The organism is Giesbergeria anulus (assembly GCF_900111115.1).
Lineage (GTDB): Bacteria > Pseudomonadota > Gammaproteobacteria > Burkholderiales > Burkholderiaceae_C > Simplicispira > Simplicispira anulus.
In genome coordinates, this window is the sequence record NZ_FOGD01000005.1 from 1 (window position 1) to 114,476 (window position 114,476).

105 protein-coding genes and 1 pseudogene (1 of these 106 running past the window's edge) are annotated in these 114,476 nt (G+C 59.4%); 34 read left to right on the forward strand and 72 right to left on the reverse strand.

What is annotated here, in order from left to right; genetic code table 11:
* Positions 1-469: 469 nt before the first annotated feature.
* From gshB to BMX55_RS09155, 11 genes are all read right to left on the reverse strand, one after another.
* Positions 470-1,426 (reverse strand): glutathione synthase, encoded by a 957-nt coding sequence (gene gshB, locus BMX55_RS09105; RefSeq protein WP_091456322.1) that lies wholly within the window; start codon positions 1,424-1,426, stop codon positions 470-472.
* A 9-nt stretch (positions 1,427-1,435) separates the two neighbouring features.
* Entirely contained in the window at positions 1,436-3,304 is a 1,869-nt protein-coding gene (locus tag BMX55_RS09110; protein WP_091456324.1) for a potassium transporter Kup, read from the reverse strand.
* 132 nt (positions 3,305-3,436) lie between these two features.
* Positions 3,437-4,732 (reverse strand): glutamate--cysteine ligase, encoded by a 1,296-nt coding sequence (gshA, locus tag BMX55_RS09115; protein WP_091456326.1) that lies wholly within the window; start codon positions 4,730-4,732, stop codon positions 3,437-3,439.
* A 52-nt stretch (positions 4,733-4,784) separates the two neighbouring features.
* Positions 4,785-6,065 (reverse strand): glutamate-5-semialdehyde dehydrogenase, encoded by a 1,281-nt coding sequence (locus BMX55_RS09120; RefSeq protein ID WP_091456761.1) that lies wholly within the window; start codon positions 6,063-6,065, stop codon positions 4,785-4,787.
* Positions 6,066-6,103: 38 nt separating this feature from the next.
* Positions 6,104-7,159, reverse strand: a complete 1,056-nt coding sequence (gene holA, locus BMX55_RS09125; protein ID WP_091456329.1) for a DNA polymerase III subunit delta — start codon at positions 7,157-7,159, stop codon at positions 6,104-6,106.
* 14 nt (positions 7,160-7,173) lie between these two features.
* A complete protein-coding gene (locus BMX55_RS09130; RefSeq protein WP_091456333.1) occupies positions 7,174-7,710 on the reverse strand; it encodes an LPS-assembly lipoprotein LptE in 537 nt (178 codons plus the stop codon).
* Positions 7,711-7,713: 3 nt separating this feature from the next.
* Complete coding sequence (gene leuS, locus BMX55_RS09135; RefSeq protein ID WP_091456335.1) at positions 7,714-10,398, reverse strand: leucine--tRNA ligase; 2,685 nt, start codon at positions 10,396-10,398, stop codon at positions 7,714-7,716.
* Between the two features lie 92 nt (positions 10,399-10,490).
* Positions 10,491-10,922, reverse strand: a complete 432-nt coding sequence (locus BMX55_RS09140) for an ExbD/TolR family protein (RefSeq protein ID WP_091456338.1) — start codon at positions 10,920-10,922, stop codon at positions 10,491-10,493.
* A gap of 24 nt (positions 10,923-10,946) precedes the next feature.
* On the reverse strand, positions 10,947-11,702 hold the full coding sequence (locus tag BMX55_RS09145) for a MotA/TolQ/ExbB proton channel family protein (protein WP_091456341.1): 756 nt from the start codon (positions 11,700-11,702) through the stop codon (positions 10,947-10,949).
* A gap of 13 nt (positions 11,703-11,715) precedes the next feature.
* The gene (gene dapB / locus BMX55_RS09150) at positions 11,716-12,546 is read right to left on the reverse strand and encodes a 4-hydroxy-tetrahydrodipicolinate reductase (protein WP_091456345.1); all 831 of its coding nucleotides are present in this window, start codon (positions 12,544-12,546) and stop codon (positions 11,716-11,718) included.
* Between the two features lie 72 nt (positions 12,547-12,618).
* Positions 12,619-13,170, reverse strand: coding sequence for an outer membrane protein assembly factor BamE (locus tag BMX55_RS09155; protein ID WP_091456348.1), 552 nt, complete (start codon positions 13,168-13,170; stop codon positions 12,619-12,621).
* A gap of 105 nt (positions 13,171-13,275) precedes the next feature.
* On the opposite strand from BMX55_RS09155, the gene fur reads away from it, so the two are divergent.
* Positions 13,276-13,722, forward strand: a complete 447-nt coding sequence (fur, locus tag BMX55_RS09160) for a ferric iron uptake transcriptional regulator (RefSeq protein WP_091456351.1) — start codon at positions 13,276-13,278, stop codon at positions 13,720-13,722.
* A gap of 16 nt (positions 13,723-13,738) precedes the next feature.
* Here fur and hprK read toward each other — a convergent pair whose 3' ends face one another.
* The 3 genes from hprK to hpf form a co-directional block, all read right to left on the reverse strand.
* Positions 13,739-14,689 (reverse strand): HPr(Ser) kinase/phosphatase, encoded by a 951-nt coding sequence (gene hprK, locus BMX55_RS09165; protein WP_091456353.1) that lies wholly within the window; start codon positions 14,687-14,689, stop codon positions 13,739-13,741.
* Between the two features lie 19 nt (positions 14,690-14,708).
* Positions 14,709-15,176 carry a PTS sugar transporter subunit IIA gene (locus BMX55_RS09170; RefSeq protein ID WP_091456765.1) on the reverse strand — a complete coding sequence of 156 codons (468 nt, stop codon included), beginning with the start codon at positions 15,174-15,176 and terminating at the stop codon, positions 14,709-14,711.
* A gap of 79 nt (positions 15,177-15,255) precedes the next feature.
* Positions 15,256-15,588, reverse strand: a complete 333-nt coding sequence (gene hpf, locus BMX55_RS09175) for a ribosome hibernation-promoting factor, HPF/YfiA family (protein WP_091456357.1) — start codon at positions 15,586-15,588, stop codon at positions 15,256-15,258.
* Between the two features lie 311 nt (positions 15,589-15,899).
* Between hpf and BMX55_RS09180 the strand changes: the two genes are divergently transcribed.
* Complete coding sequence (locus tag BMX55_RS09180) at positions 15,900-16,820, forward strand: phosphoribosylaminoimidazolesuccinocarboxamide synthase (protein ID WP_091456361.1); 921 nt, start codon at positions 15,900-15,902, stop codon at positions 16,818-16,820.
* A 33-nt stretch (positions 16,821-16,853) separates the two neighbouring features.
* Here the strand turns inward: BMX55_RS09180 and BMX55_RS09185 are convergent, their stop codons facing one another.
* A complete protein-coding gene (locus tag BMX55_RS09185) occupies positions 16,854-17,819 on the reverse strand; it encodes a tetratricopeptide repeat protein (protein WP_091456364.1) in 966 nt (321 codons plus the stop codon).
* A gap of 94 nt (positions 17,820-17,913) precedes the next feature.
* Between BMX55_RS09185 and purE the strand changes: the two genes are divergently transcribed.
* Genes purE through BMX55_RS09205 form a run of 4 tightly spaced genes read left to right on the forward strand, consistent with a single transcriptional unit; the run spans position 17,914 to position 21,569 of the window.
* Entirely contained in the window at positions 17,914-18,411 is a 498-nt protein-coding gene (purE, locus tag BMX55_RS09190) for a 5-(carboxyamino)imidazole ribonucleotide mutase (protein WP_091456366.1), read from the forward strand.
* Positions 18,408-19,577 (forward strand): 5-(carboxyamino)imidazole ribonucleotide synthase, encoded by a 1,170-nt coding sequence (locus BMX55_RS09195; protein WP_091456369.1) that lies wholly within the window; start codon positions 18,408-18,410, stop codon positions 19,575-19,577. The genes purE and BMX55_RS09195 overlap by 4 nt, the downstream gene beginning before the upstream one ends.
* A gap of 11 nt (positions 19,578-19,588) precedes the next feature.
* Complete coding sequence (locus tag BMX55_RS09200; protein WP_091456373.1) at positions 19,589-20,575, forward strand: L-threonylcarbamoyladenylate synthase; 987 nt, start codon at positions 19,589-19,591, stop codon at positions 20,573-20,575.
* Between the two features lie 49 nt (positions 20,576-20,624).
* Positions 20,625-21,569, forward strand: coding sequence for an SGNH/GDSL hydrolase family protein (locus BMX55_RS09205; RefSeq protein ID WP_091456376.1), 945 nt, complete (start codon positions 20,625-20,627; stop codon positions 21,567-21,569).
* A 21-nt stretch (positions 21,570-21,590) separates the two neighbouring features.
* Here BMX55_RS09205 and BMX55_RS09210 read toward each other — a convergent pair whose 3' ends face one another.
* Both BMX55_RS09210 and dacB read right to left on the reverse strand, forming a co-directional pair.
* Positions 21,591-22,754 carry an SGNH/GDSL hydrolase family protein gene (locus BMX55_RS09210; RefSeq protein ID WP_091456380.1) on the reverse strand — a complete coding sequence of 388 codons (1,164 nt, stop codon included), beginning with the start codon at positions 22,752-22,754 and terminating at the stop codon, positions 21,591-21,593.
* A 95-nt stretch (positions 22,755-22,849) separates the two neighbouring features.
* Positions 22,850-24,298 (reverse strand): D-alanyl-D-alanine carboxypeptidase/D-alanyl-D-alanine endopeptidase, encoded by a 1,449-nt coding sequence (gene dacB / locus BMX55_RS09215; RefSeq protein WP_091456768.1) that lies wholly within the window; start codon positions 24,296-24,298, stop codon positions 22,850-22,852.
* 83 nt (positions 24,299-24,381) lie between these two features.
* Here dacB and BMX55_RS09220 point away from each other — a divergent pair, with 83 nt between their 5' ends.
* The 4 genes from BMX55_RS09220 to BMX55_RS09235 are packed head-to-tail and all read left to right on the forward strand — an operon-like array spanning position 24,382 to position 27,306.
* Complete coding sequence (locus tag BMX55_RS09220; RefSeq protein ID WP_091456383.1) at positions 24,382-25,356, forward strand: DMT family transporter; 975 nt, start codon at positions 24,382-24,384, stop codon at positions 25,354-25,356.
* Positions 25,353-26,063 (forward strand): tRNA (adenosine(37)-N6)-threonylcarbamoyltransferase complex dimerization subunit type 1 TsaB, encoded by a 711-nt coding sequence (gene tsaB / locus BMX55_RS09225; RefSeq protein WP_091456385.1) that lies wholly within the window; start codon positions 25,353-25,355, stop codon positions 26,061-26,063. The genes BMX55_RS09220 and tsaB overlap by 4 nt, the downstream gene beginning before the upstream one ends.
* Positions 26,060-26,539, forward strand: a complete 480-nt coding sequence (gene rimI / locus BMX55_RS09230) for a ribosomal protein S18-alanine N-acetyltransferase (protein WP_091456388.1) — start codon at positions 26,060-26,062, stop codon at positions 26,537-26,539. The genes tsaB and rimI overlap by 4 nt, the downstream gene beginning before the upstream one ends.
* Positions 26,536-27,306 carry a uracil-DNA glycosylase family protein gene (locus BMX55_RS09235; protein WP_245751354.1) on the forward strand — a complete coding sequence of 257 codons (771 nt, stop codon included), beginning with the start codon at positions 26,536-26,538 and terminating at the stop codon, positions 27,304-27,306. The genes rimI and BMX55_RS09235 overlap by 4 nt, the downstream gene beginning before the upstream one ends.
* 91 nt (positions 27,307-27,397) lie before the next feature.
* Here the strand turns inward: BMX55_RS09235 and BMX55_RS09240 are convergent, their stop codons facing one another.
* From BMX55_RS09240 to BMX55_RS09255, 4 genes are all read right to left on the reverse strand, one after another.
* The gene (locus tag BMX55_RS09240) at positions 27,398-28,117 is read right to left on the reverse strand and encodes a hypothetical protein (RefSeq protein WP_143059611.1); all 720 of its coding nucleotides are present in this window, start codon (positions 28,115-28,117) and stop codon (positions 27,398-27,400) included.
* 150 nt (positions 28,118-28,267) lie between these two features.
* Positions 28,268-29,956 carry a cation acetate symporter gene (locus BMX55_RS09245; protein ID WP_091456396.1) on the reverse strand — a complete coding sequence of 563 codons (1,689 nt, stop codon included), beginning with the start codon at positions 29,954-29,956 and terminating at the stop codon, positions 28,268-28,270.
* Positions 29,953-30,270 carry a DUF485 domain-containing protein gene (locus tag BMX55_RS09250; protein ID WP_218144475.1) on the reverse strand — a complete coding sequence of 106 codons (318 nt, stop codon included), beginning with the start codon at positions 30,268-30,270 and terminating at the stop codon, positions 29,953-29,955. Before BMX55_RS09250 ends, BMX55_RS09245 begins: the two co-directional genes overlap by 4 nt.
* 207 nt (positions 30,271-30,477) lie before the next feature.
* On the reverse strand, positions 30,478-31,965 hold the full coding sequence (locus tag BMX55_RS09255) for an Lcl C-terminal domain-containing protein (RefSeq protein WP_091456399.1): 1,488 nt from the start codon (positions 31,963-31,965) through the stop codon (positions 30,478-30,480).
* Between the two features lie 140 nt (positions 31,966-32,105).
* On the opposite strand from BMX55_RS09255, the gene BMX55_RS09260 reads away from it, so the two are divergent.
* Both BMX55_RS09260 and BMX55_RS09265 read left to right on the forward strand, forming a co-directional pair.
* Positions 32,106-32,390 (forward strand): type II toxin-antitoxin system TacA family antitoxin, encoded by a 285-nt coding sequence (locus BMX55_RS09260; RefSeq protein ID WP_177172867.1) that lies wholly within the window; start codon positions 32,106-32,108, stop codon positions 32,388-32,390.
* A complete protein-coding gene (locus BMX55_RS09265; protein WP_091456404.1) occupies positions 32,387-32,902 on the forward strand; it encodes a GNAT family N-acetyltransferase in 516 nt (171 codons plus the stop codon). The genes BMX55_RS09260 and BMX55_RS09265 overlap by 4 nt, the downstream gene beginning before the upstream one ends.
* A 640-nt stretch (positions 32,903-33,542) precedes the next feature.
* Here the strand turns inward: BMX55_RS09265 and BMX55_RS09275 are convergent.
* Both BMX55_RS09275 and BMX55_RS09280 read right to left on the reverse strand, forming a co-directional pair.
* Positions 33,543-34,418 carry a toll/interleukin-1 receptor domain-containing protein gene (locus BMX55_RS09275; RefSeq protein ID WP_091456407.1) on the reverse strand — a complete coding sequence of 292 codons (876 nt, stop codon included), beginning with the start codon at positions 34,416-34,418 and terminating at the stop codon, positions 33,543-33,545.
* An 84-nt stretch (positions 34,419-34,502) separates the two neighbouring features.
* On the reverse strand, positions 34,503-34,955 hold the full coding sequence (locus BMX55_RS09280; RefSeq protein WP_091456409.1) for a hypothetical protein: 453 nt from the start codon (positions 34,953-34,955) through the stop codon (positions 34,503-34,505).
* 456 nt (positions 34,956-35,411) lie between these two features.
* Here BMX55_RS09280 and BMX55_RS09285 point away from each other — a divergent pair, with 456 nt between their 5' ends.
* On the forward strand, positions 35,412-35,675 hold the full coding sequence (locus tag BMX55_RS09285; RefSeq protein WP_091456413.1) for a hypothetical protein: 264 nt from the start codon (positions 35,412-35,414) through the stop codon (positions 35,673-35,675).
* Between the two features lie 115 nt (positions 35,676-35,790).
* Complete coding sequence (locus BMX55_RS09290) at positions 35,791-36,933, forward strand: helix-turn-helix domain-containing protein (RefSeq protein WP_091456417.1); 1,143 nt, start codon at positions 35,791-35,793, stop codon at positions 36,931-36,933.
* A 66-nt stretch (positions 36,934-36,999) separates the two neighbouring features.
* Here BMX55_RS09290 and gap read toward each other — a convergent pair whose 3' ends face one another.
* On the reverse strand, positions 37,000-37,998 hold the full coding sequence (gene gap / locus BMX55_RS09295; RefSeq protein ID WP_091456419.1) for a type I glyceraldehyde-3-phosphate dehydrogenase: 999 nt from the start codon (positions 37,996-37,998) through the stop codon (positions 37,000-37,002).
* 39 nt (positions 37,999-38,037) lie between these two features.
* Positions 38,038-40,104, reverse strand: a pseudogene (gene tkt, locus BMX55_RS09300) (transketolase); the annotation flags it as partial.
* Positions 40,105-40,173: 69 nt separating this feature from the next.
* On the opposite strand from tkt, the gene BMX55_RS09305 reads away from it, so the two are divergent.
* The 6 genes from BMX55_RS09305 (at position 40,174) to BMX55_RS09330 (ending at position 48,718) form a co-directional block, all read left to right on the forward strand.
* A complete protein-coding gene (locus tag BMX55_RS09305; RefSeq protein WP_091456425.1) occupies positions 40,174-40,971 on the forward strand; it encodes a nucleotidyltransferase family protein in 798 nt (265 codons plus the stop codon).
* 63 nt (positions 40,972-41,034) lie between these two features.
* Positions 41,035-41,421 carry a DUF2946 family protein gene (locus tag BMX55_RS09310; RefSeq protein WP_091456776.1) on the forward strand — a complete coding sequence of 129 codons (387 nt, stop codon included), beginning with the start codon at positions 41,035-41,037 and terminating at the stop codon, positions 41,419-41,421.
* A gap of 291 nt (positions 41,422-41,712) precedes the next feature.
* Positions 41,713-43,812 (forward strand): TonB-dependent receptor, encoded by a 2,100-nt coding sequence (locus tag BMX55_RS09315; protein ID WP_091456778.1) that lies wholly within the window; start codon positions 41,713-41,715, stop codon positions 43,810-43,812.
* A gap of 2 nt (positions 43,813-43,814) precedes the next feature.
* Positions 43,815-45,308, forward strand: a complete 1,494-nt coding sequence (locus BMX55_RS09320) for a PepSY-associated TM helix domain-containing protein (protein WP_091456427.1) — start codon at positions 43,815-43,817, stop codon at positions 45,306-45,308.
* A gap of 162 nt (positions 45,309-45,470) precedes the next feature.
* Positions 45,471-46,892 carry an aminopeptidase P N-terminal domain-containing protein gene (locus BMX55_RS09325; RefSeq protein WP_091456429.1) on the forward strand — a complete coding sequence of 474 codons (1,422 nt, stop codon included), beginning with the start codon at positions 45,471-45,473 and terminating at the stop codon, positions 46,890-46,892.
* A gap of 20 nt (positions 46,893-46,912) precedes the next feature.
* Positions 46,913-48,718: a diguanylate cyclase domain-containing protein gene (locus BMX55_RS09330; RefSeq protein ID WP_091456432.1), complete on the forward strand. Its 1,806-nt coding sequence runs from the start codon at positions 46,913-46,915 to the stop codon at positions 48,716-48,718.
* Positions 48,719-48,724: 6 nt separating this feature from the next.
* Here BMX55_RS09330 and BMX55_RS09335 read toward each other — a convergent pair whose 3' ends face one another.
* The 6 genes from BMX55_RS09335 to BMX55_RS09360 all read right to left on the reverse strand — a co-directional run bounded on the left by BMX55_RS09335 (position 48,725) and on the right by BMX55_RS09360 (position 54,095).
* On the reverse strand, positions 48,725-49,393 hold the full coding sequence (locus BMX55_RS09335; protein ID WP_091456434.1) for an ABC-type transport auxiliary lipoprotein family protein: 669 nt from the start codon (positions 49,391-49,393) through the stop codon (positions 48,725-48,727).
* Between the two features lie 14 nt (positions 49,394-49,407).
* A complete protein-coding gene (locus tag BMX55_RS09340) occupies positions 49,408-50,394 on the reverse strand; it encodes an MlaD family protein (RefSeq protein WP_091456436.1) in 987 nt (328 codons plus the stop codon).
* Positions 50,394-51,185, reverse strand: coding sequence for an ABC transporter ATP-binding protein (locus BMX55_RS09345; protein ID WP_091456783.1), 792 nt, complete (start codon positions 51,183-51,185; stop codon positions 50,394-50,396). Before BMX55_RS09345 ends, BMX55_RS09340 begins: the two co-directional genes overlap by 1 nt.
* A gap of 8 nt (positions 51,186-51,193) precedes the next feature.
* Positions 51,194-52,321, reverse strand: coding sequence for an MlaE family ABC transporter permease (locus tag BMX55_RS09350; protein ID WP_091456439.1), 1,128 nt, complete (start codon positions 52,319-52,321; stop codon positions 51,194-51,196).
* Positions 52,322-52,450: 129 nt separating this feature from the next.
* The gene (locus BMX55_RS16725) at positions 52,451-52,783 is read right to left on the reverse strand and encodes a hypothetical protein (protein ID WP_245751356.1); all 333 of its coding nucleotides are present in this window, start codon (positions 52,781-52,783) and stop codon (positions 52,451-52,453) included.
* A 19-nt stretch (positions 52,784-52,802) separates the two neighbouring features.
* Positions 52,803-54,095, reverse strand: a complete 1,293-nt coding sequence (locus BMX55_RS09360) for an ammonium transporter (RefSeq protein ID WP_245751366.1) — start codon at positions 54,093-54,095, stop codon at positions 52,803-52,805.
* Positions 54,096-54,473: 378 nt separating this feature from the next.
* On the opposite strand from BMX55_RS09360, the gene BMX55_RS09365 reads away from it, so the two are divergent.
* Positions 54,474-55,232, forward strand: a complete 759-nt coding sequence (locus BMX55_RS09365) for a sulfite exporter TauE/SafE family protein (protein ID WP_091456445.1) — start codon at positions 54,474-54,476, stop codon at positions 55,230-55,232.
* Here the strand turns inward: BMX55_RS09365 and mrdA are convergent.
* From mrdA to BMX55_RS09385, 4 genes are all read right to left on the reverse strand, one after another.
* Complete coding sequence (mrdA, locus tag BMX55_RS09370; protein WP_091456449.1) at positions 55,229-57,178, reverse strand: penicillin-binding protein 2; 1,950 nt, start codon at positions 57,176-57,178, stop codon at positions 55,229-55,231. The genes BMX55_RS09365 and mrdA overlap by 4 nt on opposite strands.
* The gene (gene mreD, locus BMX55_RS09375) at positions 57,175-57,693 is read right to left on the reverse strand and encodes a rod shape-determining protein MreD (protein WP_091456453.1); all 519 of its coding nucleotides are present in this window, start codon (positions 57,691-57,693) and stop codon (positions 57,175-57,177) included. The genes mrdA and mreD overlap by 4 nt, the downstream gene beginning before the upstream one ends.
* Positions 57,690-58,607: a rod shape-determining protein MreC gene (gene mreC / locus BMX55_RS09380; RefSeq protein ID WP_091456457.1), complete on the reverse strand. Its 918-nt coding sequence runs from the start codon at positions 58,605-58,607 to the stop codon at positions 57,690-57,692. Before mreC ends, mreD begins: the two co-directional genes overlap by 4 nt.
* A 118-nt stretch (positions 58,608-58,725) precedes the next feature.
* Entirely contained in the window at positions 58,726-59,769 is a 1,044-nt protein-coding gene (locus BMX55_RS09385) for a rod shape-determining protein (RefSeq protein ID WP_091456459.1), read from the reverse strand.
* A gap of 218 nt (positions 59,770-59,987) precedes the next feature.
* Between BMX55_RS09385 and gatC the strand changes: the two genes are divergently transcribed.
* From gatC to gatB, 3 genes are read left to right on the forward strand one after another with little or no spacing between them, the layout of a single operon-like run.
* Entirely contained in the window at positions 59,988-60,287 is a 300-nt protein-coding gene (gatC, locus tag BMX55_RS09390) for an Asp-tRNA(Asn)/Glu-tRNA(Gln) amidotransferase subunit GatC (RefSeq protein ID WP_091456463.1), read from the forward strand.
* 6 nt (positions 60,288-60,293) lie between these two features.
* Positions 60,294-61,793, forward strand: coding sequence for an Asp-tRNA(Asn)/Glu-tRNA(Gln) amidotransferase subunit GatA (gene gatA / locus BMX55_RS09395; RefSeq protein ID WP_091456467.1), 1,500 nt, complete (start codon positions 60,294-60,296; stop codon positions 61,791-61,793).
* A gap of 2 nt (positions 61,794-61,795) precedes the next feature.
* Entirely contained in the window at positions 61,796-63,262 is a 1,467-nt protein-coding gene (gene gatB, locus BMX55_RS09400; protein WP_091456471.1) for an Asp-tRNA(Asn)/Glu-tRNA(Gln) amidotransferase subunit GatB, read from the forward strand.
* A gap of 24 nt (positions 63,263-63,286) precedes the next feature.
* Here gatB and BMX55_RS09405 read toward each other — a convergent pair whose 3' ends face one another.
* On the reverse strand, positions 63,287-64,003 hold the full coding sequence (locus BMX55_RS09405; protein ID WP_245751367.1) for a DUF4124 domain-containing protein: 717 nt from the start codon (positions 64,001-64,003) through the stop codon (positions 63,287-63,289).
* Positions 64,004-64,059: 56 nt separating this feature from the next.
* On the reverse strand, positions 64,060-64,767 hold the full coding sequence (gene pyrE, locus BMX55_RS09410; protein ID WP_091456474.1) for an orotate phosphoribosyltransferase: 708 nt from the start codon (positions 64,765-64,767) through the stop codon (positions 64,060-64,062).
* A 10-nt stretch (positions 64,768-64,777) separates the two neighbouring features.
* On the opposite strand from pyrE, the gene BMX55_RS09415 reads away from it, so the two are divergent.
* Entirely contained in the window at positions 64,778-65,569 is a 792-nt protein-coding gene (locus BMX55_RS09415; protein WP_091456786.1) for an exodeoxyribonuclease III, read from the forward strand.
* Between the two features lies 1 nt (position 65,570).
* Here the strand turns inward: BMX55_RS09415 and nfsB are convergent, their stop codons facing one another.
* Complete coding sequence (gene nfsB / locus BMX55_RS09420) at positions 65,571-66,224, reverse strand: oxygen-insensitive NAD(P)H nitroreductase (protein WP_091456476.1); 654 nt, start codon at positions 66,222-66,224, stop codon at positions 65,571-65,573.
* A gap of 74 nt (positions 66,225-66,298) precedes the next feature.
* A complete protein-coding gene (locus BMX55_RS09425; RefSeq protein WP_091456480.1) occupies positions 66,299-67,000 on the reverse strand; it encodes a type 1 glutamine amidotransferase domain-containing protein in 702 nt (233 codons plus the stop codon).
* Between the two features lie 115 nt (positions 67,001-67,115).
* On the opposite strand from BMX55_RS09425, the gene BMX55_RS09430 reads away from it, so the two are divergent.
* The gene (locus tag BMX55_RS09430) at positions 67,116-68,057 is read left to right on the forward strand and encodes a LysR family transcriptional regulator (RefSeq protein ID WP_091456483.1); all 942 of its coding nucleotides are present in this window, start codon (positions 67,116-67,118) and stop codon (positions 68,055-68,057) included.
* Here BMX55_RS09430 and map read toward each other — a convergent pair.
* Together map and BMX55_RS09440 are read right to left on the reverse strand one after the other, a co-directional pair.
* Positions 68,031-68,825, reverse strand: a complete 795-nt coding sequence (gene map, locus BMX55_RS09435) for a type I methionyl aminopeptidase (RefSeq protein WP_091456487.1) — start codon at positions 68,823-68,825, stop codon at positions 68,031-68,033. The genes BMX55_RS09430 and map overlap by 27 nt on opposite strands.
* Entirely contained in the window at positions 68,825-69,079 is a 255-nt protein-coding gene (locus tag BMX55_RS09440) for a ParD-like family protein (protein WP_091456789.1), read from the reverse strand. The genes map and BMX55_RS09440 overlap by 1 nt, the downstream gene beginning before the upstream one ends.
* 150 nt (positions 69,080-69,229) lie before the next feature.
* Between BMX55_RS09440 and BMX55_RS09445 the strand changes: the two genes are divergently transcribed.
* A complete protein-coding gene (locus BMX55_RS09445; protein WP_143059612.1) occupies positions 69,230-69,772 on the forward strand; it encodes a hypothetical protein in 543 nt (180 codons plus the stop codon).
* 4 nt (positions 69,773-69,776) lie between these two features.
* Here BMX55_RS09445 and BMX55_RS09450 read toward each other — a convergent pair whose 3' ends face one another.
* The 4 genes from BMX55_RS09450 to BMX55_RS09465 are packed head-to-tail and all read right to left on the reverse strand — an operon-like array spanning position 69,777 to position 77,720.
* Positions 69,777-71,453, reverse strand: coding sequence for an FAD-dependent oxidoreductase (locus tag BMX55_RS09450; RefSeq protein ID WP_091456494.1), 1,677 nt, complete (start codon positions 71,451-71,453; stop codon positions 69,777-69,779).
* A gap of 8 nt (positions 71,454-71,461) precedes the next feature.
* On the reverse strand, positions 71,462-72,454 hold the full coding sequence (locus tag BMX55_RS09455) for a response regulator (RefSeq protein WP_091456497.1): 993 nt from the start codon (positions 72,452-72,454) through the stop codon (positions 71,462-71,464).
* Positions 72,451-76,170: a PAS domain S-box protein gene (locus BMX55_RS09460; RefSeq protein ID WP_091456499.1), complete on the reverse strand. Its 3,720-nt coding sequence runs from the start codon at positions 76,168-76,170 to the stop codon at positions 72,451-72,453. The genes BMX55_RS09455 and BMX55_RS09460 overlap by 4 nt, the downstream gene beginning before the upstream one ends.
* An 11-nt stretch (positions 76,171-76,181) precedes the next feature.
* Positions 76,182-77,720, reverse strand: a complete 1,539-nt coding sequence (locus BMX55_RS09465) for a polyamine aminopropyltransferase (protein ID WP_091456502.1) — start codon at positions 77,718-77,720, stop codon at positions 76,182-76,184.
* 49 nt (positions 77,721-77,769) lie between these two features.
* Between BMX55_RS09465 and BMX55_RS09470 the strand changes: the two genes are divergently transcribed.
* Positions 77,770-78,177 (forward strand): DUF3717 domain-containing protein, encoded by a 408-nt coding sequence (locus BMX55_RS09470; protein ID WP_245751358.1) that lies wholly within the window; start codon positions 77,770-77,772, stop codon positions 78,175-78,177.
* A gap of 1 nt (position 78,178) precedes the next feature.
* Here the strand turns inward: BMX55_RS09470 and BMX55_RS09475 are convergent, their stop codons facing one another.
* The gene (locus BMX55_RS09475; protein ID WP_091456507.1) at positions 78,179-78,739 is read right to left on the reverse strand and encodes a YaeQ family protein; all 561 of its coding nucleotides are present in this window, start codon (positions 78,737-78,739) and stop codon (positions 78,179-78,181) included.
* A 7-nt stretch (positions 78,740-78,746) separates the two neighbouring features.
* Positions 78,747-80,126 (reverse strand): adenylosuccinate lyase, encoded by a 1,380-nt coding sequence (purB, locus tag BMX55_RS09480; RefSeq protein WP_091456510.1) that lies wholly within the window; start codon positions 80,124-80,126, stop codon positions 78,747-78,749.
* A gap of 106 nt (positions 80,127-80,232) precedes the next feature.
* Here purB and BMX55_RS09485 point away from each other — a divergent pair, with 106 nt between their 5' ends.
* The 3 genes from BMX55_RS09485 (at position 80,233) to BMX55_RS09495 (ending at position 84,176) form a co-directional block, all read left to right on the forward strand.
* On the forward strand, positions 80,233-80,850 hold the full coding sequence (locus BMX55_RS09485; protein ID WP_091456792.1) for a glutathione S-transferase N-terminal domain-containing protein: 618 nt from the start codon (positions 80,233-80,235) through the stop codon (positions 80,848-80,850).
* Between the two features lie 74 nt (positions 80,851-80,924).
* Entirely contained in the window at positions 80,925-83,159 is a 2,235-nt protein-coding gene (locus tag BMX55_RS09490) for an Ig-like domain-containing domain (protein WP_091456514.1), read from the forward strand.
* A gap of 75 nt (positions 83,160-83,234) precedes the next feature.
* Positions 83,235-84,176, forward strand: coding sequence for an AEC family transporter (locus tag BMX55_RS09495; protein WP_091456518.1), 942 nt, complete (start codon positions 83,235-83,237; stop codon positions 84,174-84,176).
* A gap of 17 nt (positions 84,177-84,193) precedes the next feature.
* On the opposite strand, the gene BMX55_RS09500 is transcribed toward BMX55_RS09495, so the two are convergent.
* From BMX55_RS09500 to BMX55_RS09520, 5 genes are all read right to left on the reverse strand, one after another.
* Positions 84,194-84,949, reverse strand: coding sequence for a 5'-methylthioadenosine/adenosylhomocysteine nucleosidase (locus BMX55_RS09500; protein WP_091456521.1), 756 nt, complete (start codon positions 84,947-84,949; stop codon positions 84,194-84,196).
* Between the two features lie 11 nt (positions 84,950-84,960).
* The gene (locus tag BMX55_RS09505; RefSeq protein WP_091456524.1) at positions 84,961-85,698 is read right to left on the reverse strand and encodes a hypothetical protein; all 738 of its coding nucleotides are present in this window, start codon (positions 85,696-85,698) and stop codon (positions 84,961-84,963) included.
* Entirely contained in the window at positions 85,698-86,762 is a 1,065-nt protein-coding gene (gene fba / locus BMX55_RS09510) for a class II fructose-bisphosphate aldolase (protein WP_091456528.1), read from the reverse strand. The genes BMX55_RS09505 and fba overlap by 1 nt, the downstream gene beginning before the upstream one ends.
* A gap of 92 nt (positions 86,763-86,854) precedes the next feature.
* Positions 86,855-88,222, reverse strand: a complete 1,368-nt coding sequence (locus tag BMX55_RS09515; RefSeq protein WP_091456531.1) for a histidine kinase dimerization/phospho-acceptor domain-containing protein — start codon at positions 88,220-88,222, stop codon at positions 86,855-86,857.
* A complete protein-coding gene (locus BMX55_RS09520; protein ID WP_091456533.1) occupies positions 88,219-88,899 on the reverse strand; it encodes a response regulator in 681 nt (226 codons plus the stop codon). Before BMX55_RS09520 ends, BMX55_RS09515 begins: the two co-directional genes overlap by 4 nt.
* Positions 88,900-88,982: 83 nt before the next feature.
* On the opposite strand from BMX55_RS09520, the gene BMX55_RS09525 reads away from it, so the two are divergent.
* Positions 88,983-89,687 carry a phosphatase PAP2 family protein gene (locus tag BMX55_RS09525; RefSeq protein WP_091456537.1) on the forward strand — a complete coding sequence of 235 codons (705 nt, stop codon included), beginning with the start codon at positions 88,983-88,985 and terminating at the stop codon, positions 89,685-89,687.
* On the opposite strand, the gene pyk is transcribed toward BMX55_RS09525, so the two are convergent.
* From pyk to def, 8 genes are all read right to left on the reverse strand, one after another.
* Positions 89,688-91,121: a pyruvate kinase gene (gene pyk / locus BMX55_RS09530; RefSeq protein WP_091456540.1), complete on the reverse strand. Its 1,434-nt coding sequence runs from the start codon at positions 91,119-91,121 to the stop codon at positions 89,688-89,690.
* Between the two features lie 108 nt (positions 91,122-91,229).
* Positions 91,230-91,796 carry a FlgO family outer membrane protein gene (locus BMX55_RS09535; protein WP_091456543.1) on the reverse strand — a complete coding sequence of 189 codons (567 nt, stop codon included), beginning with the start codon at positions 91,794-91,796 and terminating at the stop codon, positions 91,230-91,232.
* Entirely contained in the window at positions 91,793-92,479 is a 687-nt protein-coding gene (locus BMX55_RS09540; RefSeq protein WP_091456795.1) for a hypothetical protein, read from the reverse strand. Before BMX55_RS09540 ends, BMX55_RS09535 begins: the two co-directional genes overlap by 4 nt.
* Before the next feature lie 138 nt (positions 92,480-92,617).
* A complete protein-coding gene (locus tag BMX55_RS09545) occupies positions 92,618-93,814 on the reverse strand; it encodes a phosphoglycerate kinase (protein WP_091456546.1) in 1,197 nt (398 codons plus the stop codon).
* A gap of 72 nt (positions 93,815-93,886) precedes the next feature.
* Complete coding sequence (locus tag BMX55_RS09550) at positions 93,887-94,222, reverse strand: AzlD domain-containing protein (RefSeq protein WP_091456550.1); 336 nt, start codon at positions 94,220-94,222, stop codon at positions 93,887-93,889.
* Positions 94,222-94,944, reverse strand: a complete 723-nt coding sequence (locus BMX55_RS09555) for an AzlC family ABC transporter permease (protein ID WP_091456553.1) — start codon at positions 94,942-94,944, stop codon at positions 94,222-94,224. Before BMX55_RS09555 ends, BMX55_RS09550 begins: the two co-directional genes overlap by 1 nt.
* Positions 94,922-95,908, reverse strand: coding sequence for a methionyl-tRNA formyltransferase (fmt, locus tag BMX55_RS09560; protein WP_091456555.1), 987 nt, complete (start codon positions 95,906-95,908; stop codon positions 94,922-94,924). The genes BMX55_RS09555 and fmt overlap by 23 nt, the downstream gene beginning before the upstream one ends.
* Positions 95,905-96,414 carry a peptide deformylase gene (gene def / locus BMX55_RS09565; RefSeq protein ID WP_091456558.1) on the reverse strand — a complete coding sequence of 170 codons (510 nt, stop codon included), beginning with the start codon at positions 96,412-96,414 and terminating at the stop codon, positions 95,905-95,907. The genes fmt and def overlap by 4 nt, the downstream gene beginning before the upstream one ends.
* Before the next feature lie 218 nt (positions 96,415-96,632).
* Here def and BMX55_RS09570 point away from each other — a divergent pair, with 218 nt between their 5' ends.
* Entirely contained in the window at positions 96,633-97,811 is a 1,179-nt protein-coding gene (locus BMX55_RS09570) for a LysM peptidoglycan-binding domain-containing protein (protein ID WP_425432064.1), read from the forward strand.
* Positions 97,812-97,830: 19 nt separating this feature from the next.
* A complete protein-coding gene (dprA, locus tag BMX55_RS09575) occupies positions 97,831-99,000 on the forward strand; it encodes a DNA-processing protein DprA (protein ID WP_091456563.1) in 1,170 nt (389 codons plus the stop codon).
* A 21-nt stretch (positions 99,001-99,021) separates the two neighbouring features.
* Here the strand turns inward: dprA and BMX55_RS09580 are convergent, their stop codons facing one another.
* The 12 genes from BMX55_RS09580 to BMX55_RS09635 all read right to left on the reverse strand — a co-directional run.
* Positions 99,022-101,466 carry a DUF1631 family protein gene (locus tag BMX55_RS09580; protein WP_091456565.1) on the reverse strand — a complete coding sequence of 815 codons (2,445 nt, stop codon included), beginning with the start codon at positions 101,464-101,466 and terminating at the stop codon, positions 99,022-99,024.
* Positions 101,467-101,499: 33 nt separating this feature from the next.
* Positions 101,500-102,453 (reverse strand): protein translocase subunit SecF, encoded by a 954-nt coding sequence (gene secF / locus BMX55_RS09585; protein ID WP_091456568.1) that lies wholly within the window; start codon positions 102,451-102,453, stop codon positions 101,500-101,502.
* 13 nt (positions 102,454-102,466) lie between these two features.
* The gene (gene secD, locus BMX55_RS09590) at positions 102,467-104,353 is read right to left on the reverse strand and encodes a protein translocase subunit SecD (RefSeq protein WP_091456573.1); all 1,887 of its coding nucleotides are present in this window, start codon (positions 104,351-104,353) and stop codon (positions 102,467-102,469) included.
* Positions 104,354-104,431: 78 nt separating this feature from the next.
* Complete coding sequence (gene yajC / locus BMX55_RS09595) at positions 104,432-104,767, reverse strand: preprotein translocase subunit YajC (protein ID WP_091456576.1); 336 nt, start codon at positions 104,765-104,767, stop codon at positions 104,432-104,434.
* Between the two features lie 123 nt (positions 104,768-104,890).
* Positions 104,891-106,684, reverse strand: a complete 1,794-nt coding sequence (locus tag BMX55_RS09600; protein ID WP_091456579.1) for a DnaJ-like cysteine-rich domain-containing protein — start codon at positions 106,682-106,684, stop codon at positions 104,891-104,893.
* A gap of 123 nt (positions 106,685-106,807) precedes the next feature.
* Entirely contained in the window at positions 106,808-107,245 is a 438-nt protein-coding gene (locus BMX55_RS09605) for a PaaI family thioesterase (protein ID WP_091456583.1), read from the reverse strand.
* A 29-nt stretch (positions 107,246-107,274) separates the two neighbouring features.
* Entirely contained in the window at positions 107,275-108,024 is a 750-nt protein-coding gene (locus BMX55_RS09610) for an ABC transporter ATP-binding protein (RefSeq protein WP_091456585.1), read from the reverse strand.
* Positions 108,021-109,826 (reverse strand): branched-chain amino acid ABC transporter ATP-binding protein/permease, encoded by a 1,806-nt coding sequence (locus tag BMX55_RS09615; protein ID WP_091456589.1) that lies wholly within the window; start codon positions 109,824-109,826, stop codon positions 108,021-108,023. The genes BMX55_RS09610 and BMX55_RS09615 overlap by 4 nt, the downstream gene beginning before the upstream one ends.
* A 56-nt stretch (positions 109,827-109,882) precedes the next feature.
* Positions 109,883-110,932 (reverse strand): branched-chain amino acid ABC transporter permease, encoded by a 1,050-nt coding sequence (locus BMX55_RS09620; RefSeq protein WP_091456592.1) that lies wholly within the window; start codon positions 110,930-110,932, stop codon positions 109,883-109,885.
* A gap of 61 nt (positions 110,933-110,993) precedes the next feature.
* The gene (locus tag BMX55_RS09625; protein WP_091456595.1) at positions 110,994-112,001 is read right to left on the reverse strand and encodes an FAD-binding oxidoreductase; all 1,008 of its coding nucleotides are present in this window, start codon (positions 111,999-112,001) and stop codon (positions 110,994-110,996) included.
* 71 nt (positions 112,002-112,072) lie between these two features.
* A complete protein-coding gene (locus BMX55_RS09630) occupies positions 112,073-113,875 on the reverse strand; it encodes a feruloyl-CoA synthase (protein ID WP_091456599.1) in 1,803 nt (600 codons plus the stop codon).
* Between the two features lie 22 nt (positions 113,876-113,897).
* Positions 113,898-114,476, reverse strand: partial view of an ABC transporter substrate-binding protein gene (locus tag BMX55_RS09635; RefSeq protein ID WP_091456603.1) — the 3' portion only. Its footprint extends 561 nt past the window's final position; 579 of the gene's 1,140 nt are visible here — the last part of the coding sequence; its start codon lies off the right edge, out of view; its stop codon occupies positions 113,898-113,900.

Sequence of the window (114,476 nt, forward strand, 5' to 3'; positions counted from 1 at the left end):
ATGAGCGTTTGTAGTGCAAGCACTAGTTCCAAAGAACTTGGCAATCGCATATTCAAACGCCCACGCTTATCGGCTGTATATTTTTAAAGTTCCAACAGATTAAACCGAAGTCTTTTTCTGTCTAGCTCGCTACGATCAGCGAAGCCTTGAATTATAACAGGACTTTTTATCTCCTGTCAAACTGTAGGGGATTTAACATCAACCAACAATCTGAAATTCTTACCGCTACCCAACAACACAACTTCTATTTAGAAGCAACATCACCGAGCAGCGAAGCCTTGAATTATACACCGGTTTTTGCAGCACTTGCAAGAAAATTTTGAAAATCTTTGCAAACACTACTCAAACTACATAAAACCAAGTTACTACTGACAGTGATCTATCTTTAAAAAGAAGGAGCAACATCAACAGCAAGGGGCGAATTCTAGCGCCGAATTAATTCCAACATAAATAGTATGTTTTATAGCAGTTACGAGGTTTCGGGCAACAGCGCTTGTTCTAGTGCATCAACAAAGAGTGCAGGTACATCACAGCCTGTTTGCTGCTGAATTTCTTGGAAGCAGGTGGGGCTGGTGACGTTGATCTCAGTCACGCAGTCACCAATGACGTCAATGCCCGCCAGCAACAAGCCCCGGCTGTACAAAATGGGGGCCAAGGTGTTGGCGATCTCCCAATCCCGCGCAGACAGGGGCTGGGCTACGCCCTTGCCCCCAGCGGCCAGATTGCCGCGCACCTCGCCACCTTGTGGAATACGCGCCAGGCAGAAAGGTACGGGCTTGCCACCAATCACCAGCACCCGCTTATCGCCTTGGGCAATGGCGGGCAAGAACTTTTGCACCATCACAGTTTGCGCACCATCCTGGTTGAGGGTTTCGATGATGCTGCCCAGATTCATGCCGTCTGGCCCAACACGGAAGATACCCATACCACCCATGCCATCGAGGGGTTTGAGGATGATGTCTTGGTGTTCGGTGTGGAACTGGCGCACGTCATCGGCGTTACGTGTGACCAGCGTGGGGCCGATGAATTGCGGAAACTCTAGGATGGCCAGCTTTTCTGGGTGGTTACGCAGCGCTTGGGGCTTATTGAAGACACGGGCACCTTCGCGCTCGGCCTGTTCTAGCAGGTGGGTGGCGTAGAAATACTCGCTATCGAAGGGCGGGTCTTTGCGCATCAGCACGGCGTCGAAATCTGCCAAGGCAGCAGTGCGATCTTGCTGCACGCTGAACCAATCTTGTGCTTGACCGGTGAGGGTGATGTCACGCACTGGGGCTTGCACTGACTGACCACGCAACCAGCGGATGTGCCGAGGCTCGCAGGCTGCAATGTAGTGACCACGGCGCTGGGCTTCGCGCATCATGGCAAAGGTGGTGTCTTTGTAGGTGACAAAGGACTCCAGCGGATCGGCAACAAAGAGGATTTTCATCGGATGAACCTAAATAGCAATCTTGGAACCTAATTCGACCACGGCATTGCTGGGCAGGTGTAGGAAGTCGGCGGCACCACTGGCGTTGTGGTGCATCTGGGCAAACAGCTTCTCGCGCCAAGCCACCATGCCACTACCAGAGGTAGAAATGACGGTATCACGTGAGAGGAAGTAGCTGGTGGTCATGGGCTCAAGGGTGCAACCCAAGGCACCGAGTTGCTCCAAGGCCAGCGGCACGTTCGGGTTGTCCATAAACCCATAGTGGATGACCACTTGCCAACAGTTGTTGCCCAAAGCGGACATCTCGACCCGCTCTTGCGTGGCGACCCAAGGCACTTCATGGTGGCGCACGGTGACAAACAAGTTTTGCGCGTGTAGCACCTTGTTGTGTTTGAGGTTGTGCAGTAAGGCGTTGGGCACGGTGTTGGGGTCTGCGGTGAGGAAGACGGCGGTACCTGCCACCCGCACGGGAGGATTGACAAACACCGCCCCCAGAAAATCGGGCAGGGCGATGGCATCGCTTTGCATTGCTTCGTGCAACAGACGACGGCCATCTTTCCAAGTTTGCATAACGATAAAAATAGCACCGGCAATAACCAACGGGAACCAGCCACCATCGAACAGTTTGAGCAGGTTAGAAGCCCAGAAGGCAAAATCTACCGTAAAAAAGAAGGCCGTAGCTCCCACGCACAACCACAAAGGCAGGTGCCAAGCATTGCGAATGACAAAGAAGGTCAGCACGGTAGTGATGAGCATGTCGGTGGTGACAGCAATGCCATAGGCCGATGCGAGCGCGCTGGAGGATTTGAACATGCCTACGGCCAGCACAATCAGTACAAACAGGCCCCAGTTGACGAAGGGCAGGTAAATTTGCCCAGACTCCTGGACACTGGTATGCAACACGCGCAAACGGGGCAGGTAGCCCAGTTGAATCACCTGCTTGGTGACGCTAAAAGCGCCAGAGATCAAGGCCTGTGAGGCAATGACAGCAGCCATCGTGGCCAGCAGCACCAGCGGTAGCAATGCCCATTCGGGAGCCATCATGAAGAACGGATTTTTGACGGCTTCAGGCTCTTTGAGCAACAAGGCACCTTGACCAAAGTAATTGAGGGTGAGCGCAGGCATGACGATGGTGAACCAAGTCATGCGGATAGGGCGACGACCAAAGTGGCCCATATCGGCGTACAGGGCTTCGCCCCCAGTGACGCACAGCACCACAGCACCCAAGATGATGAAGGTGACACCGGGCTGCGCCCACATGAACGCAACTGCGTAGTGCGGACTGATGGCCCACAAAATACCTGGATTGCCCACGATATGGTAAATGCCCAAGGCAGAAATGACGACAAACCATGCCACCATCACGGGGCCAAAGAAGCGCCCGATGCTCGCACTGCCGCGCTTTTGCACACTGAACAGCAGCAGCAGGATGACCAAGGTCAGTGGCACAACCGCTTTTTTGAAGGTGGGAGAGATGACTTCTAGCCCTTCCATCGCCCCTAGCACGGTGATGGCCGGGGTGATGACACCATCACCATAGAACAGGCAGGTGCCAAAAATGCCTACAAGCAAGAGCACTTGGCGCAAGCGGGGCTGGTCTTTAACGGTTTGTGAGGCCAGCGCCAGCATAGCCACGAGGCCGCCCTCACCGTGGTTGTCGGCGCGCAGCACCAAACTGACGTACTTCAAGGAGACAATGACCGTGAGTGTCCAGAAGAAGATGGACAAGATGCCATGCACGTTATCGGGGGTGAAGGGGACATGGCCGGAGCCAAAAACCTCTTTGACCGAATACAGCACGCTGGTACCGATGTCGCCATAAACGACACCGATGGCACCCAGCATCAGCGCACCAAGGGAAGATTTGGAGTTTTGCACAGGAAATGGTCTCAGAGTTGCACCCATGTCGGGCATGGCTTACCCGTTGAATAAGAGTCTGCAATTGTGCGCTGGGCGGTGTGATTTGCCAGCAGAAAACCGGGCGGCGTTGTCTGCACGCCACGGCGTACTTTAGTCGTAGATTTCGGCGTTGGGGTCAGTGGCTTCTAACTCGTAGCTGGCGGCTAACATCGCCAACCGGGCCACGACACCATACATATAGAAACGATTGGGCGCACTGGCTCCGGGGCGAGCGCCGGGCTGAGGCAGTTGCGTGCTGTGATGAAACGCCAAGGGCACAAAATCAGCGCCGGGGGCATTGAGGTTTTCATCGCTGGCACGATCGGCATGGATGCGGTAGAAGCCCCCGACAACATAACGGTCGACCATATAGACCACCGGCTCGGCCACCGCCTCATGGACGCGCTCTTGGGTGAGCACGCCTTCCTGAATCAGTGCGTTATGCACCGTTTGACCATCTTTGCTGATCGTCATGGAAGCCAGCGTTTTTGGCTCTAGGGCGACTAGCTCTTTGGCATCGCGCACAGTGATGACGCCTAGGCCGTGGCTGCCGTTGTCGGCCTTGACCACGACAAAAGGCTTTTCGTGGATGCCGTACTCTTTGTACTTGCGCCGGATTTTGCCCAGCAGGGTATCAACTTGGGTTTGTAGAGACTCCATGCCAGCGCTGGTGGCAAAGTTGACATCACCGCATTGACCAAACAACGGATTGATAAGCCAATGATCGATTCCGAGCAACTTGCCAAAGCGTTTGGTGACTTCTTCGTAGCTGCGAAAGTATTTACTTTTGCGCCGCGTACACCAGCCAGCGTGCAGGGGGGGCAACAAATGTTGGCCGTACAGGTCTTCAAGGATACCCGGTACACCAGCAGAAAGATCGTTGTTAAGCAAGATGGTGCACGGATCGAAATTTTTCAGCCCAATGCGGCCACGATCACGCAATACCGGCTCTAGGGTGATGGACTCGCCGTGGGGCAAATCGAGCACCAAAGGCTGGTTGACGTCGGGGCTGATAGAGCCGATACGCACATTGAGCCCAGCCATATTGAAGATGCGCCGCAATTGGGCCAGACTGCTGAGGTAACCACTGTGGCGCGTGTGGTTCTCAGGAATGATGAGCAGGTTGCGTGCTTCGGGGCAGATTTTTTCAATCGCGGCCATGGCCGCCTGCACGGCCAACGGCAGCATTTCGGGGGTGAGGTGGTTCCACCCAGCCGGAAACAAGTTGGTATCGACGGGTGCCAGCTTGAACCCGGCATTACGGATATCGACCGAGGTGTAAAAGGGTGGAGTGTGCTCCATCCACTCTAGGCGGAACCAGCGCTCAGTGGCAGGCATCGAATCAATGATGCGCTGTTCGAGTTCGTTGATAGGCCCGGTGAGGGCAGTAATGAGGTGCGGAACCATAGGTTGCCCTTGTAAGACAGTTGCGCACCATTGTAGGGAGTTGGCTGCCGCTTTAGCTGCGCACTTCGCCCTCGCCCAGCACAATGTACTTGAGCGAGGTCAGGCCCTCGATGCCCACCGGGCCACGGGCGTGGAATTTGTCGGTGCTGATGCCAATTTCAGCGCCCAGCCCATATTCAAAACCATCGGCAAAGCGGGTGCTGGCGTTGACCATGACACTGCTGGAATCGACCTCGCGCAGGAAGCGCTGGGCGTGGACATGGTTAGTGGTGAGGATGGCCTCGGTGTGGTGGCTGGAATACTGGTTGATATGGGCAATGGCCTCATCGACGCCTGCCACCACCTTGATGCTGATGATAGGGCCTAAGTATTCTTCGCTCCAGTCTTGCTCGGTGGCGGGGAGCAACTGGGCACCCTCTACGCCGCGCAACAGCGCCAAAGATTCGGGGCAGCCCCGCATTTCCACCCCTTTGGAAGCAAACACGACACCAATCTGCGGCAGAAACTGCGCTGCCACACTGCGCGCCACCAACAGACTCTCCGTGGCATTGCAGGGGCTGTATTTTTGCGTTTTGGCGTTCTCAACCACGCGCAGGGCCATCGCCAAGTCGGCGCTGTCATCGACATAGGTGTGGCAATTGCCATCCAAGTGCTTAATTACGGGCACCTTGGCATCGCGGCTGATGCGTTCAATCAAGCCTTTGCCGCCGCGTGGGATGATGACATCGACATACTGCGGCATGGTGATGAGTTGGCCTACGGCCTCGCGATCCGTGGTGTGCACCAATTGCACGGCATATTCGGGCAAACCGGCCTCTTGCAGGGCCTGCACCACCAAACGGGCCAACGCCTTGTTGGAGTCAATGGCCTCGGAGCCACCGCGCAAGATGCAGGCGTTGCCGCTCTTGATGCTCAGGCTGGCAGCCTCAATGGTGACGTTGGGGCGGCTCTCGTAAATCATGCCGAACACGCCAATCGGCACGCGCATTTGGCCGACACGGATGCCGCTGGGCTGCTGTTTCATGCCCAGAATTTCACCAATCACGTCGGGCATAGCGGCCAATTGCTCGCAGCCTTGGGCACAGGTTTCTAGCACCTTGGGCGTCAGCTTGAGGCGATCGACCATCGGCTCGGCCAACCCGGCAGCGCGGGCACGCTCCAGATCGCGGGCGTTGTCGGTCTGCAAGGCGTCGGTCTGCTCGCGCAGCAGGCGTGCCAGCACCAACAATGCCTTATTTTTAACGGCGGCAGGGGCCTTAGCCATCAGTGCCGAGGCGGTTTTGGCTTGCAGACCGAGGGTCTGCATGATTTCAGTGACAGAAAGGGCGTTCATGGACACAGATTCTGGCAGAACCACGCCCACCGTGGGCGTCAACGTGCTGCCAGCGCCAACTTGCCCAACTGCAAGGCCAGCCGCTGCAAAGCCTGCCAAGGCGCTTGCGGCCAATCGGGTACCGGCAGGCCCTTGACGATGCCATCGACCTTGTGCGCCGACTGCAACAGCCGCGCCAGTGCAGCATCGGTGGCACGGGGCAAAATGCGTTCAAACAGGCGCTCTTTCGCGCCCCAAATACGGTTTTCGCGCAGGGCCACGGGCAAGGGTTTGCCCGCTTGGGTGGCATCTTTGATGCGCTTGAGCGCACGAATATCCTCGGCCAGCGCCCAATGCACCAGCACCGCCGCCTCGCCCTCGGCTTCTAGGCCATCGAGCATGCGCTGCACGCGCAGCAATTGGCCCGACAGCACTGCCTCTGACAGCTTGAAGACATCGTAGCGGGCCACATTGAGCACCGCTGCCTCCACCTGCTCCCAATGCAGCTCTCCTAGGGGATAAAGGAGGGCAAGTTTTTGGATTTCTTGGTGCGCGGCCAGCAAATTGCCCTCCACCCGATCCGCAAAGAAAGATAAGGTGCGCTGGCCTTCCTCACCAGCCACTACCTGCTGGCCTTGGGCAGCCAAGCGCTGGGCAATCCATTGCGGCAGGGCGGCACGCTCTACCGGGTCAATCTGCACCGTAACGCCGTGGCTCTCTAGCGCGGCAAACCAAGCGCCGGTTTTGGTGGCTTTGTCTAGCCGGGGTAGCAAAACGAGCGTGAGGGTGCTCTCGTTGCCAGAGGCGACCTCGGCCAACTGTTGCAGAGCCACACTGCCTTCTTTGCCGGGTTTGCCCGAAGGGATGCGAATTTCGATGATTTGCTTGTCGGCAAACAGACTCAGGCTACCACCTGCCGCCAGCACCGCGCTCCAATCAAAATGGGCACCGGCGACAGTAAAGGTGCTGCGCTCGGTATAGCCCTGCACCCGCGCCGCTGCCCGGATGGCATCGGCGGCTTCTTGCTGGAGCAAAGGCTCGTCGCCATGCAGGGTGTAAAGCGAGCGCAAGCCTTTGTGCAGCTGGGCGGCCAGTTGGTTCGGGGCAAGGTGCATGACGCTGTGGCGTGTTACGGCAAGCGCACTGCGGCCAAGCGGCGCAGCAATTGCTGCACCAGATCGGTCTGCATATTGCGGTACAGCAGGGCCTCTTCGGCCTCTTTGGCCAAAGCGATGGTTTCGCTGTAGCTGATGTCGCGCGTTTGTAGCAGCTCGGTCGGCTCTAGCAGCTCCTCGCCTTTTTGCGTGCGCAGGCGGAACTTGATGCGCAAGCGCAATTGCAGCTCGCGCACTTGGCCCGAAGCATTCAGGCCGACCACACTGCGCTCGTTTTGCTCCTGCAACAGCTCAAAGACCACTTGGGCTTGGGGCAGTTGGGCTGGTTCGCGCCAGACTTGCAAAGCGGTGGTAGAACCCTCTAGGGTGCGCTGCAACTCCCGCGCCAGCGGCGACGTGGTGGGCGCAGCGATATACATGGACTGAAAAGCAAACTGCGGCACGCCCCGCAGCCGAAAGCCACAGGCCGATAGCGCCAGCGAAGCGGGCAGCAGGGCCAGCCAAGCCCGCCGAGACCAGTGGCCCGCAACGGCAGGAGCAGGGTGCGCCATGCTTTAAACCACCACGTTGACCAAACGGCCCGGCACCACAATCACCTTCTTGGCGGCAGCACCATTGGCCTGCTTGAGAAAGGCTTCGTGGGCCAGTGCCGCCGCTTCAATCTGTGCCTTGTCGGCCTGGGCAGGCACCAGAATAGAGCCGCGCAGCTTGCCATTGATTTGCAGCATCAGCTCAATTTCGTCTTGCACCAGCGCCTGCGCATCCACCTGCGGCCAAGGCGCATCAAGCAAATCGCCCAAGTGGGCGGCATAACCCAGTTGCGACCACAGCGCATGACTGATGTGCGGTGTGGCTGGATACAGGCAGCGCAGCAAGATACCAAAGCCTTCGATCAGCGCGACTTGGGCACCGGGGCAATCCATTGCCTTGAAGTCTTCCAGCGCGTTAATCATCTTCATGGTGCCAGAGACCACGGTGTTGTACTGCATGCGCTGGTAGTCGTAATCTACCTGCTTGAGCACGGTGTGGATTTCTAAGCGCAGCGCCTTGGCTTCTTTGCCAAACTCCACATCTTTCAGGCTGGTAGCCCCCACCACGCTGGCATCGGCTGCAACCTTGTCTAAGGTGGACAGCTTGACGCCAAAGTTCCAGACACGGCGCAAGAAGCGGTAGCTGCCTTCGACGGCGGCGTCGTTCCACTCTAGCGTAGCCTCGGGCGGTGCCGTGAACATGGTGTACAGGCGTGCGGTGTCAGCGCCGTATTTTTCGATCAGCTCTTGCGGATCAATGCCGTTGTTTTTGGACTTGGACATGGTGCCCACGCCCTCGTAGTCAATCGGCGTGCCCACGGGCAAATCACCCACAGCGTTTTTGAGCTTGGCCCCTACCACCTTGCCCGCATCATCAAGGATATGCTCTACATCGTGCGGCCAGAAATACTCTTTGGCGCCCTTGTCAGTGCGGCGGCTGTAGATGTGGTTGAGCACCATGCCTTGGGTGAGCAGCTTAGTGAAAGGCTCATCGACCTTGACCAGACCCAAATCACGCATTACCTTCGTCCAGAAACGGGCGTACAACAGGTGCAGGATGGCGTGTTCAATACCACCGATGTACTGGTCCATCGGCATCCAGTAGTCTGCGCCTTCAGCGACCATTTTTTCGCTGTTTTTGGGATCGCAATAGCGCATGAAGTACCACGAGCTATCGACAAAGGTGTCCATGGTGTCGGTTTCGCGGCGGGCAGGTTGGCCGCACACCGGGCAGGTCACACCGGCATGGAAACCTTCGTGCTTGTGCAGCGGATTGCCCGAGCCATCGGGGATGCAATCTTGCGGCAACACCACTGGCAGGTCTTTTTCTGGCACCGGCACGGCACCATGCTCGGCACAGTGGATGATGGGGATAGGTGTACCCCAGTAACGCTGGCGGCTCACGCCCCAGTCGCGCAGACGCCAAGTGGTTTTTTTCTCGCCCAAGCCCAGTTTGTCGAGTGCATGGGCTACTGCGTTCACTGCTTCTTTGTAAGACAGGCCGCTGAAGCTATCGGAGTTGACGGTAACGCCATGCTCCTTATCGCCATACCAATCTTGCCAACGTTCAAAATCGAAATCGGCTTCGCCATCCACCTGCACTACTTGCAAAATTTCTAGCTGGTACTTCAGGGCAAAGGCAAAGTCGCGCTCGTCGTGGGCTGGGACGCCCATCACGGCACCATCGCCATAACCCATCAGCACATAGTTGCCTACCCACACGGGCACAGGCTCTTCGGTCAGGGGGTGGATCACGGTCAACCCGGTAGCCATGCCCTTTTTTTCTTGCGTGGCCAGTTCGGCCTCGGTGGTACCGCCGTGCTTGCATTCTTCGATAAAGGCAGCCAACGCGGGGTTGCCTTGGGCTGCGTGGGCAGCCAGCGGGTGCTCAGGGGCCACGGCGCAGAAAGTGACGCCCATGATGGTGTCGGCGCGGGTGGTAAACACATAGAGTTTGCCATCGCCAATCAACGCGCCATCGTTGCCTCGGATGTCGTGCGGGAAAGCAAAGCGCACGCCTTCGGACTTGCCGATCCAGTTTTCTTGCATCAGCTTGACGCGCTCAGGCCAGCCGGGGAGCTTGTCGCCGGTGACGAAATCGAGCAATTCTGGGGCGTAGTCGGTGATCTTGAGGTAGTAGCCCGGAATCTCGCGCTTTTCTACCAGTGCGCCGGTGCGCCAACCCCGGCCATCAATCACTTGCTCATTGGCCAGCACGGTTTGATCGACTGGATCCCAGTTGACCACCTGGGTCTTGCGGTAGGCAATGCCTTTTTCGAGCATCTTCAGGAACAGCCATTGGTTCCAGCGGTAATAGTCGGGATCGCAGGTGGCTACTTCACGGCTCCAGTCGATAGCCAGCCCCATCGCCTGCATCTGCTTTTTCATGTAAGCAATGTTGTCGTACGTCCATTGCGCTGGGGGCACGCCGTTTTTCAGGGCTGCATTCTCGGCAGGCAGGCCAAAGGCATCCCAGCCCATCGGCATGAGTACGTTGTAGCCGCTCATGCGCAACTGGCGCGTGAGCATGTCGTTAATGGTGTAGTTGCGCACATGGCCCATGTGCAGCTTGCCGCTGGGGTAGGGCAGCATGGAGCAAGCGTAGAACTTCTTTTTGTTCTGATCTTCGGTGACGCGATAAGCATCGTGGGCCGTCCAATGGGCCTGCGCAGCGCTTTCGACCTCAGTGTGTTGGTATTTGTCTTGCATGGGGAGGAGAAATCAGGGAAAACCGTTGGATGCAGCGGCTGGGCGCTGCGCTGGCAGGGATTTTAGGCGCTGGCATGGCAGCGCCCAAGATTTCAGGGCTGTGCAGACTGCGCGGCAGGCTCGGCCACAAAACCAATGCGCCGCAGGCCCGCTTGGTGGGCCTGCCCCATGACCTCCACCACGCGGCCATAGGGCACGGCGGTATCAGCACGCAATTGCACTTCGGTATCGGGCTGCGTTGCCGCGATGGTGCGCAACTTTTCAGCCAAGGCGGCCGCTGCCAAGGGCTGCTCGTCCACAAACACTTGGCCGGCCTTGTTCAGCACGACCGTCACCGACTGGGGGGTAGCTGCTGGAGTAGCCCCCTCAGTGCGGGGCAAATCGAGCCGGATACTGCTAGCCAACAAGGGCGCAGTGAGAATGAAAATAACCACCAGCACCAGCATGACATCGATCAGCGGCGTCATGTTGATGTCGCTGATCGGCTGGGGTGCGCTATGGCGATCAATGCGACCAAAGGCCATGATGGGATGCTCCTAGGGGCAAGCTCACTGGGACGCTGGGGTAGGCGCAGGTGCAACAGGCACTGGTGCCGGTGCCGACCTGGGCATGAATGCTGGTTTCGTGGTGGGTTTGACTGGGGTGGTTGGAGAGGCATCGACCACCAACTCGCGCAGGTCGCGGGCAAAGCCTTCTAAGTCGGCTTCGATGCGCCCCAGCAGACGGCCGAAGATGTTGTAGGCCAATACAGCTGGAATGGCCACTGCCAGCCCGGCAGCCGTCATGACCAGCGCTTCACCCACGGGGCCAGCCACCCGGTCAATGCTGATTTGGCCTGCACTGGCAATGGCCGTGAGTGCATGGTAAATGCCCCAGACCGTGCCTAATAAACCAACAAACGGCGCTGTAGAACCAATAGTGGCCAGCAATACTTGGCCCCATTGCAATTTGCCCAACACCCGGTGCAGGGCATCGCGCAGCACACGGGTGAGCTGCTGACTGGCACTGCCTGCTTGGGCCAAGGTAATACTGCCATCGGGCGGCTGGGCCAAGGCATCAGCAGCTTCTACCAAAGGCAATACCAAGGCTTCACGGTCTAGGGTGGCAATCTGCTGGCGGGCCACTGGCCAACTAGGGGCCTGCCAGAAGGCGGCCACACCGCGTGCCACATCCCGCTGCGCACGCTGCATCAGCCAACTTTTCCAAACAATCACCACCCAACTGGCCACCGACATGGCCAGAAGCACCACTGCCGTCGCTTGGGTAACGGCATCGCCTTGGTGTAACCAGTACAGCGCATCCATGGGCAACAGGCGCTTAGTTCAGGCCAAGCACGTCGAACATATCGAACAAGCCACGCTGCTGGTCTTGCAAGAAACGTACGGCGCGCAAGCTGCCTTGGGCATAGGTGGTACGGCTAGACGACTTGTGCGTGATCTCAATGCGCTCGCCGGTACCGGCAAACAGCACCGTGTGGTCGCCCACAATGTCGCCGCCACGGATAGTGGCAAAACCAATGCTGGAGGGATCGCGCTCGCCAGTCACGCCTTCGCGGGCATAAACGGCGCAGTCTTTGAGGTCACGACCTATGGCTTTAGCCACCACCTCGCCCATTTTGAGGGCTGTGCCCGACGGGGCATCCACCTTGTGACGGTGATGGGCCTCAATGATTTCGATGTCGTAACCGGTGGCTAGCGCCTTGGCGGCCATTTCTAGCAGCTTGAGCGTGACATTGACACCCACGCTCATGTTGGGTGCCAACATGATGGCGGTCTGCTCAGACAGAGCAGCGATTTCGGCCTTTTGCTCTTCAGTAAAGCCAGTGGTGCCCACTACGGCTTTCACGCCCAACTCAGCACAAACGCGCAAATGGGCCAAAGTGCCCTCAGGACGGGTAAAGTCGATCAGAGCATCAGCATTTTGCAGCCCGGCGCGGATATCGGCAGTGATCGGCACACCACTGGCATGGCCGAGAAAGGCCGTGGCATCTGAGCCGACGCTGGGGCTGGCGGCAATATCGAGTGCGCCAGTGAGCACACAGTCATCGCTGGCGCTGATAGCTTCAATCAGCATACGGCCCATGCGGCCACTGGCACCAGCAACGGCCACGCGAAAAGTAGCGGAACGAGGGGAAAGAGAGGTAGTCATTGTTCTGGATTACGGGAAAAACACAGCAGGCAATAGCACAACGGGCAATGGTGCCGAAACAAAGCCAACGCTTTAGCGCTCAGGCGACTCCAACGGCGGATAGCTGGTGCTTACAGGTGCAGGAGAAGGCGGCGACATTGACGCAGTGTCTTTGGTGTGGGCGGGGTAGCGTGCCAACTGCGCTGGCGTAGCCTCTAGCACTGGCACCTCACGGGCTTTTTTACGACTGCCCAAAGTAGCCACAAATTCGCTCTCGGAGGGCATCTCATCGCCCTCAAAACGCAGCAGGCTATCGTCTTTAAAAAATACCGTGAGCTTGCGTGTTTGCGCCTCCACACCGGGGCGGCGCAGGGTAAAAACGTAATCCCAGCGGTCGGCATGGAACAAGCTGGTCACCAGCGGTGTGCCCAGAATATCACGCACCTGCTGGCGGCCCATACCCGCTTGCAATGCCTGCACCTGCTCACGCGAGACAAAGTTGCCCTGCACCACATCGATTCGATAGGGCGTCACCACGCCAGAAAGGCGCTCTTTGGTGCCATCAAAGCTGCCACAGGCGGCCAAGCTGGCCCCGCACAACAGGATAAGCCCCAAACGGGCACTGCAATGGACTTGGGTGGGCATGGACAAAAGCATAGGGCTATGATGGATCAAGATTCATTGTAGCGGTGGCCCATAGGCTTCTAGCATTCTTAGCCGCCGAAAAACCTCTCCCCACTCTGCCTTGTGATGACAAATATCGACGAACTCAAAAGCACCGGACTCAAAGCCACTTTGCCCCGCCTGAAAATTTTAGAAATTTTCCAAAAGGGTACGCAGCGCCACATGACCGCAGAAGACGTGTTTCGGGTGCTGTTAGAAGAGCGCTCGGACGTAGGGCTGGCTACCGTGTACCGCGTGCTGACGCAGTTTGAACAGGCTGGGCTGCTGATGCGCAGCAACTTTGAAAGTGGCAAGGCGGTGTATGAGCTAGACCAAGGCCAACACCACGACCATTTTGTTTGCACCCAATGCGGCAAAGTAGAAGAGTTTTATGACGCCGAAATTGAAAGGCGCCAACACGCCGTAGCCAAAAGCAAAGGCTGGGTGGTGCATGACCACGCAATGGCCTTGTATGGTGAATGCGCCCAATGCGGGGCGCAGCGGGCCGCCTGTGAGCAATGCGAGCAGTGCTAGAGCACAGCACGCGCTGTTATGAGCCTTGGTCCATTGCCCGGCGGTGGCGCTCAACAAACTCTTGGTAAGTGTCAATGCCGCGCAGGTTGAGGATGGTGTTGCGCACTGCGGCCTCTACCAGCACGGCAATATTGCGCCCCGCCACCACTTGGATGATGACCTTAAGCACAGGCACGCCCAACACGTCTTGCGTGAGTGGTTCGTAGGGCATGCGCTCGTAATCGCGCTCCATCGTCTCTTTGCGCACCAAATGCACAATCAGACGCAAACGCATTTTGCGGCGCACAGCCGTCTCGCCAAAAATAGCACGGATATCGAGCAGGCCAATACCGCGCACCTCTAAGAGGTTTTGCAGCAACTCTGGGCAACGCCCCTCAATGGTGGTTTGGTTGATGCGGTACAGATCGACGGCATCATCGGCCACCAAGCCGTTGCCGCGCGAGATCAACTCTAGCCCCAGCTCGCTTTTGCCCAAGCCCGACTCGCCAGTGATGAGCACGCCCAAGCCCAAAATGTCCATGAACACGCCATGCACCGTAGTGCGGTCGGCAAAGTATTTGGACAGGTAAGCCCGCAGCACATCAATGACGAAGGCCGACGACTCGTGCGTGGCAAACATCGGAATTTGCGCACGCTCGCACATTTGCAACAAGCCCTCAGGCGGGCCTTGACCATCGGCCAAAATAAGCACCGGCGGCTCTAACGTGACAATGCGGGCAATGCGGCGCTTGCAATCTTCAGCAGTAGCGTTGGTTAAGTAGGCTACTTCGCGCTCGCCCAGCAGCTGCACCCGGTAGGGGTGAATATAGTTGAGGTAACCGACTAAATCAGCCCCTGAGCGCGCCGAGCGCACGGCCAGCTCATCAAAATGGCGCTCTGAAGCGCCCAGCCCGGCCACCCACTCCCACTTGAGCAGCGTGCGAAACTCCTCAAACAGGGCATCGGCGCTGACGACGTTGTGTTTCACAGCGCAGCCTCCGAGCAAATCAGGCCACCTGGGTCGATTGCCAACGGGCAATCAGGCTGTGCAACTGGACAGCATCGGTACAGGCCTTGATGGTCTCGCGCAAACCGCCGTCACTGAGTAACTCGGCAATTTCTGACAAGATTTCAAGGTGCTTTTGCGTAGCGGCCTCAGGCACAAGCAGAAAAATGAGCAAGCCCACGGGCTGCTCATCGGGGGCATCAAAGCCAATCGGGTGTGCCAACTGAAACACCGCCGCCATGGGCGATTTGAGTCCCTTGATGCGGCCATGCGGAATAGCCACACCATGGCCCAGGCCAGTGGAACCCAAACGCTCGCGGGCAAACAGGCTGTCGGTGATGAGCGCACGCGAGAGGCCGTGCAGGCTTTCAAACAACAACCCAGCTTCTTCAAAGGCGCGCTTTTTGCTGGTGGCGTCAACGCCCACAAGGACTTGCGCGGCAGGCAGGATGGAGGAAAGTCGGTTCATGGTTTGGCGCAGATTATGCACCCGGTTATACAACCTTTGACCGCCACCCTACCGACAAACACATTCTTGCGCACTAGCATCAGGCCCCAGGACGGGAACGCGGGTCAGAATGGTGGTTTTGCAAGCGGTTTTTGTACCGTACCACTTGGCGATCGAGCTTGTCTATCAAATCATCCACGGCAGCGTACAGGTCTTGGTGTGAAGATTCAGCAAACAAATCGCTGCCCTTGACGTGGATGTTGCACTCGGCACGCTGGCGCTTTTCTTTTTCCTTTTGCTTTTCTACCGACAAGAGCACCTTAAATCCCACCACCTGATCGAAATGGCGCGTGATGCGCTCGAGCTTGGACTGCACATAAGCACGCAAAGAGGGCGTTACATCCAGATGGTGACCGCTGATCGTCAAATTCATACCGTCTCCTGCCGTTCGTCATAGAAAAAGTGGCTCAGGCACTGCACAAGCCACCGCTGCAACCGAGAAATTTATCTGTCAACGCAGACCGACTATGCCCGTGCGCTGCCAGAAAAGCAACGCATCTGCTGCATAACAACGGGGAGTGAAAACCCCTTGTCGCCATCGACACAAAAACCTGCACAATGTTCGGTTTTGTTACAAACACCCATGCCAGCGCCAGCGGCCTAAAATCGCTCTTGCAGCTGGCCACGTTGTGCCGGGCTGCATTGCGCCCTCCGAGGCCCCCTGTTTTTCACTCCCCCAACACCATGACCCAGTCCAGCCCCTCTGCCCTGCACACCTCCGCATTGACCTCGCTGCCCTTGCTGGCACGCGGCAAGGTGCGCGACAACTACGCCGTGGGCGACGACCGCATCCTGATGGTGGCCTCCGACCGTCTTTCCGCCTTTGACGTCATCATGGGCGAGCCCATTCCCGGCAAAGGCGAGCTGCTGACGCAGATGGCGCTGTTTTGGTTTGAGCAACTGGGCCATGTCTGCCCGAACCACCTGACCGGCCAAGCACCCGAGTCCGTAGTCACACCCGAAGAAGTGCCGCAAGTGCAAGGGCGCTCCATGCTGGTGCAGCGCCTGCAACCCGTGCTGATTGAGGCCGTAGTGCGTGGCTACTTGGCGGGCAGCGGCTGGAAGGAATACCAAGAATCGCAATCGGTGTGCGGCGTGCCACTGCCAGCGGGCTTGAGCAATGCCGCCAAGTTGCCCGCCCCGATCTACACCCCAGCGGCCAAAGCCGAGATGGGTGACCATGACGAGAACATCACCTACGAGCGCACGGTAGAGATGGTGGGCGAGAAGCTGGCGGCACAAATCCGCGACACGGCCATCCGCCTGTACCAAGAGGCTGCCGAGATTGCCCTGACCAAGGGCATGATCATTGCCGACACCAAGTTTGAGTTTGGCCTGACCCCCGATGGCACCTTGGTACTGATGGACGAGGTACTGACCCCCGACAGCTCACGCTACTGGCCGGTGGAAGGCTATGAGGCCGCCTTGGCCGCAGGCCAAAACCCACCCAGCTACGACAAACAATTTGTGCGTGACTGGCTAGAGCAAGCCCAAGTGGATGGCCAACCTTGGAACAAAACAGCGCCCGCCCCACGCCTGCCGCAAGAGGTGATTGAAAAAACAGCGGCCAAGTACCGCGAGGCGCTGGAGCGCCTGCGCGCCTAAAGCAAGCCACCCGGCGTGGCCGGGTGCTACGCTTTAGTTCAGGGCCATGCTGAGTTTGCGCCGGTAGGCCGACACCAAGGCGGCCTGTGGGTCTTCTGGCTGGGCAGTTTTGCCCGCCAACGCAATACCGGGGGCCGCTTTGCCCGAAGCGTCCGTGCTGGGCTTGGGGCGCGGTGGCGTCATCAGCTCTAGCAGGGCCACATAGGTTTTGCGCGGTGCTTCGTCGTCCCATTTTTTATCGCGCTGGATGATTTCGAGCAGCTCCTCCAGTGCCAGCGGCCATTCTCCTTGGGCAATCAGCAGGCGGCTTTTGGCAAAGCGGGTAGCAAAATCGCGCCGGTTGTCGGCCAGCAGCTCATCAAACTGTGCCAGCGGCCAGCGGCCACGCGGGTCATTGGCCACAAACTCCAGTGCATTGAGCCACTGGTTCAGGGCGTCAAAACGCAGTTCTACCGGAATCTGGGCCATCGCTGGGGCCAAGGCAGCAGCAGCCTCATTGAGTTGGCCAGAGCCGATCAGCCCCTTGACGTAATCAAAGCGCAGATCGTCGTTGCCGGGGTCGGCAGCCAAGGCATCGGCCAAACGATGCTGGGCATCTTGCACATCCTCCTCGGGTAGCTGCGGCTCTAGGGCTGGTGCGGCATCGGCCTGCACCGGTTTGGCAGCAGCCAAGTGACGATCCAGAAACTCGCGCACCTCGGCTGCGGCTAGGGCACCTACAAAACCATCGACCGGCTGGCCTTCGTGGAACAGCACACAAAATGGAATACTGCGCACACCAAACATTTGCGATAGCTGTCCGGCAATTTGCGGCACCTTGTCGGCATCGAGTTTGGCGAGGATAAAACGCCCGGCATAGTCCGTCTCTAGCTGCTCTAGCACGGGCCCCAGCTGCTTACACGGGCCGCACCAAGGTGCCCAGATGTCCAGCAGCACCGGTGCCTGCATAGAGGGCAGGAGAACTTCGGCTTCAAAATTTTCTAGGGTAATGTCGATCATGGTGCTGTGGTTCCCACAAGGGGGTGGCAAAAAGTAAAATCACGGGTTCACATTCTGCGGCAGCCGCCATCATGGTGCACCGCCTCCACACACTATGACCACCATTCAGATCGGCGTCGTCATGGGCTCCAGCAGCGACTGGGACACCATGCAGCACGCAGTCGAGATTCTCCAGCAGTTTGGCATCGCCCACGAGGCGCGTGTGGTTTCGGCCCATCGTATGCCCGACGATATGTTTGCCTATGCCGAGGCCGCCACCAACCGGGGCCTCAAAGCCATCATTGCCGGTGCCGGGGGTGCCGCCCACCTGCCGGGCATGATTGCCGCCAAAACCACGGTGCCGGTGCTGGGCGTGCCGGTAGCCAGCAAGCATCTGCAAGGGGTCGATTCTTTGCACAGCATTGTGCAAATGCCCAAGGGTATTCCGGTAGCTACCTTTGCCATTGGCGTGGCTGGTGCTGCCAATGCGGCGCTGTTTGCGGTGGCGCTGCTGGCCAATGAAAACCCAGAGTTGCGTGCCAAACTGGAGGCGTTCCGTGCTGCCCAAACCGAAGTAGCCCGCAACATGGCCTTACCGCCCGTAGCATCATGAAGCAGCTTGCAGCTCCTCTTTTGCCCGGCGCAACGCTGGGGGTTCTGGGTGGTGGTCAGCTGGGGCGTATGTTTGTGCATGCGGCGCAGGCGATGGGTTACTTTACGACAGTGCTCGATGAAGACCCGACCAGCCCGGCGGGCTTGGTGAGCCACCAGCATATCCAAACCGGCTACCAAGACCCCGAAGGCTTGGCGCAACTGGCCGAAGTCAGTGATGCCATCACCACCGAGTTTGAAAACGTGCCCGCTGTCTCATTGGCAGCACTGGCCGGGCAGTGCTTTGTGGCCCCTGCCGCCCGTGCTGTGGCGGTAGCGCAAGACCGCGCTCAAGAGAAGTCGCATTTTGTGGGCTGTGGTGTGCCTTGCGCACCCTATGCCGTGATCGAAACTGCCGAGCAACTGGCTGGCGTCGATGCGGGCTTGCTGCCGGGCATCCTCAAAACCGCCCGCTTGGGTTATGACGGCAAGGGCCAGCAACGCGTACAAACCGCCGCTGAACTAGCCACGGCTTGGCAAACTTTAGAGCAAGTGCCTTGCGTACTCGAAAAAATGCTGCCGCTGGCGCTGGAATGCTCAGTGATTGTGGCGCGTGGGGCTGATGGCACGGTGGTGAATCTGCCAGTGCAGCGCAACCTGCACCGCAACGGCATTTTGGCTGTGACCGAAGTCTATGAAGGCAATGTGCCTGTGGCCTTGGCAGCGCAGGCCGTGGCGGCAGCGCAATCGGTTGCCCAAGGGCTGGACTATGTAGGCGTGCTGTGCGTAGAGTTTTTTGTGCTCGATGATGGCAGCTTGGTGGTCAACGAGATCGCGCCACGCCCACACAACAGCGGTCACTACAGCCAAAATGCCTGCGATGTCTCGCAATTTGAGTTGCAAGTGCGCACTTTAGCGGGCTTGCCACTGGTACAGCCACGCCAGCACAGCGCCGCCGTGATGCTCAATTTGCTGGGTGATTTATGGTTTGCCCACGGTGATACCGCACAAACCCCACCGTGGGATGCCGTATTGGCCTTGCCCGGCACGCACCTGCACCTGTATGGCAAAACCGTAGCCAAGCATGGGCGCAAGATGGGCCACCTCAACATCACGGCCCCCACCGCTGATGCCGCCCGCGCTACGGCCCTGCAAGCCGCAGCGCTGCTGGGCATTGCCGCGTTCTGAGTGCCAGCGCCATGATTTTGGACGGCGCACTGCCCGACTCCATCGCCACCGCTGCACAGGCCCTGCGCAGCGGCGCGCTGCTGGGCCTGCCCACCGAAACCGTTTATGGCTTGGCTGCCGATGCCAGCAACGACGCCGCCGTGGCGAAAATTTTTGCCGCCAAGGGCCGCCCAGCAGACCACCCACTGATCGTCCATGTGGCCGATGCGGCGGGCATTGCCCATTTTGCCCGCGAGGTTCCCGCCTTTGCGCAAGCGCTGGTCGATGCCTTTTGGCCCGGCCCCCTCACCTTGATTTTGCCGCGCCTGCCCGGTGTGGCTGCTGCGGCCACGGGCGGCCAAGACAGTGTCGGCATGCGTTGCCCAGCGCACCCAGTCGCCCAAGCCGTGTTACGCGCTGCCGCAACTTTGGGTGTTTGGGGCGTAGCGGCACCCAGCGCCAACCGCTTTGGCCGCGTCAGCCCGACCACGGCGCAGCATGTGCAAGAGGAGCTGGGCGCAGAACTGCTGGTTTTGGATGGTGGCCCCTGTGCCGTGGGCATCGAGTCCACCATCATCGACTGCACCCGTGGCGTGCCGGTGTTGCTGCGCCCCGGTGCCATCAGCCGTGCGCAAATTGCCGCCGCCTGTGGCGTGCCACCGCTGTCCAAAGAAGATTTGCCCGAACACACGCCACGTGCCTCAGGCACGCTGGTCAGCCATTACGCACCCCAGGCCAAGGTACGCTTGATGGATGCCCAAGCCTTGCAAGCGGGGTTGGAGGTGCTGGGTGCCGATGCTACGCACCTCGCGGTGTATGCACGCGCCCCCATGCGCAGCGCCTCCAGCGCCGTGCTGCTGCGCCACATGCCCCACGATCCCGCCGCTGCCGCACAAGAACTGTTTGCCACCTTGCGCAGCCTAGACGATGCCGGTGTCCGCCTGATCTGGATTGAGACCCCCCCCGACACCCCAGACTGGGAAGGCGTGCGCGACCGCCTGCAACGCGCTGCCGCCTAAACCCGCTATCGCTACACTGACCGACTATCTACACTGAAGAGAACACACCATGACAGCACACTGGATGCGCCGCACCACCTTGGCCGTCGCCTGCGCGGCCGCCGCACTGTTGAGCGCCTGCGGCTCCAGCAGCATCGAGTCGGCACTGACCCCTGAGCGGCTGGTCGCTTTTGGCGATGGCTACAGCGCTGCGGGCGAGCGCCGCTACACCGTGAACAACGGCAGCATCAACAACTGGACGCTGCAACTGCTGGACTATTACCAACGCGCTGGTCACACCCCCAGCGGGCTGGTCAATATGGCCGAAGGTAACGCCCGCCTCAGCGCCCACCCAGACGCCGCTGGGCAAGCCAGCACACGCACGGTAACCGAGCAAATCGACCAGTTTCTAGCCAAGCAAACGCTGGGCACAAACGATATCGTGCTCATTAACGCAGGCATCAGCGACTTGATCGTCGATATGGCCGCCGTGCAGGCAGGCACGTTGAGCCGCGAGCAATTTACCGCCCAAGCACGCCAGCACGGCCAAGCCTTGGCCGCGCAGGTGCGCCGGGTGGTGGCAGCAGGGGGCAACCATGTGGCCGTGTCTGGCACCTACGACTTGGGGCGCACCCCTTGGGCCGCAGCGATTGGCCAGCAAGACCTGCTAAGCCAAGCCAGCAGCCAATTCAATCAGGGCCTATTGGTGGCAGTGAACGATTTGAGCGCGCATGTGCTGTATTTGGATGTGGCCTACTACGTCAACCTCTACACCTCGACGCCAGCCTCGTTCTCATTTAGCAACGCCACCACGCCCGTGTGTACCTCGGTGGATACAGGCAACGGCATTGGCATTGGTACTGGGCAGATCAACTCTAGCCTGTGCAGCACCGCCACCTTGGTATCGGGAGCCGATGCAGACCGCTACGTATTTGCCGATGCGGTGTACCTAACCCCCTCGGCCCAGCGCCAACTGGGCCTGTACGCCTACGACAAGCTGCGCGCACGCTGGTAAGCAGCCTGCCCCTTGAGCCCATTAAAGCCAACCAGCCACCTCCAAACGCTCAATGATGTAGTCGGACATCAAACGGTAGCCACGCGGCGAGAGGTGTACATCGTCGGCATACAGGTAGCCGTCGGTGTTGGCCGCCACGGTGCTGTAGGCTGTACAAACCAAGGCGGTGCCATTGAGCGGATTGAGGGCTGGATTGGTGCTGCAAGCTGGCGCGGTGATGTTGGTCAAACCAAAACGGACAGGATCAGCCACCTGCGCCCGGCTCTGGGCAAAAAGATCGGCTTGCACGACTGGGGTACCGGTCAGGCCTGCCTGCAACTGGGCATTAAAAGCCATCGCCATCGTAGTGATGAGCTGGCGGGTGGCAGCGTCGTAAGACAAGGCCAGCGGCGTCGTGGCTACATCGGGCACATTGGCTACCAACACATATTGCGCGCCCTTGGCCAGCACCTGCTCGCGCACCAGCGTTGCCAAGGCTGCACCTGCTTGGGTCATGCCCTGCACCGCCGCCGCAGTGGCAGCACTGACGGCGCTGGCCCCGCCAGTGGCTACCGCCGTCTGGGCAGACTGATCCCACCCTGCCGCCAAAGCAGCACCCACAGCCGTCGTCCCACCTTGGGAGGCTGCGGCCACTGCCTTCAGGTGCATGAACAGATCGTTGGCCCCCGCCATCACCGTGACCAGTTCAGTGCCTGCAAAGCTACCGCCGGTGCGCGACAGGTGGTTGGCCATCTGGGTTTGCACCGGCACCGCCGTCACGCCCAATGTACTGGCATAAAACGGTGCTGCTTGCAACGCCACACTGTGCGGCCCCAAGGGGCTGCTCACGCGGGCGCTGCCTTGGGCATAGTTGTAGCAGCCCGGTACGTTGGTCACAGCGGCTCCCACCAAACCGGGGATATTGGGCAACAGCCCCGTCTGGGCAGCACAGGGTGCAGCCACAGACAAACGCTGGGCGAGATGCTCCGTCCAGTTCAGCCCCGTAGCCCCATTGATGGTGTATTTGCCACCGCCCAACGCTGCCACAGTGCCAACACGGTACGAACCGACATCACTGAGGCTGTCACCAAAGTTGACCACGCCGCTCCAACGCATGGTGTTGTCGTCACTACCGCCGCAGGCGGCCAATACCGCAGCCGTGAGCACCGGAACAGCCCAACGGGCCAAAGAAAACTGTCGTGCCATGAAAAGACTCCTGAATAGATTAAGTACCGATACGGTACCCCATTGAGCAAAATGCTCATGCGGCGGCCTGCTCAAGGGCTACTCGAATCTAGGCACTATTGGCCCTGAGCGGCCCACTCCACCAAGGCATCCAGCACCGGACGCGCTGCTGCCGCTTGGGCATGGTTGACCACTGCCACCAAGACATAGCGGCGGCCATCGGTGGCATGGACGTAACCTGCCACCGCCATCACATCACGCAGGCTGCCGGTTTTCAGATGGGCGCGGGCGCTAGCACGGCTGCGGCGCAGCGTACCGTCTACCCCAGTCACGGGCAAGGAGGCCAGCAGTTCGGGCATCACCGGCGAGGCCCAAGCCGCCTGCAACATGCGCGCCAAGGCTTGGGCGGTGATGCGGGTCTGGCGGCTCAAACCAGCGCCGTTGTCCATCGCCGGGAGGTCGGCCTCATCCCAGCGGGTACGCCACCACTGGCGCACCGCTGCGCGGGCGTTCTCTGGTGTCCCCACACCGTGCTGCTGCCAGCCCAAGGTCAGCCACAACTGCTGGGCCATCACGTTGTTGCTGTATTTGTTGATGTCACGCACCACCTCGGCCAAGGAGGGAGAGGTGGCTACCCAAGCAGGCTCCAGATGGCGTGGCACTGTGCCGCTGCGCACGGTGCCAGTGAGCTGGCCGCCCAACTCGCGCCACATGCCTTCCACCGCCCGCTGGGCGTAACGGGCCGGATCGGCATAGGCCATGGCCCAACTGCGCTCGCCACAAGCGGCAGCATAGGCCCCGCGCAGCACCACACGGGTGGCATCACTCCAGTCGGCGCGCAGACTGGCGCGCCAGTCACCACAGGCCGTACCGGCAGGGGCTAGCGGTACTGTGGCGGGCGCTTGCACCCCTGCCAAGGGCGGCTCCATTTGCACCCTCGCTACCCCAGCAGCGGGGTCTGGTACCAGATTGAACACCACCGCCTTAAAGTTGAGCAGCAGTGCATCAGGCGCGGCGTTGTAGGGGCGCAGCGGTTCGCCATCAAACGCGGCGGGGTCGTGGGCGGGCAACACAAAGGCAGAGTGATCGAGCACGATATCGCCCGCAATCTGGCGTATGCCTTGCCCCTGCAAGCGCCGCAGCAGCAGCCACAGGCGCTCCATGACCATTTTGGGATCACCTTGGCCGCGCAAATAGACATTGCCTTGCAAGGTGCCAGAGCGCACCGGGCCGTCGATATACACCGGGGTTTGCCAAACATAGGCCGGCCCCAGTAACTCCAGCCCGGCATAGGTAGTGACCAGCTTCATCACCGAAGCGGGGTTCATCGGCACTTGGGCACGGTGAGCCAAGCGGGGCGTGCCTCCGGCAGCATCCACCACCAGTACAGACACAGCATCGGGCGGCAACTGGGCGCGCTCCAGTGCGGTTTGGACAGGGACAGGCAGCGGCCCTTGCGCTGCCAGAGCAGCCTGCGCACCCATCAACGCCCAAGCCCAAGCCCAAGCCAAGACAAATCCTAGCCTACGACCACCGCCGTTACACCAACAAGTAGAAAACAACATGGCAGCCAGTTTATGCCCCATCGGGCCAGCGCCCTCATCCCCCTGCGCCACCACAGGTACAGACTGCCACCGATAATCTGGTGATGCGTTTTTCTCCCCGCTCTGTGGGCCTACTGGCCGCGTTCGTCACCGTAGCGATTTGGACGGCCTTTATCCTGATTGCCCGCGCCTCATCACAGCGTAGTTTGGCACCACTAGATATTGCTTGGCTGCGCGTGCTGGGGGCCAGTACGGTGCTGATGCCTTGGGGCTGGTGGCTGGTGCGCCGCCGGGGACGCAACCCCACTCTGCGTGCGGCCATGCCGTCGAGCCTATTGGGGTTTTCGCCGCTGCCACTGCACCTGACGGTACAGTTAGGCATGTTTGGTGGCGTGATTTATTGCCTGCTGGTTTATTCTGGATTTTTCTACGCCCCAGCCACCCATGCCTCAGTGCTGCTACCAGGCAGCCTACCCTTGTGGACGACGCTGCTGGCCGCCATACTGCTGCGTGAGCACATTACCCCCATGCGGGCCACCGGCTTGGCCTTGATTGTGGTGGGCGATCTACTGGTGGGAGGCAGCAGCCTGCTGGCAGCATTCAACGGCGGCGATGTCTGGCGGGGCGATATGCTGTTTATGGCCGCATCCATGTGCTGGGCCTGCTACAGCGTACTGGCCCGGCGCTGTGGTGCCGATGCCGTGCAAGCCACCATTGCCATTACTGCGTTTGCGCTCATCACTTATGTGCCCATTTATGCGCTGTTAGTAGGCTTAGGCTTACTGAGCAGCCAACTGGTGCAAGCACCGTGGAGCGAGATTGCTTTTCAGATGCTGTTCCAAGGCGTAGGCTCGGTAGCCATCTCCGGCATCACCTTCACGCACATGGTGCAGCACTTTGGGCCAGTGCGCTCCACCATGATTACGGCCTTGGTGCCAGGCCTGTCTGCCATTGGTGCGGTGTTATTGCTGGAGGAGCCACTGCACTGGAATCTGGTGGCCGGGCTGCTGTTGGTCACGGTGGGTATCTTCTTTGGCGTGCTGGGTGTACGGGCGGTGCGTAACAATGCAGCCCCATGAACCTGCTTGCCTTTGATACCAGCACCGATACCCTTTCTATTGCTGTGGCGCGTGGCCCAGCCCTGTGGCAGCACAGCGGCCCCGGCGCAGCGCAATCCTCGGCCACGCTTATCCCGGCCATCGAGCAATTGCTCCACGACGCCGGATTGACCCTCGGCCAGCTCGATGCCATTGTGTTTGGGCGCGGCCCCGGCTCTTTTACCGGCCTGCGCACCGCCTGCGCCATTGCCCAAGGCTTGGCTTTTGGGGCCAACGGCGGGCGTGGCCTGCCTGTTCTGCCCATAGATACCCTGATGGCGGTGGCCGAAGCGGCCCGCCAGCAGCACGGCTGCACCCAGATCGTAGCCACGCTCGATGCACGCATGAACGAGGTCTACCACGGCCAGTACCAATGGCAAGATGGCGCTTGGCTGGCCCCGGAAGACTTTGGCCTGTGCGCCCCCGAAGCCGTGGCTGTGCCCTTGGGTTGGACGGTGGCGGGCAACGCCCATGCCGCCTATGGGCCACGCCTTGCCCCCCATGCTTTGCACGTAGCCGCCTTGCCCAGCGCCAGCGCACTGTTGCAACTGGCCCCGGCGCTGCTCCAAGCTGGGGCAGCCGTACCTGCCGACCAAGCCCTGCCCCGCTACGTGCGCGACAAGGTAGCCAAAACCACCGCCGAACGCGAAGCCGAACGGGCCACCACCCAGCCAGCAGCACAACCATGAGCGCCCAACCCAACGCCCACCACCCTGCCCCTGAAGTGTGCCTGCAAGCCCTGAGCATCAATGATTTGGATACGCTGCTGGCCGTAGAGCAGCGCGCCTACAGCCACCCTTGGACACGCGGCAACTTTACCGATGCGCTGGCCAGCGGTTACCAAATTCAACTGCTCAAAGGCGGGCCTGAACTGCTGGGCTATTTTGTGGCTATGCCGGGAGTCGATGAGGCCCATTTGCTCAACATCACCGTGGCCCCAGAGTTTCAGGGGCAAGGCTGGGCGCGGCTGCTATTGGATGCGCTGGCGCTGTGGGCGCGCGGCCAGCGGGCGCAATGGCTTTGGTTAGAGGTGCGGATCGGCAACTTGCGCGCACGCCATATCTATGAACAATATGGTTTTCGGGAGGTGGGGGTACGCAAGAACTACTACCCCGCAGCCCACGGCCAGCGCGAAGATGCTGTGGTGATGAGCGTACCCTTATGAGCCTGCACCTTGATGCCCGCCAGCGCGCCATGCTGCAAGAAATGGGCGTGCATGTCTGGTCGCCAGCCCCTGTGGTCAGTGCCCCACTAGGGCAGCCGCTGGCCGCCGACACCACAGCCGGAGCCATGCTGCCGCCCACACCCACCATACAGCAGCCCACCAGAACACCCCCACCATCTAGGGCAGCATACCAAGCCACTGGTGCAATCTCCACGCCTGTAGCCAGCACCACACCTTCGGCAACCACCAGCGCAGCACTGGTACTACATCCGCCCCGGCGGCTCTACCCCGCCACAGCAGAAACCACCACGGTGGCCCCCCATCTTGGCAATGCTTGGCTGATTGTGGCCGAGGGCCGCGCCGATACCGATCCACTGGCGGGCGATGCCGGTACGCTGCTGCACAACATGCTGCGCGCCCTGCAATTGCACCAACACCCACAAGTGTTTTTTTGTGGCGTAGAGCTGGCCCCCCCCCATCAACCCCATGCCACGCCTCACCCCGATGCCGTACTCACCCCAGCCTTGGCCCAAATCCAGCCCGCGATGGTGCTGCTGATGGGGCGGCTGGCCGCCCGTGCGGCGCTGGGGCGCACCGAACCGCTAGGGCAACTGCGCGCCCAACCGCACAGTGTGGCAGGCTACCCGGCCATCGTCACCTACGATGCCCCCTATTTGCTGCGCCAAGGCAAATACAAGGCCGCCGCGTGGGCCGACCTGTGCCACGCCCGCCACATGGTTCAGGCCCTGCCGCCTCACAGACGGTAATGCTCAGGCTGGCTTGTCCAGCACAAACGCACTGGCCAACTGTGCCAGATTGATGCATTGGTCTTGCAAGCTGGCAGCAGCGGGGGTGGCTTTACTGCGGGCTAGACTGCTCGCAGCGCAGCGTGGAAGACTGTGCCTGGGTGGCTACGGCGGCAAAATCGCTCAATGTGCCTAAACGCCCCACCTCACCATTGAGCAGGTAGTAAATACTGGCCGGGGCAAAGGTGGGCACAGCCACATCAGCGCCCACACACAGGGCACCACCTTGGTAGCAGCGGGCCACATAGGGGCTAACCACTTGGGTGGGCGTGGGCTGCAAAAATAAGGTGGGGTAAGTACGCTCGGCCCAATCGAGCACACATTCCAGCGGCTGTGATACGCCCGTGCCCACCACGATGCGCTCTACCTGCGTGCCCCCTTGCACCGGAAACACCAGCCGCGCAGCCCGCGCCCCCGGTGCCGTAGGCACAAAACCGACCAAGGTAGAGCAACCCAGCCCCGGCTGCAAAGTCCGACCACTGCAACCGTCAGACCCCTGCACGGCAAAGTCTGCCGGGGCTATGCTGGGGCAACCCAGCGCCATGCACACGGCCATGTCACTATCCACGCGCACCTGCCCCAGCGTCACAGGAGTGCTACCTTGGTTAAATACAGAAAAATACTGGGCCGCATAAGTGGCACCCACCGGAATCTTGCCAAAGTGGTGCTCCAGTGGCGGATCGGTAATAGCCACTTGGGCCAGTGCAGGCACTGCCAATGCACACAGCCCGGCAGCAGAGAGGGTCTGGCGAACAAAAAGAGGAAAGCGCATGGCAAACAGCTCCTGCAAACGGGGGATGGAAAAGCCATCAGCTTGCCCCTATTGCCGTAGGGCGTCAAGCACCCCCTAAGACCACCATAAAAAAAGCCAGTCAGCTTTTACACCGACTGGCTGGCCCCCAAAGGGAGAGGTGATGAACGATCAGTGTGCCGCAGCGCTGGCAGCGCCTACGCCAGTTTGGGCGCGCACATACTGGTCGTCAAAGGCAGCGCGTTCGGCTTGGGCTTGTGCGCTGTTGTCCAGTTTGGAGAACACATAAATACCCAAGAAAGCCAGTGGCATGGCAAACAGAGCAGGCTGTGTGTACGGGAAGATGGGAGACGCATTGCCCAGCACATCTACCCACACCGACTTGGAGAGCACCACAAACATCACCGAGCTAATCAAGCCCGTATAGCCACCGACCAGCGCACCGCGTGTGGTCAGGCCACGCCAGTACATCGACATCAGCAGCACCGGGAAGTTAGCGCACGATGCTACGCCAAAGGCCAACGCCACCATAAATGCCACGTTCATTTTCTCAAAGGCCACGCCCAACAGCACCGCCACCACGCCCAAACCCAGCGTAGCAATTTTGGAGACACGGATTTCTTTTTCTTCCGAGACATTGCCCTTCATGATGACGCGGGCGTACAGGTCGTGCGAGATAGCCGAAGCACCGGCCAATGCCAAGCCTGCCACCACCGCCAAAATCGTGGCAAAGGCCACAGCCGACAAAAAGCCCAGCAGCAAATTGCCACCAGCAGCCTTAGCCAAGTGCAAGGCCACCATGTTGCCACCACCAATGAGCTTGCCCTTGATATCACCGCCCTCAAAGAATTGCGGATCGGTGCCCACCAGCACAATGGAGCACAGGCCCATGATGGCAATCACGTTGAAGAAGAAGGCAATGATGCCCGACGCGTAAAACACCGACTTGCGCGCTTCCTTGGCATTGGTCACGGTAAAAAAGCGCATCAAAATGTGTGGCAGCCCGGCAATGCCGAACATCAAACCCAAGCCCATCGAAATGGCGGTGATTGGATCGGCCAGCAAGCTGCCGGGGGTCATCAGTTTAGAGCCGAGCTTATGGACTTCCATGGCACGGGTGGTCAAGGTATCAAAGCTGAAACCAAAATTGCTAAACGCCAGCAGCATGATGGCCGTGCCACCCACCAGCAACATGCACGCCTTAATGATCTGCACCCAAGTGGTAGCCACCATGCCACCAAAAATCACATACACCATCATCAGAATGCCCACCACCACCAGCGCAACGTGGTAATCCAAACCAAACAACAGTTTGATGAGCTGGCCCGCGCCCACCATTTGGGCCACCAAATAGAAGCACACCACCACCAGCGAGCTAATCGCCGCCATCGTACGCACCTTGCCTTGGTTAAGGCGGTAGGCGGTGATGTCAGCAAAAGTAAATTTGCCCAGATTGCGCAGGCGCTCGGCCATCAAAAACAAGATGATGGGCCAGCCCACAAAAAAGGCCACCATGTAGATATAGCCATCTACCCCTTGGCCGTAGATCATGGCAGTCAGGCCCAGCAGCGTGGCGGCGGACATAAAGTCCCCGGCAATAGCCAAGCCATTTTGCTTGCCCGTGATACCACCACCCGCTGTGTAAAAGTCGGATGCCGACTTAGAGCGGCCCGCCGCCCAGTAGGTGATGCCCAGCGTCATGAGCACGAACACAAAGAACATGCCGATGGCGTGCAAATTGAGCGGTTGTTTTTGGGCCGCGCCCAAATCGGGGCCAGCCAAGGCTAATGTGGGCAACAGCCACAGCAGAGCCGCCAGCGGACGGCCCACAGAAGAAAGCAGAGAAGGTGTACGGTTCATGATTTTTTCAGGGCGTCTTGGACGATTTGTTCATTCAGGCTGTCAAATTCGCCATTGGCGCGGCGCACATACACCCACGTCAGCAAACAGAAAAACACGAACTGGAAAAAACCCAGTGCAAAACCTACCGTCAAATTGCTGCCTTCAAAAATGCGCGCAGCGATAAAACTGGGCACAAAGGCCACTAGCAGCACAAAGCTAAAAAACACAATAATCACCAACAGTGCCAGCGTGGCGGCAAAGCGCCCACGCTGGCGCACCAGCTGGGCATAGCGCGGGTCGCGCTTGATGTTCTCGTACAGTGGATTGGACATGGGTCTCCCTAAATAATCATTGAATGCGCAACGCATAAACCGGCGGCATTCTAGGAAGTCAATCCTGTTTAATCCTTACAGAACATCATTCGCTTATCCTGTATAATCATCTCCCCATCGGCGCTAGGGTACAGCCTGCAATCGGCGGGCCTCTGGAGTTGTCTACCCACGAGGCCCCAAAGCACACCCTGCAGGCGCTGCGGAACATCATGGCGCGTCGCGTACCAAGCGCACAAAATTGGCGATGCGCACCACGTCGCCCTGTGGGCCAAGGCCGTACGCTGACTGACCGCGAGCATCTTTACCGAGCAGGTAATTACTGACGTTGCCACTCTTGGGATCACTGCGCTGGGCACCAGCGCCATGCACGTCCAGCAGGCTGTAGCTGCTGCTGCCCGGCAAGCGCATCCAGCCCAGCGCCCGGCCAAAAGCGACATAGACCGCGCCGTTGCTATCGAGGTGGGTGGTGCTGGCCCAATACCAAGGGTAATCGGTGGTGCCGCCTTCGTTAGTGATAGCAGTTGCCGTGAACAGGGGGCTGAGTGCTGCCGATTGGGTGGTGGCTGGCGAGCGGCTGTAATCGACAATGCTCTGCAACTCTTTGGCGTTGGGCATACGCCAGTCGTTGTGGCCGAAAGCGTTGGCGCTGTTTTGCGCCTGCACCCAAGCCAAGGCGTCCTGCCAGTTTTTGGCAACGCCGCTGTCGGTCTGCGCCCACATCAGGCCGGTAGCGTGGTCAGTGATGGTGCCATCACCATTGGCCGATAGTTGATTAACACCATAGTTGCTGTTGCCGCGCACATAGCGGACATACAAGGTGCTGCCGGTTCTGCTGCCCGGCGTGTACTGGGGGTAGCCCTTGATGCGGCCATCAATGAAGTTGACGCCAAACACCGTTACATCGCCATTCATGGTGGTGCTCACGTACTTGGTGGCCGACCAGTCTTGGCCGTCAATCACTCGGCCCCCCGTGGCATCACCAAAGACGATCTCGAAATAGCGGGTGTCAATGTAGGGCACAGAACTGGCAGCCGTGGCCGCCGACTTGCCGTTAAAGTCGATCAGCGAATACAGCTCCTTGATGGTGGGCATACGCCAGTCGCTGTAGCCACCTACCCGGCTGCTGCTGGCCCCGGCGACGGCGGCGTCCCAAGTGACTTTGCTGCCGCGTGCTGCCACCCACATCAGCCCGGTATGCAGATCGGTGATGGTGCCATCGCCATTGTTTTGGTAAGACAGTTGCCGACCAGCAAACTGCGCGTCCTCGCCATAGAAAGCAGCCGTGGCGGTGGCGGGCGCACTGCCCAGCTCAGCGGTGTTGCCATAAAACTTGCGCTGGCCGGTATCGACCAGCGGATAAGTGGCACTGCTGCTCGCCGGGCACTGGGCTTGCCCCACCCAAAATGCCAAGCTGCCGATATCTTGCACCGCCCCATTGGAGGCGGGGCCAAGGTAGTAAACGTGGCTGTCCGCCGAAGAGACGGCCAGATAGGTGCTCAGGCTAGGGTAGTGGCGGTAGTAGTAGCTGCCGCTCTGGCCGCTAACGGCACCCGCCGGTGCGAACAGTTCAGGCGCATGGCTTTCGGCCCAAGCAAACAGGCAATCGGTTTGGGTGTTGGCCGCAGCGGCATGGCCTTGGGTAGCCAAAGCGAGCGACAGCGCGGCCATGCCGCAAAGGTGTTGAGACAGTCTCATGGGGTGTCCTTTCGAGGGAATAGGGTGGGCACAGCGGAACAACCTATAGATCGTATCAATTGCGCCTAGCCCCCTTCGTTCCACACTTGCATCATACGGACAACAGCCGTATGATTAAAATCTTGTTGTACGGAGGCTATATGGGAACACTCGCCATCAAAGACGCACGCATGGAGTTAAAAACCACACGCGAAACCAAAGAGCTTCTGAGCAAGGCAGCCATTTTGGATGGCATGGATCTGTCGGCTTTTATGCTGGCCTCGGCGATAGAAAAAGCACGGGCTGTTTTGCGTGACCATGCGGCCATTAACCTTTCTGCGGAGGGGCAACTCCAGCTGGTGAGGCTATTGCAAGCGCCCGCTGAACCCACTGAAGCGATGCAGAATTTTCGCCAGCAAGCGCGTTTGAAGGTGCGCGGCGAATGAGCTTCGTTATTGCTCGCTTTGATCCTACTATTAAATACACTGGACTGAATCAGTTTGATTGCCACTTGCATCCAGTGAATAAATTTGTCAAAGATTCGCTGAAAAAGCAAGTTAAACAAGGATTGAGTGTTGCCTACGTTCTTTTAGAGGAAGGGCAAAACGGAAACCCTGATCGGTTTGTCGGCTTCTACACCATTGCCAATCATGCGATTGCTGTGTCCGCCATTTCTACGCTGCAGCTAGGATCACTGCCAAAAACAATCCCTTGTATCCGTCTGATCATGTTGGGAATTCATGCTGGCGATGCAAAAAAAGGCTATGGTAGTCAACTCATGAACCATGCCTTTGATGTGATTAAGAGAAGTGCGCAGAGTGTAGGGTGCTATGGTCTTTACTTGGATGCAGATGCCGGAGCAGTAGCGTTTTATCAGAAATTAGGGTTTGTGCTCTTGGAAGGTGACAAAACACCCAATCCATCACCAATGTTTATTCCATTGTCTGCTATTCCATAAAGCCGGTAGGCTGTAGGTCAGGTTAGCGCAGCGTAACCGGACGCCGGTTTGCCCCAGCATGGCTTTGTTGGATGCGTAAAACCGACGTAAAAATAATTTGACCCTGGCCCCTTTATTCCTACAGCGTAACCCAATACCCTTTTTGGGTGACGCGGGTACACCAAAGGGGGGTTGGTGCAGTAGCAGAGAATTATGAACTATCTGCGTTGCAGGAAATTTGCCATGACCACAAATGCTAAGCCCCAAAGCCTTATTTTTTAGGCAGTACATGAAACTGCCACAGATTTGCATCATCTGGGGTTGATTGACAAGCGCAAGATGTTGAAATACGACACACTGTGTCTTGCACCAGTGCCAACGTACCACAGTGAAAAATCCGGGCCTTGCACGAAAGTTTCAAGCTCAGCCAATCGGTGCTGGCCGCATTTCTTAATATCAGCCTATCGACCGTGTGCAAATGGGAAATAGGCGATAAAACACCCCAGCGGCCCCTCTTTTAAACTACTCCACTTGCTGGAGCGCAAGGGTTTGGAGAGTTTACTGTGAATGAACTAAAGTAAGCGGCAGTTGGAAGCTGTCCGCTTAAGTACTGTGATTAGCGCCAATGCCAAAAATAATTCGAGCCTTGCACATTTATTCCTCACATACCGTAATATTTTGAGCTAAATGCAACACACAGTGGGGCTTCGTCGTACTGACACGAAACGCTAACCTTTAACTTTCTCCGATGATCGTAGTAAGTGTGATAATGCGTTTGCTTGCGAGCCAATTCAAGCTCAGAAATGCTTATACTCAAGGCACCCAAAGCCGCTTCGGAATCAAATTCTTGATTTTTATAATGAGGAGCCGTTTGTTTTAGCTCAACTTCGACATAGCTGATAAAGTTACCCTCTGCCTCAAGCAACAGGCGGCATTCTTTATTCTCTACAACAATATTCCCTACTTCATTCGCTTTTCCATCAACCTCCCTCTCGGCCCTCTCAATGCTCATTCCCATATATTGAAATGGCCTATGAAAAGGCTTTGACATCATTGATAGATTTCTAGAAAAAGCTTTGTCTGCGGCCGTTCCAAGGTTGTTGTGATATTTTATAGCCTGCATTGCACTTTTATTAAATACAACTCCAATACTATTTATCAAAGCCTTAAATGATTCTTCGTATAAGTTCTCGGCTTTAAAATCAGCGTAGAGCTTTCCGATCAAAAATCCTGGGGGATCGCATTCCTTTAACATGATTGGCAATACCTTTATTGATCGGCCATTTATTTGATTATTCATTGCCACATCGAGTTCGTTAACTACCCACGGAGCCTCTACCGAGTTCGGGGACAAAATTACGGCAAAATAATCAACACTTTCTATTCCCTGCCTAATTTTCTGAATCAGTGAATCTCCAATTTTCATCTCTGCTTCATCAAGCCAGTATTTGACACCATGCGCATCCAAATCCGCTGCCAGCTTACGAACAAATTCTTTATCTCTATGGTTATGGCTCAAGAAAACACTGATAGTCATTTTATTCAGCTTCTTATGTATAAGGTTGGAATTCAGCCGCCACTTGAAACGATCGGCTGGAGCGAGAGGTTAGGTCTCGCTGTGCTACTGCTTAGTATTTGCCGCTGGTATGTCGCCATGGCGCTGCCTATAAAGAAACTGTAGATATTCCTCAGCACACGAGATCAAATAAGGCTCTGCATGATTCATAAATCCGGGCACAACGTAAATACCTTCCGGGTCAAATTTTATTTTTTCGCGGTACTCCTTAAACCTCTTTCCCGGGTTTGTCTTTGGATTGCCATTGGCAGCCTTTCTATCAGTAATAGTGTAAAGATGCTTTTGGCATCTTGAAAATATCGTTTCTCCAATTGCTTTTCCGATGTACTTGACTTTGATGCTAAGCGGGTCAAAGTCATTTTCGGAACACTGACCATCATGCAAGAAGTATATTCCAGGAAAATTCAGATCGTCGATTAGGCGCTCGAATTGCGTTAGCGCAATCGGCTTACCAAAAGTGACTTCAAGGTGAAAATTGGCGACAAATGGATTTGGCATGATTGTGAGGCCTAACTATGATTAGACGACAGTCCCACGTTGACCGTCAGTCGGAAAAAACTGCACAATCCTACAGCACCCAAAGGAAAATTTGGGCAGATCGTATGGAGACAAAACTCATTTTTTGCGGATGGCAACTCGTAGATCAAAGTAGCACAGCAGGGCTTGCGCCTACCCGCCATCCACCGTTAGACTCGGCCCTATCGTGCGAAAAAGGCGCGATACGGGTTTGGACGCCCGGTTTTAGAAGGCGCAGCAGCCGCACCCTCCTTGGGGGACAGCGGCTTTTCTTTGGCTAGATGCTGCGCGCACGGCTTTTGCTTTAGGGCGGGCTGTGTGGGGACACCCGCGAGGGTGTGCCGGTTCCTTCTGCCGGTCGTCCAACCCTACACGGTCTGCCACCCTCTTTTGGACGGGAGGGGGGCAGGTTGACCACCTGTTCAGAAGGAGCCAATCATGGCTGACACCTTTCCCCACACTGCGGCCCCGCCGCAGGGCATTTCTCCGCCCCTGATGACCGCACAGGTCTTGCAACAGACTTTGCACGCGCTGCACCTTTTGCTGGCCGAGCCACCGCACAGCCACGCGGGCACTTGGAGCCAGCAGCGCCAACGCGCCCTGCTGTGGCGCAACCGCCAGCATTTGCCATTGTTGGCTGGTTTTCGGGCCGATGGCAGCGTCGATGTGTTGTTCGATGCCATGCGCTTGACTGCGCCCTAAGCGCCCGCGCCTTTCTTCCCTCTGTGGCCTCCCGGTGTCTAGCGGCTGCGCTGTGCAGCGGCCAGCGGGTGTGCGCCTGTGTGTTTGTGTTTTCTCTGTTGCGAGAGGTCTTGCCATGACCGACATTTTTTCTATTTGCCGCGCCAGCCTGCGTATGGGCCGTGCCGCTTGGCAGGTGACTTTGCCCAGTGGGGCCAAATTGGTGCTGTTGTGCATCATTAGCCATTACAACGATGCGCGGGGCTGTGCCTTTCCGTCGCTGGTGCGGCTGGCCCGGATGTGTGGGCTGCACAAACGCACGGTGCAAACGCATATCACGCTGCTGGTACAAAAAGGCGTGCTGCACGTAGGCAAAGCCCCCGGCCTCAGCACCAACGTGTACCGCATCAACGAGGCCGCTTTGGCCCCACAACCCAGCGCTACACACGGCAGCAGCCATGCAGAAAATTTACCCACCGGGGTGGCGTTTTCTGCATCCAGCAGTGGTGATTTTTCTGGCCCATATGCAGAAATCACCACCCAGAACGGAAGCAACGGAGTTCAACAGAAAAAGACAACGGAGCCACCCGCCACGCCTTGCCCAACACCAGCACCTCCAGCACCTGCACCCAAAGCCGAATCGTCATCTTCTTTATTTTTGCAATCCTTGCAAAATCCAGAGGATCAGGCCGCCTTGCAGGCTTGGCAACAGGTGCGCCGCGCCAAAGGCAGGCCCGCCTTGCCCAACGCGCTGCAATGCCAGCAATTGCTCCACCACGCCGCCAGCCTGAATCAACCTTTGGGCTGGGTGGTGCAGGTGATGGCCCTGAACGATTGGGCTTCGTTTGATCCGGCATGGCTCCACAACCAACGCCCACCGCCACGCTTACCCACCGTGGTCACACCGCCCAGCGCTGGCGTACAGCAGCCGCCCGAATCTCCGCCACCCCAACCACCAGCACCACCCCCAGTCACCCCAGAAGAGGCCGCCCAAGCCAAGGCCCGCATGGCGGCTTGGTTAGCGCAGTGGCGTGACCCAGAGCCTAGCCGCTTTGCGCCCATCACCCCCTGTGGCCTACCGTGGGCCGACACCATCATTGCCAACGCGGTGCGTGGCGAGCCCGTCAGCCATGCGGCGCTGCATTGCGCCTGTGCTGCGGCCAAGGTATCGGTGCAGGCGGTGCGCGCAGCAGCCAAAACAGCCAAAACAGCTAAAACAGCTAAAACAGCTAAAACAGAAAAATGTGAATCTGACCCCCATTTTTCTGCTCCGGGGTAATCGAATGGAAGTACAACAAAAAACGCGCCCGAAGGCGCGTTGTTGCAGGCTACAGCGGCAAGCGGTTTACTTAGAAACCACGCGCACCATTTCCAAGCACTTGTTCGAATAACCCCATTCGTTGTCGTACCAGCTCACGAGCTTGACGAAGGTGCCGTCCAGCGCGATACCGGCGTCGGCATCAAAGATCGAAGTGCGGGTGTCGCCACGGAAGTCGGTAGCCACCACCTTGTCTTCGGTGTAGCCGAGCACGCCCTTGAGTGCGCCTTCAGACTGAGCCTTCATTTCGGCCTTGATTTCTTCATAGGAAGCTGCGTTTTCCAGCTCCACGGTCAAATCGACCACGGACACGTCCGACGTGGGCACGCGGAACGACATACCCGTCAGCTTCTTGTTCAGCGATGGAATCACCACGCCCACGGCCTTGGCAGCGCCAGTGCTGGAGGGGATGATGTTTTCCAAGATGCCACGACCACCGCGCCAGTCTTTGTTAGAGGGGCCATCGACGGTTTTTTGCGTCGCGGTGGCAGCGTGCACGGTGGTCATCAGGCCGCGCTTGATGCCCCACTTGTCGTTGAGCACCTTAGCCACAGGGGCCAAGCAGTTGGTGGTGCAAGAAGCGTTAGAGATGATGGCTTCGCCCTTGTAGGTGTCGTGGTTCACGCCAAACACAAACATCGGGGTGTCGTCCTTGGAAGGAGCCGACAAAATCACCTTCTTAGCACCTGCATCAATGTGCTTTTGTGCCGTGACCTTGTCCAAGAACAGGCCGGTCGATTCGATGACGACATCGGCACCGACTTCGTTCCACTTCAGGTTGGCCGGGTCGCGCTCTTGCGTCAGGCGGATTTTTTTGCCGTTGACGATCAGGTTGGAGCCTTCCACCGACACTTCACCCTTGAAGCGGCCATGCACGCTGTCGTATTGCAGCATATAGGCCAGATATTCGGGCTCCAACAGGTCATTGATGCCGACGACTTCGATGTCGCTGAAGTTTTGCAGCGCCGAGCGCAGTACGTTGCGGCCAATGCGGCCAAAGCCGTTGATGCCAATCTTGATGGTCATGGGGTTTTCTCCAGAGTTGCTTGCCAAAATCGAAAAAAATTATTTGCGCTTGAGGGCCGCTTGCACGGTGGCGGCAACGTTCTCAGCGGTAAAGCCAAAATGCTCAAACAGTACCGGCGCAGGTGCCGATTCGCCGTAGGTGTCGATGCCAATCACGGCGGCGCAGCCGTACTTCCACCAGAAGTCGGTCACGCCCATCTCGACGGCAATGCGTGGCAAACCGGCGGGCAGCAGGGCCTTTTTGTACTTCACGTCTTGTTGGTCAAAGGTGGTGGTGCTGGGCATAGACACCACGCGCACGGCAATCTTTTTCTCGGCCAGCAGGCGCTGGGCCTTGAGTGCCAATTGCACTTCAGAGCCGGTGGCGATGATGACGGCTTGGGCCTTGTCTTTCAGGCCGACATCGCGTGGCTCGGACAGCACATAAGCGCCCCGGCTGATGTCGCCCAAATCGCGCTTGGGGGCGTAGGGCAGGTTTTGGCGGCTGAGTAGCAGCGCGGTAGGCTTGTTGCGGTTGGAGATGGCTACGCTCCACGCCACGGCGGTTTCTGCCGTGTCGGCGGGACGCCACACATCCAAATTGGGAATCAGGCGCAGGCTGGCAGCGTGCTCGATGGATTGGTGCGTGGGGCCGTCTTCGCCCAAACCGATAGAGTCGTGGGTAAAGACGTGTACCACGCGCAGCTTCATCAGCGCGGCCATACGGATGGCATTGCGGCTGTAATCGCTAAAGGTCAGGAAGGTGCCACCGTAGGGGATAAAGCCACCGTGCAGCGCCACACCGTTCATGATGGCGGCCATGCCAAACTCGCGCACACCGTAGTTGATGTGGCGGCCACCGACCAGTTGGCCGTTGATTTCGGTTTGCACCACGTCACCGGCAGCGTCAAAGCGCAGATTGGGCGTGCTCTTGGTATTGGTCAGGTTGGAGCCTGTCAGGTCGGCGCTGCCGCCCAGCAGTTCGGGCAAGGCGGCGGTAAAGGCTTCCAAGGCCAGTTGGCTGGCCTTGCGGCTGGCAACGGTCTCACCGTTGCGGTGGGCGTGGACGACGGTATCCACGGCCACTTGGGCAAAGCTGGCGGGCAGATCGCCATTCATGCGGCGGGTAAATTCTGCGGCCAGCTCTGGGAAGGCTTTGCTGTAGGCGGCAAAACGCTTGTTCCAATCGGCTTCCAATTTGGCACCGGCTTTGGTGGCGTTCCAGTCGGCAGCCACGTCTTTGGGGATGACAAACGGTGCGTGCTCCCAGCCCAGCTCTTTGCGGGTCAGGGCGATTTCTTCGGCACCCAATGGCTCGCCGTGGGCCTTGGCGGTGTTGGCACGGTTGGGGCTGCCTTTGCCGATGTGGGTCTTGCAGACGATCAGCGTGGGCTTGTCGGTGTTCTTTTTGGCTTGGGCAATGGCAGCATCCACGGCATCGGCATCGTGACCATCCACGGGGCCAATCACGTTCCAGCCACAGGCGGTAAAGCGCTGGGGGGTGTTGTCAATAAACCAAGGAGCCACTTGGCCGTCAATGCTGATGCCGTTGTCGTCGTACAGTGCGATGAGCTTGTTCAGCTTCCAAGCACCGGCCAAGGCCACGGCTTCGTGGCTGACGCCTTCCATCAGGCAGCCATCGCCCAAGAAGACATAGGTGTGGTGGTCAACAATGGTGTGGTTGACCTTGCCAGCCTTACGGTTGAATTCTTTAGCCAACAGCTTTTCTGCCAAGGCAAAGCCTACGGCATTGGTGATGCCTTGGCCCAGAGGGCCGGTGGTGGTTTCTACGCCGGGGGTCACGCCCACTTCGGGGTGTCCAGCAGTTTTGCTGTGCAACTTGCGAAAATCTTTCAGCTCTTGCATCGGCAGGTCGTAGCCAGTCAGGTGCAAGAGGGCGTACAACAGCATTGAGCCGTGGCCGTTGGAGAGGATGAAGCGGTCGCGGTCAGCCCACTTGGGGTTGGCGGGGTTGTGCTGGAGGTGGCGGCCCCACAGTGCCACGGCCATATCGGCCATGCCCATTGGGGCACCAGGGTGACCGGAGTTGGCTTGTTGAACGGCATCCATTGCGAGTGCGCGGATTGCATTCGCCATTTTTTGAGAGTTGGCCATGGGGCAGGTCCGGAGGGAGGGGTCGGTGGAAAGTTGCGGATTTTACTGTTGCTGACTTTCTAGCCCGCTACAGTGCAGGCCATGCCCGATTTATCTGCCACCACCAAGCCCCCCACCATCCCCGCACTGATCTTGGCCGCAGGCCGGGGCGAACGTATGCGCCCCCTGACCGATAGCACCCCCAAACCACTCTTGGCGGTGCAAGGCCAGCCCCTGCTGCAATGGCATTTGCAGGCGCTGGCCCAAGCGGGCGTGCGCCGGGCAGTGATCAACACCGCTTGGCTGGGTGAGCAGATCAGCAGTTACTTTGGGGCGACGTTTCAGGCTCCGTCTGAGGTGGGGGATACCCCAGCGCTGGCGCTGGTCTATTCACGCGAGCAACAAGATTTTGGCACAGCGCTAGAAACGGCTGGTGGCATTGCCCGCGCCCTGCCACAACTGGGCGATATGTTCTGGCTGGTGGCAGGCGATGTGTTTGCGCCAGAGTTTCGCTTTGCCCCCGAAGCCGCACAAGCCTTTGCCGCCAGCAACGATTTGGCGCATCTGTGGCTGGTGCCCAACCCGACCCATCACCCCAAGGGTGATTTTGGCCTCTCGGCCCAAGGGCGAGCGCTCAACCTGCCCGAAGGCGACCCCACACCGCGCTACACCTACAGCACCATCGCCCTGTTGCGGGCTGAGTTGTTTGCGCCACCGTGGTGTAACATTCCCACGGGCAATCCACAAGGCGTTGCAGCACCGCTAGCACCGCTACTACGCCTAGCGATGGATGCTGGACGGGTGGGTGCGTCGCTGTACCACGGGGCTTGGACTGATGTAGGCACGCCAGAGCGGCTGGCACAGCTAAATGCCAGATACCGCAGCGTCCAAAGCCGATAACCGACAGATGTTTGCTAGCCCTACCGACTAAGAACACCGCAACACTTGCACCAAGCCCCTACCATGCACCGCCTGCGCACCGCCTCCATCCTCGCCCGCCTCGTGCTGGCTTGGTTCGTTGCCGTGGTTGGACTGACGGGTGCGGTGCCCCTTATCCTGCCGCAGTCGCTGGAGCTGGTCTGCGGCGCTTCGGGTGCAGTCAAACTGGTAGTGGTCAGCGCAGTAAGCGATGGTGAATCCCCTTCCCGCCAGCAAGCGCTAGGCCCACACGGGCTTGATTGCTCGCTGTGCCTACAGCTACAGGCACCACCACCCAACCTGCTGCCAATAGCGTCACCCCGCGCCGCACAACAGCCCGTACCTATGCCCAACCAGGCATTGGTGTACGCGGCATCTTGGCAAGGGGCCGCGCTGCCTGCGCGGGGGCCACCTGCATTCACACCAGTCTGATTTTCAGGCGCTGCCTGTTGCCTTCCGGTTCACTTCGTTTATCACGCCCACCGACCGCTCCTGTCCATGTGGAGCGCCACGGGGGTTTACGGAACGCTAGGCGCGCCATTCCTAATCCGATTATCTTTTTGCGCTGCTCCTAAGCACCACACGCCTGTGGCTGTGGGTCGTGATGCTGTCGTGGGCTTACAGTCGCTCTGATGGGACTGTGGGTTGACCAGAGTGTTGCCCCTGCACTGTGCGGGGGGCTTGGAGTGCGGTGTGAACACCTTGCCAACCATGACTTCCAATTTGACTCTGTCTGTGCGCCATACGCGCTCTCTCACTGCCGCCGCTGTGGCTGCTGCCCTAGCTTCGCTTGCACCTTCTGTCTGGGCTGAATCTACACCCCAACCTGTACAGCCAACTGTCACTCCTGCCGTTGCAGAACCAACCAACGACGCAGCCCTGACGCTGGGTACCATCACCGTCCAGTCCGCACCCTCTGGCGCACTCAATGTGCGCAGCGTGTTTAGCTCGGTGGATATTCTGCGCGCCAGCGTACTGCAAGACCAGCATCTGGACTACAGTTGGGAGCTGCTGACCCGCGCGCCCGGTGTGCAAGTTACGCAGTTCAAGCAGGGCACGGACGCGGGGCGGTTTTCGATGCGCGGCTTCAACGGTGAAGGCCGCATCAATGCCGTTAAGCTGCTGATCGACGGCATCCCCAGCAACGACAACGCGGGCGGTATGCCATTTTTTGATGCCGTGTTTCCGCTCGACATCGAAGCCATCGAGATCGTGCGTGGCACCAACGACCCACGCTACGGCCTCAACAACATCGCGGGCAATGCCAATGTGATTACCCGCCAAGGCGGCAATGATGGCCAAGCCAGCGTGACACTGGGCAGTTTTGGCACGCACGAACTACAACTGAAAAAGGGGATTGAAAGCGGCAACTGGAGCCAAAACTACTTTGTAGCCACGCGAGAATCTGACGGCTACCGCGACCATACCGATGCCAACAAAAAGGCGCTCGCAGGCAAGTGGTTTTACACCAGCGACAGCGGCCACTGGCGCGCAGGCGTCATTGCCCGTTACTACAAAAACAAGGCGCTGGAGTCTGGCTACCTCACTGCCGAACAGGCCACCAGCGCACCGCGCAGCTCGCCCGCCTATGCGGCATGGGATCGCAGCGAGCGCGAAACGACACAGCTCAGTGCACACCTCGATGGGCAGTGGAACAACAACCTCTCTTGGGCCGCCAAGGCTTACACCCAACACTACGAAAATCAACGCTTTGTGCGCTTCTCAGCCGCAGGCGTGCAACAAGAGCGCGACAACGACGAAACCCATAAAGGACTCATCACCACACTGACTTGGCGTCCTGAGGTCAGCTGGGTACACGCCTTCACACTTGAAGGGGGGTTTGATGCACAGTGGCAAGACAACACCGCCCAACGCTACCGCACAGTGCAGCAGGCACGTACCTCGCAAATTCGCGACTGGAACTTTGACCTGAACACCAAGGGGGCCTATGTGCAGGCAGTGGTGCAGCCCGTGCAGGCACTCAAGATCATTTCCGCGCTGCGGGTAGACCGAGTAAGCGGCAACTTTACCGATGGTCTCAGCAAAACTACTTCACCCGTACATGACTACGGCACCATCACCCAGCCCAAAATCAGCATGGTCTATGCCCTGCGGCCTGATACCAGCGTGTATGCCAACTGGGGCCGCAGCTTCCAGATCGGCACAGGCATCGACAGTTACCGTACGGCATCGCAAAGTCGCAACCTCGCCCCATCGCTCAACGACGGCTGGGAAGCGGGCGTCAAGTGGCAACCTACTACAGGCATCGAGACCCGTGTGGCCTATTGGGAGCAGCGCGCCAGCGGCGAAGTAGCCCGCGTGCTGGGTGTAAATGGCCTGCCCGACCAAGGCGGCCAAGGCAACGTGGGCCGCACCCTGCGCAAAGGCCTAGACCTACAAGCAAACGCCCGATTGGACGCGCAATGGAGCGGCTGGGTGGCCTACTCATCGCAAATCTCGCGCATCACTGCACCCGACCCCAGCGCTCCCGCCACCACAGGCAAAGAAATCGAAAATGTGCCGCACTACCTAGCCATGCTGGGTGTGGACTACCAAGCCAGCCAACAACTCAAGCTCAGTGCCTGGGCCAACGCGCAGGGCAACTACTACCTAGAGCGTACCAACACCCTGGGCCGCACAGGCGGCTACGCACTGCTCAATTTAGGGGCCACTTGGCGCGTATCACCCACGGTAGATATGAGCGTGCAGCTCAAGAACGTGACCAACCGCAAATACGTTTATGCGTGGTATGACAGCGGCTCATCTGGCTACTCCCCAGGTGACGGCCCCAGCGCCTACGCCAGCGTGAGCTGGAAGTTCTGACCATGGCACGCACCCTGATTCCCTCCACAAAAGCTTCTGTTCAAAGCCACAACAGCGGAGAATTCGACGCCACCAGCCAAGCACTCACCACCACCAGCCTATACCGGGCTATATGGCGCTGGCACTTTTACGCTGGGCTACTGGTACTGCCATTGCTCATCTGGCTGGCCGTCACGGGTGCGCTCTACATCTACCACGATGGCATCGACCAAAACGTACACGCCAACCTACTCACCGTGCCCACACCCACCAATGGCACCGCCCAACACCCTCACAGCGCCGTGCTGGCCGCAGCACTTACCGCCCAACCAGGCGAATGGTTTAAATACACGCCCCCAGCAGCGCTGGGCCGCTCTACCGAAGTGGGGGTACGCACCAGCGATGGCACTAAAGTGGCCGTGTATGTAGACCCATACCAGGCCCGTGTGCTTGGTACCCTGAGCGACCGGGGAACCCTAGGCTGGACAATACGCAAGCTGCACAGCCTCAAATACTTCGGTCCAGTGCAACGCGGCTTTATCGAAATGGCTGCAGGCTGGTCTATCTTGCTGGTGGTTACGGGCTTATACCTGTGGTGGCCACGCGGGCGCAAGGCAGGCATTGTCAGCATGCGTGGCATTCCCAGCCAGCGCATGTACTGGCGTGATCTGCACGCCGTGACTGGCCTCTTAGTAGGCGTGGGGCTGCTATTTTTGGCTATTACCGGTATGCCCTGGTCGGTGCTGTGGGGCGCTAAAGCCAACCAATGGGCCAACGGCCACAACTTTGGCTACCCTGCAGGAGTGCGTGTGCAACTGCCTCTGTCGGGCCAGCCCCTAGCAGCAGATGCCCTCCTGCCTTGGACACTGCAACAGACCCAACAGCCCGGCAGCAGCGCACCCCCCGTAGTCGCGAAGGTGGCCGACAACCCCCATGCAGCGCACGATGGCGACGCACCTACTACAACAACGCTAGGCCACTCTGCCCATACCGTCCACCCACCTGCACCGTTGGGCCTAGACGCACTAATGACCCAAGTGCAGCGCCTACAACTGGCCCCCGGCTACACCATCAACCCACCCAAGGATGCGCAAGGCGTATTTACCGCCTCCGTCTACCCACACGACCTAGCCCGCCAGCGCGTGGTACATCTTGATCAATACACTGGTCAGCCGTTGCTAGATGTGTCTTACGCCGACTACGGCCCGTTGGGCCGCTGGCTAGAGTGGGGCATCAACATCCACTTAGGCCAAGAGTTTGGCGTGACCAACCAGCTGCTGCTAGTTGCGGTGTGTGTAGGCATTGTGTTGCTGTGCGTGTCGGGCGCAGTGATGTGGTTTAAGCGCCGGCCCGCCGGTGGCGCAAGGATACCGCCGTTGCCTGCGCAGCAGCGCGCTCTTGTCGGCGTAACAGCCGTACTGGCTGTAGGCGGTATGGTGTTTCCGTTGGTGGGAATGTCGATGGTGATAATCGGAGTGGTAGATGCGGTCGTGCTGAAATGGAGGTACAGGAGTTGAAGTGTTGATCGTGGAGATGTATTCAAACATTCACTCAGAACGTGTTCACGATCTAAAAGCTTACCCAGTAGTTTGGATGGCCGGGTACACCTACCTGCGATGTGTATCGCCACCTAACCCACACGCCTGCACGTTGCATCCACCTAGCAGAAAATACCCCCTATGGATGCACCTCTGAGCCACGCCCCCTCCTCCTTGTATGCCCAACGCCGTGCGGCGTTGGCGGCCCAACTGGGTGCTGATGGCATTGCCATCATCCCCACTGCGCCCGAGCACTCGCGCAACCGCGACAGCGAATTTCTGTTTCGCTTTGACAGCTATTTTCACTACCTGTGCGGCTTTACCGAGCCCCAAGCGTGGTTGGTGATAGACGCCAGCGGCCACACCACCCTGTTTTGCCAGCCCAAAGACCTTGAGCGTGAAATCTGGGACGGCTACCGCCTTGGCCCCGAAGCCGCCCCTGCCGCCCTAGGGGTAGATGCCGCATTTTCTGTGGCCGAGCTAGACCAACGCCTGCCGCGTTTGCTGGAAAACCGCGCCACCGTGTGGTATCCCTTTGCCATCCATACCGGGCTAGAAAACCGCGTGGCGGGCTGGCTGGGCAGCGTGCGAGGCCGCGCCCGCCAAGGGGCGCTGTGCCCGGATGGGCAGCGTGACCTGTGCGCCCTGCTGGATGAAATGCGCCTCATCAAAGATGGCTACGAGCAAGCGGTGATGCGCCGCGCTGCACAAATCAGCGCGCAAGCCCATATCCGCGCCATGCAGCGCAGTGCGGCCATGCTGCGCACTGGGCAAGATCTGCGCGAATACCACCTCGACGCCGAACTGCTGCACGAATTTCGCCAACACGGTTCGCAATACCCGGCCTACAGCTCAATCGTCGCTGGGGGGGCCAATGCCTGCGTGCTGCACTACCGGGCCGACACTGCCCGCATCCACGATGGCGATTTGGTGCTGATAGATGCGGGCTGCGAACTCGACGGTTACGCCAGCGACATCACCCGCACCTTTCCTGCCAATGGGCGCTTTAGCGGGCCACAGCGGGCGCTTTACGATCTGGTGCTGGCCAGCCAAGAAGCGGCGGTGGCCGCGACACGCGCTGATGCCCGTTTTAATGACCCGCACAACGCCACCGTGGCCGTACTGGCCCAAGGGCTGCTCGATTTGGGCTTGCTCAACGCTAACCAAGTAGGCAACGTGCAAGACGTGATTGAAAAGCGCGCCTACTTTCCGTTCTACATGCACCGCACCAGCCACTGGCTGGGCATGGATGTACACGATTGCGGCAGCTATGTGGAGCCATCCGAAAGCCACCAAACCACCGAGCGCCAAGACCCGCTCACCGGCCAAACGGTACAAGAGCGCCCCAGTCGCATCCTGCGCCCGGGCATGGTGCTCACCATAGAGCCGGGCCTGTATGTGCGCCCCGCCCCCGGCGTGCCTGAGCAGTTCCACGGCATTGGCATCCGCATTGAAGACGACGCCATCGTGACCGATACCGGCTGCGAACTCATCACCCGTGGCGTGCCGGTAGCTGCTAACGAGATTGAGGCGCTGATGCGCCACACCAGCACCTGCGGCTGATTCTCCACCCATAGCCATCCATGCCCGCGCTGCAAGTGTTTACCTCGTGGCGTCAGCAGGGGGCATGGTGGATGCAATGGCTGCTGGCGTTGGCACTGCTCTGGCCCGCACTGGCCCCAGCCCGCGATCACATCACCGAACGCGCTTGGCTAGAAGACGCCTCAGGCCAGTGGCAGCTAGAGGATGTGCGCACCAAGGAGTTCACGCCCTATGAGGGCCTGCTCAGTCGGGGTTACGGCCTGTCTGCGATTTGGATACGCCTGCGCATTGATCCAGCCACCAATCCACCCTCCGCCCTGAGCGAGCAACTGGTGCTGCGCATGCGCCTGTCCTATATGGACAAGGTGGAGCTTTTTGACCCACTGGCCGCCGCCGCGACCACCCCCTTCAACTACCGCTCACTCAACTTTAACTTTTTGCTGCCCAGAGGTGATGCCCCCAGAGACATCTATTTGCGCCTGCAATCGCAGGGCACCCGCACCAAAGCCATTGAGGTATTCACCCTAGAAGAAACGCTAGAGAGAGACCGCCAGCAAGAGGTGATCTATGCCATTTACCTGTCGGGGCTGCTGGTGTCGTTGTTGTGGGCTTTGTTGCACTGGCTCACCCTGCGCGAGCGGGTGATTGGCACCTTTGCCTTAAAACAGGCACTGGCCTTTTTTTGGTCACTGTCACTGCTGGGCTATGTGCGCTGGATACTGGGCGAAGACGCCCCCAAGTTTGTGGCTCTGATGGTGGTCAGCTTTACCGCCGCTTCGGCCTACTTTGACTACAGCCTGTTTCGTGAATACCAGCCGCCGCGCTGGGCCTTGCGCGTACTGCTGGGCCTGATAGCGCTGTGGCCGCTAGAGGCGGGGCTGATCCTAAGCGACCAAATTTCTAGCGCTTTGCACATCAATATGGTGGGCGCCCTGCTGATTGTGAGCTGGAGTTTTGTGATTGCCCTGTTGGCCCGGCCCCGCACCGGGCACCCAGCACCGGCTATCCCGCAATGGGGGTTGGTGGTGTTTTACGGCGTTATTGGCCTATCCATTGTGGTGACGGCACTCATGTTGCTAGGGGTGTTCCATAGTGTGCTGTTGGCGCTGCACGCCCTGCAAATTCATGGGCTAGTAACCGGGGTCATTATGGTGATTTTTTTGCAGGTGCGAGCGCAGCGCATAGCCCGACGCCAAGCCCAAGCCGTGACCGATCTGGCCGTGGCGCAAGAAAATGCCCGGCAGGAACAAATCCATCGCCAAGAGCAAGAAAAATTACTGGAAGAAATCCGCCAACTGGCCTTCCACGACAGCCTAACCCACCTGCCCAACCGACGCTTGCTGCTCGAATGCCTGCAACTGGCGGTGGCGCACAACCAGCGCACCGGCCACCACAGCACACTGCTATTTATGGACTTGGACAACTTCAAACCGCTCAATGATGCCCACGGGCACCATGTGGGCGATTTGCTCTTGATAGAAGTGGCGCAACGGCTGCGGCAATGTGTGCGCGCTGGCGATACGGTATCGCGCTTTGGCGGTGATGAGTTTGTTGTGTTGCTCAATGACTTTAGCACCGAGGCCAGCACAGCACGCCCACAAACCCAAGCGGTGGCTGAGAAGATTCTGACCTGCTTGGGGCAGCCCTACCAGCTCCAAGCAGACGACAGCGATGCCGCCAGCACCGTCGAGCACCATTGCAGCGCCAGCATTGGCATCCGGCTGTTTACCACGGCCCCAGACAAAATCGAAGATTTGCTCGATCAGGCCGACGCCGCCATGTATGCCGCCAAAGCCGCAGGCCGCAGCACCATCCGTTTTTACACTAGCCCAGAAGTGCCCGCGTGAGCAGCATTAACGCTGCACCTCTTGCAGCCACTGCGCTAACTCTTGCGCAGCCTGTGCCGCCGCTTCGGCCAGGGCACGGGTGCCCCCCACTGCGTCGGCACTGGTAGCGGGCTGCCGCACCGTAAATAGGCGCTGGCCGAGCAATTGGTCTCCCGTGGCCCCCGGCACCACCACTGTGGCACGCACGCGAACCAACCCCACGCTGTCGCTGGGGCTGGTAAAGACTTGGCTGAACTCTTCCAGTTGCACACGCAGCACCGCTGGGCGCGCTCCGGTGGCCCCCGGTGCAGCGGCGCGGGCATCGGTGGCGCGCAGCACGGCGCGGCGCTGGCCCAGCGCCGTGCGCAGCTCTTGCTCCAGCAATTGCGCGGGTGGCTGGCTCCAGCGGGCCAACTGGTAGGGGCGCAACTGCCGGGCATCGGCATAGGCCAGCCGGTACAGCACGGCGGTGCTGGCATCGGCATAACTGGCCCCTTGCACATCGGCCAACACCACCGCAGACAAGGGCGTGCGCGGGTCAGCAGGCTGGGGCATGAGCAAGCCGGGGCCAAAATCGTACAGTACTGGGCGCGCTGGTGACTGTGGCACGGCGGCACAACCGCCCAGCAAGAGCAGCCCCGCGAGGCTGCACAGCCCAAGCCAAGGTTTTGTTCGGGCAGCAATGTTGGCGTACATAGTCTGCATTGTCCTCATGGTTGGGCCAAGGGCACCGCTGGCTCGGCAAAGCCAGGCTCGCCGGGGCCGGGCACAGCCCGGCCAGAGCCATACAGCAGGGCTTGGGGGTTGTCGTTCAGGTTGGCAGCCACCCGACCCAACTGGCGGGCGGCATAAGAGGCATCGTCACTGACGCCTTCGATGTGGGCCAAGGTGCTGTGGTTAAAGCGGTCAATGGCATGGCTGAGGGCTTGGGCACCCACCGTGACTTGCTCTAGCGCGCCGCCTTGGGCGTTGAGCTGCCCCGCCGTACGCCCCCAAGCGCGGGCCACACCAGCCACCTCAGTGCTGGTACTTTGCAGCGATTGCAGGGTGCGGCTGGTCTCTTGCGCCAGCGGCGGCAAAGCCGCCAAGGCGGGGTCAAGCCGCTGGCTGACGGTGGCGTCTAAGCGCCGTCCCAGTGCCCCGACACTACCAGCGGCTTGGCCGATCTCGGTCAAAGCGGTGCCAATGCGCTGCTGGTTGTCATCGCTGAGTAATTGGTTGATGCGCTGCACGGCCTCATCCACCCGCCCCAAAATGGCTTGGCCTTGGTCAGCCAATTGGCTAAACGGCGAGTTGCGCAGCGGCAGCCGGGGCAAGCCACTGGGGCCTGCGGGCAACCGGGCCTGTGGCTCTCCGGCATCATCGAGCAGCACATAGGCCAAACCCGTCACGCCTTGGTAGCCCAACACGGCAAAGGTGCTGGGCGTGAGGGGGGTGTTTTCATGCACGGCAATGCGGATCAACACATTGCCATTGATTTGGGGGTCAAAACCGATGTGCGTCACCTTGCCCACCGCTACGCCTTTGTAGCGCACCGCCGCTTGCGGCTGCAAACCGCTCACACCAGCGCGGCTCGAAAGCTCATAGGCATGGTAGTTGCCAGCATCGCGCGTGAGCCACATACCTAGGCCCGCCACCAAAGCCGAGACAATGAGCACAAACAGCCCGGCGGCTAAAGCATGGGCTTTGTTTTCCATCAGACCTCCTGTAGGGCCAAGGGGGGTGCCATTGCACGGCGGCCCCGCTCGCCCCGGAAAAATTGTTCCACAAAGGGATGATCGAACCGGGCTACCTCGGCGGGCGGCCCAGTGGTAATGACTTTTTTATCGGCCAGCACTGCCACGCGGGTAGCCAAGGCAAACAGGGTATCGAGATCGTGCGTCACCATCACCATCGTCGTGCCCAGCAGCGCTTGCAACTCACGCACCAAGGTGCAAAACTCATCCGAGCCATGCGGGTCTAGCCCAGCGGTAGGCTCGTCAAGCAGTAGCAGGGGCGGGTCCATGATGAGGGCGCGGGCCAGCGCCACACGCTTGATCATGCCACCCGACAAATCAGCAGGCATCCGTGTGGCGTGTTCGGGTTTAAGGCCCACCATCTGCAACTTGACCATGGCCGCATCACGCACTACGGCAGCGGGCAGTGTGCCTTGCTCGTTCAGGGCAAAAGCGATGTTCTCCAACACATTAAACGCCGAAAACAGCGCCCCATGCTGAAACAGCATCCCCACCCGGCTGGCCGCACCGCTGCCGCCCATCTCGTGGGCTGGGCGGCCCAACACCGTGACCGTGCCACGGGCGGGCTGGGCCAGCCCCAACATTTGGCGCAGCAGCACGGTTTTGCCCGTGCCTGAACCGCCCACCAGTGCCAGCATCTCACCGCGCTGCACCGTCAAATCCAAATCTTGGTGGACGCTAAAAGCGGCAGCACCCTTGCCAAAAACGCTCCAGAGGCGGTCAATACGTACCACCGGGGTGGGTGCAGGCATGGTCAACATCAAGAAAAGCCTACGGTTTTGAACAGCACCGCAAACAGCGCATCCACCATGATGACCATAGTGATGGCCGTGACCACCGACGCCGTGGTGCCCTCGCCTAGGCTTTGGGTGTTGGGTTTCACGCGCAGCCCCCAATGGCAACCAATCAGGGCGATCAAGACACCAAACACCATCGATTTAGACAAGGCCAACCACAGGTTGCCCAGCCCCACTGCCGCTGGCAAGGCTTGGTAAAAATAGGCCGGAGAGATACCCAAGGCCAGCTCGGCGGCCAACATGCCACCGGCCAGTGCCGCCAGCGTCGTCCACACCGCAATCAGCGGCATGGCCACAGCCAGCGCCAGCGCGCGCGGCCACACCAGCCGCAGCCCCAAAGGAATGCCCATGACGCGCATGGCGTCCAACTCTTCGGTCACGCGCATCACGCCAATTTGTGCCGTGATGGCCGAGCCGGAGCGCCCCGCCACCAAAATGGCTGCCAGCATAGGCCCCAACTCGCGAATCAGCGAAATCCCCAAAATATTGACGATAAAAGCTTCCGCGCCAAACTGGCGCAATTGCAGGCTCATCAGATAGGCCAACACTACGCCAATCAAAAAGCCCACCAAGGCCGTAATCGGCAGGGCCATCGCCCCCATGCGGTACAAATGCCCCGACACATCACGCCACGGCGCACGGTAGGGCCGGCGCAGCAGGTACAGGCTATCGATCAGCAATTGCCCCACCAGTTGTAGCAAATGCCGGGCATGATCTAAGCCATGCAGCACCAGCACCCCCAGCCGGTCGATTTGCTCGGCCAAGCGCCAAGGCGGCGCGGGCGGTGGCGAGGTGCTGTACTTCGCTGCCCTCTCTAACAGGCTGCGGTGCTGCTCTTGCACCTGCAAGCGCTGCGGCCAAGCGCGGCCCCAATGCAGCCACAGCAGTTGCGCCCCCACATGGTCAAGCCACTCCAGCCCACGCAAATCCCAGCCTAGGCTGGGGCTGGCGGGCAGAGAGGCCAATTGGGCCGACAAAGCCCGCCATTGCCTGCGATCTCCCAAAGCCGCAGCGCCCCAACGGCCAGACAACTGCACCCACGGCCCTTCGGGGCTGTCGGTGCGTAGCAGGCGGGGCGAAGCGTCGGACATGGGCAGGCGTGCAAAAGGGCAGAAAAACGGACGGTGCAGCCACCATCAAGTGGTACATGGTAGCGCGCCTGCCCAAGCTGCCCCTACAGCCCCCTGCCTGCGGGCGCTCAAAACGAACGTTTGTACGCACTAACGAATGCCGCCCACATAGCGCGGGGCCAATGGTGGCGGCGCAGCCAAAGCCGCTTCGGGGCTGTGCGGCAATGGCGTGCCCAGATGCAACAACGGCGCACTGACCACCGGAGCGTTGGCAGCTTGCTGCACCGCCTGCTCTAGGCGCTGCGCCCATTCGGCCAGCTCAGTCAGTTGGTCGGCCTGCGCCCGTTGCCGGGCAAAGCGCACAATTTCTTTGGCATAGTCGGCATTGCAGGCCATCCATTCGGTATCAGTCACCCGACCCGTTTTGCGCCGCAGCAGCACATGCATATGGGCAGCAATCGCCATGATGTCGGTATCGTTCATGCAAGACTCCTTACCTTACTTAATTACCCAAACGCTCGCGGTGCAGAGAAATGTCTAGCCCGGTCAGTTCATCCTGCACATCCACGCGCAAATCAACCACCACCAGCTGGGTCAGCCACAGCAGCAGCGCGGTGGCCACGAGGCTGTAAGCCATCACGGCCAGCACACTGAGCATCTGCGTGAGTAGGCTGCCTTCGACACCCCCAATAGACTTATCGGCCAGCACGCCAGTGAGCAAGGCCCCGACAATGCCGCCAATGCCATGCACGCCAAACACGTCTAAAGAATCATCGGTGCGCAGCAGGCGTTTGAGTCCGGTGGCTCCCCAATAACAGGCCAGCCCGGCCACGCCGCCAATCAGCAACGCAGCTGCTGGAGTGACAAACCCCGCCGCTGGGGTGATGGCTACCAACCCCGCCACCAGCCCCGAACACAGGCCGAGCAACGAGCCACGCCCGCGCACAATGGCCTCTGCCAACATCCAAGCGGCGGCACCAGCAGCAGCTGCAATGTGCGTCACCGCCAGTGCCAAACCGGCCCGCCCTCCTGCCGACAGTGCCGAACCTGCATTAAAGCCAAACCAACCCACCCAAAGCAAGCTGGCCCCGACCATCGTCAGGCCCAAGTTGTACGGCTCAAACGCCTCACGGCCATAACCCTTGCGCGGGCCTAAAAACCAAGCGCACACCAGCCCAGCCACACCAGCGTTGATATGCACCACCGCCCCCCCGGCAAAATCGAGCGCTCCCATCCGGGCCAACCACCCCCCCGGCTCCCACACCCAATGGGCCACGGGCGCATAGACCAACAGCGTCCACAGCGACATAAACAGCAGCAGCGCCGAAAACCGCATCCGCTCCACCAATGCCCCCACCACCAGCGCCGCCGTAATAATGGCAAACGCGAGTTGAAACATCGCGTACACCGATTCTGGGATGTGCGGTGCCATGTGGCTCACGGCCACTTGGCCCCTGCCGATTTGGTAGTCCAGCCCGGTAAACCACAAACGGGCATTGCCACCCAGCCAAGAGGAGCCGGGCGTAAAGGCCCAAGAGTAGCCCACAGCAAACCACAGCAAACTGACCAAGCAAGTAATGCCCAGCACACTGGCCATGGTGTTGAGCACGTTTTTGCGCCGCACCATACCGGCATAAAACAGCGCAATGCCCGGCAGCGTCATCAGCAACACCAGCGCCGTTGACACCAGTATCCAGACCGTATCTGCATCGTGCAAAGTGTCTTGCGCGACCAAAGTCGGGCGTATTGGGGCAGAGGCGACTTGGGCGCTGGCTGGCCCCCAAGCCAGCAGCATCCCTAGCGCCCACACCATCATCAGCCCGGCCTTGTATCGTTTTGTTTGCATGAGCATGGTTCTCCCTGCGTGGATGTAGTGCCCTAGCTACTGCACAAGCCATGCCAAGCCCGAAACGGCTGTTCTGCCGGAATAAAGCGGCCACTGCGCCCCAGAACAGGGGCAGGGAAACTCCCTATGCACCTGACCGGTGCATCCGGCTACATTAACAGCACTCGATGGCGCATCGCAATGTGCCGGACGAGGGGCTGAGGAGACAAACCACAAAGCCACAACCATATTTTTAAGCATCCGTTATGAGATGCGACCCCCTTCCCAGGCGCTGACTTTATGTCAGCGCCTTTTTTTTCCCTATCACCCTGATGGGACAATCCGGGCATGGAATGGTTTGTAATAACGCTCGCTTCTGGGCTGGCCGGGTTTGTCGATGCCATCGTGGGCGGCGGTGGGCTGGTGCTGTTGCCCGCTCTGTTTGCCACCTTTGCCACGGCAGCACCTGCTACGCTGATGGGCACGAACAAAGGCGCGGCTATTTGGGGAACGGCTATTGCCAGTTGGCAATACAGCCAGCGGGTGCAACTGCGCTGGCCCACCCTGTTACCGGCAGCATTGGCTGGGTTTGTGGGTGCTTTTGCGGGGGCTTGGGCCGTCACGGTGCTGTCGCCCGATTTTTTGCGCAAACTGCTGCCGTTGGTACTGCTGGCCGTACTGGCCTACACCTTGGTCAAAAAAGACTTGGGCCAGCACCATGCTCCTCGGTTAGCCCCACGCGCCGAGTGGCTGACCGCCAGCCTGATCGGTGCCAGCCTAGGGTTTTACGATGGCTTTTTTGGGCCGGGCACCGGCAGCTTTTTGGTCTTTTTGTTGGTGCGCGTGCTTGGCTACGACTTTTTGAACGCTTCGGCCTCAGCCAAGGTGCTCAATGTCGCCACCAATATCGCGGCGCTGATTTTGTTTGCACTCAAAGGCCATGTCTGGTGGCATCTGGCCCTGCCACTGGCAGTAGCCAATGTGCTGGGCAGCCTGCTGGGCACTTGGATGGCCTTGCGCCACGGTGCGGGCTTTGTGCGCGGTATTTTTCTGGCCGTGGTCAGCGCGCTCATCCTCAAGACGGGCTATGACGCCTTTTTGCGCTAACGCGGGCCTTGGGGCAAGCTGATGTCAGCCACGGCACGGGGGGGGCCTACGGGGGCCATCGCTTGGCCTTTGCGCACTGCAATGATGTCTTCCTCGCTGGGGTATTCGCCCAGCAGCCAGTAATCAAACACGCGCCGGGCAATCGGCGCAGCTTGGGCACCACCAAAACCAGCGTTTTCTACAATCACGGCCAAGGCAATCTGCGGGTCATCGGCGGGGGCAAAAGCAATATACAGGGCGTGGTCGCGCTGGCGCTCTTGCAAACGGGCAGCGTTGTACTTGTCTTTTTGGCCAATGGTCACGGCTTGGGCGGTGCCAGTTTTCCCCCCCGACACATAACGTGCCCCCGCAAACACTCTGGTGGAGGTGCCGCCCTGCGTCACGCCCACCATCGCCCGCCGAATGGCATCAATATGGGCAGGCTTGTAGCCCAGTCGAACGGGCGACGGCTGCTCAATCGGGCGGCGCTCGCGCGTCACAGCATCAATGGTGGCCAGACCCAAGTGCGGGCGGTACTGGGTGCCACCATTAGACAGGGTGGCCGTGGCGTGGGCCAATTGCAGCATGGTGAAGTTGTTATAGCCTTGGCCAATCCCTAAAGAGATGGTTTCGCCCGCATACCATTTTTTGTGTTCTGGGCGGCGGTAGGTCTTGCGCTTCCACTCTTGGCTGGGCAGCACGCCGCGCAACTCGCCATTGAGGTCAATGCCCGTGATTTGGCCAAAGCCCAGCGGCTTCATGAAGTCGTGCATGGCATCGACGCCCATGTCGTTGGCCAGTTGGTAGTAATAGACGTTGCTCGATTGCACAATGCTGCGGTACAAATCTACCGCACCCAGCCCGTGATCGCCGTGGCTACGAAAGGTGTGACCGCCAAAAGTCCAAGAGCCACCATCATTGATGATGGTGCCCGGTGTGCGCTTGCCTGTCTCCAGCGCTGCCAGCCCCATAAAGGGTTTGTAGGTGGAGCCGGGCGGATAGGTGCCGCGCAAGGCTCGGTTGAGCAGCGGTTTGTCCAACGATTCGTTCAACGTAGCCCAATTTTCTTGGTCAATGCCCTCAACAAACAAGTTCGGGTCAAAGGTAGGCTTGCTCACTAGCGCCAACACTTCCCCATTACGCGGGTCGATGGCTACCAAGGCGCCCCGGCGATCGCCAAACAGCTCCTCAACCATCAGCTGCAACTTGATATCTAGCGTCAGCGCCACGGTGTGGCCCGGCGTAGCCGGAAAGCTATTGAGCCTGCGTACGGCCCGACCTCCAGCAGAAGTTTCCATTTGGTCTACGCCGGTGATGCCGTGCAATTGGCGCTCAAAGCTTTGCTCGATACCGAGCTTGCCGATGTATTCGGTGCCCCGGTAATTGGACTGCTCTTCCGACTCTTCGATGCGCTCTTTTTCTTTCTGGTTGATGCGGCCAATGTAGCCAATGGCATGGCTGGCCACATCGCCCAAGGGGTAGTTGCGAAACAGCCGCGCCTTCACATCCACGCCCGGAAAGCGGTAGCGCTGGGCAACAAAACGGGCCACCTCCTCATCGCTCAGGCGTGTGCGAATGGGCAGGGAGTCAAAGCTGCGCGACTCCTCGCGCAGGCGCTTAAAGCGGCGCTTGTCACGGGGGTGGATTTCCACCACCTCTGACAGGGCCTCGATGGTTTTTTCTAAATTTCCTGCATTAGACGGGGTAATCTCTAGCGTGTAAGCGGCATAGTTGGTAGCCAACACCACGCCATTGCGATCCAAAATTAAGCCCCGGTTGGGCACCACTGGCAACACGGCAGTGCGGTTGCTTTCGGCCTGCTCGGCCAGATCGGCATGGCGCACCACTTGCAAAAACACCAAGCGCCCCACCACCAACGAAAAAGCCAACAGCACCGCCAGCCCAACCACCACAATGCGCGCACGAAAACGTGCGCTGTCCATCTCAACGTTGCGCAGTTCAGTCATAGGGGACGGTTTGCATCCCGGTCGGGGGGCCGGCGCTGTGGTGCCAATAAAACCCAGCTGGCTACGGGCCAAAGCACAGCCTCTAATAAGGGGGCCACAGCCACCTCTAACCCCGGAAAGCCACCACCAGAGACAAAACGCACCAGCAGTTGCAACGCATGCACCGCTGCAAACAAGCCCAGCAACTGTGGGGCCTGTACCCAAGGCTTAAACCACAACAAACGCCGATGCCCCAAGCTGGTACCAAAAATCAGCGCAGCATAAGCCAAAGCATGTTGGCCTAACAAGGACGATTGCTGTACATCCATACACAAGCCCAACACAAAGGCTACACCCATGCCAATACGGTCGGGCTGATGGATACCCCAAAAAGCCAACAAAATCAGCAACACATCGGGCAGCCAGAGCAACTGCCCCAGTGGCAACATGTTCAGCACCAGCCCCACCAACAAGGTAATGGCAATGAACACCGGATTGGCTGGCAGCAACAACTGCTGCCCACGGGGCATGATCATCGCCGTACTCCCAACTTGGGGGACGCTGCCGGTTCTGGCGGCTGGCGTGTGGGCATATTGTCTACTGGGGTAATCAGGATGACATGACGCGCCCCCTCGACCTTGGCCAAGGGCTTGCAGTAAATGCGGGCAAAGGCCGAGTCGGCACGGCGCTCAACGCGTATCACCTTAGCCACTGGCAGCCCAGGCGGATAGACACCATCCAAACCGCTGGTAGAGAGCAAGTCGTCCTCTTGTACATCGGCATTAGCAGCCACAAAACGCAACTCCATACCCCCGCCGTGGCTGGCTACCGGGTCGCCATAGGCTACGCCACGCGCCCCGGTTCGAGTATTGAGCACTGGAATGGCCTGTTCACGGTCTACCAGCAGCGTGACCTCGCTCAGGAAAGGATAAACACGGGTGACTTGACCAAAGACGCCCGCCTCATCGAGCACTGGCGAGCCTTGCACCACCCCCTGGACTTGCCCTCGATCCACCACCACACGGCGGGTATAGGGGTCAGGGGTATCGTACAAAATCTGCGCCGCATGGGCGGGAGGGTCAAGCCGTACTTGCAAATCAAGCAATTTGCGCAGGCGCTCATTTTCTTGCAGCAGTTCTTGCGCTTGGTTGGCCCGCACCGACAAGCGCACTAACTGTTGGTGCGCCGCATCAGCCGCCGCTTGGGCCTGCTCCAGATTGTCAAAATAGCCTTCGCTGCGGCCAGCCCACTGCTTGGGCTGCAACAGCAACCACTGTATGGGATACAGCACCACCGCCACCGACTGGCGCAGAGGATCGGTGACGCGCCAGCGCGCATCAGCCACCATCAAAAACAACGCCAAAGCGCCGTAGAGAATGAGTTGAGACAAGGCCGAGGGGCCCTGCCGCATCAAGGAGGGCGCGCGGCGATCCAGAGTGCCAAGGGGCATGGGGACATCCGTTCAGGTGCAGCGCCTGCCAGTACAGGCTGGCGCACACACCAAAGAGGCCAAAACAACGGCCATCATGCTAATGCAAAGGGCTTGGCCCGCAACGCAGACCGGGCTTTCACTCGCTGGTAAAAATGCTGCCCGTGCGGCCCATGCGCTCCAGCGCAATGCCGCAGCCACGCACCACACAGGTCAAGGGGTCTTCGGCCACCAGCACCGGCAGGCCGGTTTCTTCGGCCAGCAGGCGATCCAAATCGCGCAGCAGTGCGCCACCGCCGGTCAGCATCATGCCGCGTTCGGCAATGTCAGCGCCCAATTCGGGCGGTGTTTGCTCCAGCGCGTTTTTGACGGCAGAAACAATTTGGTTGAGCGGCTCGGTCAGGGCTTCGAGCACCTCATTGGAAGAAATGGTAAAGCTGCGCGGCACGCCTTCTGACAGGTTGCGCCCACGCACTTCCATCTCTTTGACCTCGGAGCCAGGAAAGGCAGAACCGATGGTCTTTTTGATGGATTCAGCGGTAGGCTCACCAATCAACATGCCGTAGTTGCGGCGGATATAGCTGATGATGGCCTCATCAAACTTGTCACCGCCCACACGTACGCTGCCCTTGTAGACCATGCCGCCCAAGCTAATGACGCCCACTTCGGTGGTGCCGCCACCGATATCGACCACCATCGAGCCGGAGGCTTCTGACACCGGCAAACCGGCACCAATGCCAGCAGCCATAGGCTCTTCAATCAGATAAACAGCAGTGGCCCCAGCGGCTTCGGCGGCATCTTTGATGGCGCGGCGCTCTACTTGGGTGGAGCCACAGGGCACGCAAATGATGATGCGCGGGCTGGGTGTGAGCAGCGTGCGCGGATGCACCATCTTGATGAACTGCTTGATCATCTGCTCAGTGATAACAAAGTCGGCAATGACGCCGTCTTTCATTGGGCGGATGGCTTCAATGTTGCCGGGCACTTTGCCCAGCATGGCCTTGGCCTCGCGGCCTACGGCTTGAATCACTTTTTTGCCATGCGGGCCACCTTCGTGGCGGATAGCCACGACGGAGGGTTCATCCAGTACGATGCCTTTGTCGCGGGCAAAAATCAGGGTATTAGCGGTGCCAAGGTCAATGGCCAAGTCGGTGGAAAAATACCGACGGAAAGCTCCGAACATTCAAAAATCCTCTCGGGCACGGCAGGCGCTTCGGCCTACAGTCGCCGGCTGTTTGCGGGGTGTATATGGGGTCTAGAGTGGCTCTTTTTTGCACAATGACCGATGATGGGCAGGGTATCGCGGCAAAGGCGGGATAATACCGCATCCCCTGTAAATAGCTTGTTAAGCCCTTAAAAGCAAGTACAGGTTTACCTCTGGTTTCTGATTACGTTCTCGCTATGGCACTGACCCCCCAGGACATCAGCCGCATCGCCCATCTGGCCCGGCTTGAACTTAGCCCGCAAGAAGGCGAGCGTATGCTCACCCGACTCAACGGCTTTTTTGACATTGTGGAGCAAATGCGCGCCGTCGACACCACTGGCATCGAGCCGCTGGCCCATCCGGTAGCCGTCGTGCAAGACATCGCCCTGCGCCTGCGCGAGGATGTAGTGTCTGAAAGCAACCAGCGCGAGGCCAACCAGCGCAGCGCTCCGGCGGTAGAAAACGGCCTGTTTTTGGTGCCCAAAGTGATTGAGTAAGCCCACATGACCCTCTCCCACTCCCCCCTGCACGACCTGAGCGTCACGGCATTGGCTGCCGAACTGCGCCAGCAGCGCGTCAGCGCCACCGAAGTAGCCCAGCATTTTCTGGCCCGCAGCCACGCACACCAGCATCTGGGCGCTTATGTGGCCCTGAATGAAGAAGCCACGCTAGCCCAAGCCCGCGCTGCCGATGCCCGCTTGGCTGCTGGCACCGCTGGCCCGCTAGAGGGCGTGCCCATCGCCCACAAAGACATCTTTGTGACCCGCGATTTCCCGACCACCGCTGGCTCCAAAATGCTGGTGGGCTACCAGTCGCCATTTGATGCCACTGTGGTCAGCCGTTTGGCCCAAGCCGGTGCTGTCACCTTGGGCAAGCTCAATTGCGACGAGTTTGCAATGGGCTCGGCTAACGAGAACTCTGCCGTGGCCCCGGTGGGCTTTAACGCCCCCGCCCCGGTGCGCAACCCTTGGGACACCACGCGCGTGCCCGGCGGCTCCTCCGGTGGCAGCGCTGTGGCCGTGGCCGCACGACTGGCCCCCGCCGTGACCGGCACTGACACTGGTGGCTCCATCCGCCAACCGGCCTCGTTTTGCGGCATCACTGGCATCAAGCCTACCTATGGCCGCGCCAGCCGTTACGGCATGATCGCCTACGCCTCTAGTCTCGACCAAGCTGGCCCCATGGCCCGCAGCGCCGAAGACTGCGCCCTGTTGCTCTCGGCCATGTGCGGCCCCGACCTTGATCGCGACTCCACCAGCATCGACTTGCCCGCTGAAAACTTCAGCGCCCGCCTGAACGATAGCTTGGAGGGCCTGCGCATTGGTATCCCGGCTGAGTTCTTTGGCGAGGGCTTGGCCGCCGATGTGCGTGCTGCGGTGGATGCTGCGCTGAAAGAATACGAAAAGCTTGGTGCCAAGCTGGTGCCCATCAGCTTGCCACGCACTGAGCTGTCCATTCCGGTCTACTACATCATTGCCCCGGCCGAGGCCAGCTCCAATTTAAGCCGCTTTGATGGCGTGAAGTTTGGCCACCGCGCGCAAAACTTTACCGACCTCGAAGATATGTACAAAAAGACCCGCGCCGAAGGCTTTGGCGATGAGGTCAAGCGCCGCATCATGACCGGGGCCTATGTGCTATCGCACGGCTACTACGACGCCTACTATTTGCAGGCGCAAAAAATCCGCCGCATGATTGCCGACGACTTTCAGCAAGCCTTCCAGCAGTGTGATGTGATTGCTGGGCCAGTGGCCCCCAGCGTGGCTTGGAAGCTGGGTGAGCACAGCAGCGACCCGCTGGCCGACTATCTGGCCGACATCTTTACCCTGCCTGCCTCGCTGGCCGGTTTGCCCGGCATGAGCGTGCCCGTGGGCTTTGGCGAAGGCCAAATGCCAGTGGGTATGCAACTGATTGGCAACTATTTCCAAGAGGCGCGCCTGCTCAATGCAGCGCACTGCCTGCAACAAGCCACTGATTTTCACCTGCGCCAGCCAGAGGGTTTCTGACCGTGACTGCCAAACTCATCCAGGGCTACGAAGTCGTGATCGGCTTTGAAACCCACGCCCAACTTGCCACGAACAGCAAGATTTTTAGCCGCGCCAGCACCGCCTTTGGCGCTGAGCCCAACACCCAAGCCTGCGCCGTCGATTTGGCCTTGCCCGGCACACTGCCGGTGATGAACCGCAAAGCGGTGGAATGCGCTATTCAGCTTGGCTTGGCGCTAGGCTCGCAGATTGCACCGCGCAGCATCTTTGCGCGCAAAAACTACTTCTACCCCGACCTGCCCAAGGGCTACCAAATCAGCCAGTTTGAAATTCCGGTGGTGCAGGGTGGCGAGGTTTCATTCTTCCTCGGTGAAGAAAAGAAAACCGTGCGTTTGGTACGCGCCCACTTGGAAGAAGACGCGGGCAAATCGCTGCATGAAGACTTTATCGGCCAATCGGGCATTGACCTCAACCGCGCCGGTACGCCACTGCTGGAGATCGTGACCGAACCCGATATCCGCAGTACCGAAGAGGCCGTGGCTTACGCCAAAGAACTGCACAAGATCGTCACGTGGATTGGCATTTGTGATGGCAATATGCAAGAAGGCTCGTTCCGCTGCGATGCCAACGTCTCGGTGCGCAAACCCGGCCAGCCGCTGGGCACGCGCCGCGAGATCAAGAACCTGAACTCGTTCAAGTTCATGCAGCAGGCCATCGACTACGAAATCCGCTGGCAAATCGACCAGATCGAGGATGGCCACGCCATCCAACAAGCCACCGTGTTGTTCAACCCCGACACCGGCGAAACCCGTGCCATGCGCACCAAGGAAGACGCCGCAGACTATCGCTACTTCCCTGACCCCGATCTGCCGCCGCTGGTGGTAGCGCCAGAATGGGTGGAGCAGGTGCGCGCCGAGATGGTGGAGTTGCCGCGCGTTATGGCAGCCCGCTTTGTCGCCGACTACGGCCTGCCAGAGTACGACGCCACCACGTTGACGCAAAGCCAAGGCATGGCCGCTTATTTTGAAGAGACGGCCAAAGCCTGCGGCCAGCCCAAGTTGGCCTCTAACTGGGTGATGGGTGAGTTCTCCCGCAGAATGAATGCGGAGGAGCTTTCAATCGATCAAGCAATTAAAAAGGTTCGAGCTTCCGACCTAGGAGTAGTCATCAAACAAATTGTAGATGGTCAACTCTCCACTAGCGGCGCTAAGACCTTGTTCAATCACGTCTGGGAACGTGGGCTGCAATTTATTGCACCTGAAGGTATTAGCTCAATGATTGACCAGTTGGGCCTTCGTCAAATGAACGACTCTGGCGCACTAGAAAAAATCATCGACGAAGTCATTACCGCCAACCCCGCCAACGTCGAGCAATACCGCGCTGGTAAAGACAAAGCCTTTAACGCCTTGGTCGGTCAGGTGATGAAAGCAAGCAAGGGCAAAGCCAACCCGCAGCAGGTCAACGATCTACTCAAGGCCAAACTAGCCTGAGAATGGCTACTCCTGTCCCCCACGCTATGGCAAAGTAGCAAGGGGGCGAGGGGTCATGTAAACAGCGCCTGCGGGCACTGTGGGGGCCAGTGGTAGTACGCCTGCTTGGGTAGATGGGGGTAGCAGTGGCGCACGTTGGGTGGCCCACAGTTGGCGCAACTGGGCCAGTTCCAGATCAAAGCGTTGGTGGACGCGGCGTTTTTCTCGGTCTTGGTTGGCAATAAAGCGCTGCTGCTCTAGCATGCTGGCCTCGTTTTCTGCCAGCATCCTGCGCAGCGACATCGGTGCCTTAATGGGATCGCGGCGATAAAACTCCATCTCTAGGTCTAAGGCCTTACGCTGCTCTTGCAGATCTTGAATACGCTTACTCGCCGCCACACTGACCAGATCAAGCTGCACAATGGCTTCGGTGCGTTCAGCATCGTGGGTGGCTTGGCTTGGATAGCGGGCCAACAGGGCGCGCTCGCGGCGGCGTTCTTCGGCCTGTTGGGCACGCTCTTCTTGTTCCTTGCGCCGTTGTGCCTCTAAGGCCGTACGCTCATACTCGGTCAGGGTCGGGCCAATCACCCGGCGCACGGTGCCTAACGGACTTAACTCCCGCTGCTCGCGGTCTATGCATTGGGGAATGGGCCGGTCGGCGGTAAGACGCCGCCCTTGGGCGTCAATACAGCTGTAAATACCGGCCACATTGGGGGCCAGGGCTTGCGCCCAAGCCCACGGAGCACAGCCACTTGCCAACATGGCCCATAGCACTGCACGCAGCACAGGGGTGCCTCTGGGCAAGTGTGTGCGCAAGTTCAATCGGACGCTCCTTCAGTAACACCATAGCGCTGGCGGTAAGCTAAGACTCGCTCGTGGTGGCTGGCCATATCGGAGCCACCACCGGCTTGCAGATATTGCAACAAGTCGGCCAACTGGGCAATGGTGCAGACTTGTAAACCGAGCTGGTCACGCACATACTGCACGGCACTGTGATCTACATCATGCCCATTCTCTGTGGCTTTTTCTTGGCGATCTAAAGCGATGGCTACTGCGTAGGGCGTAGCACCGGCGGACTGGATCAGGGCAATGGATTCGCGCACTGCAGTGCCAGCAGACATCACATCATCGACAATCAACACCCGCCCACGCAAGGGGGCACCTACCAGCGTGCCGCCTTCGCCGTGGTTTTTGGCTTCTTTGCGGTTGTAAGCAAAGGGCACGTTGCGGCCTTCGCGGGCCAGCTCCACTGCCACAGTGGCGGCCAGCGGAATGCCCTTGTAAGCCGGGCCAAACACCATATCAAACTCGATGCCGCTGGCCAAAATGGCCTTTGCATAAAATTGCGCCAGACGGCTCATTTTGGCGCCATCGTCAAACAACCCAGCATTGAAGAAGTACGGGCTGAGGCGTCCGGCCTTGGTCTTGAACTCGCCAAAGCGCAACACGCCCGCCTCCACTGCAAAGCCCACAAACTCTTGTGCCAGAAGGCCCTTGTCTTGCGCCTGGGCGCTACCAACCACCATGGGAAATTCCTTGTTCAAGTTAACCAGCCTCAATCTCAATGGCCTGCGTTCGGCCACCCGCAAGGGCCTAGAAGCATGGATAGCCGCCCTGCGTGCTGATTGTATTTGCGTGCAGGAAATCAAAGCGCAAGCCGCTGATGTGCAAGGCCAGCTCGACCACTTGGCCGGATTGCAGGGGTATTTTCACTATGCTGAGAAAAAAGGCTACTCTGGCGTAGGCATTTACACCCGGCACGAACCCAGCGAGGTACGCATCGGCTATGGCGACCCAGAATTTGACGCAGAAGGCCGTTGCATTGAGTTGCGCTTTGACACACCTGCACACAAATTTTCCATTTTGAGCGTGTACTTTCCTAGCGGCTCCAGCAGCGAGGAGCGCCAACAAGCCAAGTTCCGCTTTTTGGCGAGCTTTCATCCGCACCTGATGCGCTTGCGTGCTGAGCGCGAGTTCATTTTGTGCGGTGATGTCAACATCGCCCACCAGCCCATCGACCTGAAAAACTGGAAAGGCAACCTGAAAAACAGCGGTTTTCTGCCCGAAGAGCGCGCTTGGATGACAGATTTGCTAGAGCGCGATGGGCTGGTGGATGTGTACCGCCACCTGCACCCCGACACTACGGGCGAAGCCTATACGTGGTGGAGCAACCGGGGGCAGGCTTGGGCTAACAATGTGGGGTGGCGCATTGATTACCAGTTGGCAACTGCCGCGCTGGCGGCGCAGGCACACGCCGCCAGCGTTTACAAAGAGCAACGCTTTAGCGACCATGCGCCGCTGACGGTGGAGTATGGCTTCTCGCTGTAAGTCAGAGGTACGAAATCACCGCTTGCGCTGGCAATCGAGACTTGGGCAGTGTCGCGTTAAAGTCTTCGCTGCTGTGGTATCCCAAGCTGGCGATGATGACACTGCGCAAACCTTTGGCACTTAAGCCCAGTTCTTCATCAAGCACTTGGGCGTCAAAGCCTTCCATGGGGCAGGCATCAATCTCCAGCGTGGCAGCGCCCAGCAGCAAGGTGCCGAAAGCCAAATAAAGTTGCTTGTCCATCCAGACTTGTACATCCTTGGCCTGCTCCACATGCTGCTGGACATAGAAGCTGCGCGCCTTGTGCTGCCCCGCCTTGGCCTCTGGGGTGGCAAATCGCCCATCTTGCCCTTCCTGCTCCAAGACTGCCGAGAGATGCTGCTCATCCAAGGCGTGGCGGGTACAAAAAACAATGACATGCGAGGCATTCGTGATCTTTGGCGCGTTGTAGGCAAACCCACCTTGCGTGGCGTTGGCGATGCGCGCCTTGCCTTCTTCTGTACTGGCGATCAAAAAATGCCACGGCTGTGAGTTGACCGACGAGGGCGCATAACGCAACAGGGTTTCAAGCTCTGCAAAGGTATCGGCAGGAATCTTGCGGGCTGGGTCAAAGGCTTTGCTGGTGTAGCGGGTCTTGGCAATATCGGAGAGGCGCATGGTGTTGTTTCCTTAAAGAGGGAGCAAAATGATTTGAGACGTATCTTGCCGCTGGTTTTATCTAAGAGGTTGCATCAGCCTTGGGCAACGCCACGTAACGCGGCCAGTAATTCCAGCGCTACCAGATGCGAAGACTGGGGATTCTGGCCGGTAATTAACTGGCCGTCGCGGATAGCGAAGGGCTGCCAGTTGGCCGCGCCCTCAAACTTTCCACCCAGTTGACGCAAACGGGTTTCCAACAAGAAAGGCACCACTGTCTCCAAACCCACGGCAACTTCTTCGGCGTCGGTGAACGCGTTGACACGCAAGCCCTTCACGATGGACTGACCATCCGGGCGCAGGGCCGTGACCAAACCGGCAGCTCCGTGGCAAACCGAGGCAATCAGCTTGCGTGCAGCAAAGGCGCGCTCGACCGCGCGGGTGACGCCAGCATCATGGGGCAAATCCCACATCGTGCCGTGACCACCAGGAAAAAATACAGCGTCAAACTGCGCGCCATCCCAATCGGCGGCCTTGGATGTGGCCGCGATGCGTGCTTGCAATGCGGCATCGGCCAAAAAGCGTTCGACCACTGGGTCGTTCTCGCCCATGGGCTTGAGGCTGCCCGGATCGATGGGTGTCGGGCCACCAGCGGGCGAAGCCAAGGTTACTTCAACGCCAGCGTCCACCAGCGCGTAGTACGGGACAGCCAACTCCTCAGCCCACAAGCCAGTGGGTTTGCCGGTGTCGCCTAGGCGGGCATTGGAGGTAACGATCATCAGAATGCGGGGAGTCATGTAGTGTTCTTTCAGTCGGTCGAACGTCAACGTAGTGCGATACAAGGACTATATTGACTCCCTTGCTGTTGACAAATAGGTCTGATGGAACAACTTTGATTACTCTAATGAACAAATGAGCCGAACTTTTGATCCTGTGCAGCTAGGCAGCATCGAGCTGTTTTGCAAAGCTGCCGAACTGGGCAGCTTTACGGCGGCAGCCGAGTTATTGGGCGTGACACCGGCATCGGTGAGCCGCTCCATCAGCCGACTAGAGACGCGCTTGGGCGTGCGGCTGTTCACCCGCACCACGCGCAGCGTACGGCTTACCAGCGACGGCGCGCTCTATCACACTCAATGCCAACAGGCGCTGGAGCAGATTGCCGAGGCCGAGCGTGCCATCACCGGCCAGCAAAGTGAGCCTAAGGGGCTATTGCGCATCAGTGTGGGCACGGTCTACGGACACCACCGGCTGGTACCACTGTTGCCTGCCTTTATGGCGGCTTACCCCGGCGTGGAGGTGGAGCTGAACGTTTCTAACCGCAATATCGACTTCGTCGCCGATGGCTACGACTTGGCCATCCGCTTAGGCGAGCCACGCGATTCGCGGTTGGTAGCCCGCAAACTGGAAGACGCCAGCGTGGGCGTTTTTGGCGCGCCAGAATACCTCAAACGCCACGGTAAGCCCCAAACACTCGAAGAGCTGCATCAACACGATCTGATCCAGTTTCTGCGTCCCAGCACAGGGCGGCCTGTACCTTGGATCTTTCGTGGGGCCAACGGTGAGGATATTGATTTCACGTTCAAGAGCCGCCGACGTGTGCACGAGGACGTGTTAGCGGGATTGGGCTGGGCCATCGCGGGCGGGGGCCTGTTTCAGCTTTACCACTTTGTGGCAGACGAGGCGTTGCGGTCTGGGCAACTTGTGGAGGTTATGCAAGCAGCAGGTGGTAGATGCAGGCCGTTTTATGTTTTGTATCCGCAGAACCGGCACTTGTCTGCACGGGTACGTGCCTTTGTTGATTACCTTGCCAAAGCTGCGGTTCGGCCATCAAACCGGTGCGTAGGCAGTAGCTGAGCTACTGGGCCAAACAGTCAGCACTTCACATCCCTCAGGTGTGACAGCCACCATGTGTTCCCACTGGGCGGACAAAGACCGGTCTTTGGTCACGACTGTCCATCCGTCGGCCAATTCTTTCGTTTCGCATCGGCCTGCGTTAAGCATTGGCTCAATGGTGAAAACCATTCCTACCTCCAGCTGAAGCCCTTCTCCGCGCCGCCCATAGTGCAGCACTTGCGGCTTATCGTGGTAAACCTGACCAATACCATGCCCAGAGTATTCCCGCACTACGCTGAAATGCTCGCGTTGAGCAACCGCTTGGATGGCATGGCCAATATCACCCAACGTCGCTCCGGGCCTAACCTGCCCAATGGCAGCCAGCAAGGCTTCGTATGTTGTATTTACCAAGCGCCGAGCCAAGGTGCTCGGTGCTCCAACAAAGTACATACGGCTGGTGTCGCCAAACCAACCATCCTTCATCACAGCCACATCAATGTTGAGGATGTCACCCTTTTTTAAAATTTTGGCGGGTGAAGGGATGCCATGACAAACCACCTGATTGACCGAGGTAAGGATGGTCTTGGGATATCCAAGATACCCCACATTGGCAGGAATGGCCCCTTGGACATTCACGATGTGATCGTGGCAGATTCGGTCAAGCGTCTCGGTGCTTACCCCCGGCACCACATGTGCCTCTATCATGCTCAAAACCTCTGCGGCCAACTGACCAGCCCGCCGCGCCATTTGGATGTTTTGGGCGGAGTGAATGGGAATACCGCGAGCCATTAGTGCTTTTCTGTGGAGGGTGCGCTGGGCGTGCCAAGCTGGCCCGTAACCGCCATCGTGATGTCTAGGCCCCCGGCAAGCTCAGCCCGTATCAACCATTGGCAGATTTCCCGGTGGTTTAACTCCGGGTGCATCTCGGTCAGCATACCAACCCGCATCCAGTGCTCTGCCTGCGCATTGATAGACCGGCTCAGGGCGTTGCCCGCCACGCGTAAGTTCTCGTGCATCAGATCTGAAATTTTGACGATCCCCATCAGCAACCTTTATATGAAACGTATATATATTATATACAAATCATATAAATTTATGCGATCCCGATAGCTGCGCGTGCCGCTGAGTTGGGGGCAACTCTCCAGCGCTTGGGCAGCGCTACGGCACCAGACAAACTGGTAAGGTTGCGCTCCATGACATTGACACCTACTTTTCAACCTTCTGCTGGCCTGTTGCAGGCCGCTTATGCCCATTGCGTGGGCCTTGCCAATGCCCTGCTGGCCCGTGATGGCCGACTCGATCCTGCGCTGTTTCTGGTCGGACAACCCACCCAAGGGCAGGATTTCCAGAGTTGCCGCATGGCCGGGGCTGGTGTGCAGGCCATGCGCAATTTTCATGCGTCTGACGAGGCGCTGGGCAAGTTGCCCGCGTTTATACGGGCCAGCTTGACGCCATCGAGCCGCGAGTACGCTACGTTGCTGCCGCAGATTGGCCCGGTGGTGCTGGCCCTGCATCTGTTTCCGGCAGCTCTGGCGTTGCAAGAGCAAGCCGCTCCGGTAGAGGGCAGCACCCCCTTGGTGCATCCAGATGGCCGCCAAGAGTATTTGGTGGCTGCCTTCCACACCAGCCACGGCATTGATATGGCCCTGTGCCCGCTGCTACGCGATGGTAACGGCCAAATCGCGGCGCAAACCGTGCCGCTAGAGCTGCTGCACAGCCTGCCCCAGTCCGCCTAAAGCTTCACGAACGGCTGGCCCACAACCCGGCATGGTGCCCGCGCGTAAAGGCTTCTTCTAGCACCGAGTAGCCTGACCAGTCGCTGTGGGCAAAGGCCAAGCGGGCGGTGGCGGGCATGGGTAGCAGCACCGTGCGTTCTCCGTTCACACGGGCGCTGCTTTGGCCCGCTGGCAGGGGCTGGCTGCACTGGCGCAGCAACTGCTGCGTACCGGGCACCGGAATACTCATAGCGTGGCCGTAACGGGTGATGTCCATGCGCAGGGCGCGCTGGCGCAAGTCGGGGTGTGGCACATCTAAGGTGTGCAAGATGGCATCACGCCAGTGCGTCCATGGGCGTTGCGCCAGTTGGGCACGGCCATCGGGCAGATCACCCAAGGCTTGATAGTAACTAAGCACGGTGGGAGCCGGGCGCGGGTCTAGGCGCTGGTGGCCCGCATCCACATAGCCCAGCCCGCCAGCGTTGGCATCGCCATAAAGCACGTTGTCCCAAGCCGGGGCAGCGCCGGGGCGGTCTTGCAGTGGTGACTCTAGGTGGATATTGGCGACCAGCCACGGTGCCCAGCGCAAGCCTTGGGCAGCGTGGCGTAAAAAATTGGGTGGCTGCTGCACCACCTTAGCGGCCATAAACACCGGCAGCGCGACAATGCAGCGCTGCGCCTGCCAACGCTCCACGGCTTGCGTGGCATGGTTCCACGCATCGACCTGCACGGCGTGACGCCCTTCTTCGATGCGCAGTACTGAAGTGGCGGTGTGCAATAAGCCACTGGTGTGCAACGGTGCCGCCAGCCGCTGGGTGATCCAGCCATTGCCTTCGGGCCAAGTGAGCACACCTTCGCGCTCGGCCCCGGCACTATCATCCGGCGCATGAAAGCCATGCCGACTGGCAAAGTAGTGGATGCCCGCCCAAGCCGAGACCCGTGCCGTGCCCCCGCCATAGTCGTCGCGGCAACAATAATCGAGGTACCAGCGTAAATGCGGGTCGTTAAGCCCCTGCTGCGCTAGCCATTGGGCAAAGGGTAGAGCATCGAGTTGCTGGTGGATGGGGTGCAAAGGCTGGTGCGCCCGCCATGTCTTGAGGGCAGGCATGGCAAAGCGTGCTTGTTGGCTGATGCTCTCTACCGCTTGGGCAAACTGGCGGTATTGGGCCAGCGTGCTGGCCGCTACGTCTTGCACCGGCAGCAGGCCCTCTTGCCAGCCTCCCTGAAAAAACAGCCGTTCTTGTGGGCTGTGGCACAAGTGGCGCTCGTCGTATTGCCAACGCCCGGCCACACGCTGGCGCAGGCCCAGCGCTTCCAGCAGGTCTTGCACTTCTTGGGCATCGTCGCCGGGCAGCGGCAGGTAGTGAGCACCCAACGGACAGGCGATACCGCCCACGGTGCCGCCCCGGCTGTTGCCGCCGGGCTGGTCTTCTAGTTCAAGCATCGCAAAATCTGTGATGCCAGCCAGCCGCAGCGCACGCGCTGCCGCTAACCCAGCCATGCCGCCCCCAGCAATCAACACTTGGGTGCGGCGCACGGTGCTGGGTGTGGGCAGGGGAGCACTCAAACGCTCGCGCAGCGCATGGCCACGCTGCATGTCCACGCCGGTAAAACCACCGGGCAACTGCACGGGTGTGGGCTGGCAACCTGCCAGCCCGGTGCCCGCCAAGGCGGTACTGGCGATAAAGTGACGCCGCTGCATGGCGGTGCTCAGTCGGCCCAGCGCTGTTGGATTTCCAGCAATTGGGGCACCAGCGCTACAAACAAGGGCACTAGTACCGGGTCAAAGTGTTGGCCCGCTTGGGCTTGGATATGGGCCAGCGTATCTTGAAGGCTCCAAGGCTCTTTATAGGGGCGTCGGGCAGTGAGGGCATCAAACACATCGGCCAGCGCGACGATGCGCGCCTCTATCGGAATCGCCTCGCCGGCCAAGCCACGCGGATAGCCACTGCCATCCCACTTTTCATGGTGGCTAAGGGCAATGGAATGGGCCAGTTGCAGCAGCCCACCGGGGTGCTCACCAATAATCTTAGCGCCGATATCGGGGTGGCTGCGCATCACGTCCCACTCTTGGGCATCGAGCTTGCCGGGCTTGCGCAAGATGGCGTCGGGGATGCCAATTTTGCCCACATCGTGCATGGGGGCGGCATTGAGCAAGTCTTCGGCCCAAGCCGGGCTGTAGCCAGCGGCCAGCGCCAGTTGCTGGGCAAAGTGGCTCATTCGGATGACGTGCATCCCGGTCTCGTTGTCTTTGTACTCCGCCGCGCGGCCTAGGCGTTGCACAATTTGCAAGCGCGTTTCGCGCAGCTCGTCTATGTGTACCAGCGACAGATGCGTGCGCACGCGGGCGCGTACCACCGGGCCACTGATGGGTTTGATGATGTAGTCCACTGCGCCCATCTCTAGCCCACGCGCTTCGTCGTCGTGGTCGGTCAGGGCAGTGATAAAAATGATCGGAATAGTGGCGGTGCAAGGGTCTTGCTTGAGGGCCCGGCAGACACCGTGGCCATCCAGCTGGGGCATCATCACGTCCAGCAAGATCAGGTCGGGGTGCTGCTGGCGGGCAATCTCTAGGGCGCGGGTGCCATCGGTGGCAAACAGCAAACGGTAGTCGGTCTGCAATAGGTGTCGCAGCACTTGCAGATTGGTCGGTTCATCATCGACCAGCAACAGGCGCGGACGGTGGTCTGGAGCGGGGTTCATGGGGTTACTTCCTCGGTGGCATGCGCTAGTTGTACCCGCAGAGTGTCCAAGCAGCGCTGAGCTTGGTCAAAATCAAAATGGTCAATGGCCCGTTGCAGCGGCTCTAGCATCAGGGCGGGCAGCAATTGGACTAAGGTTTGTAGCGGTGCTTCAGACAGCTCGGCTTGGGCTAGAGCGGTACGCAACTGCTCTAGTGCCTGCAATACCTGTGCCTGTTGCTGCACATCCAGCGGGCTGGCCGTAGCCGAGAGATCGGGAGTGGGCGCTGCAGCCTGCTGGAGCGCTTGGGCCGCTGCCATCAGCGTTTCAGGCAAGGCCAGCGCCAGCGCTTGGGCGCGCGGGGCATCGGCCTGCTGCGCAGCCTGCTCTAGTTGCTGGGCCAGACGGTGCAAGGGCAGCAAGGCCAAATTGCCAGCAGCCCCGCCAAAACGATGGGCCGTAGCCAGCAGGCCCGCCCAGTCTTGCTGGGCCAGCAGCGCCAATACGGTGGCTGGGGTATTTTGCTGCTCTTGCAAGAAGCGCTCTAGCGCGTGGCGCAGCACATCCATGCGCGTCCACAGGCGCAGTCCCCTCTCCCAATCGATGGCCGGTTCGGTGCCCACAGCGGCCAGCAGCAGAGGCGACGGTGCCACCACCACCGGGTTAGACACTGGACGAATACCAAGCACACGGGCCATTTCTGTTTGCAGGCGCACGGGTTCTAACGGCTTGTCGGCAAAGCCATCCATGCCAGCGGCCAGAGCGTTACGCCGGTCTTGCTCTAGCACGCTGGCCGACAGGGCAATGATGGGCACTGGGCGGCGCTGCTGCGCCTGCTCAAAGGCACGGATACGCCGCGTGGCTTGCAGCCCATCTACGCCGGGCATTTGCAAATCCATCAGCACCAAATCAAACTGGCCTTGCATGAACTGCGCCACAGCCTCTTCACCGCCATGAGCTAAAGTGACTTGGTGGTTACTGCGCGCCAAAGTCAGTTGCAGCAGCTCCAAGTTGTGCGCTATATCGTCTGCGGCCAAGATGTGCAGCGGGCGCAAGCTGCTGCCTTGTGCCACCGGGGCTGGGGCGCTGGTTTTGCCCAGCGGCAGCGGCAGGTGCACCTTGAAGGTGCTACCTTGGCCCAAGGTACTGACCACGCTGATGCTGCCCTGCATCAGCTCGCTAAGTTGGCGCGAAATCGTGGTGCCCAACCCGGTGCCACCAAAGCGGCGCGTGGTGGAGGCATCGGCTTGCGCAAAGGGAGCAAAAATGCGCTCTAGCTTATCGGGGGCAATACCAATGCCGGTATCTTGCACCTCTAGGCCCAGCACACCATCGTGGTAAACCACATGCAGCGTCACGTGGCCCTGCTCGGTAAACTTGATGGCATTGCCCAGCAGGTTGACCAAAATTTGCTGCACGCGCAGTGCATCGCCATGCAACATATCGGGAACGCTGTTGGGATAGTCCAGCACCAGCGCCAACCCTTTGCTCTGGGCGTTGATGCGCAACGAAGCCAAAATTTGCGCGCACAGCTCGCGCAATGAAAAATCGGTCAACTCCAGCTCTACTGCGCCCTTTTCGAGCTTGGCGGTATCCAAAATATCATTGAGCAAGCGCAACATAGAGCGCGCCGCATGGTGTACCGTGCCCAAGTGCCGCCGCTGCTCTGCATCCAGTGGCGAGTCTTGCAACGCCTGCGTAAAGCCAATGATGGCATTCATGGGAGTGCGGATTTCGTGGCTCATATTGGCCAAAAACATACTGCGTGCCGCCGCTGCCTGTTCAGCCCGCTCCTTGGCTTGGCGCAATTCCTGCTCCATCGCCCGGCGCAGGCTCAGGTCGGTAACAAACTTCACGATCTTGAACGGCTGGCCTTCGGCGTCAAAAATCGGGTTGTAAGTAGCATAAATCCAAACTTGGCGACCATTCTTGCCCAAGCGCGAAAACTCGCCTGTGGCAATATCGCCACCCGCCAAGCGCGCCCACAAAGCCCCATAGGAGGGGTCTTGCACATAGTCTGGAGTGCAAAACATGCGGTGGTGCTGGCCCACGATCTCCGCCAGAGAGTAGCCGGTCAAGTTCAAGAAATTGGGGTTGGCTGTCAGTACCCGGCCTTGCAAGTCAAACTCCACCACCGCTTGCGAGCGCGACATGGCCCGCACGGTGCTTTCAAACTCGGCATTACGGGCATGTTGGGTGGTGGTATCGAGCAGCACGCCATCCACCCATTGGACTTTGCCACAGCTATCGCTCACGCCCCGACCTGTGCCCGAGACCCAACGCAACGAGCCGTCGCGGTGGCGCAGTCGGTATTCCACCTGGAAAGCCTGCCCTTGCAAGATAGCTTGGCGTGCCGTAGCTTGTACGGTGGGCAGATCTTGCGCAACGATCAGTGCGGCAAGGCGGATGCGTCCGGCCAAAAAGTCAGCGGCAGGCCAGCCCGTCAATACTTGGATGGCATCGCTGATAAACAGCAGGCTCCAATCGACGTCCAACCGGGCACGAAACGTCACACCAGGAATGTTGCGGAGAAGCGAGCGAAACTTCTCCTCACTCTCACGCAGCGAGGCTTCTACGGCACGGCGCTGGCGGATATCGCTTAAAAAGCCCACAAACAACGGTGGCCCCGGCAACTGCACCCGGCCCACTCCCAAACGGATCGGCACCAAAGTGCCATCCTTGTGCAGCGCTTCTACCTCGCGCCCAAAACCAATGATGTGCTCTTCGCCAGTGCGTAGATGGTGGCGCAGGTAGCCATCATGGGCGCTGTGGTACGGCTCAGGCATCAGCATGTGGATATTGCGCCCCAGCACCTCAGCAGCCATCCAGCCCAAAATACGCTCGGCGGCACTGTTGTAGGACTGCACGATGCCCTGCCCATCCATCATGATGACGCCATCGATGGCAGTGTCCATCACCGCGCGCAGGCGCGAGCTGCTGCGCTGCGCCTCTAAAAATAGCTGCCGAAAACGTAGCCCCACATTGATAGCCACCACCAGCGCCCCAGCAAACACCGTAACCACCGCTACGGCCAACGCCAACAACAACTGGCTGCTCTGGTTGCCAGAGACAGGCATATCCATCGCACTACTGGTAAAGCGCAAGGCATTCATGCCGGTGTAGTGCATGGCCGAGATCGCTAACCCCATCACCGCACCAGCGAGCAAATTACTTTGCCAAAGCGGCCAGCACAACTGGCGTTGCAGCCCAAAGTGGGCCCATAGCGCCACCACCGCCAGCAGCACAGCCAGCACAATCGACAGGGCAAAGCCCCAAGGGTCATAGCGCATCAGCGGGGCTATCTCTGAAGCGGCCATGCCCAAATAGTGCATGGTGCCAATGCCTGCCCCCACCACCACACCGCCCCCCACCAACATCCGCCCACTCAGCTGTGGGCGTGTCAGCAGTGCCAGTGCAGCCCAAGAGGCCAGCAGACCGGGCAACATAGACAGCAGGGTTTGTAGGGCATCAAACTGCCCGCGTGCGCACACTGCAAAAGCCAGCATACCCACAAAGTGCATCCCCCAGATGCCGCCCCCCAACGCCAGCGCACCGGTCAGCAGGGCAATGTGCCGTACAGCGCCACTTTGGGCGTGTTGCGCGAGCACGGCCATGTGCAGCGCCATCACCGATGCCAAAACAGCCAGCAGGATAGACAGAGCCACCAAACGCGGATCATGCTGCTGCCACAGCAACACCGGGCTGTCTGCACCGCTCAAGAAAAACGCATCAAACATGACAATCGCCCTCAATGTCCTACCTGCCCCCATTCCTGCTCGTAGGTATGCACCAGCACTTGGTTAGACAAGCGGTTGACCTCGACCGGCACACGCGCCATATCCAGCGGAAAATCGCGCAATAGCTCCAGCGTGGGCAAGCTCAGAAATTGCAGGCCCGGCGGCAGCGCTTCGGGCTGATGCCAAGGCCGGCGGCTGGCAATCACAAACCCCCATTCGCCAAAGCTGGGCACGTGGGCATGGTAGGGCATGGTTTGCAATCCCACCGATTCAATGGTTTGCACCACCGTCCAGAAGCTGCGCCGCGCTACCAACGGCGAGGTGGTTTGCACCACGGCATAGCCGCTGGCCGATAGGCGCTGCTCTAGCAGGGCATAAAAACTATTTGTGTAGAGTTTGCCAATCGCAAAGTTAGTAGGGTCAGGAAAGTCCACCACGATCACATCAAACATCTCTGCCGTGTCTTGGAGCCACTGAAAGGCATCGGTGTTGATGACCTTGACTTTGGGGTCGCTCAAGGCGTGGCTGTTGAGCTGCGCTAGGGTTTCGTGCTCGGTAAACAGCCGCGTCATGGCCGGGTCTAGCTCCACCAACGTGACCGATTGCACCGAAGGGTATTTAAGGATCTCGCGCACTGCCATGCCATCGCCACCGCCCAGCACCGCCACATTGCGCGGGCCGCCGTGGGCCGCCATGGCAGGATGCACCAGCGCCTCGTGGTAGCGGTACTCATCGCGCTGGGCAAATTGCAGATTGCCATTGAGGAACAGCCGGTGCCCGGCTTTGCCATGCGTGACCACAATGCGCTGGTAGGGCGAGGCGGCGCTAAAAACAATCCGGTCTTGGTAAAACTTGTCTTCGGCAAAGGTGGTGATGTGATCGGCTCCTAACAGGGCGGCCAGCAAGGCCAACAGCACCAGCGCACAGGCCAAGGCATGGGCCGCCAAATGGCGCAGTTCATGGCGAAACAGCCACAAGGCCCACAGCCCCACAGCAGCGTTAAGCAAGCCAAACAGCAGCCCAGTGCGAATCAGGCCCAAGTGCGGCACCAACAACAGCGGAAAGGCCAGCGACACCGCCAGCGCCCCCAAATAATCAAAGGTGAGCACCTGCGAGACCAAATCCTTCAGGGCCACGTTGCGCTTGAGAATGCGCATGACCAGCGGAATCTCCAGCCCCACCAGCGTGCCCACCAACAGCACCAAACCGTACAGTAGCAAACGAAACGCCCCCGGCACATAGGCATTGGCCAGAAACAGCACGGCAGGCAAGCTGCCCCCCACCAGCGCCACCAGCAGCTCAATGCGCAAAAAGTGGGCAGGCAATTGGCGCTCCAAGTAGCGCGACAGCCAAGAACCTACCCCCATCGCAAACAGATAGGTGCCAATGATGGTGGAAAACTGCAACACCGAATCGCCCAGCAGATACGACGCCAGCGCCCCGGCGGCCAGCTCGTACAGCAGCCCGCAAGCGGCCACCACAAACACGCTGGCCAGCAGGGCAATGTCAATGGGGCGGGGGGCGGTATGGGGGGGGGTGTTGGAGGTCATCCGGTTTTTTGCGCTAGATTATGGCCAACTAATACCAACATGGGGCCCCGTGCAGATCCACATTGCAGACCTTGAGGCAGCCATCAACCATTGGCGCACCTTGCAACCCACCATGCAGGGCGGGCCATTGCCAGCAGCCGTGCAGGCGCTGGCACAGGTGTATGGCACGCTGGCACTCACACGCCAGCAGGGCATCGAAGAAACGGCACTGCCTCCAGCAGCCCACAGCGCATGGCTGGCTTGGTACGCCACCACCCCCGATACCCCGTGCATCGCCATTTGCTCTACCAGCCAAGGAGATGAAGAATGCAAGGGTTGTGGCCGCAGCTTTGCCGAAGTGCAGCACTGGCTGGCCTTTAGCCCCGCACAAAAGCGCGCAGTGTGGCGACGCATTGTGGCCCAAGGCACGGCATGGCGCTTTAACCGCTATGCCGAGCGAGCCGTCAGTGCGGGGTGATTCACTTCCAGCGCAACGGCTCCAGAGGCACACTGCCCAAGTTGCTGCTCAAGGTAATCGAGCCTTCTTGGATCGTGGCTTGCAACTGCATACTGCGCTCGGCCAGCCGAGCCAGCTCTTGCGCAGCCTCAAAATCAATGCGCCAGACCTGCAACTTTTCTAGCCGCGACAGTTTGGTCTCAATGCCCTTCCACCAGACATCGGCGGCATGGTGAAAGGCATACACCACCACCGCATCGGCCTTGCTGCACGCTTTGGTCAGGGGTTTGTCTTCGGGTTGGCCCACTTCGATCCACAGGCGTTTGCGGCCCGTAAAGTCGGTGAGGGAGGCGTCTGGGTCGTCGGGGTCAGACAGACCCGCGCCAAAGGCCAAGGTGCCGTCGCCGTTGCAGGTGTCTTGCAATTCGTGGGCGTGCAGGGCCAGCGCCACCAAGCGCACCATCATGCGCTCGTCGGTCTCGCTGGGGTGACGCGCCAACGTCAGGGCATGGTCGGCGTAGTAGCCGTGGTCAATATCGGCGATTTGCAAATTCGCCTTAAAAATGGTGGACTTGAGGGCCATATCCGCTTTAGATGCGCCGCGCCAGTTCAGCCGCCTTGCCCACATAGCTGGCAGGCGTCATGGCGAGCAGGCGGTCTTTGTCCGCTTGCGGAATCTCTAGCCCTTGGATCAGGCCATGCAGGGCCTCTGCGGTCACGGTTTTGCCGCGCGTCACTTCTTTGAGCTTTTCGTAAGCGCCTTGCACACCATAGCGGCGCATCACCGTTTGGATGGGTTCGGCCAGCACTTCCCAAGCACCATCCAGGTCTTGCTGCAAGCGCTCTTCGTTGAGTTCGAGCTTGTTCAGGCCCGTGAGCAGCGAGGTATAGGCCAAAGCGGCATAACCCAACGCTACGCCAATATTGCGCAGCACGGTGCTATCGGTCAGATCGCGCTGCCAGCGGCTAATAGGCAACTTTTCTGACAAGTGGCGCAACAGCGCATTGGCCAAGCCGAAGTTGCCTTCAGCGTTTTCAAAGTCAATCGGGTTGACCTTGTGCGGCATGGTGGAGGAGCCAATCTCACCCGCTTTGAGGCGCTGCTTAAAGTAGCCCAAGCTCACGTAGCCCCAAATGTCGCGCGACAGGTCGATGAGGATGGTGTTGGCACGTGCCACGGCATCAAACAGCTCGGCCATGTAGTCGTGCGGCTCAATTTGGATGCTATAGGGCTGGAAGGTCAGGCCCAAGCCCAGTGGCTCAGGGGTTTCAATGACCTTCTTGCTAAAGGCTTCCCAGTCAAAATCGGGCCAAGCCGACAAGTGGGCGTTGTAGTTGCCCACCGCACCGTTCATCTTGCCCAAAATTTTGACGTTGGCAATACGATCGACGGCAATTTGCAGGCGTGCCACCACGTTGGCCAGCTCTTTGCCCACGGTGGTGGGGCTGGCCGTTTGGCCGTGGGTGCGACTGAGCATAGGCACATCAGCGTAAAGCAGCGCCATTTCGCGCAGCTTGAGCACAATGCGATCTAGCCCCGGCTGCACTACTTGGTCGCGGCCAGAGCGGATTTGCAGGGCATGGCTGGTGTTGTTGATGTCTTCGCTGGTGCAGGCAAAGTGGACAAATTCTGCCGCTTTTTCTAGCTCTGGGCGGGCTTCAAACTTGGACTTGATCCAGTATTCCACCGCCTTGACGTCGTGGTTGGTAGTTTTTTCAAAGTCTTTGATGGCGGCGCAATCGGCTTCCGAGAAGTTTTTGACTAGATTGATCAGGTACGAGCGCGCACCGGGCGTGAGGGGCTTGAACTCATCAAAGCCCGCATCAGACAGCGCGATAAACCAAGCCACTTCCACTTGCACACGGCGGTGCATGTAGCCGTATTCGCTCATGATGGGGCGCAGGGTGGAGAGTTTGGCGGCGTAACGGCCATCCAATGGCGACAGGGCGGTAAGGGTCGAGAGGCTCATGGAACCAGATTGTAGGGCGCTGTGGCCACACGATGGGCACAGCGTCGATAGAATGGACAATCTTGCTTTTGCTATGCCAGCGCGTTCTGCCCCAATACCCATGAAGATGAAACTGATCGGATCGACCACCAGCCCCTACGTGCGCAAAGTGCGCGTGGTGATGGCCGAAAAAAGGCTCGACTACACCTTCGTACCGGAGAACGTCTGGGCATCCGATAGCAATATCGCTGCCATCAACCCACTGGGCAAGGTGCCTTGCTTGGTAATGGAGGGTGGCGACACCATTTTTGATTCGCGCGTGATTGTGGAGTATTTGGATGCGCTCTCGCCGGTGGGCAAGCTCATCCCCAGCACCGGGCGCGAACGCGCTGAAATCAAAACCTGGGAGGCCTTGGCTGATGGCATGCTCGATGCAGCCATTTTGGTACGCCTAGAAAACACCTTTGTGGGCCGAAGCCAGTCCCAGCGCAGCCCAGCATGGATTGAGCGCCAAATGGGCAAGGTCAATGCCAGTCTGTATACCCTGGCCAAGGGGCTAGGCGAGAAGCCATATTACGGCGGCATCCACTCTGGTTTGGCCGACATCGCCGTGGGCTGTGCGCTGGGTTGGCTGGCGTTTCGCTTTCCAGAACTCGATTGGCGTGGGCAATACCCCCACTTGGCGCGTTTGCATGACAAGTTGATGCAGCGCCCCAGTTTTGCTGAGACGCAGCCGATAGACTGACAATTGCCAACCAATGGCGTATAAAGAGAGGCGCTGGTCACGCCAGTGATCCACGCATCAAGGGGAGTGACGCCATGGCAGATTTCGACCCGCGCAATGCGGACTATCCAACCGTTCGGTATACAGCATCAGCCGCTCTAATGCTCGATACGCGCCCTCCGGCTCTATCCCAATTTGCGCCATCGTTAGGCACGCCCAATCTTGCCGCCACCAACACCGGCTTCACCATCACCTTTAATGAAGCCATCACCAAGGGCCAAGGGCTGGTGACCCTGAAAGGTTGGGGCGGTATCACCATTGAAACCTTCAATGTAGCCAGCAGTGGGCAAGTGACGGTCAACGGTAACACCCTGAGCGTTGCGCCCACCCGAGACCTGTTGCCCAACAGCTACTATTACCTGAGTATCAATCCGGGGGTAGTGCAAGATTTGTCGGGCAACAGTTCGATGGGCAGTTACCAATACGGCATCAAAACGGGTGCTGGCCCTGCAACCTCTACAGGGGCAGGGGCAGCAGGCAACAGCACCACGGTAAGCGGCGTGCCCGTCTCATTGGCAAGCCTGCTTGCAGGGTTGTCTGGTGGCAGCGCCGTTGACACCAAGGCACCCACCATTACAAAATTCGGCCCTGCCCCCAGCGCCGCGGGAGCTGCGCTAGAGAGCAACATCACCCTGAACTTCAGTGAGCCAGTGCTGCGTGGCACCGGAACCCTGACCCTCAAAACGGCGGCCGGGGTGGTGGTAGAGACCTTCGACGTTGCTGGCAGCGACCGCATTACTGTAGCGGGCAGCACTGTGACCATTGATCCAAGCGTAGCGCTGCTCCACGGCACGTCGTATTACTTTGCGCTGGAGTCGGGCAGCTTTCAAGACCTAGCCTTCAACCGGTATGCCAGTAGTGGGCCGTATTTGTTCAAGACTGTCCTAGAAAATGTGCCACCCACCGTGGTCACATGGAGCCCTGCCGATGGTGCAGCCAACGCGGCCCCTGATGCCAACATCACCCTGACGTTCAGCGAGGCCATTGCGCGCGGCACAGGCACCGTCATCCTCAAAACGGCTGCTGGTACGGTGATAGAGACCTTTAATGCGGCAACCAGCCCCCGCCTGCGCCTGAGCGGCGACACCCTGACCGTTGATCCGACGCTGCCTTTGCCCTACGACACCTCGTACTACTTGGTGTTTGGGGCGGGCAACGTCAAAGACTTGGCGGGCAACAGTTATGCGGGCACCAGCCAATATGACTTCAAAACCCTGCCCGACACCACCGGGCCAGTAGTCACCAAGTTTAGCCCTACCGATGCAGCGATCAATGTGGCGCGCAATGCCAATATCGTCCTTACTTTTGATGAACCCATTGTTCGGGGGAGCGGCAAACTCACCCTCAAAACTGCCGCTGGGGCTGTGGTCGAAACCTTTGATGCCGCTACCAGCAAGCTGCTGTCTTTAGTGGGCAACACCTTAACAGTCAACCCCACCGCCGATTTGGCCTACGGCACCAACTACTTTTTGGCGCTCGATGTCGGCTCGCTCAAGGATAAGGTGGGCAACAGCCACTTGGGTACCAGCGAGTACGACTTCACTACGCTGCGCGACACAGTAGCCCCTCTGGTCACACAATGGAGCCCGACCGATGGCGCTGGCAATGTAGCCCCCAGTGCCAATGTCGTACTGACCTTCAACGAGGCTATGGGCCGAGGCACTGGCACCATCACGCTCAAAACGGCTGCCGGAGTAGTAATAGAAACCTTTGATGCCACCAGCAGCGAGCGCATCACCATCGCGGGCAATACCGTCACCATCAACCCAACGGCTGATTTGGGCTACAACACGCAGTACTATCTGGTACTTCCCACCACGGTGTTGCAAGACACAGCAGGCAATGCCTATAAGGGCAATAGCTTGTACGATTTCCGCACTGCCAGCGATACCGTAGCTCCAGTGGTCACAAAATTTGGCACCCCCGATGGTGTAGCCACTATTGCCCGTGATGCCAATATCAGTGTTGCCTTTAGCGAGGCCATTGCACGAGGCGCGGGCACCTTGAGCCTCAAGACGGCAGCGGGTGCGGTGGTAGAAACCTTCAATGTTGCCACCAGCCCCCGGTTGACGATAGCAGGCAACACCCTGACCATCAACCCCAGCGCAGACTTAGCCAGCGCTACTTCCTATTCTTTAGGCCTGCCTACAGGCACGTTCAAAGACTTGGCGGGCAATTCCTTACTTGCCAAATCCTTGCTCATCGGCACCTTGGCGGCAGAAGTGACCTTGGTGGGAACCGACGGCAGCGGCGCAGGCGGCACAGCATAGCGGCGCTGGCCTGCGGGCGCTCTTGCTGTTATTGGCTGGTGTAGCGGGCCATACAGGCCTGCTACGCTTGCCGCCATGTTGCAAATTCTGGCCCTTACTACCCCCATCTACCTGATCATCACCTTGGGGTTTGGCTGTGTACGTGCAGGGTTATTTAACCGTGAGCAAATGGGGGTGTTGGGGCTGTTCTTGCTGCGCATCAGCCTGCCTTGCCTGATTTTTCGGGCCATTTCACAATACCGGCTCGACGAGGTGCTCAACCCCGGCTACTTGGCGGCGTATGTCTCAGGCTCTTTGCTGGCATGGCTGGGGGGCTTTGCCTATGCGCGCTGGTATTGCCGCCACGGGCGCAGCCGCAGTGCGCTCTATGGGCAGGCGATGGCGGCGTCTAACAGTGTGTTTGTCGGTTACCCAATTGCCCAGCCGCTGCTAGGGCCAGCGGCGGACATTGCCTTACCGTTGTGCCTGCTGACCGAGGTGGCTGTCATCATTCCCTTAACCATGGCGATGGCCGATGCCGGTGAGGAGCTGCGCTGGCAGCAATCTTTGGTGCAATCGCTACGCTCTTTATTCAAAAGCCCAGTATTTTTGGCGATTGCTGCCGGGCTGGCGTGGTCGGCCAGTGGTTGGGTTTTGGCGCTACCGGTGCAAAAAACCCTGACGCTGCTCAGTAGCGCGGCTGCGCCGGTAGCACTGTTCATGATTGGCGGTATGTTGGTCGGCCAGCCTTTGCGCGGTGCGGGGCGAGATTTGGGCGTGCTGGCCGCTGGCAAGTTGTTGCTGCACCCAGTGGCGGTGCTACTGATGATGGCCTTGTTGCCCGGTTTTGACCCACGCTTGCAGATGGCAGCCTTGGTTTTTGCCTGCATGCCGATTCCGGTGTTGTTGCCCGCCTTGGCACAACGCTATGGTTTGGCGGGGTTTTGTTCGGCGGCGCTGGTGGTGGCTACGGTGCTGTCGTTCATCAGCTTGAACAGTTGGCTAGCACTTGCACCGTGGTTGATGCAACAGATGTAAAACCAGTAAGAACGTGTTTACATGGCTTGCAGCAAGCCCCGCACGATATGGTCGGCATAGCGGCTGGCCACGGTGCGGATAAAGCGCGGAAAATCCACCACCGCTTGGTCATCGGCACGGTCAGAGATAGCGCGCACGGCAGCAAACGGCACCCCATAGTCGATACACACTTGGGCTACGGCAGCACCCTCCATCTCCACGGCCAGCACCTCGTGGCCCGCAGCCAGCAAGCTGGCCCGCAGGGCTGTGGACGCCTGCGCGCTGGTAACAAACTGGTCGCCACTGGCCATCAAACCGTAGTGCAGACGCGGCCCACCGGTGGGCGCAATCCATTCTGCCTCCAAAGAGGTGCCCACTTGGGCCACGCAAGATTGCGCCGCCGCAGACAACAACGCCGATAAGGCCGGATCGCAGGGCAAGCGCACGCCGCCATAGCCGGGCACCTGCCAGCGGGCAAACAGTGGCGTGGCATCCATATCGTGCTGCACATAGTCTTGCGCTATCACCACATCACCCACCTGCACCCCTAAGCCAAGGCCACCGGCTACACCAGTAAAAACGATACGCGTGGCGGCAAAGCGCTCAATCAGGGCGGTGGCGGTGGTGGCTGCCGCCACCTTGCCAATGCCCGATAACGCCAGCACCACCGGCTGCCCATGCAAACACCCCTGCCAAAACTGGCGGCCCGCATGGCGGATGCAAACCGGCTGCTCTAGGCTGTGGTGCAGGCCCGCCTGCTCTTGCGGCAAGGCACTCAAAATGGCGATGGTCATGCGGTAGGGGGTTAATCCGTGGTGATGGCTACGGGAAACATCGGAAACACCAGCCGCTGGTCTACTCTGGCGGCTGCTTGGCGCACAGCCGTGCGCAATTGATTAGCCCAAGCACGGCCCAGCTCACCAGAGCGCAAATAGTCGGCATTGTTGCCCCGGTTGGGCAACAGCAAGCGCTCATCCACCAAAGCCGTCACTTGCCAATAAGCGCCACCCGCCGTGGCATAGCGGTAGCTGATGTGGGCGTAGGGCTGGGGCAATCCGGGCTGCTGTGCCTGCAACCACTGTTGCAATGCTGGATGGTTTTGGGCCATCCAGTAGTCGCTGCGGTTGGCACCGCGTTTAAAACGCAGGCAGTCGATGCGTATCGGGCTGGCGTCGGCAGCGTCTTGCACCCACACATCGGGCTGGCGTGTGCAGGTGTCCGTCCAGAGTGTGGGGTCGAGCGCCGGAGCACTGCGGTGGTGGGTGCTTTGCAGCCACAACACCGCCTGCCAAGCATCCCCCCGGCGCAGGGCGAAGGTGCGGGTTTGCAGCGGCAGGGTGGCACCCAGTTCGGGCAGCAGGGGCCAGCTTTGCTCTGAGGCCCCCAAATCTTGCCAATCCCCCGCAGGCAGGGCCAGTTGCATATCGCCCACGGCATAACCGATTTGATCGGGTTGCAGGGGCGCGCAAGCGGCTAAAGCGAGGGGCAGCGCCAGCGCCACCACCACACGCCAGCCACCGGCGCGGCTGGCTGGGGCTGACATCAGTTAACCACCTGGGCCAGCTCGCCAGCAGCGTAGCGGGCAGCCATCACTTGCAGGTTGTGGCCCTTGACCTTGGCACCTTGGCCTTCGCAACCAAACTCGATGTAGCGTTGCTTGCAGATTTGCTTGGCGGCTTCACGGGCAGGCTTGAGCCACTCGCGGGCGTCAAACTTGTCGGGGTTTTCGGCCATAAACTTACGCACCGCGCCGGTCATGGCCAAGCGAATGTCGGTGTCGATGTTGATCTTGCGCACACCAAATTGGATGGCTTTTTGGATTTCTTCCACGGGCACGCCGTAGGTTTCTTTCATCTTGCCGCCGTACTGGTTGATGATCGCCAGCAGGTCTTGCGGCACGCTAGAAGAGCCGTGCATCACCAGATGGGTGTTGGGAATGCGGGCATTGATGGCTTGCACACGGCTGATGGCCAAAATATCGCCTGTGGGCTTGCGCGTGAACTTGTAAGCGCCATGGCTGGTGCCGATGGCAATAGCCAAAGCATCCAACTGCGTGGCCTTGACAAAGGCAGCGGCTTCTTCAGGGTCGGTCAGCATTTGGCTGTGGTCAAGCTTGCCCACTGCGCCCACGCCGTCTTCTTCACCGGCTTCGCCGGTTTCGAGCGAGCCTAGGCAGCCCAGTTCGCCCTCGACGGTAGCGCCAATTTTGTGCGCCATCTCAACGACTTTGCGTGTCACTTCCACGTTGTAGTCAAAATTGGCGGGCGTTTTGCCGTCTTCGCGCAAAGAGCCGTCCATCATCACCGAGCCAAAACCCAAATCCAGTGCGCCTTGGCAGATGGCAGGGGACGTGCCGTGGTCTTGGTGCATCACCAGCGGAATGTGCGGGTACATCTCAGCGGCGGCTTGGATCAGGTGCTTGATGAAGGCTTCACCAGCGTATTTGCGCGCACCAGCGCTGGCTTGCAAGATGACCGGAGCACCCACTTCGTCGGCGGCGGCCATCACCGCTTGTACCTGCTCCAGGTTGTTGACGTTGAAAGCGGGGATGCCATAGCAGTTTTCAGCAGCATGGTCGAGCAGTTCGCGCATCGAGACGAGGGGCATGGTCGTAGTCCGTTTGGAGGAGAAAAGAGGGGCCGTAGGGGCCGGGCGCAGCAGCGGGTGTCACTGCTGGGTAACTGTTGATTTTAGCGGGCCTAGGCTTTGGCCGATACCGGAAAATCCAGCCGGTAGCAGGTAGTGAAAGGTGCTGGCGCGGCAGCGATGCCAAAGCGGGCACCATGCACTTGGGCCACGCGGGCAATAATTTCTTGGCCTAGGTGCAGGCTGTCTGCGGGCTTGGCACCCATAGGCGCGGCCTTGGCCGCCAGCCCACGCGCGCCGTCATCACACACTTGTAACCATGGGCCAGCGTGTGCATCCATCGCTTGGCCGCATTGCACTTCGATCTGGGTGGTGGGGGGCGTGTGGCGCAGGGCATTTTCGATCAAGTTGCGCAGTGCCATCTCTAGCAGCACGGCATGGCCAGACACCAGCAGTTGCTCTGGCCCCTGCACAGCCAAGCTGTCTTGGCGCTGCCACGCAGCTTGGGCATAGTCGGCGGCCACCGTGCGTGCCAAGGCGGCCACATCCACCGGGCTGGCGCTGCCATGCCATTGGCCCCGGCTGGTGCGCGCCAACGCCAGCAACTGCTGCAAAACATGACCAGCGCGCAACGCATCGGTACGGATCAGCTCCAACGCTTGGGCTTGGGCCGGTACAGGCAAACCACCGCCCAAGGCTTGGGCCTGCAACACAATGGCCGCCAAGGGGGTGCGCAATTCGTGGGCAATGTCATTAGCCAACTGGCGCTCTCGCGCCAAGGCTACTTGCTGGCGAGCTAACAAGGTATTGATGGAGTCCACCACGGTATCAAACTCCTGCCAGTCGTGGTGTTGCTCTAGGCGCTTGGCCCCTTGTACATCCAATTGCGCCAACTCTTGTGATAACTGGTGCAGCGGGCGCAGGCCACGGCCAATAGCCAGCCCCAGCGCCAGCGCCACCACCGGCAGCAACCACAGCGCTGGTTCTACCATCTGCCCGGCAATATCGTGGGCCAGCCGGTCTCGGTCATCTAGCCGCACCATCACCATGATTTTGTGCGCTCGTGCCTCGTCCCAGTGGGAAAAACTGCGCCAATGTTGCGCCGCTGGCCCCAGTACCAGATTGGCATAGCCCTCCTCCAGCACAAAAGCGGGCACAGGGGCCTCGCCCACCTGCCAAAGCACTTGGCCAGCAGCATCCCACTGCACTGCGCTCAAGGACTGCTGGTAATCGTGGTTTTTGTGGGGTAATGCAGCCAAGGCACCGATCTGCGCCCGCGACCCAGGTATGGCCCCGGAGGGCACCTGCGCGCTTACGTCCAGCAGCAGCGCCGAGACGGTAGCCAACTGGCCATCGGTCAGCTCATCGGCCTCATGCACACCCGTGCGGTAGGCCAGTGCCACAAAGCAGCCCCACACCAGCACCAGCGCCCCTAAACTCCACAGCAGCAAGCGCTGGTTCAGGGAGCGCTGGCTGCTCACAGCGGCTCCTGTGGCATAAAGTAGCCCACGCCACGCATAGTCTGGATGCACTGGCTGCCCAGTTTGCGCCGCAGGTGGTGGATATAGACTTCAATGGCGTTGCTATCGACCACCGAATCCCAGTCATACAGGTGCTCTTCTAATTGACGCCGCGATAGCACCCGCCCCGGTGACTCCATCAGCAGGCGCAGCACCGCAAATTCGCGCGGCGAGAGTTCTACCTTTTGCCCATGCAGTTGCACAATGCGGGTGGCTGGGTTCAGTTCAATGGCACCGTGGCGCACCAAAGGCTGGGCGCGGCCAGCGGCCCGGCGCAGCAGGGCGCGCAGGCGTGCCTCTAGCTCATCCATGTCAAAGGGTTTGCTCAGGTAATCATCAGCGCCTTGGTCGAGGCCCGCAATACGCTCTTGCACGGCGTCACGCGCCGTCATGATGAGCACTGGGGTGCCTGCATCGGGCAGGGTGCTTTGGTTGGCACGCAAGCGTTGCAGCAGGATGCTGCCATCACCATCGCTCAGGCCCAAATCGAGCAGGACAGCATCAAAAGGCTCGGCGCGCAAAGCGGCCCAAGCCGCCGCAACGCCATCGCACACATCCACAGCATAGCCGCGCTGGCGCAGGTTACTGCGCAGGCCTTGGGCAATGCCCGTATCGTCTTCAACTACCAAAATTCGCATGGCCCGATTGTCGCTGTGCTGGCCTGAACCCGTCGACCACAGATTAAGAGCCGGTTAAGTGGCACCGCTTATTCTTCATCACCATGCAACCCTCTGCCTTAGCGCACGCACTGCCGCGCTCCGATACCCGCCCATTGGCCATGATGACCCTCACGGCGCTGCTGTGTCTGTTGCTCTGGGATGCAGCAGGCCAAGACCTCTGGCTGGCGCAAGCCTTTGGCAGCAGCAACGGCTTTGCCCTGCGCGACCACTGGTTGTTCCTGCAAGTGATGCACGAAGGTGCACGTCGCTTGGCTTGGTTGGTGCTGCTGGCGCTGACCATTGGCATCTGGTGGCCTTTTGGCGTATTGCGCAGTTTGCACAGCCGCCAGCGTGTGCAACTGGTCATCAGCGCACTGGCGGGGCTGGTGGTAATCAATGTGCTCAAGTACGGCAGCACCAGCAGTTGCCCTTGGGATTTGCAAGAGTTTGGCGGTGTGGCCCGCTATGTCTCGCACTGGGCCTTGGGAGTTTTGGATGGTGGCTCAGGACGCTGTTTTCCAGCAGGCCATGCCAGCGCCGGGTTTGCTTTTGTGGGGGGCTTTTTTGCCCTGCGCCACAGCCAGCCGCTAGCAGCCCGCTGGTGGCTGCTGGCAGCCATCAGCGCGGGGCTGGCGCTGGGCTTGGCACAGCAGGTGCGTGGTGCCCACTTTATGAGCCACACCCTTTGGACAGGCTGGCTGTGCTGGTGTGCCGCTTGGTTGTGCGATTTGGTGGCCCGCCAACTGCCGCAGCGGGCCACAGCCTGATCAGGCCACCCGGCAGATTTTGAGCATATTGGTGCCGCCCGGTGCGCCCATCGGCTCGCCACAGGTGATGGCATAAACGTCACCGCTTTGCACAATGCCGCGCTCTTTCAGGCTGCGCTCGGCCTGCACCAAAGCGGTGTCGCGGTCAGCGCTGGTGTCCATGAGCAAGGGGCTAACATTGCGAAACAGCGCCATGCGCCGCTGCGTAGCCACTTTGGGTGTGAGCGCATAAATCGGGATATGGATGCGGTGGCGGCTCATCCACAGCGCAGTGGAGCCGCTATCGGTCATGGCGACAATGGCTTTAGCGCCCAAGTGGTGCGCCGTGAACAAAGCCCCCATCGCGATGGATTGGTCAATGCTAGAGAAGGTACGCCGAGAAAAATCGGCGTCCAATTGCACATCTTCTGCCGCCTCGGCAGCAGTGCAGATGGTAGCCATTTCTTGCACCGTTTGCAGCGGAAATCGCCCGGCAGCAGTCTCGGCACTGAGCATCACGGCATCGGTGCCATCGAGCACCGCATTGGCCACGTCACTGACCTCGGCACGGGTAGGCACCGGGTTGGTAATCATGCTTTCCATCATTTGCGTGGCGGTAATCACCACCTTGTCCATGTCACGCGCCATGCGGATCATCTTCTTTTGCAGCGCAGGCACGACAGCATTGCCCACCTCCACGGCCAGATCACCCCGCGCCACCATAATGCCATCGCTGGCGCGCAAAATTTCTTCCAGCCGGGGGATGGCCTCGGCGCGCTCAATCTTGGCAATCAGGCTGGGGCGGTGGTTCAGCCCGGCAGCAGCCACATGGCACAGTTGGCGCGCCATTTCCATGTCGGTGGCATTTTTCGGAAAGCTCACGGCCACATAATCGGCTTGGAAAGACATCGCGGTTTTGATGTCATCCATGTCTTTGGCGGTCAGAGCGGGAGCCGTCAAGCCGCCGCCCTTTTTGTTGATGCCCTTGTTGTTTGACAACTCGCCACCCAAATGCACAGTGGTGTGGACTTGCTCACCACGCACAGCATCCACCGTGAGCACAATCAGGCCATCGTTGAGCAGCAACAGATCGCCGGGTTTAACATCGCGCGGCAGCTCTTTGTAATCGAGACCGACGCCGCCAATATCGCCCAATTCAGTGCGCGAGGCATCGAGCACAAAACTGGCCCCCGGCACCAGCTCTACCTTGCCTTCGGCAAACTTGCCAACACGGATTTTGGGGCCTTGCAGGTCGGCCATGATGGCTACCTCGCGCCCGGCACGGCGGGCCGCTTCGCGCACGGCGGCAGCGCGGTCAATGTGGTCTTGGGCCTTGCCGTGGCTGAAGTTCAGCCGCACAACATTCACCCCGGCAATGATCATGGCTTCTAGCATGTCAATATCGCTAGAGGCTGGGCCAAGGGTGGCTACGATTTTGGTGGCACGGCGCAACATAGTAAGAGCACTCTCTGAACAAAGGGATAAAAAAAAGGCCGTCTTCAGACGGCCTGCAAGAAAATCATGCCTGCCCCTGCTGATGCACAGGAGCGGTGCCGTGGCAGGTCAGCGCGGCACTTGCAGCAGGCGCTGCACATCGCGGTCATTGGGCAGGGCGTAATCGTGGCCCCGGATGATGCGGCTGTCTTCGGTACGCACCAGCTTGAGGCTGATATAGGTAAAGTTGGCCGCTGCCGAGTAGGTACCCACCAGCACCAGCGAGGCGTTGTGGCTGCGGGCAATGTCTTTGATCTCGCGTGAGAGCAGCAATTCGCCAGCGCCTTCACGCACAAACACGTCGCCGCGCAGCTTGATCTCTTTGACGTTAAAGCCCGTGGCCGCCATGTGCGAAGCGTACTGCTCCGACAGCGTACGCCCCAGCGGAGCCGAGCGGCTCAAATCATTAACGTTGACCACGGTAGCCACCAACACCGGCCCTTGGCCAAGGCTGCTGAGGTCAAAACCAGCCGTGAGTTTGGCCACGGCATCACGGTTGCTGTCCAAAAACTGGCTGGCAGCAGCCTCTTCGTAGGTTGGGCCTACGCGCACGGGCACCGTGCTGTTCCAACACCCGGTTAGCAGCACCGAGGCTGCGGCCAGCGCCACAAGGGAAGGAAGGCAAGAGAGCTTCATTGGGCCACCACCTTCATGTTGATGTTACGGTAAGACGGGCGCATAAACAGCGGGGTATCGACGTTTTCGAGGTAATAGACATCGGTTTTACGCACCAGAAACTGTCCGCCTTTGGCGACGGTAGTGGTCAGAATCATTTCGGTATGGGTGGGGCCACCTGAGTTGATACTGGCTGCATAGTCAGCCACCCCAGTCAAGCCCAAGCCCGCCAGCAATTGGGCATCAATGTGCTCATAGCGTAGACCGTAGGCGGCCATCAAGCCTCCAGCCAACATCGTAAACTGGCCCGGAATAAAGTGGGGCCGATCACTGTTGTGACGCACCACTTGGGTGTGGTAGCTCACCTCCAAGGCAGGCCCCGGCGCTTGCATCACGGCAGCACCACTTTGCACCAGCTCGGTAATCAAAAAGTCGCGAAATGCCAAATCAAAGGCACTGGCTTGGGCTGGGGCCGAAACATACAGTGGCGTAGCCGGTGGCATGCCCAAGCGCTCTAACGAGCCCAAGGTTTGCGCGACCACATCGCGCGACAATAAATCCCAATGCCCCGCAGAGCGCACCTTGGGCTGTACTGTGAGTTCAAAATTTTCTGCCAGAGGGATCGGCGATTTCGCGGCGCACCCCACCAACGCAGCCACAGCACCCGCTACCAAGGCCGCGCCGATTGCTCTTGCAAATACCATGATTCCCTCCTGCTGATAGGCGGGTGCGAGGCGTACAACGCCCGGCACCGACCTGATGAAAAAACGATTCTGGGTGTGTAGGCTGGGAAAAACAAGAAAAATGTTGTTTTTGCCACCACCGTGCTCCACCCAGATGGCTCAAGCCTGCACTGCGCGCTGCTGCAAGATGTCAAAAGCGGGCAGCAACTTGCCTTCGAGCACCTCTAAAAAGGCACCGCCGCCGGTAGAGATATAGCCCACTTGCTGCTCAATGCCGTACTTGGCAATGGCCGCCAAGGTGTCACCGCCACCGGCAATGCTAAAGGCAGGCGATTCGGCAATGGCTTGGGCAATGGTCTGGGTGCCGTTGGCAAAGGCATCAAACTCAAACACGCCCACCGGGCCATTCCAAACGATGGTGCCCGCTGCCTTGAGCTGCGCCGCCAGCTTGGCGGCTGTTTCGGGGCCAATGTCCAAAATCAGGTCGTCTTCGGCCACATCGGTGGCCGCCTTGACGGTGGCGGGCGCATCGGCAGCAAAGGTCTTGGCTACCACCACATCGGTGGGCACCGGCACGTCGGCACCACGGGCCTTCATGGCCTCCATCACGATACGGGCCTGCTCAACCAAATCTGGCTCGGCCAGACTTTTGCCAATCGGCAGGCCAGCGGCCAGCATAAAGGTGTTGGCAATGCCGCCACCGACGATCAACTGATCGACCTTGTCGGCCAAACTTTGCAAAATGGTGAGTTTGGTACTGACCTTGCTGCCCGCCACAATGGCGGCCAGCGGGCGTTGGGGTTGGGCCAAGGCTTTGGTCAGGGCGTCAATTTCTGCCGACAGCAGCGGGCCAGCACAGGCGATGGGGGCAAACTGGGCAATGCCGTAGGTGGTGCCTTCGGCGCGGTGGGCAGTGCCAAAAGCATCGTTCACAAAGATGTCGCACAGGGCGGCCATCTTGCGCGCCAGTGCTTCTTTGTTTTTCTTTTCGCCCACATTGAGGCGGCAGTTTTCGAGCAGCACCACTTGGCCGGGCTGCACCTGCACGCCATCGACCCAATCAGACACCAGCGGCACTTCGCGGCCCAACAATTCAGACAGGCGTGCGGCCACTGGAGCCAGCGAGTCTTCAGGCTTGAAGGCCCCTTCGGTAGGGCGGCCCAGATGGCTAGTGACCATCACCGCAGCACCGGCATCTAGCGCCTGCTGGATGCAGGGCACCGAGGCACGGATGCGGGTGTCTTCGGTGATGCGGCCCGTGTCGTCTTGTGGCACGTTCAGATCAGCACGGATAAACACACGTTGACCACGGACTTTGCCTTGGGCACACAGGTCGGAAAAGCGAAGAATGTTCATAACGGGACGGTAAGCGAGAAGAATCTGTTGCAAGCGGGCCACATTGTAGGGGTGGCCCTGCCAGTTCTTACGTTACCAACCCAGCAGAATATGCAACGGCAAGTACACCGCCATGCCCACGCTGATGGTGCCCAGAATGCCGCGCCGCCAAAAATAGTAGCAGGCAGCACACAAGATAGCCGGTAAGCGAGCATCTTGCCAAGTGGCAATCAGGCTGCCTTGGCTCATGACGATCTCAGGAGCCAGCACGGCACTCAAAGCGGCCAGCGGCGCATATTTCAACCCGCGCCGCAGCCAGTGCGGCAGCGGCAGCTCTTGCTGCGGGATCATAAAAAAAGAGCGCGACAGCATCGTGATCAGCCCTAGGCCGACAATCGCCAGCGCCCAATCGAGCCAAGTCCAGCCCATCAATCAGGCTCCTTGTGCTGCAACCAAGCCTCTGCTGCCAAGCCTGCGGCCACCGCCGCCACAATCGCCACCAAAATATTGAGCTTGAGCGGCAAAGCAAAAGCGGCCACCGCCGCCGTGGCCGCCACCCCGGTAGCAATCCAAGTAGCCCGATCATGGAGCATAGACAACAGCACGCCCAACAGCGCCAGCACGCCAGCAAAACCCAAGCCCCAAGATAACGGCACCTCATTGGCCAGCAAAATACCGGCAATCGACGGCAATTGCCACGCTAGCCAGTTGGTCGTAGCAGCACCCCAAAAATAGGGCTGTTGCTCTGGCTGCGGTTGTTGCGTTGGGTAGCGCTTCATGAATGCAACAAAAATCACATCGCCACTAAAGTAGCCAATGGTGAGGCGCTGGCGCAGCGGTAAATGGGCAAAGTAGCTGCGCCACAGGTTGCTAAAAATCACAAAGCGCAAATTGACGCAGATGGCCGTGAGCCAAATCACCCACAGCGGCGCACCCACGGCCAGCAAGGGCAGCACGGCCAATTGGGCGCTCCCGGCATAGACCAGCAAAGACACTGCCAACGCCAGCGGCACCGACAGCCCGCCTTTGACCATCGCCACCCCAGTGACCAAGCCCCAAGCGGCCATCCCCACGGCAGGGCTAATCATGTCGCGCACCGCGAGGCGATACGCCGGGTGGCGCACAGTGTCAGTGAGGGCCATTAAGGCCATCGGTGGCACCCAGCACCATGCCGGGTTGCAGGGCAAAGCCGCGCAAAAAATCAGCAGCAGGCAAGCGCTTGCCGCCTGCGCGCTGCAACACCGTCAGGCGCAAAGCGCCTTCACCACAGGCCACCACCACGCCTTGTGCGTCTGCTTGCACAATCTGCCCAGCCCGCACACCGGCAGGCACTGCACCATCGGCCAACGTAGCGGCCCAAAGTTTGATGGTCTCGCCCTGCGCCACGGTGCTGGCCCCCGGAAAGGGGTCAAAAGCGCGGATGCGCTGGCCGATCACGGTGGCTGGCAGTTGCCAGTCAATGCTGCTTTCGGCCTTTTCAATTTTGTGCGCATAGGTCACGCCCGCCGCAGGCTGGGGCGTAGGCTGCAAGCGCGCTGCGCTGGCTTGTTGCAGGGCTTGCACAATCAAATGCCCACCCAGCGTAGCCAGCTTATCGTGCAAGCTGGCGGTGGTGTCATGGGTGGCAATGGGCAAAGGCTCCATGAGCAACATATCGCCGGTGTCTAAGCCCGCATCCATCTGCATGATGGTGACGCCGGTTTGCGCATCTCCGGCCTCAATAGCACGGTGGATGGGCGCGGCACCACGCCAGCGCGGCAGCAGGCTGGCATGGATGTTCAGGCAGCCCAGACGTGGCAAATCCAACGTCCACTGCGGCAAAATCAGGCCATAAGCCGCTACCACCATGACGTCGGCTTGGGCAGCCTCTAGCGCGGCGCGTGCCTCGGCAGCTTCTGAGGCAAATTTGCCATCCAAGCGCAGGCTGTGCGGTTGCGCCACCGCAATGCCATGCTCTAGCGCACATTGCTTGACCGGGGAGGCTTGCAACTTCATGCCGCGCCCAGCGGGGCGGTCGGGCTGGCTTAGTACCAAGGGGACGGTATAGCCCGCTTGCAGCAATTGCTCTAGCGCCACACGGGCAAACTCTGGCGTGCCAGCAAAAACAACCCTCATTCGCGGGCCTCGCGCTGGCGCTTGACCATCTTAGATTTGATGCGGTTGCGCTTGAGCGGCGACAGGTACTCGACAAACACCTTGCCCAACAAATGATCCATTTCGTGTTGGATGCACACGGCCAGCAAGCCTTCGGCCTCGATCTCCCGCGAGACGCCATTGGCGTCCAAGGCGCGCACCCGCACGGCCACCGAGCGCGCCACGCCATCGTAAATGCCGGGCACCGACAAGCAGCCCTCGTCACCCACCACGGTATCGGGGCTGGCCCAGACCAGCTCTGGGTTAATGAGCACTTGGGGCTGGTTGCGCTCTTCGGAGGTGTCTATCACCAGCACGCGCTCATGCACGTTGATTTGCGTGGCTGCCAGCCCGATACCGTGGGCGTCGTACATAGTGTCTAGCATGTCAGCCACCAGCTGGCGCACGCGCTCATCTACCCCCGCCACCGGCTTGGCTACCGTGTGCAGTTGGGGATCGGGATAGCAAAGAATCGGGAGAATGGCCATGGTGTCGGAAGGAAATAGTGCCGTATTTTCGCTACTTTTGCTGCACCGCAGCGCCGAGCTCGCCAATAATCATTGCCCCATGCAGGGTTTGCCTACAGAATTCTTGGCCATTCATCAACCCCGATCCACCACAGCAGCGACGGAGCCTCTCGCCCATGCAGCACCCCAAACAAGACATGCCCCTCTCTACCCGCACACCTTCAGGGCTACCTTGGCACATGATCTTGGCACTGGGCGCAGCACTTACCGGGCCGTCGGCCCCGGCACAACCGCTCCCCGTAGCCGTCACAGCCAGTCAACCCACCACTGCGCAAGCCGTAGAGCAGCACGGAGTGGCCGTGGCCGAACTGGCCCCCAACGCCCCTGAGCGTTATGTGGTCAAGCGCGGAGACACCCTCTGGGGCATCTCAGGCATCTACTTACAAAAGCCTTGGCGCTGGCCACAGCTGTGGGGCATGAACCGGCAAGAGATTGCCAACCCGCACCTGATTTTTCCGGGCCAAACGCTGTATCTGGACACCGAGGGGGGCTACGCTCGGCTGCGCACCCGTGCCGCACAGGGCCGTGGGGAGCCCGAAACGCTGCGCATCTCACCGCGCACCCGCAGCGAGAGTTTGGCTGACTCTGCCTTGCCGACACTGCAACCACACCTGATTGAGCCCTTTTTGGTCGAACCCTTGGTGATGGATGAGCAAGAGCTGCTGCAAGCGCCGCGCCTGATTGCCACCACCGAAAGCCGCGTGCTCATGAGCACCGGCGACCGTGTGTACGCCCGCAGTGGAACCGGAGTCTCCTTGCGCACTGACAACAGCGAATCGCGCCAATACCGGATTTTTCGCAATGCACACCCCCTCAAACACCCCGTTACTGGCGAAGTGCTCGGCTACGAGGCCCAATACCTAGGCCAGGCAGAGTTGTTGCGCAGTGAGGGCAGCGAAACGGGCATCAACGAGCGTGGCGCACGCATTGAGGAGTACATTCCGGCCACACTGAGCATCACCGCCATCCGTGAAGAAATCCACGCTGGCGACCGTCTGCTGCCAATGCCCGAACGCTCTTTTGTCAACTACACCCCCCACGCACCGCAATATGAGATTGACGCCTATGTCGTCTCCATCTACAACAGTTCGGCATTAGCCAATGCGGCGCAAAACCAAGTCATTACCATCAGCGCAGGTGAGCACGACGGCCTGCAAACCGGCCATGTGCTCTACCTGATAACCCAAGGGGGCCATATTCAAGACAAAACCGATGAAGCACGCGCCACCGTCAAACTGCCCAACGAAAACAACGGCGTAGCAATGGTGTTTCGTACTTTCGAGCGGGTGTCCTATGCCCTTATCCTGAACGTGCAAAACACCGTGCGCATTGGCGACAGGCTGGTCAATCCGCAGTAATTGCTGCGCTGGTATTGATATGGAACACGACGAATTGGCCGCTTGGCTGCGCCTGACGCTCACCCCCGGCGTGGGCAACGCCACGGCGCGCAAGTTGCTGCACCACTTTGGCCTGCCCCAGCAGGTGTTTGCCCAGTCGGCAGCGGCGTTGCGCGTCTGCACCAGTGCCGCCCAAAGCCAAGCACTGCAAACGCTGCCCCCGGCATTACAACCACTGCTAGAAAAAACCTGGCAATGGCTGCAATCGTCCAACGCTGATCTGCGCAAAGAGATAGCGCCACTGGGGCATCCGCTGTACCCGGCAGCGCTGCTCAATAGCGATGACCCTCCCTTGCTGCTCTACCTGATGGGGGCCACTCGCTTTTTAGATGCACAGGCCCCCGCTTTGACGATGCGCAACTGTCTGGCTGTGGTGGGCAGCCGCAACCCCACCGCGCAGGGCCAAGACAATGCCCACGCCTTTGCACAAACCCTGCGTGCCAGCGGTTTGACTATTGTGTCGGGCTTGGCCTTAGGCATTGATGCTGCCGCCCACGAAGGGGCATTGCAAGCAGCCAGCCCCCAGGACACCACCCCTGCCACCATCGCCGTAGTAGGCACCGGATTAGACCGCGTCTACCCCAGCCGCCACCGCGAGCTGGCACACCGCATCGCCGCCCAAGGTTTACTGCTGAGTGAATACCCACTGGGCACAGCCCCTCTAGCCGCGCACTTTCCCAAGCGCAACCGCATTATTGCGGGCCTATGCCAAGGGTTGCTGGTAGTAGAGGCAGCACCAGCTTCGGGCTCGCTCATCACCGCCCGCTTGGCAGCAGACCAAGGGCGCGAAGTGTTTGCCATTCCGGGCTCCATCCATGCCCCCCAGTCGCGCGGCTGCCATGCGCTGATACGCCAAGGGGCCACACTGGTGGAGTCAGCCCAAGACGTGCTGGAAGACCTGCATTTTTCCCAGCCCTGTATCCCTGCTGCCACTACAGCCGACGCTGCCCCGACCCCAGATACTGCCATAGACACCGCAGAATCGCCCTTGCTGCAAGCGCTGGCTTTCGACCCCGTGGGCCTCGATACTTTGGTGGCCCGCACTGGGCTAGACACCGCCAGCCTGTGGGTGCAACTGCTAGAGTTGGAGCTGAGCGGCCAAGTAGCCCGCCTGCCCGGTGGCCTGTTTCAGCGCATGGCCTTGGCCTGAACCTGCCAGTGCAGCGCCGCGTTATTGCAACAAGCGCTCAGGGTTGGCATCGAGCTTGGCCAGCGCATCGCGAGCGGCGCGCACCGTCAAGCCTTCTTCGTCTTGTAGCGTGAGCAGGCCCGTTTGCAGATAGGCCGCCAAGCGGCGCAACTGCAATAGATAACTGCGTCCATCGGGGGCGGCAAACAGGTGCAACTGCTGGCGCTGGCTGTGCCAGACGTACTGCACCTGCGCTGCGCTGCCATTGTGGTCAATGGTGAACCAAGCGCCCACCTGCAACTGACGCGCCCACTCCACCACGGGATCCTCCACTGGGGCATCATTGTCGGCAATCACAGACAGGTTCGACATATCAATGCCCAGCATCATTTCGATGGCCTCGGCATCAAGCGGCATATCCCCCAACACAGCCTCAGTGATGCAGTCTTCCAGATTTTCTAGCCCCCGGGCCAATATCTCGATTTGCCCATGGGCAATTGGCTCGGTTTTGGACACAAAGGCTTGGGCCAGCACATCGGTAAGCACCTTAATCTGTGCTTCTTGGGCATTGTCTGCCATATTGACCAATGCCAGCCCTTGGCGCAAACGATCAAGTAAGCCAGGCAAGCTCTGGATCACCTTGCTGCGGTCACTGCGGTGTGGCTTGGCACCGGCGGCCCACACCAAATCAGCCGCCATGCGCTTCAAGGCCAAGGTATCAGGGTGTTGGGCACCCGCACGCACTGCCGATAGCGCCAGCACCTCAGCCCAAATTTTGAACAGAAAATCGCGGATTTCATCGCGCACCGGCATATCCTTGAGCAAGGTGCGCAGCTCAATCGTGTACTGAATGGTCAGGGTTTCGCGCTGCTCTACCTGCTGCGCTACCGTCACGACCCGTGCCGTAGATTTCTTTTGCGTCAGGAACTTGGCCAAAAAGGCTTCAAACTCCTCACGCACCAGTTGGAATACCTTACGGCCTGTTTCGGGGTACTGCTCAATCACCTGCACCACGCGGCGAATCTCACCCTCTAGGGCGCTGCCGTCAATGGCCGTAGCGTCAAAGCCCATCACGCAGGCACCCATGCGGTCAATCAATACCCGCGCCGGATGGTTCAAGTCGCTAAAAAAGTCGGGCTCGGCTAGCGCGACGCGCAACACCGGCACCTGCAACCGTGCAAACAACACGCGCACCGCTGGCGGAATGCGGTCTTCCGACAAAATGCTTTGAAACATCAGGGCCACCACCTCGATGATGGCTTTTTCGCTGTCGGTGCCAGCCTGCTTTTTGAGTTCTGCCGCACGCTCGCGCACCGCTCCGACCAACTGCACCACGGCCACCGGCCCTGCTTGCGGGGCCATGCCCGCCATACTGCTGTAGTAGGTTTGGGCTTGGATTTGCTGCTGCGCCAACGCCTGTGCCAGCGCTGCGGAGGCTGGCGGTGCCTGCTGCATCGCGGCGGCATCGGCCATTACGCTCCCTGGAGCACCCGTGATGGACTGCAAACCGCTCATAGGCGCACCCATCACCATGGACTGGGCAGCTGTTTGCGGCATCATGGGCACCCCTTGGGCCATACCGCCGGGCCACATCAAGCGGCGCAACTGCCCCATCACGCCATAAGCGCGCTCACGCGCACGGGCCAACGGTGTAGCACCCACCAAAGATGCTGCCCCAGCCATGACCGAGCGCAGCGCAGCGCCAGGGCCGCTGTCCATTGCGCCACTGGGCAATCCCGCCCTCTGAGAGGCTAGAGTACCTGCAGGCAGCGCCCCTGATGACCCCAACTCACCCATGCGCGAGCCTGCTCCGGCATTGCTTCCCCCCCCTACGGGCGGACGGCTGACGCGCAGTTGGGTCTCTGGTTGGGCTACCCCTTGGCTGCCGAGAAAATCATTACACAGTTGGTAGGCTACTTGGGCACGGGCCGCCAACTCGCGCTGCAAAGGATCGAGCACCGCCTGCAAATCAGTACGAGATAACCCAGCAGCGACCCATTGCTCTACCAGCAACAAACAGAAGGTTTCGGGGCGCAACAAATCGCTAGCCACCAGCTCTTGCCCCTCTAGCATCTGCACACGCCGACGCAAAGCATCAAAGCTACCACTGACAGCCTCTAACACCGTCAGGGCGATGCGTGAGGCCACAATTTTGTTCTCTACCACATCGTCGCTAATCAACTCTAGACTGAGGTCTAGTGGGGCAGGGGTGGTGGCGCGGGCTGACACAGGGGGCTGGTTTTGCGCCTGCTCCCAGACGCGCCGCGTGGCCTGCACCCAATCGGCACGGCGTTGCCCATACAGTTGCCAAGCATCTCGGCGGCCTTGCATTTCGCGCTGAGTGCCCGTTTGGTCCATCAGACTGGTGAGGAACGTGAAAACCGCCTGATCGACGTCCACCAGCCCTGCGGCCAAGGTCTTGACAAACTGTTGGCGCACTTGGCGGGCCAGATCGCGTTGTGAAGAAAGAGGCGCAGGCGCAAACATAGCGCTATCGTAATCGGGAAAACAGCACCGTGCTTAGACGGTAGCGCCAGCGTTGGGATCGTTGGGGTCTGTGTCTTGCTTGTTGGTAGTCTTGACCAAATCTTCGCGCTTAACCCCCAGCCACATGGCAATGGCGGCAGCCACAAACACTGATGAGTAAATACCAAACAGAATGCCAATGGTCAGCGCCAGCGCAAAGTAATGCAGGCTGGGGCCACCAAAGAAGAACATCGACAACACCATCGCCTCGGTAGAAGCGTGGGTAATGATGGTGCGGCTCATAGTGCTGGTGATGGCGTGGTCAATCACCTCATGCGTCGTCATCTTGCGGTACTTGCGAAAGGCTTCGCGAATCCGGTCAAAAATCACCACAGACTCATTAACCGAGTACCCCAGCACTGCCAACACACCGGCCAACACCGACAGCGAGAACTCCCACTGGAAAAAGGCAAAAAAGCCCAAGATGATGACCACATCGTGCAGATTGGCAATGATGGCGGCCACGCCAAACTTCCACTCAAAGCGGAAGGCCAGATAAATAACGATGCCCAGCACCACCATGCCCAGCGCCATCAGGCCACCGTGTACCAGCTCCTCGCCCACCTGCGGGCCGACAAACTCGGTGCGGCGCAGCGTGACACCGGCATCAGCCACTTTGAGGGCTGCCAACACTTGCTCACTTTGCTGGGCCGAAGTCACGCCTTTTTGCACCGGCAGGCGGATCATGACATCGCGCGAGGTGCCAAAGTTTTGCACCGTGACATCGGCATAACCCAACTGGGCCACCGTGTCGCGCACTTTGCCAATGTCTGCCGTTTGCTGGTAAGCCACCTCCATCACCGTGCCACCGGTAAACTCTACCGACAGGTGCAACCCGCGTGAGAACAAGAAGAACACGGCCAGCGCAAAGGTGAGGAAGGAGATCGCGTTGAACACCAACGCGTGCTTCATGAACGGGATGTCTTTTCTGATGCGGAAAAATTCCATGACCGGCAGTCCTTTAGTTGGTGGGGGCCACAGTGGTGCCGCTGGCTTCGGGCTTCCACACTTGCCCAATAGACACACTCTTGAGCTTTTTCTGGTTGCCGTACCAAAGGTTGACCAGCCCACGCGAGAAGAACACCGCCGAGAACATGCTGGTCAAAATACCAATGCAATGCACCACAGCAAAGCCGCGCACCGGGCCAGAGCCAAAGGCCAGCAGCGCCAAGCCTGCAATCAGGGTGGTGACGTTCGAATCCAAAATAGTGGCCCAAGCGCGTTCATAGCCGGTATGAATCGCCATTTGTGGTGATACGCCCTCGCGCAGCTCCTCGCGGATGCGCTCGTTAATCAGCACATTAGAGTCAATAGCCACACCCAGCGCCAGCGCCATAGCGGCAATGCCGGGCAAGGTTAGGGTGGCTTGCAACATGGACAAAATAGCCACCAACATCAGCACATTGACGGCCAGCGCCACAGTAGAAAACACGCCAAACAGCAGGTAGTACACGCACATAAAGGCGGCAATGGCTACCATGCCCCAGACCACCGAGTTGATACCGCGCTCGATGTTGTCAGCGCCCAAGCTCGGGCCAATGGTGTATTCCTCAATGATTTCCATGGGCGCGGCCAAAGAGCCTGCGCGCAGCAGCAATGCAGTGTCGGTGGCCTCTACCGTGCTCATGCTGCCAGAGATTTGCACCCGACCGCCGCCAATTTCAGCGCGGATCACAGGGGCAGTGACCACTTCGCCCTTGCCTTTTTCAAACAGCACAATCGCCATGCGCTTGCCCACGTTCTCGCGGGTGATGTCCTTGAAGATGCGCGAGCCTTTGGCATCTAGCGTCAGGTTCACGGTGGGGTCTTGGTTCTGACCGTCAAAACCGGGTTGAGCATCGGTCAGGTTCTCGCCAGTGAGCACCACCTGCTTTTTGACAATAACGGGGCGGGCATTGCGGTCGAGGTAGCGCTCGGCACCAAACGGCACAGGGCCGGTGCCCAGCTCGGCAGAACGGGCCTCAGCGCTTTCATCGACCATACGCACTTCCAGCGTGGCGGTGCGGCCCAAAATATCTTTGGCCTTAGCGGTGTCTTGCACGCCAGGCAATTGCACCACGACGCGGTCTAAGCCCTGCTGCTGAATGACCGGTTCGGCCACGCCCAACTCGTTGATGCGGTTGTGCAGCGTAATGATGTTTTGCTTGAGCGCCTGCTCTTGCACGCGGCGCAGGGCCTCGGGCTTGATGCTGGCTTGCAAGTTGAACTCGCCATTCTGGCGGCTCGGATTGACTTGCAGATCAGTAAACTGGTCGGCAATCAGGTTGCGGGCTGCCGTTTGTGTGGCCTCATCGCGCAGTTTGATATTGATGCTTTGGCCGTCGCGGCTGATACCACTGTGGCGAATGCTCTTGTCACGCAATGTGGTGCGAATATCACCTGCGTAGGATTCAGCCTTTTTCAGCAATGCGGCCTGCATATCCACTTGCAGCATGAAATGCACACCACCGCGCAAGTCCAACCCCAAGTACATGGGAGCAGCATGCAAAGAGGTAAGCCAAGCCGGGGAGCGTGATACCAAATTCAGCGCCACGATGTACATCGGGTCGGCAGGGTCAGGCACCAGTGCCTTTTGGATGGCATCTTTGGCCTTAAGCTGGGTGTCAGGGGTGTCAAAGCGCGCCCGCACCGAGGTGCCCTCTAGGCGCAGCAGGTCGGGCTTGACCTCAGCAGCATCTAAGGCGGCCTGTACCCGTGCCAGCACGGCGGCATCCACCTTGACCGTGGCCTTGGCCGATGAGACCTGCACCGCTGGGGCTTCACCAAAGAAATTGGGCAGGGTATAGAGCATCCCCACCAACAGTGCGACCACTAAGATCGCGTACTTCCAGACCGGGTAACGGTTCATCGCGCTTGCACCTCTAGGACAATAGACTCAGCCCGCGCATTCATGCCCAGACTGACAGCAGCCACAGCCAGCCAGGCTTTACTTCAGGGTACCCTTGGGCAGCACCTGTGCCACAGCTACGCGCTGCACTTGGATTTCGACACCGTTTGCCACTTCAATGTGCAAAATTTGCTCGGACAGGCGCGTGACCTTGCCCAGCAAGCCACCGCCCACCACCACCTCATCGCCCTTGGCCAAGGCATCGACCATAGCGCGGTGCTCTTTTTGGCGCTTCATTTGGGGGCGAATCATGACAAAGTAGAGCACCACAAACATCAGCACCAGAGGCAACATGCTTTGCAGCGTGGACATGATGTCGCCACCACCAGCAGCAGCGGCAGGAGCGGTTTGGGCAAAAGCAGAAGAGATGAACACGGAAACTCCCAGAGAAACCAGAAAATACAGAACTGCCCAGCCCAAGCGCAACCAGACGCCTATCGCGGGGACAAAGGCGCGATTGTATGCGGCAGGCCATCAGCCCCTACGCCCTGTAGGCTGTCAACCTGAACCAAACAGCCAGCTAAAAAAGCGCCGCACCCAGAACCAGTAAAACAGACAGGTCATCAACACCCAGTAGAACATCCAAACCCAGCGGCTGGGCACCAGCCGCGTGCCGTTGCCAGACCAGACCTCCCAGCCACCCCCACGCAGTAAGGGCTTGCCTGCAGCATCGAGCACATTGAATTTTTTGACTGAAGGCAGTGAGCGGGCATAGAGCTGATCGACATCACCATCCATCTTGACGATAAGCACCAAGCTCAGGCAATAGCCCGCCACACCAATGATGAGAAACTCCCAAAAACCAGTGCTGCCAATGGCCAACCACAGACCCATCATGGTGCAAAAAATAGCCACACAAACCCAAGCCAAGTACAACCGCGCATAGTTGAACTTCATCTCTTGGGCACATTTGACAATCAAGGTTCGCGACTCTTGGCCGTGGGGCGATTCGTAGGCTTCACTGCCCACGGTTTGCAAAACATCGAGGTTGTTGGCAATGCTCACAAAGCGCTGCACCACTTTTTGTGGCGTTTTGTAGTCGATCAGAAACAGTTGGTGAGCATCAATTTGATTGCCCACCTTGCGCAGTTCTTCAAAGTCAGACTCGACTAAGCTCTCGACAATGCCACCTTGGGTGAGCCATTTTCGCTCTTTGCCGTAGGCAATGGCTTTGTATTTTTTACCATTGCAGGCCAGCTCAATCGATTCAATATCAATATGCCCACCATAGACGATTTGCAGCATACGGTGGTTGTCTAGGCCACGCCAGCCCACATACTCTTGCTGCACTACTGAGGTGGCCAGATTGGCAATTTGGATCGGGTCTTTTTCTAGATCAAAAATCTTTCTGGCATGCTCAGAAGACTGGGCTCGCAACTTGGTCTGGTGGTGGATTTTGAGGTCAATGCAGGCTTCGTACATCAGCCCGGTTTCGTGTGACCCAGCACATTGAGGGCAACTGAGCTTGCCCGTTTTTTTGCATTTCTCGCAGGGGCAGGCCCCTTTGCCCGCACAGCGTTTGCAAGTGACAAAGGCATTGCCCCGGCAAGCCAAGCAAGGCACGGTGCCCTTGACGCATTCGGCATTGGGGCAGGGAATCATCTCCTTGACGATCTGGTATTTGACCGTTTGTGGCCCGCCCTCTTTACCGCCCCCGCTAAATTCGTAGGGCACATCTTTTTCTTGCACCACCTCGCCATTGCCTAGGCAAGTCATACACATGGTACGGCCTTGATCACAGCCAGAGGCGCGGCAGGGCAGTTTTTGGTTGCCGTGGCAATCGGGGCAGACATATTCGCGATTGCCTTTGCACATGTCGCACACCACCTCGCCTTCTTTGTTGCACGTTTGGCATTTTTGCAAACTCCAAAAGCGCGCGGCAGTGCCAAGGTATGTGCCCTCTTCCAAGTCCAGAGGCAATCCTGGATGGTTTTTGACCTTGTCGTCTAGCCTTTTTTCGGCGTCAGCCTCTAACTTTTCGATCAACGCCACCATGCCCGTCTGGGCTAGGTCATCAGAGGGGGTGCGGTGGTCTTTAGACTGGGCTTTGAAGTAGCCATTGATCGGCGTCACCTTGATGTTCTTGTATAAAACAAAGGAGGCGCTTAGGGTAAAGTCTTGGTCAAATACATTTTGCTGCACTGCCACGACATCGGTGGCCTTGAAGCTGGTCTTTTCTGCCACCATGCGCTGGATTTCTTGCAGTAAAGGCCCCGCTTGCCCTACAGTAGCAGATGGCGTTGGGGCAGTGGCAAGTTCAGGAGAGGCAGAATTTGCAGCAGGCTTGTTCATGGCGGGTGGGTTAAAAATGGACGGTTCAGGGGCACAGAGAATTCCATCCGTTGCCAGACGCCATTTTTAACCAGTTTCCATAGAACAGCACTATCGGGCGCAGCACAAGTGCGCCATCGTGGCTTAGTAGTAGCGGTTGGGCACTGCCAACACAGCCATCGTGACGCGCGAGATGCAGACCAACTTACCAGCCTCGCTGGTGATGCGTACTTCCCACACTTGGCTGCTGCGCCCAATGTGAACTGGTTTAGCAATGCCATACACCCAGCCCTCTGAGACAGCACGGATGTGATTGGCGTTGATTTCTTGGCCTACGCAGTGAAACTGGGCTGGATCGACCACATGCGCGGCGGCCCACGAGGCCAGCGTCTCGGCAAACAACACCGACGCACCGCCGTGCAGCACACCGGCAGGCTGGCGCGTGCGCTCGTCTACCGGCATCCGGCCTTTGAGGTAATCGTCACCTGTTTCGAGTAACTCAATGCCTAAAGTGCCGTTGGCGCATTGCGCGCCTCTTTCGTTGATGGTGTCCAGGGGTACGTCAGAAAACCAAATCGCCATCTATGTCTCCTTCAGGTAGTGGGGGATGCTCAGTGCTTGGCAGCACCGAGATAGGCTTCCACCACCTTGGGGTTTTTGGCCAAGTCTGCGGCCTTGCCCTCTAAGGTGATGTCGCCCACTTCCAGAACATAGCCGTAATCGGATACCTGTAGCGCGGCACGGGAATTTTGCTCAATCAGCAGCGTAGCCACGCCAGTGTCGCGCAAGCGCGCAATCACTTGGAACACTTCGGCCATGACACGCGGGGCCAAACCCAACGACGGCTCATCGAGCATCAGCACCTTGGGGTCGCTCATCAGGGCGCGGCCCAAAGCGATCATTTGGCGCTCACCCCCCGACATGGTGCCTGCCAGTTGCAAGCGACGCTCTTTCAGGCGCGGGAAGGTGGTGTAAATACCTTCGAGCCCATCGCGGTACGACCAGCCCGGTTTGCGCCGACGGTAGGCCCCCAGCACAAGGTTGTCTTCCACCGTCATAGTAGAAAAAAGCTCGCGCTTTTCTGGCACCAGTGCCAGCCCCAAGCCCAAGCGCTGCTCGACGGCATCGTGCGAGACATCGCGGCCTTGGTAGGTGATCTGGCCTTCGGTCTGGCCCGGTGCGGGCAATACGCCCATGATGGCATTGAGCAGCGTGGACTTGCCCGCACCATTGGGGCCAATCACGGTGACGATTTGCCCAGCACGCACTTGGATATTGGCGTTGCGCAGGGCCTCGACCTTGCCATAGCGGGCGCTCAAGCTGTGTGTGTTCAGCACAACGGGGTGCTTGTCCTTGCTCATTCGATGCCTCCCAAGTAGGCGGCCAGCACGGCCTCGTTGTTTTGGATTTCGGTGGGCAGGCCCTCGGCAATCTTGCTGCCAAACTCCATCACCACCAGCCGGTCGGTAATGCCCATCACAAAGTCCATATCGTGTTCCACCAGCAGCACCGACATCCCTTCGGCTTTGAGCTGTTGCAGCAGGGTGGACAAGGCTTGCTTTTCCTTCAGGCGCAAGCCTGCTGCGGGCTCATCCAACAGTAGCAGCACTGGGTCGGTACACAGGGCGCGGGCAATTTCCAGAATGCGTTGCTGGCCCAAAGCCAAGCTACCGGCGGGGGTGTGCATAAACTCTTCCAAGCCAACACGCTTGATTTGTTCGGCGGCCAAATAGAGCAGGCGCGCTTCCTCCACCCGGTCTAGGCGCAGGGCAGCGCGCACGGGGTCGGTATGGCCGCGCAGGTGTGTGCCCATCGCCACGTTCTCTAGCACCGACAGGTGCGGGATCAAATGGACGTGCTGGAAACTGCGGCCAATGCCACGTTGCACAATGCGGCGCGAATCGAGGGTGTCGATGCGCTGGCCGCAAAAGCGGATTTCGCCGCTCGTCACCGGCAGCACGCCCGTGACCAAATTGAACATGGTCGATTTACCGGCACCGTTGGGGCCGATCAGGCCAACGATCTCACCGGCGCGCAGGTCAAACTGCATATCTTTGACCGCCACCAAGCCGCCAAACTGCTTGCGTGCCTCGTTCACTTCCAAAATGATGCTGCCGGGCGTGGGCTTGGCGCGGCGGGGCATATCGCTGTAGCCTTCGGGGGCGATTTCGGGGGCCACCACTTCGGGTTCAGGGGGATGGACGTGTGCCCACAGCGCCGTGACGCGCGGCCAGATACCATCGCGGGCATGGTGCAACAGCAGCACCACCATCAGGCCAAAGAACAGCATTTCGTAGTTGCCATTGCTGCCCAGCAGCAGCGGCAGCCAGTCTTGCAACTGGCTTTTCAGGCCGGTGAGCAACCCAGCCCCCAAAATGGCTCCCCAAACGTGGCCGACACCGCCCACCACGGCCATAAACAGATATTCAATGCCCATGTTCAAGCCAAACGGCGTGGCGCTGACCGACCGTTGCAGGTGGGCATAGAGCCAGCCCGACAGACTCGCCATCAGCGCAGCCAGCACAAACACCAACACCTTGTACTGTGCAGTGTGAATGCCCATCGCCTCAGGCATGGTCTTGCCCTTGGCCAGCGCATGGATAGCACGGCCCGGACGCGAATTGAGCAAATTGAGCACCAGCCAAACACAGCCTCCCAAGCAGAACCAGATCAGGCCATACATGACACGCGGGCTGGATAAGTCCACACCCAGCACCGTCAGGGGTGGGATACCAGAGATACCGTCGTACTTGCCCAAAAACTCCAGCGTGCCAAACAAGTAGTACAGAGACAGGCTCCAAGCAATGGTGGCCAGTGGCAGGTAGTGACCCGACAGACGCACCGTCATGGCACCAATAGCCAAGGCAGCAGCCCCAGACACCAGCAAGCCCATCGGCAAGCCCAGCCAAGGCGACCAGCCCAGCGTGGTGGAGAGGTAAGCCGTGGTGTAGGCCCCCAGCCCCACAAAGGCCGCTTGACCAAACGAGGTCAGGCCGCCCACACCAGTGAGCAATACCAGCCCCAGCGCCGCAATGGCGTACAGGCCGATGTAGTTGCCCAGCGTGATCCAGAAGCTGGGCACGGGCAGAAACGGGAACAAGAAGAACCACGCAAACAAAAGCCATTGCAGCTTTTTGGTGGAAAGAGAAGCAAGCAGACGCATGGGAAGAAGGCTCAGGGTTGGAGGGGTAGCATCAATCAAGACAGTCCGCGTGACCATCACTCTTCATCGCTGTGCGGCGAGCGCCACGAGCGCCAAGCCAGCACCGGCAGAATCAAGGTGAACACAATCACCTCCTTGTAGTCACTGGCCCAGAATGAGGAGTAGCTCTCTAGCAGCCCGACCAGCACGGCACCAATGGCCGCCAGCGGGTAGCTGGCCAACCCACCAATGATGGCGGCGACAAAACCCTTGAGGGCGACGACAAAGCCGGTGTCGTACTGCACCGTGTTCATCGGCCCAATCAGGATGCCCGCCAACGAGCCTAGCCCTGCCGACAAGCCAAACGCCAAGCGGCCCGCTTGGGTGGTACCAATACCCACCAGCCGCGCACCGTTGCGGTTGACCGCTGTGGCGCGCAGCGCCTTGCCCATGAGCGTGCGATCAAAGAACAGGTAGAGCAGCGCAATCAGCGACAGCGACACCACCACGACCAGCGCACTCTGGCCCGAAATCAACAGCGCCCCGACCGAGGTACTCCACTCGGTAAACGGCAGGGTGCGCGAGCCTTCGGGGCCAAACACCAGCAGGCCCAAACTCAACAGCGCAAAATGCACCGCCACCGAGACGATCAGCAGCACCAGCACTGAGGCTTCGGCCACCGGCTGGTAGGCCAAGCGGTAGATCATCAATCCCAGTGGCACCGTAATGCCCAGTACCAACAAAATTTGCAACACCATCGGCAGTGTGTGCCAAGGCAGCACCGAAACCAGCGCCCACACCAACAATGGGTAGAGCAAATTTTCTGCGGCGCTCCAGCCCAGCAGTTTGGGCGACAGGGGTTTGTAGCGGCGGTGGTGCAAGGCCGTCACCAACTCCGTCAAGAAGGTGGCTACCCCCAGCGCCAGCAGCAAGCCGACCAGACGCGGAAACTGCTCCGTTTGCAAAGCGGCCAAGGTCAGGGCACCAAAGCCGACAAATTCGCCTTGGGGCAAAAAAATCACCCGCGTGACGGAAAACACCAACACCAGCGCCATCGCCAGCAAGGCGTACACCGCGCCGTTGGTGATGCCATCTTGGGCCAAGATGGCGGCAATACTTAAATCCATGTTGTCTCCTGGTTCAGCCCAGCGCTCGGTCTGGCTGATACGGTGGTTCGGCAGCGGGGGTTCAGGCCGTGTTGATGACAAAGGCGTCGCAGAAAAAATGCGCTGCGGGCAGCCCCGCCTGCGCGATAAAGGCATCACGGGCGGCATCGATCATCAGCGGGTTGCCACAGGCATAGACCTCGTGGCCCGACAGGTCGGGCAGGTCTTGCAGTACGGCGGCATGGACAAAGCCCGTGCGGCCTTGCCAGTCGGCTTCTGGCTGCGACAGCACCGGCACCAACTGCACGCCCGGAAATTGCGCCTGCCAAGCCGCCACCGATTCGACGACATACAAATCGCTCCAACGCCGGCCGCCCCAATAGAGCACAGCACCGCGCTGGGCGATGGCCGCACCGTGGCTGCGCAGCAGTGCAGCAATGGGGGCATAGCCAGTGCCCGAAGCCAGCAGCACGATGGGAGCTGTGCCCTTGTGCAGCACAAAGGTGCCATACGGCCCCTGAATGCGCAGCAAATCGCGGGGCTTGAGCTTGTCGTAGGCGTGGGGTGAGAAACGCCCGCCGTCCATGCGGCGCACGTGCAGCTCTAGCAAACCTTCGGTATTGGGCACATTGGCCAAGCTGTAACTGCGCCGTGCGCCATCTTTGAGCAGCACGTCAATGTACTGGCCCGCTTGGAAATGAAACCCCGATGCCGCTGGCACCTGCAATTGCACAATGGCGACATCAGCGCTAGGGCGTTGCACGTCCAGCACCCGTGCGCCCACCGTCACGACGCGCTGGCCCGGCTCCTTGGGCACATCGGGGGCTTGCAGCACCAAATCACCCAAAGGGAAAGCCTGACAAGTCCGGCACTGGCCTGCCGGTACCGGCTCGGCCCCAGCGGGGGCTGGCTCAGCATGGCGCACATCGCCCGCACTCAGCGCTAGATGGCAACTGTTGCAGGTGCCAGCACGGCAACTGTGTGGCAGCCAGTACCCGGCGGCAATGGCAGCATCCAGCACCGTTTGCGCTGGCGTGCAGGCAAAGCTGCCGCCGTGGGGTTCTAGCTGTATCTGAAAAGTGTCGGACATGGTGGTTCAGCCTGCTGCGCGCATCGGGCTGCTGCTCGGTCATCGGGGTTGCAAAAAGGGGCTTGTCGGCTTTAGCCGCAAACAACCACAGCTTCGGGGCGCGGCTTGCTGTGCAGCAGTTGCACCTTGTCGGCGCGGCGCTTGAGCACGGCGCGCTGGTTGATGTAGCCTTTGTCGGTGATCTCGCCGTCATCCATGCTGGGTGGCTCGTCCAGCATCAGCGCACGGCTGGCACTTTGCGAAGAGCCACCGCCTTCAGCGCGCAGCTTGCGCAGCCCTGCTTGCAGATGCACGGCCAGCTCTTCGGCGGTGAGGCCCTTGGCGGCAGCGCTGGGAAACACCAGCAGCCCCACTTCATCGGCATCATGGCCGGTCACGACCACATCCTGCGCCCAAGGTGCCAGCGCCGTGACGGCCTTGACACGCAGCGTACCCACCGAGACCCAAGTGCCGGTGGTGAGCTTGAAGTCTTCGGCCACGCGGCCATTGAATAACACGCCTTTTTCGGGGCGCTGCTCATCGACCAACAGCCCGGCATCGCCAATGATGTAGTAGCCTTCTTCGTCAAAGGCTTTGGCGGTTTGCTCTGGGTTGTGCAGGTATTGGTTAAACACCTGTGGCCCCTTGACGCGCATTTCCAGCTTGCCGTTGTTGGGCACAAATTTCAGGCTGGTGCCGGGCACTGGCAGACCAATGCAGCCGGGGCCATCGAGTTTCCAATGCACATTGGTGATGAGCGGCGAAGTTTCGGTGGCCCCCCAAGCGGCGGTAAACCACACGGATTCACCCAGCACGCTTTTGGCGCTGCGCTCTAGCCGATCCCACGTGGCTTGGGGCAGGGCCGCAGCGGCATAAAACACACCGCGCAAGCGGCCAAAAAAGTCGCGGGCAAAGCTCTCGTCTTCTTCCAAAAAGGCAATCAGCGCATCAAAGCCCTTGGGCACATTGAAGTACAAATTGGGCTGCACTTCGCGCAGGTTGCGCACCGACTTTTCCATCAGCCCCGGCACCGGGCGGCCTTCGTCAATATAGAAGCTGCCGCCGTTGCACAGCACCATGTTCAGGTTGTGGTTGGTGCCAAAGGTGTGGCTCCAAGGCAACCACGAGACGATGACCGGCTTTTCCTCGCGCAAAAATGTCCAAGTTTGGCGGATTTGCTCTTGGTTGGCGCACAGCATCCAGTGGGTATTGACGGCAATTTTGGGTTTGCCAGTCGAGCCAGACGTGAGCAGGTATTTGGCGTGCGTTTGCGGCGTGATGCGGGCAAAGGCCTCCATGACGGCTGGGGTTTCCTTGGCGCGGGTCAGCTCGGCAAACGAGCGCCCCACAGAGACGCTGTAGGCGTTGTGGCTGAGTACCACCGGGCAGTCCAGCCCCGCAGCGCGGATGGCTGGGCCATAGACTGCGCCATCAGAGGCATAGATCAGGCCGGGCTGCAATTCATGCAGGATGCCGGAAATCTTGCTGTGCTCTTTAGCCAAACGCGAATAAGCGCTGGTGATGGCGGCAAACGGGCGGCCAATGTGCATGGTGGCAAACATCAGCAGCGCTTGGTCGAGGCTGTTGTCCGAGAGGCACACCACGGGCGCGTTTTCTGCCAACCCACCATCTAACAAGGCTTGGGCAATGGCCCCAATCTTGTCGCGGGTCTGGGCATAGGTCAGTTTGACCCACTCGCCATCGGGGCCGCGCTCGGCCAAAAACAGGGCGTTGGGCGTGGTGCGCGCCCAGTGCTCTAGCCAGTCACCAATGCAGCGGGTGACGCTGCCCAGCGGCTCTGGCGATGTCAGGATGAACCCGCCCTCAGGCAGGTCTTGCTTGAGCACCGCAGGCGTAGCCAGCATGGCCGGGTTGGTAAAAAACGAACTACTCATGGTGTACGGCTCCTGCGCTGCGTTACTTCAAGAGCTTCCAAGCGTTCTTTTCAATCGTGACCAGCACCCGGCCATCCACGCCCAAGCCGGAGTGGTCGGTGGTGCTCATGGTGACTACGCCGTGGGAGACGGGCAGCTTGTTGGTTTTTTCGATGGCGTCGCGCAGGGCGCTGCGAAACTCCGGGGTGCCCGGCTTGGCTTGCTTGGCCACGGCAGCCACAGCCTTGTCCAGCACCAAATAGCTGTCATGGGCATAGGCACCAAAGGGGCTGCGCGAACCTGCGCCATACTTGCCTTCGTAGGCTTTCAAATAGTCCAAACCCGGCTTCTTGCTGGGGTGGTTGTCGGGCAGTTGCTCGGCCACCAGCACATTGCCGGTGGGCAGCACCACGCCTTCATCAGCGGCACCCGAGACGCGCAAGAAGTCGTTGTTGGCAACGCCGTGGGTTTGGTAGAACTGGCCTTTGTAGCCCCGGTCGCGCAAAGCACGCATGGGCAGCGCCGCTGGCGTGCCGCTGGCCGCAATAAACACCGCTTGCGGATTGGTTTGCATCAGCTTGAGCGTTTGTGCCGTCACGCTTTGGTCACTACGGGCATAGCG

Coding starts and splice junctions, on each gene's coding strand:
- gshB (WP_091456322.1), bottom strand. CDS start 1,426: ATGAAAATCCTCTTTGTTGCCGATCCGCTGGAGTCCTTTGTCACCTAC.
- gshA (WP_091456326.1), bottom strand. CDS start 4,732: ATGGTTCCGCACCTCATTACTGCCCTCACCGGGCCTATCAACGAACTC.
- BMX55_RS09120 (WP_091456761.1), bottom strand. CDS start 6,065: ATGAACGCCCTTTCTGTCACTGAAATCATGCAGACCCTCGGTCTGCAA.
- holA (WP_091456329.1), bottom strand. CDS start 7,159: ATGCACCTTGCCCCGAACCAACTGGCCGCCCAGCTGCACAAAGGCTTG.
- BMX55_RS09130 (WP_091456333.1), bottom strand. CDS start 7,710: ATGGCGCACCCTGCTCCTGCCGTTGCGGGCCACTGGTCTCGGCGGGCT.
- leuS (WP_091456335.1), bottom strand. CDS start 10,398: ATGCAAGACAAATACCAACACACTGAGGTCGAAAGCGCTGCGCAGGCC.
- BMX55_RS09140 (WP_091456338.1), bottom strand. CDS start 10,922: ATGGCCTTTGGTCGCATTGATCGCCATAGCGCACCCCAGCCGATCAGC.
- BMX55_RS09145 (WP_091456341.1), bottom strand. CDS start 11,702: ATGGATGCGCTGTACTGGTTACACCAAGGCGATGCCGTTACCCAAGCG.
- dapB (WP_091456345.1), bottom strand. CDS start 12,546: ATGACTACCTCTCTTTCCCCTCGTTCCGCTACTTTTCGCGTGGCCGTT.
- BMX55_RS09155 (WP_091456348.1), bottom strand. CDS start 13,170: ATGCCCACCCAAGTCCATTGCAGTGCCCGTTTGGGGCTTATCCTGTTG.
- fur (WP_091456351.1), top strand. CDS start 13,276: ATGACAAATATCGACGAACTCAAAAGCACCGGACTCAAAGCCACTTTG.
- BMX55_RS09170 (WP_091456765.1), bottom strand. CDS start 15,176: ATGAACCGACTTTCCTCCATCCTGCCTGCCGCGCAAGTCCTTGTGGGC.
- hpf (WP_091456357.1), bottom strand. CDS start 15,588: ATGAATTTGACGATCAGCGGTCACCATCTGGATGTAACGCCCTCTTTG.
- BMX55_RS09180 (WP_091456361.1), top strand. CDS start 15,900: ATGACCCAGTCCAGCCCCTCTGCCCTGCACACCTCCGCATTGACCTCG.
- BMX55_RS09185 (WP_091456364.1), bottom strand. CDS start 17,819: ATGATCGACATTACCCTAGAAAATTTTGAAGCCGAAGTTCTCCTGCCC.
- purE (WP_091456366.1), top strand. CDS start 17,914: ATGACCACCATTCAGATCGGCGTCGTCATGGGCTCCAGCAGCGACTGG.
- BMX55_RS09195 (WP_091456369.1), top strand. CDS start 18,408: ATGAAGCAGCTTGCAGCTCCTCTTTTGCCCGGCGCAACGCTGGGGGTT.
- BMX55_RS09200 (WP_091456373.1), top strand. CDS start 19,589: ATGATTTTGGACGGCGCACTGCCCGACTCCATCGCCACCGCTGCACAG.
- BMX55_RS09205 (WP_091456376.1), top strand. CDS start 20,625: ATGACAGCACACTGGATGCGCCGCACCACCTTGGCCGTCGCCTGCGCG.
- BMX55_RS09210 (WP_091456380.1), bottom strand. CDS start 22,754: ATGGCACGACAGTTTTCTTTGGCCCGTTGGGCTGTTCCGGTGCTCACG.
- dacB (WP_091456768.1), bottom strand. CDS start 24,298: ATGTTGTTTTCTACTTGTTGGTGTAACGGCGGTGGTCGTAGGCTAGGA.
- BMX55_RS09220 (WP_091456383.1), top strand. CDS start 24,382: ATGCGTTTTTCTCCCCGCTCTGTGGGCCTACTGGCCGCGTTCGTCACC.
- tsaB (WP_091456385.1), top strand. CDS start 25,353: ATGAACCTGCTTGCCTTTGATACCAGCACCGATACCCTTTCTATTGCT.
- rimI (WP_091456388.1), top strand. CDS start 26,060: ATGAGCGCCCAACCCAACGCCCACCACCCTGCCCCTGAAGTGTGCCTG.
- BMX55_RS09235 (WP_245751354.1), top strand. CDS start 26,536: ATGAGCCTGCACCTTGATGCCCGCCAGCGCGCCATGCTGCAAGAAATG.
- BMX55_RS09240 (WP_143059611.1), bottom strand. CDS start 28,117: ATGCGCTTTCCTCTTTTTGTTCGCCAGACCCTCTCTGCTGCCGGGCTG.
- BMX55_RS09245 (WP_091456396.1), bottom strand. CDS start 29,956: ATGAACCGTACACCTTCTCTGCTTTCTTCTGTGGGCCGTCCGCTGGCG.
- BMX55_RS09250 (WP_218144475.1), bottom strand. CDS start 30,270: ATGTCCAATCCACTGTACGAGAACATCAAGCGCGACCCGCGCTATGCC.
- BMX55_RS09255 (WP_091456399.1), bottom strand. CDS start 31,965: ATGAGACTGTCTCAACACCTTTGCGGCATGGCCGCGCTGTCGCTCGCT.
- BMX55_RS09260 (WP_177172867.1), top strand. CDS start 32,106: ATGGGAACACTCGCCATCAAAGACGCACGCATGGAGTTAAAAACCACA.
- BMX55_RS09265 (WP_091456404.1), top strand. CDS start 32,387: ATGAGCTTCGTTATTGCTCGCTTTGATCCTACTATTAAATACACTGGA.
- BMX55_RS09275 (WP_091456407.1), bottom strand. CDS start 34,418: ATGACTATCAGTGTTTTCTTGAGCCATAACCATAGAGATAAAGAATTT.
- BMX55_RS09280 (WP_091456409.1), bottom strand. CDS start 34,955: ATGCCAAATCCATTTGTCGCCAATTTTCACCTTGAAGTCACTTTTGGT.
- BMX55_RS09285 (WP_091456413.1), top strand. CDS start 35,412: ATGGCTGACACCTTTCCCCACACTGCGGCCCCGCCGCAGGGCATTTCT.
- BMX55_RS09290 (WP_091456417.1), top strand. CDS start 35,791: ATGACCGACATTTTTTCTATTTGCCGCGCCAGCCTGCGTATGGGCCGT.
- gap (WP_091456419.1), bottom strand. CDS start 37,998: ATGACCATCAAGATTGGCATCAACGGCTTTGGCCGCATTGGCCGCAAC.
- BMX55_RS09305 (WP_091456425.1), top strand. CDS start 40,174: ATGCCCGATTTATCTGCCACCACCAAGCCCCCCACCATCCCCGCACTG.
- BMX55_RS09310 (WP_091456776.1), top strand. CDS start 41,035: ATGCACCGCCTGCGCACCGCCTCCATCCTCGCCCGCCTCGTGCTGGCT.
- BMX55_RS09320 (WP_091456427.1), top strand. CDS start 43,815: ATGGCACGCACCCTGATTCCCTCCACAAAAGCTTCTGTTCAAAGCCAC.
- BMX55_RS09325 (WP_091456429.1), top strand. CDS start 45,471: ATGGATGCACCTCTGAGCCACGCCCCCTCCTCCTTGTATGCCCAACGC.
- BMX55_RS09330 (WP_091456432.1), top strand. CDS start 46,913: ATGCCCGCGCTGCAAGTGTTTACCTCGTGGCGTCAGCAGGGGGCATGG.
- BMX55_RS09335 (WP_091456434.1), bottom strand. CDS start 49,393: ATGTACGCCAACATTGCTGCCCGAACAAAACCTTGGCTTGGGCTGTGC.
- BMX55_RS09340 (WP_091456436.1), bottom strand. CDS start 50,394: ATGGAAAACAAAGCCCATGCTTTAGCCGCCGGGCTGTTTGTGCTCATT.
- BMX55_RS09345 (WP_091456783.1), bottom strand. CDS start 51,185: ATGCCTGCACCCACCCCGGTGGTACGTATTGACCGCCTCTGGAGCGTT.
- BMX55_RS09350 (WP_091456439.1), bottom strand. CDS start 52,321: ATGTCCGACGCTTCGCCCCGCCTGCTACGCACCGACAGCCCCGAAGGG.
- BMX55_RS16725 (WP_245751356.1), bottom strand. CDS start 52,783: ATGAACGATACCGACATCATGGCGATTGCTGCCCATATGCATGTGCTG.
- BMX55_RS09360 (WP_245751366.1), bottom strand. CDS start 54,095: ATGCTGCTGGCTTGGGGGCCAGCCAGCGCCCAAGTCGCCTCTGCCCCA.
- BMX55_RS09365 (WP_091456445.1), top strand. CDS start 54,474: ATGGAATGGTTTGTAATAACGCTCGCTTCTGGGCTGGCCGGGTTTGTC.
- mrdA (WP_091456449.1), bottom strand. CDS start 57,178: ATGACTGAACTGCGCAACGTTGAGATGGACAGCGCACGTTTTCGTGCG.
- mreD (WP_091456453.1), bottom strand. CDS start 57,693: ATGATCATGCCCCGTGGGCAGCAGTTGTTGCTGCCAGCCAATCCGGTG.
- mreC (WP_091456457.1), bottom strand. CDS start 58,607: ATGCCCCTTGGCACTCTGGATCGCCGCGCGCCCTCCTTGATGCGGCAG.
- BMX55_RS09385 (WP_091456459.1), bottom strand. CDS start 59,769: ATGTTCGGAGCTTTCCGTCGGTATTTTTCCACCGACTTGGCCATTGAC.
- gatC (WP_091456463.1), top strand. CDS start 59,988: ATGGCACTGACCCCCCAGGACATCAGCCGCATCGCCCATCTGGCCCGG.
- gatA (WP_091456467.1), top strand. CDS start 60,294: ATGACCCTCTCCCACTCCCCCCTGCACGACCTGAGCGTCACGGCATTG.
- BMX55_RS09405 (WP_245751367.1), bottom strand. CDS start 64,003: ATGTTGGCAAGTGGCTGTGCTCCGTGGGCTTGGGCGCAAGCCCTGGCC.
- pyrE (WP_091456474.1), bottom strand. CDS start 64,767: ATGGTGGTTGGTAGCGCCCAGGCGCAAGACAAGGGCCTTCTGGCACAA.
- nfsB (WP_091456476.1), bottom strand. CDS start 66,224: ATGCGCCTCTCCGATATTGCCAAGACCCGCTACACCAGCAAAGCCTTT.
- BMX55_RS09425 (WP_091456480.1), bottom strand. CDS start 67,000: ATGACTCCCCGCATTCTGATGATCGTTACCTCCAATGCCCGCCTAGGC.
- BMX55_RS09430 (WP_091456483.1), top strand. CDS start 67,116: ATGAGCCGAACTTTTGATCCTGTGCAGCTAGGCAGCATCGAGCTGTTT.
- map (WP_091456487.1), bottom strand. CDS start 68,825: ATGGCTCGCGGTATTCCCATTCACTCCGCCCAAAACATCCAAATGGCG.
- BMX55_RS09440 (WP_091456789.1), bottom strand. CDS start 69,079: ATGGGGATCGTCAAAATTTCAGATCTGATGCACGAGAACTTACGCGTG.
- BMX55_RS09445 (WP_143059612.1), top strand. CDS start 69,230: ATGACATTGACACCTACTTTTCAACCTTCTGCTGGCCTGTTGCAGGCC.
- BMX55_RS09450 (WP_091456494.1), bottom strand. CDS start 71,453: ATGCAGCGGCGTCACTTTATCGCCAGTACCGCCTTGGCGGGCACCGGG.
- BMX55_RS09455 (WP_091456497.1), bottom strand. CDS start 72,454: ATGAACCCCGCTCCAGACCACCGTCCGCGCCTGTTGCTGGTCGATGAT.
- BMX55_RS09460 (WP_091456499.1), bottom strand. CDS start 76,170: ATGTTTGATGCGTTTTTCTTGAGCGGTGCAGACAGCCCGGTGTTGCTG.
- BMX55_RS09465 (WP_091456502.1), bottom strand. CDS start 77,720: ATGACCTCCAACACCCCCCCCCATACCGCCCCCCGCCCCATTGACATT.
- BMX55_RS09475 (WP_091456507.1), bottom strand. CDS start 78,739: ATGGCCCTCAAGTCCACCATTTTTAAGGCGAATTTGCAAATCGCCGAT.
- purB (WP_091456510.1), bottom strand. CDS start 80,126: ATGAGCCTCTCGACCCTTACCGCCCTGTCGCCATTGGATGGCCGTTAC.
- BMX55_RS09485 (WP_091456792.1), top strand. CDS start 80,233: ATGAAACTGATCGGATCGACCACCAGCCCCTACGTGCGCAAAGTGCGC.
- BMX55_RS09490 (WP_091456514.1), top strand. CDS start 80,925: ATGGCAGATTTCGACCCGCGCAATGCGGACTATCCAACCGTTCGGTAT.
- BMX55_RS09495 (WP_091456518.1), top strand. CDS start 83,235: ATGTTGCAAATTCTGGCCCTTACTACCCCCATCTACCTGATCATCACC.
- BMX55_RS09500 (WP_091456521.1), bottom strand. CDS start 84,949: ATGACCATCGCCATTTTGAGTGCCTTGCCGCAAGAGCAGGCGGGCCTG.
- BMX55_RS09505 (WP_091456524.1), bottom strand. CDS start 85,698: ATGTCAGCCCCAGCCAGCCGCGCCGGTGGCTGGCGTGTGGTGGTGGCG.
- fba (WP_091456528.1), bottom strand. CDS start 86,762: ATGCCCCTCGTCTCGATGCGCGAACTGCTCGACCATGCTGCTGAAAAC.
- BMX55_RS09520 (WP_091456533.1), bottom strand. CDS start 88,899: ATGCGAATTTTGGTAGTTGAAGACGATACGGGCATTGCCCAAGGCCTG.
- BMX55_RS09525 (WP_091456537.1), top strand. CDS start 88,983: ATGCAACCCTCTGCCTTAGCGCACGCACTGCCGCGCTCCGATACCCGC.
- pyk (WP_091456540.1), bottom strand. CDS start 91,121: ATGTTGCGCCGTGCCACCAAAATCGTAGCCACCCTTGGCCCAGCCTCT.
- BMX55_RS09535 (WP_091456543.1), bottom strand. CDS start 91,796: ATGAAGCTCTCTTGCCTTCCTTCCCTTGTGGCGCTGGCCGCAGCCTCG.
- BMX55_RS09540 (WP_091456795.1), bottom strand. CDS start 92,479: ATGGTATTTGCAAGAGCAATCGGCGCGGCCTTGGTAGCGGGTGCTGTG.
- BMX55_RS09545 (WP_091456546.1), bottom strand. CDS start 93,814: ATGAACATTCTTCGCTTTTCCGACCTGTGTGCCCAAGGCAAAGTCCGT.
- BMX55_RS09550 (WP_091456550.1), bottom strand. CDS start 94,222: ATGGGCTGGACTTGGCTCGATTGGGCGCTGGCGATTGTCGGCCTAGGG.
- BMX55_RS09555 (WP_091456553.1), bottom strand. CDS start 94,944: ATGGCCTTAATGGCCCTCACTGACACTGTGCGCCACCCGGCGTATCGC.
- fmt (WP_091456555.1), bottom strand. CDS start 95,908: ATGAGGGTTGTTTTTGCTGGCACGCCAGAGTTTGCCCGTGTGGCGCTA.
- def (WP_091456558.1), bottom strand. CDS start 96,414: ATGGCCATTCTCCCGATTCTTTGCTATCCCGATCCCCAACTGCACACG.
- BMX55_RS09570 (WP_425432064.1), top strand. CDS start 96,633: ATGATCTTGGCACTGGGCGCAGCACTTACCGGGCCGTCGGCCCCGGCA.
- dprA (WP_091456563.1), top strand. CDS start 97,831: ATGGAACACGACGAATTGGCCGCTTGGCTGCGCCTGACGCTCACCCCC.
- BMX55_RS09580 (WP_091456565.1), bottom strand. CDS start 101,466: ATGTTTGCGCCTGCGCCTCTTTCTTCACAACGCGATCTGGCCCGCCAA.
- secF (WP_091456568.1), bottom strand. CDS start 102,453: ATGGAATTTTTCCGCATCAGAAAAGACATCCCGTTCATGAAGCACGCG.
- secD (WP_091456573.1), bottom strand. CDS start 104,353: ATGAACCGTTACCCGGTCTGGAAGTACGCGATCTTAGTGGTCGCACTG.
- BMX55_RS09600 (WP_091456579.1), bottom strand. CDS start 106,684: ATGAACAAGCCTGCTGCAAATTCTGCCTCTCCTGAACTTGCCACTGCC.
- BMX55_RS09605 (WP_091456583.1), bottom strand. CDS start 107,245: ATGGCGATTTGGTTTTCTGACGTACCCCTGGACACCATCAACGAAAGA.
- BMX55_RS09610 (WP_091456585.1), bottom strand. CDS start 108,024: ATGAGCAAGGACAAGCACCCCGTTGTGCTGAACACACACAGCTTGAGC.
- BMX55_RS09615 (WP_091456589.1), bottom strand. CDS start 109,826: ATGCGTCTGCTTGCTTCTCTTTCCACCAAAAAGCTGCAATGGCTTTTG.
- BMX55_RS09620 (WP_091456592.1), bottom strand. CDS start 110,932: ATGGATTTAAGTATTGCCGCCATCTTGGCCCAAGATGGCATCACCAAC.
- BMX55_RS09625 (WP_091456595.1), bottom strand. CDS start 112,001: ATGTCCGACACTTTTCAGATACAGCTAGAACCCCACGGCGGCAGCTTT.
- BMX55_RS09630 (WP_091456599.1), bottom strand. CDS start 113,875: ATGAGTAGTTCGTTTTTTACCAACCCGGCCATGCTGGCTACGCCTGCG.